This is a genomic window from Fusobacterium perfoetens, assembly GCF_021531595.1.
Classification (GTDB): Bacteria; Fusobacteriota; Fusobacteriia; order Fusobacteriales; family Fusobacteriaceae; genus Fusobacterium_B.
Window position 1 is genome coordinate 57,672 of the sequence record NZ_JADYUD010000001.1, and the last position, 115,343, is coordinate 173,014.

Annotated in this window: 97 protein-coding genes, 1 tRNA gene, 1 rRNA gene and 2 riboswitches (2 of these 101 cut by a window edge); of the genes, 63 read left to right on the top strand and 36 right to left on the bottom strand. The window is 28.4% G+C overall.

Annotated features, from left to right (window positions below; translation table 11 throughout):
- Positions 1-2,212, bottom strand: partial view of an adenosylcobalamin-dependent ribonucleoside-diphosphate reductase gene (locus tag I6E17_RS00260; RefSeq protein WP_235234871.1) — the 5' portion only. The gene continues 59 nt to the left of window position 1, outside the view; 2,212 of the gene's 2,271 nt are visible here — the first part of the coding sequence; the start codon lies at positions 2,210-2,212; its stop codon lies beyond the left edge, outside the window.
- Positions 2,213-2,433: 221 nt separating this feature from the next.
- Here I6E17_RS00260 and mnmH point away from each other — a divergent pair, with 221 nt between their 5' ends.
- Positions 2,434-3,474, top strand: a complete 1,041-nt coding sequence (gene mnmH / locus I6E17_RS00265; RefSeq protein WP_176829064.1) for a tRNA 2-selenouridine(34) synthase MnmH — start codon at positions 2,434-2,436, stop codon at positions 3,472-3,474.
- A 50-nt stretch (positions 3,475-3,524) separates the two neighbouring features.
- On the opposite strand, the gene I6E17_RS00270 is transcribed toward mnmH, so the two are convergent.
- The gene (locus I6E17_RS00270; protein WP_176829065.1) at positions 3,525-5,447 is read right to left on the bottom strand and encodes a tetratricopeptide repeat-containing diguanylate cyclase; all 1,923 of its coding nucleotides are present in this window, start codon (positions 5,445-5,447) and stop codon (positions 3,525-3,527) included.
- 141 nt (positions 5,448-5,588) lie between these two features.
- A riboswitch (cyclic di-GMP riboswitch) is annotated at positions 5,589-5,664 on the top strand.
- 74 nt (positions 5,665-5,738) lie between these two features.
- Between I6E17_RS00270 and I6E17_RS00275 the strand changes: the two genes are divergently transcribed.
- Both I6E17_RS00275 and I6E17_RS00280 read left to right on the top strand, forming a co-directional pair.
- On the top strand, positions 5,739-6,164 hold the full coding sequence (locus I6E17_RS00275; RefSeq protein WP_176829066.1) for a hypothetical protein: 426 nt from the start codon (positions 5,739-5,741) through the stop codon (positions 6,162-6,164).
- Positions 6,159-6,234, top strand: a riboswitch (cyclic di-GMP riboswitch). Its footprint overlaps the gene before it by 6 nt.
- Positions 6,235-6,311: 77 nt before the next feature.
- Positions 6,312-6,953: an outer membrane beta-barrel protein gene (locus I6E17_RS00280; protein WP_235234872.1), complete on the top strand. Its 642-nt coding sequence runs from the start codon at positions 6,312-6,314 to the stop codon at positions 6,951-6,953.
- 140 nt (positions 6,954-7,093) lie between these two features.
- Here I6E17_RS00280 and recQ read toward each other — a convergent pair whose 3' ends face one another.
- Both recQ and I6E17_RS00290 read right to left on the bottom strand, forming a co-directional pair.
- Positions 7,094-9,013 carry a DNA helicase RecQ gene (gene recQ / locus I6E17_RS00285; RefSeq protein WP_176829067.1) on the bottom strand — a complete coding sequence of 640 codons (1,920 nt, stop codon included), beginning with the start codon at positions 9,011-9,013 and terminating at the stop codon, positions 7,094-7,096.
- Between the two features lie 19 nt (positions 9,014-9,032).
- Positions 9,033-9,629, bottom strand: a complete 597-nt coding sequence (locus tag I6E17_RS00290) for a 3'-5' exonuclease (RefSeq protein ID WP_176829068.1) — start codon at positions 9,627-9,629, stop codon at positions 9,033-9,035.
- Between the two features lie 239 nt (positions 9,630-9,868).
- Between I6E17_RS00290 and I6E17_RS00295 the strand changes: the two genes are divergently transcribed.
- The 3 genes from I6E17_RS00295 (at position 9,869) to pgeF (ending at position 13,757) form a co-directional block, all read left to right on the top strand.
- Positions 9,869-10,039, top strand: coding sequence for a 4Fe-4S binding protein (locus tag I6E17_RS00295; RefSeq protein WP_176829069.1), 171 nt, complete (start codon positions 9,869-9,871; stop codon positions 10,037-10,039).
- 141 nt (positions 10,040-10,180) lie between these two features.
- Positions 10,181-13,006: an ATP-dependent DNA helicase gene (locus tag I6E17_RS00300; protein WP_235234874.1), complete on the top strand. Its 2,826-nt coding sequence runs from the start codon at positions 10,181-10,183 to the stop codon at positions 13,004-13,006.
- 10 nt (positions 13,007-13,016) lie between these two features.
- Positions 13,017-13,757, top strand: a complete 741-nt coding sequence (gene pgeF / locus I6E17_RS00305) for a peptidoglycan editing factor PgeF (protein ID WP_235234876.1) — start codon at positions 13,017-13,019, stop codon at positions 13,755-13,757.
- A gap of 53 nt (positions 13,758-13,810) precedes the next feature.
- Here pgeF and I6E17_RS00310 read toward each other — a convergent pair whose 3' ends face one another.
- Entirely contained in the window at positions 13,811-14,500 is a 690-nt protein-coding gene (locus tag I6E17_RS00310; RefSeq protein ID WP_176829072.1) for a helix-turn-helix domain-containing protein, read from the bottom strand.
- Between the two features lie 167 nt (positions 14,501-14,667).
- Here I6E17_RS00310 and I6E17_RS00315 point away from each other — a divergent pair, with 167 nt between their 5' ends.
- Positions 14,668-14,883, top strand: a complete 216-nt coding sequence (locus tag I6E17_RS00315; protein WP_176829073.1) for a hypothetical protein — start codon at positions 14,668-14,670, stop codon at positions 14,881-14,883.
- A gap of 98 nt (positions 14,884-14,981) precedes the next feature.
- Here the strand turns inward: I6E17_RS00315 and I6E17_RS00320 are convergent, their stop codons facing one another.
- The 6 genes from I6E17_RS00320 to I6E17_RS00345 all read right to left on the bottom strand — a co-directional run bounded on the left by I6E17_RS00320 (position 14,982) and on the right by I6E17_RS00345 (position 23,358).
- On the bottom strand, positions 14,982-16,481 hold the full coding sequence (locus tag I6E17_RS00320; RefSeq protein WP_235234878.1) for a cobyric acid synthase: 1,500 nt from the start codon (positions 16,479-16,481) through the stop codon (positions 14,982-14,984).
- A gap of 158 nt (positions 16,482-16,639) precedes the next feature.
- Entirely contained in the window at positions 16,640-18,370 is a 1,731-nt protein-coding gene (gene ptsP, locus I6E17_RS00325) for a phosphoenolpyruvate--protein phosphotransferase (RefSeq protein WP_235234879.1), read from the bottom strand.
- Positions 18,371-18,458: 88 nt separating this feature from the next.
- On the bottom strand, positions 18,459-18,725 hold the full coding sequence (locus I6E17_RS00330) for an HPr family phosphocarrier protein (protein ID WP_176829076.1): 267 nt from the start codon (positions 18,723-18,725) through the stop codon (positions 18,459-18,461).
- A gap of 177 nt (positions 18,726-18,902) precedes the next feature.
- A complete protein-coding gene (gene typA / locus I6E17_RS00335; protein WP_176829077.1) occupies positions 18,903-20,714 on the bottom strand; it encodes a translational GTPase TypA in 1,812 nt (603 codons plus the stop codon).
- Positions 20,715-20,739: 25 nt separating this feature from the next.
- Positions 20,740-21,597, bottom strand: a complete 858-nt coding sequence (gene truB / locus I6E17_RS00340; protein WP_235234880.1) for a tRNA pseudouridine(55) synthase TruB — start codon at positions 21,595-21,597, stop codon at positions 20,740-20,742.
- A 135-nt stretch (positions 21,598-21,732) separates the two neighbouring features.
- On the bottom strand, positions 21,733-23,358 hold the full coding sequence (locus tag I6E17_RS00345; protein WP_235234881.1) for a putative glycoside hydrolase: 1,626 nt from the start codon (positions 23,356-23,358) through the stop codon (positions 21,733-21,735).
- A gap of 214 nt (positions 23,359-23,572) precedes the next feature.
- Between I6E17_RS00345 and I6E17_RS00350 the strand changes: the two genes are divergently transcribed.
- The 30 genes from I6E17_RS00350 (at position 23,573) to I6E17_RS00495 (ending at position 61,214) form a co-directional block, all read left to right on the top strand.
- A complete protein-coding gene (locus I6E17_RS00350) occupies positions 23,573-26,347 on the top strand; it encodes a M16 family metallopeptidase (RefSeq protein WP_235234882.1) in 2,775 nt (924 codons plus the stop codon).
- A gap of 71 nt (positions 26,348-26,418) precedes the next feature.
- A complete protein-coding gene (locus I6E17_RS00355; protein ID WP_176829080.1) occupies positions 26,419-27,036 on the top strand; it encodes a beta-class carbonic anhydrase in 618 nt (205 codons plus the stop codon).
- A gap of 138 nt (positions 27,037-27,174) precedes the next feature.
- The gene (locus I6E17_RS00360) at positions 27,175-28,341 is read left to right on the top strand and encodes an ABC transporter permease (RefSeq protein ID WP_176829081.1); all 1,167 of its coding nucleotides are present in this window, start codon (positions 27,175-27,177) and stop codon (positions 28,339-28,341) included.
- Positions 28,334-29,032 carry an ABC transporter ATP-binding protein gene (locus I6E17_RS00365; protein ID WP_176829082.1) on the top strand — a complete coding sequence of 233 codons (699 nt, stop codon included), beginning with the start codon at positions 28,334-28,336 and terminating at the stop codon, positions 29,030-29,032. The genes I6E17_RS00360 and I6E17_RS00365 overlap by 8 nt, the downstream gene beginning before the upstream one ends.
- A gap of 182 nt (positions 29,033-29,214) precedes the next feature.
- A complete protein-coding gene (gene hpf, locus I6E17_RS00370; protein ID WP_235234883.1) occupies positions 29,215-29,763 on the top strand; it encodes a ribosome hibernation-promoting factor, HPF/YfiA family in 549 nt (182 codons plus the stop codon).
- Between the two features lie 153 nt (positions 29,764-29,916).
- A complete protein-coding gene (obgE, locus tag I6E17_RS00375) occupies positions 29,917-31,203 on the top strand; it encodes a GTPase ObgE (protein ID WP_176829084.1) in 1,287 nt (428 codons plus the stop codon).
- A gap of 14 nt (positions 31,204-31,217) precedes the next feature.
- Positions 31,218-32,126, top strand: a complete 909-nt coding sequence (gene miaA / locus I6E17_RS00380; protein WP_235234885.1) for a tRNA (adenosine(37)-N6)-dimethylallyltransferase MiaA — start codon at positions 31,218-31,220, stop codon at positions 32,124-32,126.
- A 65-nt stretch (positions 32,127-32,191) separates the two neighbouring features.
- A complete protein-coding gene (locus tag I6E17_RS00385) occupies positions 32,192-32,701 on the top strand; it encodes a hypothetical protein (protein WP_176829086.1) in 510 nt (169 codons plus the stop codon).
- A 4-nt stretch (positions 32,702-32,705) separates the two neighbouring features.
- On the top strand, positions 32,706-33,101 hold the full coding sequence (locus I6E17_RS00390; RefSeq protein WP_235234886.1) for an ATP-binding protein: 396 nt from the start codon (positions 32,706-32,708) through the stop codon (positions 33,099-33,101).
- Positions 33,102-33,107: 6 nt separating this feature from the next.
- Entirely contained in the window at positions 33,108-33,461 is a 354-nt protein-coding gene (locus I6E17_RS00395; protein WP_176829088.1) for an STAS domain-containing protein, read from the top strand.
- A gap of 17 nt (positions 33,462-33,478) precedes the next feature.
- Positions 33,479-35,044 (top strand): ribonuclease Y, encoded by a 1,566-nt coding sequence (rny, locus tag I6E17_RS00400; RefSeq protein WP_176829089.1) that lies wholly within the window; start codon positions 33,479-33,481, stop codon positions 35,042-35,044.
- A 193-nt stretch (positions 35,045-35,237) separates the two neighbouring features.
- The gene (locus tag I6E17_RS00405; RefSeq protein WP_176829090.1) at positions 35,238-36,032 is read left to right on the top strand and encodes a TIGR00282 family metallophosphoesterase; all 795 of its coding nucleotides are present in this window, start codon (positions 35,238-35,240) and stop codon (positions 36,030-36,032) included.
- Positions 36,033-36,044: 12 nt separating this feature from the next.
- The gene (prmA, locus tag I6E17_RS00410) at positions 36,045-36,974 is read left to right on the top strand and encodes a 50S ribosomal protein L11 methyltransferase (protein WP_235234887.1); all 930 of its coding nucleotides are present in this window, start codon (positions 36,045-36,047) and stop codon (positions 36,972-36,974) included.
- A 17-nt stretch (positions 36,975-36,991) separates the two neighbouring features.
- Positions 36,992-37,654 carry a (d)CMP kinase gene (gene cmk / locus I6E17_RS00415; RefSeq protein WP_176829092.1) on the top strand — a complete coding sequence of 221 codons (663 nt, stop codon included), beginning with the start codon at positions 36,992-36,994 and terminating at the stop codon, positions 37,652-37,654.
- Position 37,655: 1 nt separating this feature from the next.
- On the top strand, positions 37,656-38,888 hold the full coding sequence (locus I6E17_RS00420; protein ID WP_235234888.1) for a 3-deoxy-D-manno-octulosonic acid transferase: 1,233 nt from the start codon (positions 37,656-37,658) through the stop codon (positions 38,886-38,888).
- Between the two features lie 29 nt (positions 38,889-38,917).
- Positions 38,918-39,619 carry a tRNA (guanosine(46)-N7)-methyltransferase TrmB gene (gene trmB / locus I6E17_RS00425; protein ID WP_176829094.1) on the top strand — a complete coding sequence of 234 codons (702 nt, stop codon included), beginning with the start codon at positions 38,918-38,920 and terminating at the stop codon, positions 39,617-39,619.
- A 51-nt stretch (positions 39,620-39,670) separates the two neighbouring features.
- Entirely contained in the window at positions 39,671-40,948 is a 1,278-nt protein-coding gene (locus tag I6E17_RS00430; protein WP_235234889.1) for an adenylosuccinate synthase, read from the top strand.
- Positions 40,949-41,100: 152 nt separating this feature from the next.
- Positions 41,101-41,664, top strand: coding sequence for a hypothetical protein (locus I6E17_RS00435; RefSeq protein ID WP_235234890.1), 564 nt, complete (start codon positions 41,101-41,103; stop codon positions 41,662-41,664).
- Between the two features lie 365 nt (positions 41,665-42,029).
- Positions 42,030-45,149, top strand: coding sequence for an autotransporter outer membrane beta-barrel domain-containing protein (locus tag I6E17_RS00440; RefSeq protein ID WP_235234892.1), 3,120 nt, complete (start codon positions 42,030-42,032; stop codon positions 45,147-45,149).
- Positions 45,150-45,276: 127 nt separating this feature from the next.
- On the top strand, positions 45,277-45,954 hold the full coding sequence (locus I6E17_RS00445; RefSeq protein WP_176828546.1) for an NUDIX hydrolase: 678 nt from the start codon (positions 45,277-45,279) through the stop codon (positions 45,952-45,954).
- Between the two features lie 73 nt (positions 45,955-46,027).
- Positions 46,028-46,339: a YlxM family DNA-binding protein gene (gene ylxM, locus I6E17_RS00450; RefSeq protein ID WP_176828547.1), complete on the top strand. Its 312-nt coding sequence runs from the start codon at positions 46,028-46,030 to the stop codon at positions 46,337-46,339.
- 21 nt (positions 46,340-46,360) lie between these two features.
- Positions 46,361-47,737 carry a signal recognition particle protein gene (ffh, locus tag I6E17_RS00455; RefSeq protein WP_235234894.1) on the top strand — a complete coding sequence of 459 codons (1,377 nt, stop codon included), beginning with the start codon at positions 46,361-46,363 and terminating at the stop codon, positions 47,735-47,737.
- A gap of 68 nt (positions 47,738-47,805) precedes the next feature.
- The gene (gene rpsP / locus I6E17_RS00460; protein ID WP_176828549.1) at positions 47,806-48,069 is read left to right on the top strand and encodes a 30S ribosomal protein S16; all 264 of its coding nucleotides are present in this window, start codon (positions 47,806-47,808) and stop codon (positions 48,067-48,069) included.
- A gap of 308 nt (positions 48,070-48,377) precedes the next feature.
- Positions 48,378-51,491, top strand: a complete 3,114-nt coding sequence (ileS, locus tag I6E17_RS00465; protein ID WP_235234895.1) for an isoleucine--tRNA ligase — start codon at positions 48,378-48,380, stop codon at positions 51,489-51,491.
- A 169-nt stretch (positions 51,492-51,660) separates the two neighbouring features.
- On the top strand, positions 51,661-53,826 hold the full coding sequence (locus I6E17_RS00470) for a Tex family protein (protein ID WP_176828551.1): 2,166 nt from the start codon (positions 51,661-51,663) through the stop codon (positions 53,824-53,826).
- 1 nt (position 53,827) lies between these two features.
- Positions 53,828-56,227, top strand: a complete 2,400-nt coding sequence (locus I6E17_RS00475) for an ATP-binding protein (RefSeq protein ID WP_235234896.1) — start codon at positions 53,828-53,830, stop codon at positions 56,225-56,227.
- A gap of 90 nt (positions 56,228-56,317) precedes the next feature.
- Positions 56,318-56,770: a signal peptidase II gene (gene lspA / locus I6E17_RS00480; protein WP_268825884.1), complete on the top strand. Its 453-nt coding sequence runs from the start codon at positions 56,318-56,320 to the stop codon at positions 56,768-56,770.
- Between the two features lie 11 nt (positions 56,771-56,781).
- Entirely contained in the window at positions 56,782-57,651 is an 870-nt protein-coding gene (gene glyQ / locus I6E17_RS00485) for a glycine--tRNA ligase subunit alpha (RefSeq protein WP_176828554.1), read from the top strand.
- A 45-nt stretch (positions 57,652-57,696) separates the two neighbouring features.
- Positions 57,697-59,766: a glycine--tRNA ligase subunit beta gene (gene glyS, locus I6E17_RS00490; protein WP_235234897.1), complete on the top strand. Its 2,070-nt coding sequence runs from the start codon at positions 57,697-57,699 to the stop codon at positions 59,764-59,766.
- A gap of 254 nt (positions 59,767-60,020) precedes the next feature.
- Positions 60,021-61,214: a coenzyme F420-0:L-glutamate ligase gene (locus I6E17_RS00495; RefSeq protein ID WP_176828556.1), complete on the top strand. Its 1,194-nt coding sequence runs from the start codon at positions 60,021-60,023 to the stop codon at positions 61,212-61,214.
- A gap of 378 nt (positions 61,215-61,592) precedes the next feature.
- On the opposite strand, the gene I6E17_RS00500 is transcribed toward I6E17_RS00495, so the two are convergent.
- The 11 genes from I6E17_RS00500 to I6E17_RS00550 all read right to left on the bottom strand — a co-directional run bounded on the left by I6E17_RS00500 (position 61,593) and on the right by I6E17_RS00550 (position 72,904).
- The gene (locus I6E17_RS00500; RefSeq protein ID WP_235234898.1) at positions 61,593-63,203 is read right to left on the bottom strand and encodes a sensor histidine kinase; all 1,611 of its coding nucleotides are present in this window, start codon (positions 63,201-63,203) and stop codon (positions 61,593-61,595) included.
- Positions 63,200-63,856: a response regulator transcription factor gene (locus I6E17_RS00505; protein WP_176828558.1), complete on the bottom strand. Its 657-nt coding sequence runs from the start codon at positions 63,854-63,856 to the stop codon at positions 63,200-63,202. Before I6E17_RS00505 ends, I6E17_RS00500 begins: the two co-directional genes overlap by 4 nt.
- A 156-nt stretch (positions 63,857-64,012) precedes the next feature.
- Complete coding sequence (locus tag I6E17_RS00510) at positions 64,013-65,959, bottom strand: fructose-1,6-bisphosphatase (protein WP_235234899.1); 1,947 nt, start codon at positions 65,957-65,959, stop codon at positions 64,013-64,015.
- A gap of 207 nt (positions 65,960-66,166) precedes the next feature.
- A complete protein-coding gene (gene gatB / locus I6E17_RS00515; RefSeq protein ID WP_176828560.1) occupies positions 66,167-67,606 on the bottom strand; it encodes an Asp-tRNA(Asn)/Glu-tRNA(Gln) amidotransferase subunit GatB in 1,440 nt (479 codons plus the stop codon).
- Entirely contained in the window at positions 67,606-69,069 is a 1,464-nt protein-coding gene (gatA, locus tag I6E17_RS00520; protein WP_235234901.1) for an Asp-tRNA(Asn)/Glu-tRNA(Gln) amidotransferase subunit GatA, read from the bottom strand. The genes gatB and gatA overlap by 1 nt, the downstream gene beginning before the upstream one ends.
- Positions 69,070-69,090: 21 nt before the next feature.
- Entirely contained in the window at positions 69,091-69,384 is a 294-nt protein-coding gene (gene gatC / locus I6E17_RS00525) for an Asp-tRNA(Asn)/Glu-tRNA(Gln) amidotransferase subunit GatC (protein WP_235234903.1), read from the bottom strand.
- Positions 69,385-69,433: 49 nt separating this feature from the next.
- Complete coding sequence (locus tag I6E17_RS00530; protein WP_176828563.1) at positions 69,434-70,144, bottom strand: pseudouridine synthase; 711 nt, start codon at positions 70,142-70,144, stop codon at positions 69,434-69,436.
- A complete protein-coding gene (scpB, locus tag I6E17_RS00535) occupies positions 70,125-70,655 on the bottom strand; it encodes an SMC-Scp complex subunit ScpB (RefSeq protein ID WP_235234905.1) in 531 nt (176 codons plus the stop codon). Before scpB ends, I6E17_RS00530 begins: the two co-directional genes overlap by 20 nt.
- Before the next feature lie 31 nt (positions 70,656-70,686).
- A complete protein-coding gene (locus I6E17_RS00540) occupies positions 70,687-71,739 on the bottom strand; it encodes a rod shape-determining protein (RefSeq protein WP_235234907.1) in 1,053 nt (350 codons plus the stop codon).
- Positions 71,740-71,753: 14 nt separating this feature from the next.
- Positions 71,754-72,332 (bottom strand): Maf family protein, encoded by a 579-nt coding sequence (locus I6E17_RS00545; protein ID WP_176828565.1) that lies wholly within the window; start codon positions 72,330-72,332, stop codon positions 71,754-71,756.
- Positions 72,329-72,904, bottom strand: a complete 576-nt coding sequence (locus I6E17_RS00550; protein WP_235234908.1) for a hypothetical protein — start codon at positions 72,902-72,904, stop codon at positions 72,329-72,331. The genes I6E17_RS00545 and I6E17_RS00550 overlap by 4 nt, the downstream gene beginning before the upstream one ends.
- A 335-nt stretch (positions 72,905-73,239) precedes the next feature.
- Between I6E17_RS00550 and I6E17_RS00555 the strand changes: the two genes are divergently transcribed.
- The 4 genes from I6E17_RS00555 to rrf all read left to right on the top strand — a co-directional run bounded on the left by I6E17_RS00555 (position 73,240) and on the right by rrf (position 74,623).
- Positions 73,240-73,686, top strand: a complete 447-nt coding sequence (locus I6E17_RS00555; protein ID WP_176828567.1) for a SoxR reducing system RseC family protein — start codon at positions 73,240-73,242, stop codon at positions 73,684-73,686.
- A gap of 33 nt (positions 73,687-73,719) precedes the next feature.
- The gene (locus tag I6E17_RS00560; RefSeq protein ID WP_176828568.1) at positions 73,720-74,184 is read left to right on the top strand and encodes a toxin-antitoxin system YwqK family antitoxin; all 465 of its coding nucleotides are present in this window, start codon (positions 73,720-73,722) and stop codon (positions 74,182-74,184) included.
- Positions 74,185-74,199: 15 nt separating this feature from the next.
- Positions 74,200-74,463, top strand: coding sequence for a cysteine-rich small domain-containing protein (locus I6E17_RS00565; protein WP_176828569.1), 264 nt, complete (start codon positions 74,200-74,202; stop codon positions 74,461-74,463).
- Positions 74,464-74,506: 43 nt separating this feature from the next.
- Positions 74,507-74,623 (top strand): 5S ribosomal RNA (gene rrf / locus I6E17_RS00570).
- Positions 74,624-74,728: 105 nt separating this feature from the next.
- Here the strand turns inward: rrf and I6E17_RS00575 are convergent.
- Together I6E17_RS00575 and thyA are read right to left on the bottom strand one after the other, a co-directional pair.
- A complete protein-coding gene (locus tag I6E17_RS00575) occupies positions 74,729-75,208 on the bottom strand; it encodes a dihydrofolate reductase (protein WP_176828570.1) in 480 nt (159 codons plus the stop codon).
- Complete coding sequence (gene thyA / locus I6E17_RS00580) at positions 75,209-76,033, bottom strand: thymidylate synthase (protein WP_176828571.1); 825 nt, start codon at positions 76,031-76,033, stop codon at positions 75,209-75,211.
- 232 nt (positions 76,034-76,265) lie between these two features.
- Here thyA and I6E17_RS00585 point away from each other — a divergent pair, with 232 nt between their 5' ends.
- The 3 genes from I6E17_RS00585 to I6E17_RS00595 all read left to right on the top strand — a co-directional run bounded on the left by I6E17_RS00585 (position 76,266) and on the right by I6E17_RS00595 (position 79,610).
- On the top strand, positions 76,266-77,060 hold the full coding sequence (locus I6E17_RS00585) for a phosphatase (RefSeq protein ID WP_176828572.1): 795 nt from the start codon (positions 76,266-76,268) through the stop codon (positions 77,058-77,060).
- A gap of 81 nt (positions 77,061-77,141) precedes the next feature.
- Entirely contained in the window at positions 77,142-78,089 is a 948-nt protein-coding gene (gene fabK / locus I6E17_RS00590) for an enoyl-[acyl-carrier-protein] reductase FabK (RefSeq protein WP_176828573.1), read from the top strand.
- Between the two features lie 156 nt (positions 78,090-78,245).
- Positions 78,246-79,610: an alanine/glycine:cation symporter family protein gene (locus I6E17_RS00595; protein ID WP_176828574.1), complete on the top strand. Its 1,365-nt coding sequence runs from the start codon at positions 78,246-78,248 to the stop codon at positions 79,608-79,610.
- A gap of 53 nt (positions 79,611-79,663) precedes the next feature.
- Here I6E17_RS00595 and I6E17_RS00600 read toward each other — a convergent pair whose 3' ends face one another.
- On the bottom strand, positions 79,664-80,893 hold the full coding sequence (locus tag I6E17_RS00600) for an aminopeptidase (RefSeq protein WP_176828575.1): 1,230 nt from the start codon (positions 80,891-80,893) through the stop codon (positions 79,664-79,666).
- A gap of 138 nt (positions 80,894-81,031) precedes the next feature.
- Between I6E17_RS00600 and I6E17_RS00605 the strand changes: the two genes are divergently transcribed.
- The 4 genes from I6E17_RS00605 (at position 81,032) to I6E17_RS00620 (ending at position 84,663) form a co-directional block, all read left to right on the top strand.
- Positions 81,032-82,162, top strand: coding sequence for an ABC transporter ATP-binding protein (locus I6E17_RS00605; RefSeq protein ID WP_176828576.1), 1,131 nt, complete (start codon positions 81,032-81,034; stop codon positions 82,160-82,162).
- Positions 82,149-82,988, top strand: a complete 840-nt coding sequence (locus tag I6E17_RS00610) for an ABC transporter permease (protein ID WP_176828577.1) — start codon at positions 82,149-82,151, stop codon at positions 82,986-82,988. The genes I6E17_RS00605 and I6E17_RS00610 overlap by 14 nt, the downstream gene beginning before the upstream one ends.
- A complete protein-coding gene (locus I6E17_RS00615) occupies positions 82,981-83,754 on the top strand; it encodes an ABC transporter permease (protein ID WP_176828578.1) in 774 nt (257 codons plus the stop codon). The genes I6E17_RS00610 and I6E17_RS00615 overlap by 8 nt, the downstream gene beginning before the upstream one ends.
- Positions 83,755-83,817: 63 nt before the next feature.
- On the top strand, positions 83,818-84,663 hold the full coding sequence (locus I6E17_RS00620; RefSeq protein ID WP_176828579.1) for a peptidylprolyl isomerase: 846 nt from the start codon (positions 83,818-83,820) through the stop codon (positions 84,661-84,663).
- A gap of 48 nt (positions 84,664-84,711) precedes the next feature.
- Here I6E17_RS00620 and I6E17_RS00625 read toward each other — a convergent pair whose 3' ends face one another.
- Together I6E17_RS00625 and I6E17_RS00630 are read right to left on the bottom strand one after the other, a co-directional pair.
- Positions 84,712-85,254, bottom strand: a complete 543-nt coding sequence (locus I6E17_RS00625) for a DJ-1/PfpI family protein (protein ID WP_176828580.1) — start codon at positions 85,252-85,254, stop codon at positions 84,712-84,714.
- 116 nt (positions 85,255-85,370) lie between these two features.
- Complete coding sequence (locus tag I6E17_RS00630) at positions 85,371-86,540, bottom strand: ROK family protein (RefSeq protein ID WP_176828581.1); 1,170 nt, start codon at positions 86,538-86,540, stop codon at positions 85,371-85,373.
- Between the two features lie 485 nt (positions 86,541-87,025).
- On the opposite strand from I6E17_RS00630, the gene I6E17_RS00635 reads away from it, so the two are divergent.
- The gene (locus I6E17_RS00635) at positions 87,026-87,991 is read left to right on the top strand and encodes a hypothetical protein (protein ID WP_176828795.1); all 966 of its coding nucleotides are present in this window, start codon (positions 87,026-87,028) and stop codon (positions 87,989-87,991) included.
- Positions 87,992-88,230: 239 nt separating this feature from the next.
- Here I6E17_RS00635 and I6E17_RS00640 read toward each other — a convergent pair whose 3' ends face one another.
- Together I6E17_RS00640 and I6E17_RS00645 are read right to left on the bottom strand one after the other, a co-directional pair.
- Positions 88,231-88,911 (bottom strand): phosphoribosylaminoimidazolesuccinocarboxamide synthase, encoded by a 681-nt coding sequence (locus I6E17_RS00640; protein ID WP_176828796.1) that lies wholly within the window; start codon positions 88,909-88,911, stop codon positions 88,231-88,233.
- Positions 88,912-89,118: 207 nt separating this feature from the next.
- Positions 89,119-89,376 (bottom strand): hypothetical protein, encoded by a 258-nt coding sequence (locus tag I6E17_RS00645; RefSeq protein ID WP_176828797.1) that lies wholly within the window; start codon positions 89,374-89,376, stop codon positions 89,119-89,121.
- A gap of 293 nt (positions 89,377-89,669) precedes the next feature.
- Between I6E17_RS00645 and I6E17_RS00650 the strand changes: the two genes are divergently transcribed.
- Positions 89,670-90,503, top strand: coding sequence for a hypothetical protein (locus I6E17_RS00650; RefSeq protein ID WP_235234909.1), 834 nt, complete (start codon positions 89,670-89,672; stop codon positions 90,501-90,503).
- 8 nt (positions 90,504-90,511) lie between these two features.
- Positions 90,512-91,270 carry a hypothetical protein gene (locus tag I6E17_RS00655; RefSeq protein ID WP_235234910.1) on the top strand — a complete coding sequence of 253 codons (759 nt, stop codon included), beginning with the start codon at positions 90,512-90,514 and terminating at the stop codon, positions 91,268-91,270.
- A gap of 18 nt (positions 91,271-91,288) precedes the next feature.
- On the opposite strand, the gene I6E17_RS00660 is transcribed toward I6E17_RS00655, so the two are convergent.
- The 3 genes from I6E17_RS00660 to I6E17_RS00670 all read right to left on the bottom strand — a co-directional run bounded on the left by I6E17_RS00660 (position 91,289) and on the right by I6E17_RS00670 (position 94,515).
- Positions 91,289-92,377 (bottom strand): DNA cytosine methyltransferase, encoded by a 1,089-nt coding sequence (locus tag I6E17_RS00660; RefSeq protein ID WP_235234911.1) that lies wholly within the window; start codon positions 92,375-92,377, stop codon positions 91,289-91,291.
- Between the two features lie 103 nt (positions 92,378-92,480).
- On the bottom strand, positions 92,481-94,031 hold the full coding sequence (gene guaA, locus I6E17_RS00665) for a glutamine-hydrolyzing GMP synthase (protein ID WP_419180969.1): 1,551 nt from the start codon (positions 94,029-94,031) through the stop codon (positions 92,481-92,483).
- A 58-nt stretch (positions 94,032-94,089) separates the two neighbouring features.
- A complete protein-coding gene (locus tag I6E17_RS00670; RefSeq protein WP_176828801.1) occupies positions 94,090-94,515 on the bottom strand; it encodes a single-stranded DNA-binding protein in 426 nt (141 codons plus the stop codon).
- A 150-nt stretch (positions 94,516-94,665) separates the two neighbouring features.
- Between I6E17_RS00670 and polA the strand changes: the two genes are divergently transcribed.
- The 6 genes from polA to I6E17_RS00700 are packed head-to-tail and all read left to right on the top strand — an operon-like array spanning position 94,666 to position 103,013.
- Positions 94,666-97,398: a DNA polymerase I gene (gene polA / locus I6E17_RS00675; RefSeq protein WP_235234914.1), complete on the top strand. Its 2,733-nt coding sequence runs from the start codon at positions 94,666-94,668 to the stop codon at positions 97,396-97,398.
- 15 nt (positions 97,399-97,413) lie between these two features.
- The gene (gene whiA / locus I6E17_RS00680; RefSeq protein WP_176828803.1) at positions 97,414-98,325 is read left to right on the top strand and encodes a DNA-binding protein WhiA; all 912 of its coding nucleotides are present in this window, start codon (positions 97,414-97,416) and stop codon (positions 98,323-98,325) included.
- Positions 98,326-98,335: 10 nt separating this feature from the next.
- Positions 98,336-99,271: a bifunctional riboflavin kinase/FAD synthetase gene (locus tag I6E17_RS00685; RefSeq protein ID WP_235234916.1), complete on the top strand. Its 936-nt coding sequence runs from the start codon at positions 98,336-98,338 to the stop codon at positions 99,269-99,271.
- Positions 99,261-99,995 carry a segregation and condensation protein A gene (locus tag I6E17_RS00690; RefSeq protein ID WP_235234917.1) on the top strand — a complete coding sequence of 245 codons (735 nt, stop codon included), beginning with the start codon at positions 99,261-99,263 and terminating at the stop codon, positions 99,993-99,995. The genes I6E17_RS00685 and I6E17_RS00690 overlap by 11 nt, the downstream gene beginning before the upstream one ends.
- 16 nt (positions 99,996-100,011) lie before the next feature.
- Complete coding sequence (gene murJ / locus I6E17_RS00695; protein ID WP_176828806.1) at positions 100,012-101,472, top strand: murein biosynthesis integral membrane protein MurJ; 1,461 nt, start codon at positions 100,012-100,014, stop codon at positions 101,470-101,472.
- Positions 101,472-103,013, top strand: coding sequence for an Eco57I restriction-modification methylase domain-containing protein (locus I6E17_RS00700; RefSeq protein ID WP_176828807.1), 1,542 nt, complete (start codon positions 101,472-101,474; stop codon positions 103,011-103,013). Before murJ ends, I6E17_RS00700 begins: the two co-directional genes overlap by 1 nt.
- 28 nt (positions 103,014-103,041) lie before the next feature.
- Here I6E17_RS00700 and I6E17_RS00705 read toward each other — a convergent pair whose 3' ends face one another.
- The 3 genes from I6E17_RS00705 to I6E17_RS00715 are packed head-to-tail and all read right to left on the bottom strand — an operon-like array spanning position 103,042 to position 106,003.
- Positions 103,042-103,821 (bottom strand): GTP pyrophosphokinase, encoded by a 780-nt coding sequence (locus tag I6E17_RS00705; protein ID WP_176828808.1) that lies wholly within the window; start codon positions 103,819-103,821, stop codon positions 103,042-103,044.
- Between the two features lie 50 nt (positions 103,822-103,871).
- Positions 103,872-105,176: a hypothetical protein gene (locus I6E17_RS00710; RefSeq protein ID WP_235234918.1), complete on the bottom strand. Its 1,305-nt coding sequence runs from the start codon at positions 105,174-105,176 to the stop codon at positions 103,872-103,874.
- Entirely contained in the window at positions 105,170-106,003 is an 834-nt protein-coding gene (locus tag I6E17_RS00715; protein WP_176828810.1) for an SIR2 family NAD-dependent protein deacylase, read from the bottom strand. Before I6E17_RS00715 ends, I6E17_RS00710 begins: the two co-directional genes overlap by 7 nt.
- Positions 106,004-106,158: 155 nt before the next feature.
- Here I6E17_RS00715 and cls point away from each other — a divergent pair, with 155 nt between their 5' ends.
- The 6 genes from cls (at position 106,159) to mnmA (ending at position 112,421) form a co-directional block, all read left to right on the top strand.
- On the top strand, positions 106,159-107,613 hold the full coding sequence (cls, locus tag I6E17_RS00720) for a cardiolipin synthase (protein WP_235234919.1): 1,455 nt from the start codon (positions 106,159-106,161) through the stop codon (positions 107,611-107,613).
- Between the two features lie 12 nt (positions 107,614-107,625).
- The gene (locus tag I6E17_RS00725; RefSeq protein ID WP_235234920.1) at positions 107,626-108,375 is read left to right on the top strand and encodes a PHP domain-containing protein; all 750 of its coding nucleotides are present in this window, start codon (positions 107,626-107,628) and stop codon (positions 108,373-108,375) included.
- A 42-nt stretch (positions 108,376-108,417) separates the two neighbouring features.
- A tRNA-Arg gene (locus I6E17_RS00730) sits at positions 108,418-108,494 on the top strand.
- A 172-nt stretch (positions 108,495-108,666) separates the two neighbouring features.
- On the top strand, positions 108,667-110,472 hold the full coding sequence (gene lepA / locus I6E17_RS00735; RefSeq protein WP_235234922.1) for a translation elongation factor 4: 1,806 nt from the start codon (positions 108,667-108,669) through the stop codon (positions 110,470-110,472).
- Between the two features lie 323 nt (positions 110,473-110,795).
- Complete coding sequence (locus I6E17_RS00740) at positions 110,796-111,332, top strand: hypothetical protein (RefSeq protein WP_176828814.1); 537 nt, start codon at positions 110,796-110,798, stop codon at positions 111,330-111,332.
- A gap of 9 nt (positions 111,333-111,341) precedes the next feature.
- Positions 111,342-112,421, top strand: coding sequence for a tRNA 2-thiouridine(34) synthase MnmA (mnmA, locus tag I6E17_RS00745; RefSeq protein WP_176828815.1), 1,080 nt, complete (start codon positions 111,342-111,344; stop codon positions 112,419-112,421).
- A 91-nt stretch (positions 112,422-112,512) separates the two neighbouring features.
- On the opposite strand, the gene I6E17_RS00750 is transcribed toward mnmA, so the two are convergent.
- A protein-coding gene (locus I6E17_RS00750; RefSeq protein WP_235234924.1) for an SNF2-related protein crosses the window boundary here: on the bottom strand, positions 112,513-115,343 show its 3' portion. Its footprint extends 202 nt past the window's final position; the window shows 2,831 of its 3,033 coding nt (coding positions 203-3,033); its start codon lies off the right edge, out of view; the stop codon is at positions 112,513-112,515.

The following is a 115,343-nucleotide window of genomic DNA, read 5'->3' on the forward strand; positions in this document are numbered from 1 at the left end:
GCTCAGCTCCACATTCAGGGCAGATAGGATTTTTGAAGTCAGAATGTTTTGCAGTTAAATCTACTTTTTCTTCAGTGATTATTTTTTCAGCAGCTTCTTTATAATTTGTAAGTCCTCTTTCTTTTTCAAATTTTTTCAGGATATTAAGAATAGCTGTAGGACATGTTCCACCTTGGCTAAGTTCTTGTCCTTTACTTCTTGCAACAGCGAAAGATGTGCAGCCGCTTACACCAGCAATAGCTTTTTCAAGCATAAACAAGTTTCCTCCAAGTCTTAATATACCAGACATATATATTGCAACTGCCTGAATATTTTTTTCACATCCTCCAGTTCCACTTCTTATAACATAAATATCTTGAATACATTTTTCACTAGGAGAATATCCAATCATAACTTTTAATTTTCCACATCCTATAAGCATTCTTTCTGGATAGTAGATAGTATCTTCAGCTATAGGTTTCAATTCTCCTCTTTTTATTTGTGCTACTTTTTCAGCAATACTTTCAACAGTTTTTTCTTCTTTTTTAGGTTCAACAGTAAGAATTCCTTCTCTTGCACATCCAGCACGGTAGACAGTCATACCCTTAAGTCCTCTTTTCCATGCTTCAATATAAAGATCTCTTACTTCTTCAACAGAAACTTTATTAATAAGATTTATAGTTGAGGAAATACTTGCATCTATTCTATTTTGCCATATTCCTTGCATTTTGACTCTTGCCATAGGATCAAGATTTTGTGCAGAGATAAAGTATTCAGGAAGTTCATCTTGAGAAGAAAGTCCATGTTCTTCCATATATTTTTTAGCAATAGGTATAAATACTTCATAATATTTATCTTCTCCGTGAAGACTTTCAGTTTTTCTTGTATATGAGAAAGCAAAGTTAGGTTCAATACCAGTACTTATCTCAAGCATTGTTCCAATAGAACCTGTAGGAGCTATTGTAAGAAGCTGAGAGTTTCTAAGTCCGTATTCTTCAATCATTCTATAAGTATCTTCATCTGCATTTTCAAGAAGGAAAGGAGATTTTAAGATACATTCTTTTTTATATCCTGGATATGTTCCAAATTCTTTTGCAAGAAGAGCACTTTTTTTAAGAGCGTTATTTACAATTACTCTTGCAACTTTATCACAGAACTCAAGAGATTTTTCATCTCCATATTTCATTTCCATTTTTATTAAAAGATCTCCAAGACCTAAAATACCAAGTCCTATTTGACGCCATTTTCTTACAGATTCTCTTTGTTCTTCAAGAGGATGAAGTTCAAGTCCCTCATCAAGAACATCGTTAAGAGCTTTTACTGATTTTTGAACAACATCTCCTAGTCTTTCAAAATCAAAAGTTTTATCTTCTTTAACAAAAGCAGGAAGAATAAGAGAACCTAGAAGACAGCTTCCTCCTGCAGGAAGAGGTTCTTCAGCACAAGGATTTGTTCCAGCATATGAAAATTCTTTATCTTCACTTAAAAGATTCCAGTTTGAAATTCTATCCCAAAAAAGAATACCTGGTTCAGCATAATTCCAATTTTGTCTTGCAAGTTCAGTGAAAAGTTTTGCAGCATCTATTTCTTTTTTATATACCTCTCCAGTATCTTCAACAACAAATTCAGTTGTAAATTTTTTATTTTTAATAACAGCTTCCATAAAGTTTTTGTCAACCCTTACAGAAATATTAGCTTTTTGTATTTTATTTAAATCTGATTTGATTTTTATAAAATCTTCAACATCAGGGTGATTTATGTCAATGGAAATCATAAGAGCCCCTCTTCTTCCTTTCTGACCTATAATTTCAGTAGTAAGATTGTAAAGCTCCATAAAAGAAACAGCTCCTGTAGTATGTTTTGCAGCATTATTTACAGAAGTTCCCTTTGGTCTTAGCTTAGAAATATCAACTCCACATCCTCCTCCATATGAATATGTCCTTGCAAGTTTTTTTGCAGTTTCAAATATAGATTCAAGATTGTCCTCAGGAGGAGCAACTACATAACAATTTGAATAAGTAACTTTTCTTCCTAATTTACATAGTCCTCTGTTTGACAAAATTCTTCCAGCAAAAATAAATTCTTTATTTAAAATCATTTTCTCAACATCAGAATCTCCACCAGAAATTCTTGTAAGCCATTGATTAAAATTTTCACCATCATATTTGTATTTTTTGCTCCAAATATCATATCCGAGTTTATTTTCTTCTCCAAGCCATTTTATAATATCCATTCAAAATCCCTCCAGATAAAAATGTATTCAGTAAAAAAATTATACCACAATATATAGTGTAAAAAAATAGTAAATTTAGTTTTGTTTTACTAGATATTGTTTTAGTTAAAGTTTCATAAATATATAAAAAATATATTTGAACTTAAAAAATAATAATAATTAATTTTGTTTTTGCTTTAGATGATGATAAAATATTGATGAGAGAATAAATGGAGGGTATTATGAGAACTATAAAGTATGAAGATTTATATAAATTAAAAAGTTATATTTTAATAGATGCGAGAAGTCCAAAAGAATTTTTAGATTCTCCAATTCCAGGGGCAGTAAATATTCCTGCTCTTCTTGATGATGAAAGAGTGGAAGTTGGAACAGCATATGTGAGAGAGTCTACAGAAAGAGCAAAAGAAATAGGTATTGAAAGAATTTCAAAAAGACTTCCTGAAATATTTAGAGAGATAAATGATCTTTCAAAAAAATATGATAAACTTATATTTTATTGTGCAAGAGGAGGAATGAGAAGTTCTTCTCTAGAAGCAATTTTTTATGCTTTAAAATATAAAACTCTTAAACTTGATGGAGGATATAAGGCATATAGGAATTATATTATGGAACATCTTCCAGAAAAAAATAAAAATATAAAATATGTTGTTCTTCATGGAAGAACAGGTGTAGGAAAAACTAAAATACTTGAAAAACTTTCTGAAAGAGGTTATTCTGTTATGGATCTTGAAAAAATAGCAGATCATAAAGGTTCTTTTTTTGGAGGATTATGTGAAAAGAAAAAGCAGAGTCAGAAAAGGCTTGAATCTGAAATTTATGAACATCTTTCAAAAAATAATACAGGTTATGTATTAGTTGAAAGTGAAAGCAAAAGAATAGGAGATGTATATCTTCCTGAAGAAATTCATAATTCAATACTTACTGGATATCATCTTATAATAGATACTTCTATGGAAAACAGAGTAAAAATTATTATGGAAGATTATGCAGGAGCAGGAAAAGATGAATTAAAAAGCTGTCTTGATAAGGTTGGAAGATATATAAGCAAAGAAAGATATGAAAATTATAGTAAGCTTCTTGAAGAAGAAAAACTTTCTGAATTGAGTGAGATTCTTATGGAAAAATATTATGATCCTCTTTATGATCAAAGTATAAATAAATATACATATGAAGAGGAGATTAAATATAATACAGTTGATGAAGCTGCAGACAGGGTTGCAGATTTTCTGTTAAAAAATGGTTTTATAAATAAAAAATTATAAGGGGTATTAATAAAAATGAGCTGCTGTAATATATACAGCAGCTTAAATTTTTATATAATAGTGTATCTGTTTCTTCCATTTCTCTTAGAAAAATAAAGAGCTTCATCGGCAGATTTTATACTTTTTTCTAAATTTAAAGTTTTTTCAAAATGAGCAAAACATACTCCAACACTTAAAGTAACTTTATCAGAAACAGAAGATTTTTCATGAACAATATTTTCTTTTTCTAAGTTTCTTACAATTCTTTTATATACATCTATAAAAATTTCTTTATCTGCATTTTTTAAAACAAGTAAAAATTCTTCTCCCCCATATCTTATTAAGATATCATTTTTTCTTATACTTTTTCGTAAAATATCAGCAGTCTTTTTTATAACAATATCTCCTGCAGGATGTCCATAAAAATCATTATAATTTTTAAAATAATCAATATCTATCATAACAACAGCAGCGTTTATAGGTTCTTTAAGAGGTTTTTCAGCTAGATAATCCATATATTTTCTGTTGCAGATATGTGTAAGGGCATCTGTAAAGTTTTTTCTGTTAAGTTTTTTTATTTGAGCAGCTCCCATAAAAATAGAAATAACAGCAAGAAAAGCAAATGCTCCAAGACTTATAATTTTTATTTTTGAAATTTGTTCTTGCTTTTTCATTTGATCAAGAACATATGAATCCTTTATAAATTGTATGTAATCTTTTTTTAAATTATCATTAAATTTTTTTTCACTGTTATATAAATTTTTTCCTATTTCAAAATATTTTTCAATTTGATTTGTTTCTCTGTAAAGTTTAAGTAGCATAAGATAGAGAGAAGTATCAAATCCCCACTCTTCTTCTGAATCTTTTTTTAAAAGAAAATTTAATTTTTCAATAGCCTCATCATATTTTCCTTGAAGATAAAGCATTTCACAATGTGCTGTTTCTACATACATAGAACTGTTTAAAAAAGCACTTCCTTTATCATCTTTTAAATATTCAAGGCAGAGATTATAATATTCTTCAGCTTTTTCAAAATTATTTTTTCTACTTTCAAGGAGAAGAAGATTTTTATATCTAAAAACTTTAACTCCTACAGCTATATTTGTAGGAAGATATGGTATAATTTTTTCAGTTTCAAGAGAACATTCTTTTGCTTTTTCGTAATTTTTAAGCTGAATATAGCTTTCAGATCTGTTAATATATGAACCATATTTTGAAAGAGCATTATCTGTAAGATTTTTAAGAGGAATATATACAGCTTTATTATAATATTTTACAGCAGATTCATAATCTTCCATAATGAAATACATATTTCCTAGATATTCATAAGATTTAATTTGTATTCTTGCACGGATTTCAGGATCTTTTATTTTTTGAGTTCCTGAAAGAATATCATAATACATATAAATACTTTCGCCGTATTCCTCATTTGCCATTTTCAGCATAGCTATAAAACCTTTGACATTAAGCTTGCTTTCAAGAGTCATTCCTTTTGCTTCTTTAAGGTAAGAATCAAGAAGAGATATAATTTTATTTCTAGATTTTATATCTGTCATAACAGATGAAATAAGCTGCCATATTAAATGAGTTTCATTTGAAAGTACAGGGTAATCTTTCATAAGATTTAAAGAATTTTCAACAAGAATAAAATCTCCATGTCCTTTAAGTTCTTTGTAACATTGGTTTAAATAAAAATTGCTGTAAAATAAAGTGACAGAATCAATTTTATTTGAATTGAGAATTTTTTCAAATAATGATTTAGCATTTTCAAAATTATTTTCTTCATATAATTTAAGTCCTTTAATAAATAATTTTTCTTCTTCATTTGAAAGAGGATATTTATCAGAAATATATCCTGTCGTAAAATATTCTTCAATAGTTTGATAAACAGGGGAAAATTTAATTTTTTGTTCATTGGAAAAATTTGAAAATTTAAAAACTGCAATGAAAATAAAAGTAGATGCAGCAAGAAAAAATATTAATTTTTTTTTCATAAATTCTCCTTTATAAAATAAAAAAATTTATCTTTCATATAAATAAAATGGTATCTTATTTATATCTGAATGTCAATGAGTAGAAAAAAATAACAAAAAATTGTTGACTTATAAATCAGGATATAGTACTATACAGTATAAAATGAATATGGGTAAAATAATGGAAACATTATGACACAAAGCTAAAGGGTCTTTAAAATGACAGCCAGCTGCAGTTTAAAAAAGAGTAAAGTCTTTTTAAATTGCAGCTTTTTTTATTTTAAAATTATGATTTTTTATGAAGGAGATAAAATGAAAAAAAATTTAATGAAAATGATATTTGTCTTATGTGTTGGATTATTTATAATGGGCTGCACTAATACTCAATCAGGAGGAAATAATCTTGGAAGTCTTAATAGAGCTTATAATAATGCTAATGGAACAACAAACAGATCTATGATAGTTGATACAGTAATTGCAACAACTTTATATAATCACCCTGAACTTATTCCAGGAATTGGAGTAAGCAAAACAAAATCTCACACTAAAGGACACAGTAAAACAGTATCAAATACAACTGGAGGCACTCAATCTTTTATTGCAGACAGAGGATTTGGTACAAGCAGTATGACAAATACTCACAGTATAACTACAACTCAGACACATAGCAAATCAAGAACGAAATCAACATCAGCGGGAATAGGAATATCTCCCAACCTAGATTTCTTTTTAAAATAAAATAGGTAAAATAATGGAAACATTATGACACAAAGCTAAAGGGTCTTTAAAATGACAGCCAGCTGCAGTTTAAAAAAAAGTAGAATCTTTTTAAATTGCAGCTTTTTTATTAAAAAAATAAATATTATTAAGGAGTGATAAAAAATTATGAAAAAAATATTATTAGGAACACTATTAATTTCAAGTATGGCAATGGGAGCAGAGGGAACAAATCTTTATTTAAAAGCAGGAGCAGATTTATGGCAGAAATTTGATATAATAAAGCCTGAAGGATCAGTAGCTGCAAATAAAAAAGGAGCAGATGATTTTGGATATGAGATTACAGCTGAATTAACAAGAGAAGTTTATCCTAATTTAGAAATAGGAGCAGGAATTTCTTATCAGGATCACGGAAGTCCAGAAAGGGTAACACTAGATAATGATGCAAGATTAAATGTACCTGATTTAAAATCAATACCATTATATGTTACTGCAAAGTATAATATTCCTATAGAATCAGCATTTAAACCATATATAAAAGCTGATTTAGGATATTCATTTAATAAAATAGACAGTAAATTTAAAGTTGAAGATTTAAGAGAAGATGACAGCTGGGAATTTTCTACAAGAATAAAAGATGGCACATATTTTGGAATAGGAGCAGGAGTAGAATATAATAATTTTACAACAGATATAATGTATAAAATAAATAAATCTCAAATGAAAGTTAATACACCTAATGGAAGTTTTAAAGAAAATTTAGATTATTCAAGAGTGACTCTTTCAGTAGGATATAAATTTAATTTCTAATTTATTTGTAAAAAATAACCGACTGTATTATACAGTCGGTCATTTTTTGAAATTTTTTATTGCTTAATTTTTAGGGGAGAGAAATTTTATAAACAATTTACTTGTTTCATTAATTAAGACATGATTTTTATAAAAAAAGTTTAATCTGAAAATAAATTTTTTATAAGAATTTCTTTTAATCTGAAAATATCAATATCAATTTTTAAAGATTTTTTTAAATTTAAAAGTTTTCCTTCATTAAGGTAATTTTCATCTATAAAGTTTTCAACTTTTAATATTTCCATATCATCATCAGAGAAAGAGTTAATAATTTTTAAAAATCTTTCACCATAATTTTTAAATTTCTGGTTTCCTATTCCTCTTATTTTTAGCATTTCCCATCTATTTTTAGGTTTTTTTTCAGCAAGCTCTATAAGAGTAAGATCTGAAAAGATAATATAAGGAGCAACATTTTCTTCATTGCTTATCTCTTTTCTTAACTTGTTAAGATTTTCAAAAAGAGGATCTTCATAATAATCAAAAGATACAGTTTCATTTGAACGACGAAGTATAATTTTTTTATCTTTTAATATTGAAAAGGAATTTTTATTAAGCTGAACAATAGGAAAACTTCCAGCACTTAATTCAAGACATTCTTCTGATATTAAAAAATTTATAAATTCTTCCAGCCATTCTCTGCTTTTATCTTTCATAATTCCAAAAGTTGAAAGTTCCGTATATCCTTTTCTTTCAATTTTAGTATCTGGTTTTCCAAGAAGAATATTTACTAAAGTTGATATTCCAATATTTTCTTTTGCTCTTCCTATACATGAGATAACCATTTTAGATTCAGTAGTAAGGTTTTCAACATCTTTTGCTTTTTTACAATTTCCACAGTTTCCACAATAATTTTTTATTCTCTTATCTCCAAAGTACTGGAGAATAAATTCCCGATAACAACTTTCAAGGTAAGCATATTCAACCATTTTATCAAGTTTTTTTCTTTTTATCTGTCTTATTTTATCACTTGTTTCTTCATTATTAATGATAAAAAATTCTTGTGTGGCAACATCTTCTTCAAAAAAAAGAAGAATAGCTTCACTTTGAACTCCATCTCTTCCTGCCCGTCCTGCTTCTTGATAATAACTTTCTAAATCTTTAGGAACATTTCTATGTATTACAAAACGAACATTAGATTTATCTATTCCCATACCAAAAGCATTTGTAGCTATCATAATTTTAATATCATCATTTAAAAACTTTTCCTGAAAGCTGCTTCTTTCATTTTCAGGAAGTCCAGCATGATATTTTCCTACACTGAATCCTTTCATTTCAAGATAAGCATAGAGGTTATCAACTTCTTTTCTTGTTGCAGCATATATTATTCCAGATTTATTTTTATGTTCTTTAAGATATCTTACAATATATGCTTCGGGAACAACTCCTCTTTCAACTTTAAAGAAAATATTTTCTCTGTCAAATCCATCAACATAGTGATAACATCTATTCATATTAAGAAGTTTTTCTATATCTTCACGGACTCTTGGTGTAGCAGTTGCTGTAAGGGCGAGAATTTGTATATTTTTCCCCATAGCTTTTATGAACTTAGGAATTTCAAGATAACTTTTTCTGAAATCGTGTCCCCATTGAGAAATACAGTGAGCCTCATCAACTGCAATTAAAGATATGTTGATTTCTTTCATAAAATTTATAAATTTTTCATTTACAATTCTTTCAGGAGCAAGATAGATTATTTTTACTTTTCCACTTTTAATTTGTCTTAGAGCATAAATATACTCTTCTTTTGTAAGAGTTGAGTTTATGTAAAGAGATTTGACTCCAAGAATTTTAAGAGCATCAACTTGATCTTTCATAAGAGAAATAAGAGGAGAAATAACAAGAGTTACCCCTTCAAAAATAAGAGCAGGTATTTGATAACAAATAGATTTTCCTCCTCCAGTTGACATAACTCCTAAAGTATCTCTTCTGCTTAAAACACTGCTTATAATATGTCCCTGACCTTTTCTAAAAGAATCATATCCATATATTTGTTTTAAAAGTTTTAATGCCTCTTTTTTCATTTATATAAAATTTCCTTTTTTATTTTGCATTTAAAAAATTTATTGCGTTTTTATCAAAATTTTTACACATTTTTCTAAAAATTTTTGCAGTGACTTTTACATCGTCAAGACTACTGTGAAAAGAATAACAACTTACATCAATTCCATAAAATTCTGCTGTTTCAGAAAGTCTTGGATTTTTATATCCATAAGATGAGGGAAGTTTTATTATAAATTTATTTGTAGTCATGGTGTCAAAAGTATTAGGTGTTTCAATATAATTTTTTATATATTTTAAATCAAATTTAATATTGTGTCCAATAAAATGTCTAGTTTCATTACAAAAATTTTTGAAGCTTTCAATATCATCATAAAAAAATCTTGGGTAAGAATGTCCTTCTCTTCTCTTTGTAATTTCATTTTCAGTAAGTCCATTTACAGAAATAGCTTCAGGATTTTCTTTTTCTCCATTTTTTATATAATAATATCTATCATATGTTTTAAAGTCTTTTAAAAACATATTTTTATTTAAATCATAAAAAATTTTGACAGCTGAAATAGAAAGAACAGAACACTCAGCTGTAATTCCATTTGTTTCAGTGTCAAAAACTATAATAGGGATGATATTTGAATTCATTTTATTTCCTACTTTCTGATAAAAAAGTTTCTTCATATATTACTATACATGATTAAATGAAAAATTAAAAGGAAAAAGTTAAAAACAGCATATATTCTTTGATTTTCAAAATTTTAGCGTCCTAAAACGAAACACTATTATGAAATATTACTTGACATTTTTTTATTTATACTGTATATTAGAATTATCACCAAAGTAGTAAAATAAATTTAAAGTTTAGAACATTTAGGAGGTAGAAAATGCACGTAATAGACAAAGATACTTGTATCGGATGCGGAGCTTGTGAAGGAACTTGTCCAGTAGGAGCTATATCTGCAACTGACGACGGAAAATTCCAAATCGGAGACGCTTGTGTTGATTGTGGAGCTTGTGCTGGTGGATGTCCAGTATCAGCAATCGCAGCTGAGTAGTTTCTAAAAAGAAATTAATCTGAAAACCTAGGGATTTAATCTCTAGGTTTTTTTATATTCTTAATTTTTAGAAAATATATCTCGTATTATTGATAAAATAGTATATAATAGAAAGAGAAATTAATTGTAAGGAGGTAGGGAATGTCAGGATTTGAGCTTTTAAATGATAAACAAAAAGAAGCAGTACTTTATACAGAAGGTCCTCTCCTTATAATTGCAGGTCCAGGATCTGGAAAGACAAGGACACTTGTAGAAAGAGTTCTGTATCTTCTTAATGAAAAAGAAGCAGAACCAGAAAATATACTTCTTGCAACTTTTACAGAAAAAGCATCACGGGAACTTATAACTCGTGTTTCAGAAAATATAAAACATAATTTAAATTTAAGTGAAATGTATATAGGAACAATTCATTCAATATGTTTGAGAATAATAGATGAAAATATAGAAAAATCATTTTTAAGAAAAAATTATAAAGTTCTAGATGCTTTGGAGCAGAGATTTTTTCTTTATTCAAAATTAAAAAAATTTGAAAATATTGAAGGATATGAAAATTTTTTCCTAGGAATGAATGCTTCAAACAGCTGGAAAAAAGCTGGAATTCTTCAGAAATGGATAGACAGAGTAAATGAAGAAAAATTAGGAAACGAAAAAATAAAAAAATCTTCAAATAAAAAAATTGTATTTTTGAATAGTGTGCATGAAAAATATAAAGAACTTCTTTTTGAAGAAAATACAGTAGATTTTTCTAATATTCAGTTAGAGTGTTTTAGGTTACTTTCTGAAAATAATGATATTTTAGAAAATCTAAGAGAAAAAATAAGATATATAATGATAGATGAATATCAAGATACAAACACAATTCAAGAAAAATTATTTCTTCTTATTGCAGGAGAAAGAAAAAATATATGTGTTGTGGGAGATGATGATCAGGGAATATATAGATTTAGGGGAGCAACTGTAAAAAATATTCTTCATTTTCAAAAAAACTTTGAAGAGGGAGAATGTAAAAAAATAGAACTTGATATAAATTATCGTTCTAATGAGGATATTGTTAATTTTTGTAATCTTTGGAATAAACAACTTAACTGGGATGGCTGGAGATACTCTAAAAACATTGTATCAGGAAAAGAAAGAATAAATAAAACTCTTGGAGTTATAAAAATATCAGCAGACTTAGAATACAAATGGGAAGAAAAACTATATCGTTTTATAGATTATTTAAAAAAAACAGAAAGAATAACAGACTACAATCAAGTAGCTTTTCTTTTTAGGTCAGTGAGAAATTATAGGGTTTTAAGACTTATGGAAGCCTTGGAACACAGAGGAATTCCTGTGTATTCTCCTCGTTCTGAAATGTTTTTCCAAAGAGAAGAAATAAAGTTTTTAATCGGTCTTTTTATTATGATATTTCCTCAGACAAAAAATCTTATATTTACAAAAGGATATGGAATAGAAGATTATTATAAAGAGTGCTATGAAATTACTAGAAAAATTATAAAAACAGATAAAAATTTAATAGAATATATGAAATCTGTGAGAGAAAAATTTGAAGATGAAGAATGTGAAATAAAATCTCCAAGTTTTCTTGGAATTTTTTATGGACTTATATCAACCGGAACAGAGAGCATAAAAAGATATTTTAATCTTACAGAAGACCACATTATAAAAAATAGAAGCACATATAATTTTGGAATTTTTTCTAAAATATTAAGTAAATTTGATGATTTGTGCAATATAGAATATATAACAAAGAAAAATGCAGATAAAATAATAAACTATTTTTTCAATATTCATTTAAAATTTCTTATAGACAGTGGAATGGGAGAATATGAAAGTTTAAGAGAATATGCTCCTAAAGGTGCTGTATCTTTTCTTACAGTACATCAGGGAAAAGGTTTAGAATTTCCATGTGTAATAGTTGGATCACTGGAAGGGAATCCTACTGTAGAGGAAAATGAGGCACAGCTTAAACTTGAAATGGCTTTGACTGAAAGTTTTGAACCTGAATATAGAATAAAAGAATTTGATTTTTGGAGAATATACTATACTGCATTTTCAAGAGCACAAAATCTTCTTGCTCTTACATGTGTAGAAAATAGTTATAAACCAGTACCAAGCCTTCCTTTTAAGAGATTATATGAAGAATTAAAAGATGCTTCAGACAGTGACTTTGAATTTGCAAAGCTACATTTTGAAGATGTAAAAGAAATAAATATTAAAGATATTTTTGCATTTACATCCCATATAAGTCTTTACAATAAATGTCCAAGATTATATAAGCTTTATAAAAAATATGAATTTATTCCTGAGAAAAATAAAGGAATGATTTTTGGAACTCTTGTTCATGAAACTCTTGAAGATATTAACAGAAAAATATTTAAAAAAGAAAATATTTCTTTTGAAATTGTAGAAGAGATATTTTATGAAAATTATAAAAATATACAGAAAAAATATAAAATAAATATAGAAAAAGAGATTTTAAAAACAGGAGAAGAGAGCATAAAGGAATATTTAGAAAATTATTCTTTATTATATGATAATATAAAAGATATTGAAGTAAAACTTTCACTGGTAAAAGAGAAATATATTTTGGAAGGGATAGTAGATCTTGTTGTAGAAAAAGATAGTAAAATTGAGATAATAGATTTTAAAACTGGAAAGAGAAATGAAAACGAAAAGGCTTATATAAATCAGCTTGAAATATATGCTTATCTCATAGGTAAAAAATATAAAAGAGAGATAAAAAGAGGGAAACTTTATTATCTTGGAGAGAAAGAAAATAAAATAAAAGAGATAAATTTTACAGAAGAAAATTTAAGCAATGCAGTAAAAGATTTTGATAAAACAGCTGAAAAAATACTGGCAGAAAATTTTCAGTGCTTTTTTGAAGAAGGAAAAAGTCAATGCAGATTATGTTGGATGAAAGAGTTTTGTAAAAAAGAATCATTTAAAGAAGAAATTATATAAGGAGTAACTTATGTTTAAAGATAAAGATATTTATTTTGAGATTGAAGAATTTAATAATTTTAATATAAAAGCAATTTATACAACAAAAAGTATAGGAGATATAGATATCCTTTTTAAAGATGGAGAAAAAAGCAGTGAAAATATAGAAAAATATTTTGGTAAAAAAAATAGTATAGTTGTTTATGCAAAGCAAACTCATACAAATAATGTAATTCTTATAGATAAGGAAACAGATAAATATTTTTATGAAGAAGTTGATGGGTTTGTAACTAAAAGAAAAGATATAGTTCTTATGACTCAATATGCAGATTGTCTTCCTATATTCTTTTATGATAAAGAAAATGATGTAATAAGTGTTTGTCATTCTGGTTGGAAAGGTACTTTTCAAGAAATTTCTTTAAAAGCTCTTAAACTTATGGAAGAAAAATATAACTCAAAGAAAAAAAATATTATTGCAGCTTTAGGAATTGGAATTTCTTGTGAAAAATATGAAGTAGGAGAGGAATTTTATTTAAATTTTAAAAATAAATTTTCTGAAGAAATAGTTAATAAATCTTTTAAATTTTTTAAAGAAGATAATAAATGGCATTTTGACAATACAGAGTTTAATAGATTAAATCTTATAAAAAATGGAATCTTATCTGAAAATATAGTTGTTTCAGATGAATGTACATTTAAAAATGAAAGATTTCACTCTTTTAGAAGAGATAAAAACACTTACAGAAATGCAGGAATAATATTTTTTAAATAATATAGAATAAAAAAGGCTAGGAATACTTTAAAATATCCTAGCTTTTTTGTTTTCTAAATATCACTTAGAACTTTAATAACTTTTCCAACTGCATGGAAATTTTCTCCAGGCCCTATATAAATAGGCGCATAATTAGGGTTGTCACTTATAAGAGCAATATAATTTTTAGTAATTTTTAATCTTTTTACATAAGCTTGATCATCAATAAAAAATGCCCCTATTTCTCCATTTCTGATTTCAATATTTTTTTTACATATTATAATAGAGCCATCTTTTATTGTTGGTTCCATAGAATCTCCCACAACATTTACAGCAAAAAGACTGCTACTGTTTTTTAAACCTGGAAGGACAATATAATCTGTGATTTCATCATCACTGAAAGCTCCAGGCCCTGCAGAAATTCTTTCAAAAAGTGGTATTGCATTTTCAGAATTTCCAAGAAAATCTTGCATATTATTTTTTGTTTTAAGTTTTAGTTCTTCTTCAAGCTCATTTAGAGTATCAAGTATTACTTGAGGAGTTCTTTCAATAGCAGCAAGATAAAACATTTGTTTTTTCTCTTCTGAATTAAGCTCAAGTCCTTCAGCAATTCTTTCTAAAACTTCTCTGCTTGGTGGATTTTTTACCTCTCCTCTTTCTATAGAATTAAAATATGATTGAGTTATATTAACAAGTTTAGAAAATTTATTTTGACTGTATCCAAGTTGTTCTCTTCTTGATTTCAAAAAAGTAATAAAGTCCATACTATGCCTCCTTACATCTATTCATAGTTAATTGTACTATAAATTTTAATAGAATGCAACAAAATAAAAAATCTATTGACAAATATAGGTAAGAATATTATAATGGGTATATATAAAAAAAGATAACCTGTCAGTGATATTAATAGATATTTTATGGAGGTAATAATATGAAAATACTAATAAAAGATAAAAAATGGAATATGTTCATAGGAAATATGGTTTTAGTATGTGACATACATGAAAGTAATGGTATTTTCAGTATAGAATTTTTATATGGAGATAAAAAAGTATCTTTAAAAAGCAATAATATAGATAGAACTTTAAAATATTTAGAGAAATTATTTTTAGATACTGAAATACAAGTAAGCAAGAAAAGTGCATAAATTTTTAAATAAATTTCCAAAAAAATTCCGAGACAAAAATCTCGGAATTTTTTCTTTATAAATTATCTATAAATATAGATAGAAAAAATAAAAAACTTTTATTTTAAAATAGAATATATTTTATCCATGTCAAGATGTGTTCTCATAATTTTAGCAAGTCTTTTATATTCTTTTTCTTTATATGTTTCAAGGCTCATAAAATCAAAAAGAGGAGAAAGACCTTTATCTGTTCTTATTTTATTTAAAAGTTTTCTTGTAAATTTAGGTGAATCAAAAATACCATGTATATATGTTCCTATAATATTATCACGGCATACAAGACTAAAACCACCATCTTCTACAACAGAACAACTATTATCTCCTGTAGTAACTCCCTGATGAATTTCATAACCATTTATTTTCATTCCATTAAATCCTTTAAGTATTCCAGTACAGTTTTGAAGAACTTTATTTACTTGCTGTGTATATTTTTTACTTTCCATTTTTGTAGTAATATCAAGAAGACCAAGAGCTTCAATTTTAAGATATGAACTTTCAACTTGCTCTAAATCTTTAATGCTTTTTCCAAGCATTTGGAATCCACTATGTATACCTATAATTATTTTTCCCATATCAGCAAGTTCTTTTATTTTTTGTGCTATTTTTCTTTCTTTTATAAGGCTGAAATCATAAATAGCATTTTTACTTCCAGGCAGAATAATTATATCAAAAGTATCATTTAGCTGATCTGCTGTTTCAATATATTGTAAATTTACATCATCATACATAAGAAGTGATGTGAAATCAGTAGAATTTGAAAGTTTGTCAAATTTTATGACAGCTATATTAATATCTTTTTCATGAGAATGAGATGAAAGAGAATCGTATGTATAACTATCTTCTTTTTCAAGATTTATTTTAGTAAAAGGAATAATTCCTAAACAAGGAACATCAATTCCATGTTTCTTTAAAGCAGCATCCATTTGTGCTATACCTTTTTCAAGAAGAGATTCATCTCCTCTGAATTTATTTATGATATATCCTTTTATCCTATTTCTGTCAGGGGGATCAAGAAGCATTATTGTTCCATATATTGAAGCAAAAACTCCTCCTCTTTCAATATCTCCTATAAGAACTACAGGAGCATTTACAAGTTCGGCCATTCCCATGTTGACAAGGTCTACATCTCTTAAATTTATTTCTGCAGGGCTTCCAGCTCCCTCCATAACACATATATCAAATTCTTTTTTTAGTTTGTTATAATTTTTAAGAGCAATTTTTTTAAATTTTTCAGAATTGCTATAATATTCCTGTGCACTCATATTTTTGAAAGGAACTCCTTCAAGAATAACTTGAGAGCAATCTTCTCCTCCCGTAGGTTTTAGAAGAATAGGATTCATAAAAACACGGGGAACAACATTGCATGCTTCTGCTTGAACAACTTGAGCCCTGCTCATTTCTTTTCCGTCAATATCAACAAAAGAATTAAGAGCCATATTCTGAGATTTAAAAGGAGCAACTTTATATCCGTCCTGAGCGAAAATTCTGCACAGACCTGCAGTAAGTATAGATTTTCCTACAGATGAACCTGTACCTTGTAACATTATTTTTTTATGCATTTTGTCACCTCTGTTAAAAATGAAATTAACTCTTTTTCCTATAGTATAATATAAATTTTCATAAAAATGAATTTTTTTTTCTTATTTATAAAAAAATGCAAAATAAAAGAGGGGGGCTTTTCCCACACCTCTTTTATTTTGTACTTATGGACTATAGACTATTTTCCATAAACTGTTTTGTTGAACTCAGCTACTGTCTTTAACACTTCTTCAGCAGTTGTCTGCTCAAGAACCCTTTCTACTAATTTTTCACATTCTTTTTTATCAAGTGACATGATATTTTTTTTAATTCTAGGAACTGAAATAGCTGACATAGAGAAAGCATCAAGTCCCATTCCAAATAATATTGCAGTAGCATTTTCATCACCGGCAAACTCTCCACACATAGAGATAGTTATACCTCCAGCATGAGCTCCGTCGATGGCACATTTTATTGCCTGTAATACAGCAGGGTTATATGAGTTGTATAGGTGAGATATCTGTTCGTTTCCTCTGTCTACAGCTAATGTATATTGTGTTAAGTCGTTAGTACCTATTGAGAAGAAGTCACACTCTTTTGCAAATGATGCTGCTCTAAAACATACAGCAGGAGTTTCTACCATTATTCCAAGCTGAATATTTTCATCAAAAGCAATTCCTTCAGCTCTTAATTCTTCCATACATTCTTTTAAGATTGCTCTTGATTTTCTTACTTCATCAAGAGATATAATCATAGGAAGCATGATTTTTATATATCCAAATGCAGAAGCTCTAAGTAAAGCTCTGAATTGAGTTTTTAATATTTCAGGTCTGTCAAGACAAACTCTTAAAGCTCTCCATCCTAAAAATGGATTTTCTTCTTTTGGAAGTTCCATATATGGAAGAGATTTGTCTCCTCCAATATCCATTGTTCTTATAGTTACAGGTTTTCCTTCAAGAGATTCAGCAACAGTTTTATAAGCTTCAAACTGTTCTTCTTCACTTGGGAATCTGTCATTATTCATGAAAAGGAATTCAGTTCTGTAAAGTCCAATTCCTTGAGCACCGTTTCTTAAAAGTCCGGCTACATCTTTAGGAGATCCAATATTTGCCCATGCTCCTACTTTGATACCATCTTTTGAAACAGCATCTTTATCTTTAAGTTGTTTTAAAAGTTCTTTTTCAGCTAAATATTCTTCTCTTTTAGCTGTGTATATTTTCAATTCTTCTTCGTCAGGATTGATAATAGCAATACCTTCAATAGCATCAACTATAATATCCATTCCTGTAGAAGCCTCACTGCATATAGAACCAGTTCCTACAACAGCAGGAAGTTCAAGAGATCTTGCCATAATAGATGAATGTGCAGTTTTTCCTCCAATTTCAGTTACAAAGGCAATTACATTTTCAAGATCAAGCTGTGCAGTATCAGATGGAGTAAGATCTTTAGTAATTACAACAGAATTTTTAGGCAGATTTGATAAATCAATTATTTCAGTTCCTGTTACATTATAAAGCCATCTTTTTCCTATATCTTTTAAGTCAGCTGCTCTTTCTCTTAAATAAGGATCTTCAAGATTTGCAAGCATTTCACAGTATCCATTTATTCCTTGCTCAAGAGCATATTCAGCAGTGATGTTTTCATCTTCTATAAGTTCTATAACTTCATCAAAAAGATCTTCATCTTCTAAAAGAGTAATATGTCCATCAAATATGGCAGCTTTATCCTCTCCTAAATTTTTAGCTGTTTTTTCTCTAATCGCAAGAAGTTGTGCTTTAGTCATTTCTCTTCCACGAAGAAGTTTATCCTTTTCTATTTCTAGGTTTTTAGCTTCGTTTGTATCAATGAAAAGTTCATTTTCTTTATATAAATAAACTTTTCCAACAGAAATTCCAGGTGATGCAGGAATTCCTTTTATTACTTTACCCATGTTAAATACCTTCCTTTATAATAAAATAGAATATTCTTTGAAAAAAAAGAGAGGAATAGAGTATACAATATTCCTCTCTGGAGTTTAATTAGTCTTTTAAGTTAGCAAGAAGTTCTGCTAATTTTTCAACAGCTTCAGTTTCATCAGCACCATCAGCGTGAACAGTAACTTTTGCTCCTTTTTTAATACCTAAAGATAAAAGTTTTAAAAGAGAAGTTCCTTTAACTCTTTTTCCTTCTTCATTTTCAACTTCAATTGCTGAAGAGAAAGTTTTTGCTAAACTAACAAATTCATTTCCAGGTCTAGTGTGAAGACCAGTTTCATTTGTTATTTCTACAGTTTTGCTACATGCCATTTTTTTTCACCTTCCTAAAATATTAAAATTACTTTGAATTATACATTTATACAAATAAAAATTAATTTAAACAGCAAATATAGGATATATGATTTTTCTCCGTTTGTCAACCTTTTAAGCGGGCTTATTGCTGAAAAATTAAAATTTTTACCATAGATTGATTAATAATAGAGCAAATTAATTTTTATTAAAATGTCTTCTTCTTTCATTATCAGTTAGATATTTCTTTCTTAATCTGATGAAGTTAGGAGTAACTTCTACATATTCATCTTCAGATATATAATCAAGTGCTTGTTCAAGAGTAAGTTTTCTTGGAGGAGCAAGTTTTACAGCATCATCAGAACCAGCAGCTCTTGTATTTGTAAGTTTTTTTGTTTTACATACATTTACAACAAGGTCATTTTCTTTACTGTGTTCTCCAACAACCATTCCTTCATAAACATTTACTCCTGGATCTATAAACATTTCTCCTCTATCTTGAAGAGCATTTAAGGCATAAGCAACAGAAACACCTGTTTCAGTTGCGATAAGAACACCTTTCTTTCTTCCTGAAATTGGTCCTTTGAATGGTTCAAAATCATAGAAAGAATGGTTTAATATTCCAGATCCTTTAGTGTCAGTTAAGAATTCATTTCTGTATCCGATAATACCTCTTGAAGGAATTTTGAATTCAAGACGAGTATATCCATCTTGTCCAGGAGTCATAGAAATAAGTTCTCCTTTTCTTCCTCCAAGCTTTTCAATAACTACTCCTGCAAATGTTTCATCAACATCTACAACAGCTATTTCAACAGGTTCATAAGTTTTTCCATCAATTTCTTTAAAAATAACTCTTGGTTTTGAAACTTGAACTTCATATCCTTCTCTTCTCATGTTTTCAAGAAGTATAGATAATTGAAGTTCTCCTCTTCCTTTTACTGTAAAGGCATCAGGAGAGTCAGTAGCTTCTACTCTCATACTTACATTTTTTTGAAGTTCTTTTTGAAGTCTGTCCCAAATATTTCTTGATGTGATATATTTTCCATCTTTTCCTGCAAAAGGAGAGTTATTTACCATAAAAGTCATAGCAAGTGTAGGTTCATCAATACTTATTAATGGAAGTGCTTGCGGATCATTAACATCAGCAATAGTTTCTCCGATATCAAGTCCTGAAAGTCCTGCAATAGAAATGATTTCTCCAGTTGTAGCTTCAGGAATCTCAACTCTGTTAAGTCCTTCGTAACCATAAAGAAGAGAAACTTTTCCTTTTATCATTTTTCCATCTCTTTTTATTAACATAACTTCTTGATTTTTTCTTATTTTTCCGTTATGAATTTTACCTACAGCAAGTTGTCCAACATAGTTATCGTATTCTATATTAGTGATAAGGAATTGAAGAGGTTTATTTTCATCTCCTTCAGGATCATCAACTTCACTTAATATAGTTTCAAAAAGAGGAACCATATTTTCACTAGGATCATCTAGTTCTTTTTTAGCAAAACCTCCTTTTCCAGAAGCATATAAAACAGGGAACTCAAGCTGATGTTCATTAGCATTAAGTTCTAAGAATAGGTCGTATACCATGTATAAAACTTCTTCTGGTCTTGCATTTGGTCTGTCAACTTTATTGACAACAACGATTGGTCTGTGTCCTTGTTCAAGTGCTTTTTTAAGAACATATTTTGTTTGAGGCATAGGTCCTTCAAAAGCGTCAACAAGAAGAATAACAGAATCAACCATTTTCATTATTCTTTGTACTTCTCCACCAAAGTCAGCATGCCCTGGAGTGTCTACGATATTGATTTTATAATCTTTGTATTTAACAGAAGCATTTTTAGAGAAAATTGTAATTCCTCTTTCACGCTCAATATCATTTGAGTCCATTACTCTGTCACTAACTTTTTCCAATTCATGTGCCCCGAATACCCCAGCTTGTCTTAAAAGACAGTCAACAAGAGTTGTCTTACCGTGGTCAACATGGGCAATAATTGCGATGTTTTTAATTTTCATAAAATATTCCTTCCTTATTATATAATTAATAATATTTATATCCTTTTAAACGATTATTCTTTAAAGAGGCAAGCCCTAGAAAATGGTTATCATAATAAACTCTATACATACCATCATTTCCATTAAAGATAAGAGTATTGCCATTTAAAAAAAGTGTATGATTTTTTTCTCCTGAAATAGTGATTTTTGGATAAGTAAAATAATTTTCAATAGAAGTGATAAAATCTGTATTTCCTTCATGTTTCAAAGTTTCAATTTCATCAAGAGTAAAACTATCTTCAATAGTTTTTACTCCTACTTTTGTTCTTACAAGTGAAGTCATAACTGCAAAAGTTTTAAGTTCTTCCCCAATATCATATATAAGAGAACGAATATATGTTCCTTTTGAAACTTTACACTTCAGAAGCCCTTTTTTTCCATCAAACTCTAAGACTTCAATATTTTCAATGAAGACATCTCTTGCTTCCCGTTCAATGATTTCTCCTTTTCTTGCAAGATCATAAAGTTTTTGGCCATTAATTTTTATAGCAGAATACATAGGAGGAACTTGCTTTATATGTCCTGTAAACTTTTTTAAAACTTCTGTAAATTTTTCTGAACTTACAGAAAAAACTTCTGATTTATCTGTTACAGTACCTTCTGTATCATATGTATCAGTTTTATATCCAAGTTCAAAACCAGCAATATATTCTTTTGAAGAAGCTTCAATATCTTGAGCAAGTTTTGTTGCTTTTCCTACACAGACAAGAAGAACTCCTTCTGCCATAGGATCAAGAGTACCTGTGTGTCCTATTTTTCTCAGAGATAAAATTTTTCTGAGTTTTCTGATAACATCAAAGGATGTTATGCCTTTTGGTTTATTAACATTAATAATTCCTTCCAAAAAATCAACTCCGTTCTATAAGTCAGAGATAATTATATCATAAAAAACATAAGATTAAAATAAAAAAAGAGAGGTCTGCTCTCTTTTTTTTATTATGTTCTGTTTTAAAAATTAAAGTTCAGTATTTATATAATTTTATTTTTTTATTTTTTCCATATGATATCTGTTGCTAGGACTCCATAAAAGATATTGGTGAATTCCTAAATCTTCTAAGGCTTTTATTTGTGCATTTATTTCTTTTACATCATAAGTTATATGACCTTTAACCCATCTTGCTGTAAAATCTTGTATCCATGGTCTAATCTCAGCAGGATTATCTATGTTTTCATTTCTATTTACAGAATCAAGAGTACAGTAATAAATAGTTTTATAAGGTTCTGCATCAGGAACAGAAATTCCATATGCTCCATTTATATAATGGCTTGGATACATCATAGGAGAAATATAATGAACATATCCACTTATAGCTTCCCAATATTGTCCAAGTCCCATATCATCTCTGAAAGTTCCTATTTGACCATAAATATCTGCATTTATATAAACATGAAGAGGAGTAAGTTCTTCCCATGCATATTTTAGATATTTTTGAATTGTAACAGGCTTTGAATCATTTTCAGGATTTCTGTAATCAAGATATGCATCAAGTTTTCCGCCATTTGATGCAGGAAATCTTACATAGTCAAACTGAATTTCATTAAATCCTACTTTAGCAGCTTCTTTTGCAACAGCAATATTATATTCCCAAAGATTTTTATCATGAGGAGAAACCCAAATTATGCCATCTTTATTCATAAAAGGTTTTCCTGTTTTCTTTTCAATAATTGCTTTATCAGGATTTTGCTTTGCATATACAGGATCTTTAAAAGATACAATTCTTGCAATAGTATAAATATTATTTTCTTTTAATTTTTTTATAAAAGAATTTATATCTTTAATATAAACTTTTGAAAAGGCTTTAGGATTATATTTTAAAATAGAATCATCCATTTTCCAAAGAAGTTGTCCACCATCATCTTTTACATCAATTACAAAAGCATTTATATTTGTTTCTTTTGCAAGCTGAATAAGAGAATCAAGTTTTCTTTCTGAAGAAGCAGAATAAACAGTAAGATAAACTCCTTTTACATCAATTCTTGGATTATCTGGAAATTCAACTTTTTCTGGGAAATTATTAAGCTGCATTCCTTTCCATGATTTTGGAAGATTTTTTAATGCATCTGAATGAAGATTTTTTTCCAAAATCCATCCATCTTTTTCTTTTAAGTCTTTTCTGTATTTCACATGAACCCAATGTTCATATTCTTTAGGCTCTTGTAAATTATTTTCTGGAAGAGAAACTTCTTCTTTCTTAGAAATTTCAGTTTTTTCAGTAAAAATTATTTTTACCTTTTCATCATCATTGACAAAAGGCTTTTCAACTTTTTTAGGTTTCGCAGGAATAACTTTATTTGTATTTCCTTTTTGAACTTCATTTTTATTTTCTTTTATGATTTCTATATCTTTTCTTTCTGTAACAAGAACTCTTGTATTTTGTCCTAATGTATCAATAATTTTTTTAGTTTCAGGGGAGTCTAGTACAGTTGTTTTTAATTTTGTTGTGTATAAAAATTCTTTTGGTGGAATTTTTTCTGCAGGAACAGAAACTTCAACTTTTTCTGCAGGGATTGATTCTCCACTGCTGTTTCTGCAAGATGCAGCAGTTAAAGAGATAGCTATTATAGAAAGAATAGTGATAAAAGTTTTTTTATTAAAAAATTTCAAAGTAATCCTCCTGATATATATTTTAATCTAAATTATTAGGATTATAGTATATCATATTAACTGCTGTTTTAGGCAAAAAAATTCTGTTTTAAGAAAAAATTTAATATTTTTGACTTTTGTAAACAGTAAAGTTATAATTTTTATATAACAAGTGGTAAGAAATAAAAATTAAAAGTTTTTATAAAAATGCATGATTTATGAAACGGAGGAAAAAATGAACATAAGAAAAAAAATATCAGCTTTTTTATTCTTACTTATATTTATTGTAAGTTTTGGACAGCTAAAAGTAGAAAATCCTAAAGAACTTGTAATAGGAAAATTACAAAATGGAATGACATATTACATTTATAAAAATAAAATGCCTGAGAACAGAGTATCGGTAAATGTACTTGTAAAAGCAGGTTCTCTTCAGGAAGACGATGATCAACTTGGAATGGCGCATCTTATAGAACATCTTTGCTTTAATGGTACAGAGAAATATAGCAGAAATGAAGTGGTAAAGTATTATCAATCAATAGGACTTAACTTTGGAGGAGACCTTAATGCCCATACAGGCTTTGATGAAACTGTTTATAAAATTCAGATTCCTACAGATGATAAAGAAAAATTTGAAAAAGGAATAGAAGTTTTAAAAGAAATGACTTTAAAACCTACTTTTAAGCAGGAGGATATAGACAGTGAAAAAGATATTGTAAAAGAAGAATGGAGATTAGGACAAGGACTTTCAGAAAGAATACTTAAAGTTTTTCAGAAAGAGCTTTTTGATGATTCAAGATATGGAAAAAGGTTTCCTATTGGTGATATGAATATAATATCAGGAACAAAAAGAGATGTTTTAAAAAGATATTATGACAGATGGTATCATCCAGAAAATATGGCTGTTGTTATGGTGGGAGATATTGATGTTCCTTATGCTGAAAATATTATAAAAAAATATTTTGATTATAACGAAACAAGAAAATTTATTCCAAGAGAGGAATACAGACTTAAAGAGCTTGATAATAGATATGTAATATTTAAAGACAAAGAACTTACTTATGTTCTTCTTGAAATAACAGGAAGAGAAGATTATTCTTTTATTAATAATGAAGAAAAAGTAAAGGATTATTTTGAAAATATTCTTTTCAAACTTCTTGTTTCAAACAAGATAAATGATGAAATCAAAAAAGGGGAAAATTTTATTTATGAAGGTGGATATTATGATATGGAACTTTCAAAAGATAGACTTAATACCTTTTTTGCAGTTCTTAATAAAAATAAAATTCAAGAAGGAATAGAAACTTCAATAGGAATTATAAAAGATTTTGCAGTAAATGGTGTTTCTCAAGAAGAGCTTAATCTTGAAAAAGAAAATTTAAAAAGTATTTTTGAAGATGCTTTAAAAAATAGAGACAGCTTAGAAAATGAAGAACTAATTTCAAATATAAGAGAAGTTTTCTTAAAAGGAAATATTTTTGCAGATGCCTATCAAATTCTTGAATATTATAATGAATTTTCTAAAAACATAACAGCTGAAGATATAAAAAAGAGAGCCGAAAAGTTTTATAAAGATAAACATTCTATAATTCTTTTTGCTCCTGAAGATAAAAATATAAAAGTCCCAAATGAAATAGAACTTAAAAATATTATTCTTAAAGCAAAAGACAAACCTGTTTTAAAAAGAGAAGAGCAAAATTTTAATTTAATTCTTAAAAAGCCTCAAATAGAAAAAGGTAAAATAAATGAAATTCAGGAATTTGAAAATTATAAAAAAATAAAACTTTCAAATGGAATAGAATTTTTATATAAAAAAACAGATTTTGAAAAAGATAAAATTTATATAAAACTGTTTAAGAGAGAAGGAAGTCTAAAGGATAATGATACTATGTATCTTAATTCAAAATTTGCAACAGACCTTATAGATCAATCAGGAGCAGGAAATATTGAATATAAAGATATTGAAAGATTTATGAAAGGAAAAGAATTTTTTGTTCAAACCTATATAAATGATTTTGAACAGGGATTTGTAGTCGTATCAAATGAAAAAGATTTAGAAACAGCTCTTGATTATTTTTACTATACAGCAAGAGAGCCAAAACTATCTGAAGAAGCGTACAAATATATGACAGCTAGTGTAAAAGAAATGCTTGAAAATAGAAAAAATTCTCCTGCAGCTATGTATTCAGACAAAATAACAGAAATCTTTTTTAAAAATGATATAAGAAAGAGAATGATTACAACAGAAGACTTAAATAAAATATCTATTGAAAAAATGAAAGAGGAGTATAACAATAAATTCTCTAATTTTGATGGATTTAAAGGAATTATATTAGGCTCTATAAATGAAAAGGAAGCGAAAGAAATACTTGAAAAATATTTTGCTTCACTTCCTGTGAATAATATAGAAAAAGATAAAGAGGAAAAACAATTTCTTGATATAAAATATCCTGAAAAAGAAGTTAAAGAAACAGTTATTAAAGGTGTGGATAAGAAAGTAAAAGTTTCTCTTTATTATCCGATTAAAGCAGAATATTCTCAGGAAAATGCATATATGGCACAAACTTTTGAAGATGTCTTGAGAATAAATCTTATAGATGAAGTAAGAGAAAAGCTAGGGGGAGTATATGGAATTTCTCCAAGTGTTTTTATAAGCAGAAATGAAAACGGATATCTTCAAATAAGATTCTCAACTGATCCTAAAAGATTAGAAGAAATTATTGCAGCAGTGAAAAAAGAAGTTGAAAATCTAATAAATGGTGAAATAAAAAAATCTTCACTTGAAAGTGTGATAAAAAATTATAAAATTGTATATGAAGACAGTCAGAAACAAAATAGTTATTGGTTTAACTATTTGGATAAAAAATTAAAAAAAGGAGAAAATTACGAGCCTTACTCTCCTAAAGTTTTTGAAGAAAAAATGAAAGAAGATAATTTAAGACCTTTCTTTAAAAAAATGATTGACAAAACTGACTTCATTCAAGTAATATTAATACCAGAAAGAGAAGAATAATACTTTTAAAGAACAAAAAATAATTTTTTATAACAAAATCATAAAAATAAGTAAAAAGGCAGGTGTTTGATTTGGTTGAAAAAAATAAAAATTTAGAGGAGATACTGACATTTAACAAAAAGTTTGTAGAGAATAAAGAATATGAAGCTTTTGATACAACAAAGTATCCTGATAAAAAAATGGTAGTGGTTTCATGTATGGATACAAGACTTACAGAACTTCTTCCTAAAGCTATGAATGTAAGAAATGGAGATGCAAAATTTATAAAAAATGCTGGGGGAGTTATAGTTCATCCTTTTGGAAGTGCTATGAGAAGCATTATAGTTTGTGTTTATGAATTTGATGTAAAAGAAGTTTATATTGTTGGGCATTTTCATTGTGGAATGAGTGGAATAGATCCAAGTAAAACTATTCAAAAAATGCTGGACAGAGGAATTTCAAAAAATACGATTGATACTTTAAGCAATGCAGGAATAAAAGTAAATAAATGGCTTTATGGTTTTGATTCTGTTGAAATTTCTCTTATTGAAAGTGTAGAAAAAGTAAGAAATCACCCTTTAATGCCTAAAGATGTAGCAGTTCATGGACTTCTTATAGATCCAAAAACAGGAGCTCTTTTCTTAAGAATAAACGGTTGGGATGCTGTTGAAGCATATAAGGAAAGTCTTAAAGAACAAGAAAATCATTAAAATTAATATAAGCTGAAGATAGGTTCTTTTGGAATTTATTTTCAGCTTTTTTATATTATATAAAGAAAATCTACTTTTGTTTTTAAAGAACTATGATATACTATACGAAAGATAAAAAAATAAGAGAGAGGAGCAAAAATGCTTGAATTTTTTATAGCTAAAAAACATATACTTGAAAAGAAAAAACAAAGCCTTATAGGAATACTAGGGATAACAATTGGTATAACGGTTCTTATGGTGTCAATAGGGATAGCTAATGGGCTTGATAAAAATATGATAAATAGTATTCTTTCAATGGGAAGTCATGTTTCAGTTGCAAATATTGAAAGAGAAGATAATTATAAACAACTTGTAGAAAAAATTGAAAAACTTGATGGAGTAAAAGGTGTAATTCCTAAAGTGTCAACACAAGGAATAATAAAATATACAGGAATTTATGGAACTCATGTATCTGGAGTAAAAGTAGATGGAATTGATTTTAAAAAAGCAGAAAAAGGGCTTAATCTTAGTGAAAAAATTGTTTATGGAAAAATGGATTCTGAAAAGAAAAATATAATTCTTATTGGAAAAGAGTTATATAATCAGCTTGGAGCACAAATTGGCGATAAAATAACTCTTGTTTCTGCAGAAAATCAAGAACTCCCTTTAGTGATAGGTGGAGTTTTTGAAAGTGGATATTATGATTATGATGTAAATATGGTAATAATTCCTCTTGCAACAGCACAATATTTAATGTATCTTGATAAAAATGATGTTACAAGTCTTGAAGTTACATTGAATAATCCATACAGAGCAGAAGAAATAGCAGATAAAATATTTGAAAAATATGGTTTTTTAAGCAGAACATGGGGAGACCAGAACAGAAATCTTCTTTCAGCTCTTGCTCTTGAAAAAACTGTTATGATAGTAGTATTCTCTCTTATTGTTATAATAGCAGGATTTGTTGTTTGGGTAATAATGAATATGCTCGTAAGAGAAAAAATAAAAGATATAGGAATAATGAGGGCTATGGGATTTTCTAAAAAAACAATAATGAGAATATTTCTTCTAGAAGGAATGACTTTAGGAGGGATAGGAATATGTGTAGGAACTTTATTGTCTCTAGGAACTTTATGGTATGTAGAAAATTATTCTATATCAGGAATAACTAATATTTATTATCTTACTAAAATACCTGTGGAGTTATCTATGAAAGAGATAATAACAATTATATGTGTGAATATAGGTATTATATTTTTATCAAGTGTCTTTCCAGCATATAGAGCAGGAAAAATGGAGACAATGGAGGCGTTAAGACATGAGTAGAACAGCTTTGGAGCTGAAAAAAATAAATAAGATTTATAAAGGGAAAACAGAAAATATTCATATATTAAAAGATTTAGATTTAAAAGTGGAAGAGGGAGAGTTTATCTCTATTTTAGGAAAATCAGGATCAGGAAAATCAACACTTTTGAATGTAATAGGAATGCTTGATTCCATTGATAGTGGAGAAATATTTATAGAAGAAAAACAAATAGACAGAAAAAATTCTGAAAATGTAGATGAGATAAAAAATAAAAAAATAGGTTTTGTTTTTCAGTTTCATTATCTTCTTCCTGAATTTACAGCATTGGAAAATGTAATGCTACCAGCCCTTTTAAAAGGAGGAGATAAAAAAGAAACAGAGGAAAAAGCAAAAAGACTTTTAAAAGAAGTTGGACTTGAAAATAGATTTTATCATAAACCAAGTGAACTTTCAGGAGGAGAAAAACAAAGAGCGGCAATATCAAGGGCTCTTATAAATGATCCTGAAATTCTTCTGGCAGATGAACCTACAGGAAATTTAGATGAAGAAACAAGTAATAATATTCATAATCTTTTTAAAAAAATAAATGTTGAGAAGAAGCAAACAATAATAGTTGTTACACACTCAAGAGAACTTTCAAATATTACTGATAAAAAATACTATCTTAAGGGAGGAAAGCTTTTTTTAGAAGGAAAAACTCAGGAAATTTAATAAATAAAATTTTTTTGTTTATGGCTTTGTTTGTTCTGAAAATTTATTAGAATTTCTAGTTTTTTATATAAATAAAAAAATTTTTTTATAAAAAAAAGGAAATTTTAAATAAACAACGAATATAAAAGTAACACAAGAAATACTTTCAGGTTTAACTGACAGTGACCAAGGAGTGATGTTTTATGAAAATTACAGTATTAGGAAGACACTTAGTAATAACAGATCCGATTAATGATTATGCAATCAAAAAGATGGAGAAACTGGACAAATATTTTGATAATTTAGGAGATATTACAGTTACTTTATCTGCAGTTAAATTAAAGAAAGGACCATCTCATACAGCGGAAGTAATAGCAAACGCTAATGGAAATATACTAAAAGCAGTATCAACAGAAAGTGATTTATATGTTGCCATAGATAAAGCTGCAAATGTACTTGAAGGACAAATTAAAAAATATAAAGAAAAATTAAGAGATAATAAAGATGTTGTGTCTCATAGAAGTCTTAAATTTGATCCTGCTACTAACACAGTATCATCAGAAGCAACTAAAAAAGTTGTAAAAGTTGCTCTTGAAGCTAAACCTATGAATTTAGAAGAAGCAATTCTTCAGATGGAAGCATTAGGAAAAGACTTCTATGTATTCTTTAACTGCGATACAGAAGAAATGAATGTAGTTTACAAGAAAAGAAATGGAAACTACGGACATGTTGAACCTACTTTAGAAAAATAAAAAGTAATATAAATTTTTAAGGACAGTGTAAAAGCTGTCCTTTTTTAATTAAAAAAATATATCTATAAATATTAAAAAATGATATAATATTATGAGGCACTTCTGCCTATTTATATATAAAAAAATAAAAATTATAAAAATAAGGAGAGTATAATGTTTATAGATGAGGTAGTAATCACTGTAAAAGCAGGAAATGGAGGCGATGGAGCAGCCACTTTCAGAAGAGAAAAATATATTCAGTTCGGAGGTCCGGACGGTGGTGATGGAGGAAACGGAGGAGATGTTATATTTGTGGGAGATCCTAATATAAATACTCTTGTTGACTTTAAATTTAAAAAGAAATTTGCAGCACAAAATGGAGAAAATGGAGCAAAAAAGAGATGCTTTGGTAAAACAGGAGAAAATCTTGTAATAAAAGTTCCTGTAGGAACACAGGTAAGAGATGCTGAAAGTGGAAAACTTCTTCTTGATATAAATGTTCCTAATGTAGAAAGAGTATTTTTAAGAGGAGGAAAAGGAGGAGCTGGAAATGAGCGTTTCAAAAACTCTGTAAGAAAAGCTCCTAAAATGGCAGGAAAAGGAAGAGAGGGAGCAGAAGTAAGAGTAAAACTTGAACTTAAACTTCTTGCAGATGTAGCTCTTGTTGGATATCCATCAGTAGGAAAATCAAGCTTTATAAATATTGTTTCTGCAGCAAAATCAAAAGTAGGAGCATATCATTTTACAACTCTTGAACCAAAACTTGGTGTAATAAGAGTAGCAGAAGGAAAATCATTTGTCATAGCAGATATTCCTGGTTTAATTGAAGGAGCTAGTGAAGGTGTAGGGCTTGGAGATAAATTCTTAAGACATATAGAAAGATGTAAGATGATATATCATATTGTAGATGTGTCTGGAGTAGAAGGAAGAGATCCTATTGATGATTATAATAAAATTAATGAAGAGTTAAGAAAATTCAGTTCAAAACTTGCTGAGAAAAAACAAATAGTTCTTGCCAATAAAATGGACTTATTATGGGATATGGAAAAATATGAAGAATTTAAAGCATATGTAGAAGAAAAAGGTGCTAAAGTATATCCTATATCAGTAATTCTTCAGGATGGAATAAAAGAAGTTATAAATGACACATGGCAGATTCTTGAAAGTATTGAAAGACAGCCTCTTGAAGAGGAAGAAGATGTTCTTGATGTTATTAAATCTCAAAAGAGTGATAAACCAGATTTTGTTATTACTCAAGATGAAGATGGTGTATACAATGTTGAAGGTGCTATGATAGATGGAATACTTTCAAAATATGTAATAACTTATGATGAAGAATCAGTAATAACATTTGTTCATATGCTTAAAAATCTTGGAATGGAACAAGCTCTTAGAAATGCAGGAGTTGAAGACGGAGATACAATAAGAATAGTTGATGTTGAATTTGATTTCGTTGAATAGGATAGGAGTGTTTTATGAAAGGAATAGTTTTAGCAGGACCTACAGGAGTAGGAAAAACAGACCTGTCCCTTAAGCTTGCCAAACTTTTAAATGCAGATATAATTTCTTGTGATTCAGCTCAAGTCTATAGAGAAATGAACATTGGAACTGCAAAAATAAGAGAAGAAGAGATGAAGGGAATAAAACATTACATGCTTGATGTAGTCCCTCCTATTGAAAAATATAGTGTTGGAGAATACCAAAGAGCAGTTGATAAAATATTAGCTGAAAAGGAAAAAGAGGGAAAAGCAGTTATTCTTACAGGAGGGACAGGACTTTATATCAATTCTGTTGTAAATGGACTTTCTGCTCTTCCTGAAAGCAATCCTGAGCTTCGTGAAAAACTTATGAATCTTTCAGCAGAAGAACTTTATGAAAAACTTAAAGAATTAGATATTGAAGCAGCAGAAACAATTCATATGAATAATAAAAAAAGAGTTGAAAGGGCTGTGGAAGTATGCCTTATGACTGGAGAAAAATTTTCAGCTCTTTCAAAGCAGAATATAAAAAATAATAACTATGATTTTTTAAAAGTTTGTCTTACAAGAGATAGAGAAATTCTTTATCAAAGAATAGATAAAAGAGTTGATATAATGATGGAAGATGGACTTCTTTATGAAGTGGAAAATCTTTATAAAAAATATGGCTCTGAAACTCTAAGAAAAATTAATATCATAGGATATACCCAGCTGATAGATTATATAGAAGGAAAAATAACTCTTGAAAGGGCTGTGGAATTTATAAAAAGAGATTCTAGAAGATATGCCAAAAGACAAATGACATGGTTTAATAATGATGATGGATATTTGTGGTTTGATTTGGAAAATCAATCGGAAAATGATATATTAAAATCTATAATAGAGCATTATTCAATAGGTGTTTAACAAGAATTAACTTGATAAAATAGATTTCTTATGGTATCATAAATCAAAGGTTTGTAGGAGAATTTATGAAAAATAAAATAATAATTCTGCTGACTCTGATGTTATTTATTTCATGTTCCAATATAAAAAAATCTGAAATAAATACAGAAAAAAAATATGAAATACTTTTAAACAACTGGGAATTAGAGAAACTTAATCTTATGCTTAACAGCAATGTAAACTCTGATGAAAACAAAATTGCAGAAAAATATAAAATTTTATTGCAGGAGAGAATAAAAGAAAAATCAGATTTGGAAAATCTAATTAAAAATCTTAAATCTCAATTAAAAAGCAATAATTTTGAAAATATTGAAATGTATTTTAATGATAGTTTTGTAAATAGAAAAATTATCTCAGAACTTGTAAAAATAGATTTTTCAAAGATGAGAATAATGACTTCAAAACCAAAATTTCATAAAAACACAGCTGTTAATACAGTTGCTGTGATATTCAGAGATCAGGTTCAGTATTTTCAGTTTACTTATAAGTTGAGTAATAAAAAATGGAGTATAATAGAAATTAAAGATGGAAGGTGATATTTTGAATAAGAATGAGATAAAAATTCTCCTTTCTTCAGCTTTAGAAAATCTTTCTGTTATCAGAACATTAATCAGAACTTATTTAACTCTTCATAAAGTAGAAGAACGAAATATAATGGAGATTCTGACCATTACAGATGAACTGGCAACTAATGTTGTAGAGCATGGTTATCAGTACCAGCCAGGAGAGCTTATAATAACTATAGAAAAAGAGGGAAGTGTTATAAAACTTGTGGTTGAAGATAACGGTGTTGGATTTGATGAAAGTAAAATGAGTAAAGAAGAAGGAGGAATGGGACTTCGTATTGCACGAAGTATGTCAGATAGCTTCAAAATTGAGAAAAAAGTAAACGGAACAAAATTTAAGGTGGAGAAAAAAATAAAGGAGGTTTGTTAAAACATTATGGATACAAATTTTGATATAATAGAAACAAGAAATGGTGATGTTGTAATAATGAAAGTTGAAGGGGAACTAGATGCACTTGTTGCTCCAAGACTTAAAGATAAAATCACAAAAGAAATGGAAAATGGAACAAAATATTTTGTTATAGATTTTGAAAATCTTGTACATATTAACAGTTTAGCTATGGGAATTTTAAGAGGAAAACTAAAACTAGTTAAAGATATGGGTGGAGATATTAAACTTGTGAAATTAAATGACCACATTAAAGGAATATTTGAAATGATAGGTCTTGATGAAATATTTGAAATATATGAGAGTGAAGAAGAAGCAGTAGAAAGCTATAATAAAATTTAAATAAGGATGGATATGGTATGAATTATATGATAGGAATAGGATTTGCAGTAATCGGATTCTGTATAGTATTTGCAATGCTGTACAAGAAGTCTGTTATAGATAAAAAAATACAAGAACTTAGAGATACAGAAGATGAAAAATTAAAAGCTAAAATAAAAGCGAAAGAAATAATAAAAAATGCTGAATCAGAAGCAATAATTCTTAAAAAAGATATAGAACTTAAAGCTAAAGAAACAGTTTATCAAATGAAAGAAGAAGCAGAAAAAGAAATAAAAATAGCTAAAAATGAAGTTTTACAAAAAGAATTAAGACTTACTAGAAAAGAAGAAAGTGTTGATAATAAACTTGAAAAAATAGAAGCTAAAACAATAGAACTTGAAAAATCAAGAGAAGAACTTGAAAAGAAAACAGAAGAAGTTCAAGTTCTTATAGAAAAACAAGAAGTTGAACTTGAAAGAATATCAGAATTATCTAAGTCTGAAGCAAAAGAAATGCTGATTTCTAAATTAAGAGATAGTCTTACACATGAAACAGCAGTTGCAATAAGAGAGTTTGAGGCAAAACTAAAAGAAACAAAAGAAGATATTTCAAAAAGAATCCTTTCAACAGTAATAGGAAAAGCTGCTTCTGAATATGTTGTAGACTCAACAGTAACAGTTGTAAATCTTCCTAATGATGAGATGAAAGGAAGAATAATTGGTAGAGAAGGAAGAAATATAAGAACTATAGAATCTCTTACTGGTGTAGATATCATAATTGATGATACTCCTGAAGCAGTAGTTTTATCAAGTTATGACGGAGTAAAAAGAGAAGTGGCAAGAAGAGCCATTGAAAAACTTATTTCAGATGGAAGAATTCATCCTGGAAAAATTGAAGAACTTGTAAATAAATCAAGAAAAGAAATAGAAAAAGATATCCTTGAAGCAGGAGAACAAGCTTTAATAGAAGTTGGAATTCAAGGAATGCATCCAGAAATAGTAAAAACACTTGGAAGATTAAAATACAGAACAAGCTACGGTCAAAATGTACTTGTTCACTCAATAGAAGTTGCAAGGCTTGCAGCTAATCTTGCAGCAGAACTTGGAGCAGATGCTCAGCTTGCTAAAAGAGGAGGACTTTTACACGATATAGGTAAGGTCTTAGATCACGAAATAGAGTCTTCACATGCTCTTATAGGAGGAGAGTTCTTAAAGAAATTTGGAGAACATGAAGATGTAATAAATGCTGTAATGGCTCACCATAATGAAGTAGAATATTCTACTGTAGAATCAGTTCTTGTACAAGCAGCAGATGCTGTATCAGCATCAAGACCTGGAGCAAGAATGGAAACATTATCATCTTACTTAAAGAGACTTGCTTCTCTTGAAGAAATTGCTAAATCATTTAAAGGAGTTGAATCTTCTTATGCAATTCAAGCAGGAAGAGAAATAAGAATCATAATTAATCCTGATGTTGTAAGTGATGATGAAGCAGCTGTAATGGCAAGAGATGTAGCTAAAAAAATAGAGGAAACTATGCAGTATCCTGGACAAATAAAAGTTACAATCTTAAGAGAAACAAGAGCTACAGAATATGCAAAATAGAAAATAAACTGTCAAGGCAGATACAAACGGTGTGGATTTTCCATACCGTTTTCTTTTATAGAAAAATTATTTTGAGATTTAGTTATGTAACTTTTATTTTAATGGAAAAAATGATATAATTATTAAGGTTTTAAATAAAAGTATAAATTTTTAAATTAAGAATAATAAAAGTAAAACAGAAAGAGAGAATATTATGAAAGTATTAGTAGTTGGAGATGTGGTTGGAAATCCAGGAAGAAAAACTTTATATGCATATCTTGAGAAAATGAGAGATAAGTACGATTTTATAGTTGTAAATGGAGAAAATGCTGCGGGAGGATTTGGTATTACAACTAAAATAGCAGATGAGTTTTTTGATAAAAAAATAGATGTCATAACAAGTGGAAATCATATTTGGGACAAGAAAGAAATATACACATATCTAGAAGGTTCAGATAGAATCTTAAGACCTATTAATTATCCAAAAGGAACAACTCCAGGTAAAGGATATACAATAGTTGAAAGTAAAAGAGGAGTAAAAGTTGGGGTTATTTCAGCTCAAGGAAGAGTATTTATGCCTCCTATTGACTGTCCTTTTGAAAGAATATCTGAAGTTATTGATGAAATAAGAAAGCAATGTAAAATAATAATAGTTGATTTTCATGCAGAAGCTACATCAGAAAAAATTGCTCTTGGAAAATATCTTGATGGGAAAATTTCTCTGTTATATGGAACTCATACTCATGTGCAGACAGCAGATGAGAAAATTTTTCTTGAAGGAACAGGATATATTTCAGATGTGGGAATGACAGGATCAGACAGTGGTATTATAGGAATGTCTGCTGAAGTAGTTATTCCAAAATTTATTACAGCACTTCCTCAAAGATTTGAAGTGGCTGAGGGAAATGAAAGATTCAATGGACTTTCAGTTGTTATAGACGAAGAAACAGGTGAATGCGAAAGTATAGAAAGAATCAACCTGTCTCTTAAACAGATAGAAATATTATAAGAGGTGGCTTTTATGAAAGTAATGGAGATAAAAGTAATTTTTGAAAGTGATGATATAGAAAAAGCAAAAAAGGAAATAGGAGATATTTTTTATGATTTTGGAGCTACAGGTTTAAAAATAGAAGAGCCTATGACTCATAAAAATTCTCTTGATTATTATAAAAATGAAAAAGATTTTCTTATGGTAGATCATGCAGTTTCAGCATATTTTCCTATGAATATATATGCTGAAAGAAGAAAACAAGCGATATTAAAAAGATTTGAAGAAACTTTTTCAGAGAGAGAAGACCTTGTTTATACAATAGATTTTTATGATTATGAGGAAGAAGATTATCAAAACAGCTGGAAAAAATATTTCTATACTCAGAAAATAAGTGAAAGATTTGTAGTAAAACCTACATGGAGAGAATATGAACCTCTTGAAGATGAACTTGTAATAGAAATAGATCCAGGAAGAGCATTTGGAACAGGAACTCACCCAACAACATCTCTTTGTATAAAACTTATGGAAGAAAATATAAAAGAGGGAAATACAGTTATAGATGTTGGAACAGGTTCAGGAATTCTTATGGTTGCTGCAGAGAAACTTGGTGCAGGAAAAATTATAGGAACAGATATAGATCCAATGGCTGTTGAAGTTGCAGAAGAAAATCTTCTTTTAAATAAAGTTGATATGGAAAAAGCAAAGGCTTATGCAGGAGATCTTGTAACAGTAGTTAAAGATGAAAAATTTGATGTTGTAGTTGCAAATATTCTAGCAGATGTTCTTCTTATTCTGCTTAAAGATATTTCAAGAGTTGTAAAAAAAGATGGGCTTGTTATATTTTCAGGTATTATAGAAGATAAACTTGAAGAGATGAAAAAAGAAATAGAAAATGTTGGACTTGAAATTCTTGAAATAAAAGCAGATAAAGAGTGGAGAGCAATACTTATGAAAGCATAATAAAGGGGGAATAAATTATGAGAAACTTTATAATGGCAATAGATGGACCTGCAGGAAGTGGAAAAAGTACAATAGCAAAAATTCTTGCAGAAAGACATAATCTTACATATCTTGATACAGGAGCAATGTACAGAATGGTAGCTCTTTATTTCTTTGAAAATAATGTTGATCTTGATAATGATATGGAAGTAAAGCTTAATCTTGATAAAATAAAAATGGATATAGAAAAAGATAAGTTTATACTAAATGGAAAAGATGTTTCTAAAGATATAAGAACACCAAGAGTGAGCGGACTTGTTTCTTTTGTTGCAAGAATAAAAAGAGTGAGAGAAAAATTAGTAGAACTTCAAAGAGAAATAAGCAACGGAAAAAATGTTGTTCTTGATGGAAGAGATATAGGAACAGTTGTATTTCCTAATGCTGCTTTAAAAATATTTCTTGTAGCTTCTCCTGAAGAAAGAGCTAAAAGAAGAATGAAAGAATATGAAGAAAAAGGAATGAAAGAAGACTTTGAAGCTGTTCTTGCAAACATAAAAGAAAGAGATATGATTGATTCAACAAGAGAAGAAGGGCCTCTAAAAAAAGCTTATGATGCAGTAGAGATTGATACAAGTTTTATGACAATAGATGAAGTATCTGAAGAAATAAGCAGACTTGTAAAAGAAAAAATAGGTGAATAATATGATTTATAACTTACTTAGAGTTCTGATATGGATTCCATTGAAAATAGTGATGATTTTTAGTTCTAAAAAAAGAAAATTTATAGAAAAAAGGCTTAATCAAGATTTTGAATTTTTAAAATCAGACAAACCTTATATTTGGCTTCATTGCTCGTCAGTGGGAGAGATTAATCTTTCAGATGCTCTTATAAAAAAGCTTCTTGCTGAAAGAAATGAAAATATTTTAATCAGTACTTTTACAGATACAGGATATGAAACAGCACAGAATAAATATTCAAAGGAAGAGAGAATAAAAAGAATATATTTTCCTTTAGATTGTAACGCAGAAATTAGAAAAATCTTAAGAAGAATAGATTTAAAACTTCTTATTTTAATAGAAACAGAAATATGGCCTAATTTAATAAAACTTGCTCATAAAAAAGGAAAAGTAATTCTTGTAAATGGAAGAATTTCAGATAAAAGTTTTGGAAAATATATGAAATTCAGAAGAATTTTAAAGAAAACTCTTGAAAAGATTGATGGATTTTATATGCAGACAGAAATTGACTGTGGAAGAATAGCAGCCATAGGTGCTGATTCTGAAAAAATAACAGCAGCTGGAAATTTGAAATTTGATATAGAACTTCAAAATTATTCTGAGGAAGAAAAAAATGAACTTAAGGAAACTATTTTTTCTGATGGAAGAAAAATTTTTGTTGCAGGAAGTACAAGAACAGGTGAAGATGAAATTATAATAGATGCTTTTTCACATCTTAGAGATTATATGCTTGTTATAGTTCCAAGACATCTTGAAAGAATGGAAAAAATAGAAGAAATTATAAGAAAGAAAAATTTTTCTTATGTAAAATACAGTGAATATCTTGAAGGAAAAGGGAAAAAGGCAGATATAGTTTTAGTTGATAAAATGGGAGTTCTTAGAAAATTTTATTCAATAAGCAATGCAGCTTTTGTAGGAGGAACTCTTGTAAATATAGGAGGGCATAGTCTTTTAGAGCCTTTGTTTTATAGAAAAACTCCTATTTTTGGAAAATATCTTCAAAATGTAAAAGATATAGCTGAAGAAATCTTAAAAAGAGGAATAGGATTTAAAGCTGATAATAGTGAAGATATAGCTGTTTCTATTGGAGAAATAGATAACGGGCATATAAAAAATGAGGAAATAGAAAAATTTTTTACAGCAAATAAAAATGCTGTTCAAAGAATAGCAGATGAAATAGACAGATTAATTAAATAATTTTAATATAGACGGAGGAATTAAACTTAATGATAAAATTAGATGAAAATGATGATTTCTGGAAACACTTTTTTAAACATCCTAAAAAAGCATACAATCCTTATATGGAAAGACTTAAAGAATTTCCTGAATATATAATGTATGATAAAGAAATAATGGATTCTTATAAGGGAAGATGGAAAGAATATTTTAAAAATGATAATCCTATATATGTAGAAATAGGTTCAGGAAGTGGAAATTTTGCTCTTGGAATGTGTGAAAAATATAAGGATAGAAATCATATAGCTCTTGAACTTAGATTTAAAAGACTTCATTCATCAGCAAGAAAATCTAAGAAATTAAATCTTTCAAATGTTTTATTTATAAGAAGATTTGGAGAAGAACTTCCAGAATTTCTTGGAGAGTGTGAGATTTCAGGATTATATATCAATTTTCCAGACCCTTGGGAGGGAAATGAAAAAAACAGAATTATTCAAGAAAGTCTTTTCTCAAGTTTAGATAAGGTTTTAAGAGTAGGTGGTAAATTATTTTTTAAAACAGACCATGACAAGTACTATGAAGATGTGATACAATTAAGCGGAAATTTAGAAAATTACAAGCTGGTGTATCATACTCCTGATCTGCATAACAGTGAGAAAGCTGAAGATAATGTATTGACAGAGTTTGAGCAGTTGTTTCTTAATAAATTCCAAAAAAATATTAATTATATAGAAATTGAAAAAATAAAATAACTTTTTCTATATTATTCCATAGAAATTAAATTTTTTTAGGAGGATATAAATATGGCAGGATATGTAGTTGTAGGAACACAATGGGGAGACGAAGGGAAAGGTAAAATAATAGATGTGCTGGCTGACAGAGCAGATTATGTGGTAAGATTTCAGGGAGGAAATAATGCAGGGCACACAGTTGTAGTAAATGGAGAAAAGTTTATATTAAAACTTCTTCCATCTGGTGTTCTTCATGGGGGATGCTGTATAATAGGACCTGGTGTTGTTGTAGATCCAAAAGTATTATTGGATGAACTTGCTTCACTTGAAATAAGAGGAGCAAAAACAGACCATGTTATAATCAGTGACAGAGCTCATCTTATAATGCCTTATCATGTAAAGCTTGATGAATTAAAAGAAGCAAGTGCAGGAGATAAAAAAATAGGAACAACTAAAAGAGGAATAGGACCATGTTATTCAGATAAGATTTCAAGAGATGGAATAAGAATGGTAGATCTTCTTGATATGGAAAAATTTGCAGCAAAATTAAAACATAACTTAGAAGAAAAAAATGAAATAATAACTAAGATTTATGGTGCAGAGCCTTTAAGTTATGAAAAAATACTTGCAGATTATACAGAATATGCAAATAAAATAAGACATAGAATAGTTGATACAATTCCAATAGTAAATAAAGCTCTTGATGAAAATAAGCTTGTTCTTTTTGAAGGAGCTCAGGCAATGATGCTTGACATTAACTACGGAACATATCCATATGTTACTTCTTCTTCTCCAACAACAGGAGGAGTTACAACAGGAGCAGGAGTATCACCAAGAAAAATAGATAAAGGAATAGGTGTTATGAAAGCTTATACTACAAGAGTAGGAGAAGGACCTTTTGTTACAGAACTTCTTGGAGAATTTGGAGAAAAAGTAAGACAAATCGGAGGAGAGTTTGGTGCTGTAACAGGAAGACCTAGAAGATGTGGATGGCTTGATCTTGTAGTTGGAAGATATGCAACAATGATAAATGGATTAACTGATATAGTTATAACTAAAATAGATGTTTTAAGTGGACTTGGAACTTTAAAAATATGTACTGCTTATGACATTGATGGAACAATTTATGAATCAATGCCTGCTGATACTGAAATGCTTGCAAAAGCTAAACCTGTTTACGAAGAACTTCCTGGTTGGGACGAAGATATTACACAGGTTAAAAATTATGAAGACCTTCCAGAAAACTGTAAAAAATATCTAAAGAGAATAGAAGAAATTGTTGGTTGTCAAATTTCAGTTGTATCTGTTGGTCCAGACAGAAGTCAAAATATACATATAAAAGAAATTTAATAAAAAATTTAAAAGGGGCTTATGCATATGCAAAAGTCCCTTTACTTTTATATTAAAGAAAAAAGAATATAGACAAAAAGAAGATAAAAGATTAAAATATGTTAGAACTTTAAATGGTTATGGGATTAAAATTGATAGGAGGCATATTAATTATGAAAAAACAATTAATTATATTATCAACTTTTGCATTATTACTTGGAGGGTGTGGGAACGAAGAAAGCAAAGCCTCAAAAGTTGCTGCAATAAAACTTACAGAACAAGAAATAAAAGATGCAGGAAATAATTCAAATATAGGAGCTCAGATTCTTGTAAAAAAAGCTGTTTTAAAAGAAATGAATGGAGTAAAATATACTGAAGATGAGAAAAAAGAGCTTGAAGAATTAAAGAAAAATGTTGAAATAGAATATTTCTTAAATAAAAAAGCTATGGAAACAACTAATGTAGATGATATGGAAGTTCTTCAGGTATATCAAAATAATATAGATAAACTTAAAGAAGCTGATATAGTTACAATTTTACCACAGCTTAAAGAACAAATGCTTTTACAGAGAAGAGAGGAAGAGAAAGTAAAATATATGAATTCTCTTGTGGAAAAATATGATTTAAATTCTGAATTAAAAAAATATTTTCCTGAAATAGAAAAGCCTGTAGAGAAAGTAAAAGCTGTAGAAGATAAAAAAGAGATAAAAAAAGAAACATCTAAAAAAACAAAATAATAAAAAAAATGAAAAAGTATCTGTATGTATTTTTATATATACGGATATTTTTTTATTTTAAGGAAAAATAAAATTAAATAATATTTTTTGAATTATTAGTTTGATAATTATATATTTTGATTAAAAATAGTGTATAAAATTAATAAAAAATATTTTTTAGAAACTTGTAAAAAAACTGTAAAAAATTGAAGAAAATATTGATTTTTACATAAAAAAAGTTATACTTAAAAAGAGATTTTAGAGAATAATACTTAAAAGGTATATATATTAATTATAATAAAATAAAGTTAGAAAATTACAGTGTATAATGTGCAGAATGTTATAATTATTTATATACTCAAATATTTTGAGGAGGACTTTTATTTATGAAAAATTTAGTTAGCACAGAAAAAATGCTGAAACACTGGTTAAAAAAGAGAGTAACAATTACAACAGCAACTGTTGTAGGATTTTTATTAATGGGAACAGCTGCTTTTGGAGAAGAAATAACTAGCAAAGTAGAGATAAATGATAATTATACTGTAGAAAAAGAAAAGCATATAAATGTAGTAGTAAAAGAAGAAAAGACACAGGCTAAAGGAATTCAAATAAACAGAGGTAACCCAAAAGTTAAAGTTGAAAATAAAGGCAGCATTAATGTACAAGGGAAGAAATATTATGCTAAAGGAATTCATGCATATAATGATGTTGAAATTATAAATGATGGAAGTATTATGATAACAGGAAAAGCAGATGTTCAAGGTATTCAAGGAGAAAATAACATAAATGTAACTGTTAAAAATGGAGAAAATGCAAAAATAACAACAAGTGGAACAGGAAAAGTATTTGCTATTCAGACAAATGGAACAGGAAGAGGGGAAATAGAAAATAGTGGAACTATAAGTACTAATTCTATGGAAAAAGCTGGTGTTGCAATGACAATATCTTTTCAAAATGGTGGAACTGTTTTAAATAAAAAAAGTGCACTTATTGAAGCAAGTGCCCCGGAAGGTCCAGCTACAGGAATTTATGCTAATGCAAAAGGAGAGAAAGATACTAAAATCACAAATAATGGAACAATAAATGCTTCAGGAAAGACTTTGGCTACAGGAATACATTTAAATGTAAATGAAGATTATTCAGGTACAACAGAAAATATGATTGAAAATAATGGAGAAATTATAGCTTCAAGTGATAACTTTGCTTCAGCAATTACAGTTACAAATAAATCAAATAAAAAAATTTCTATTAAAAATGGAGAAAATGGAATATTAAATGTAGATGGAAAAGGAGATCATAAAACAGGAGCAGTAAGATTAGATAGCACAAATGGAGAAATTAGTTTTATTAATAATGGAACTATTAAAATAAAAGATGGAACAGCAATATCTATAAAAGGAGAAAGTGTAAAAGCTGAAATTGGAGGAAAAGTAGAAGTTTCTGGTAATAGTATAGTTGTAAAAAATACAGATGGAACAGCAGAAATTACTGGAACTATAACATTAACAGATAAAACACAGCAAGACATAACACAAGACGATATTAACAACCTTTTCAGAGGAGAAGTAAAAATAACAGGTATCATTGCAGATAAAAATAATGTACATTATAAAACAAATAATATAGTTTGTTTAGAAAAAGGAACGACTGATGATATTAATGCTCTTGGAAAAGATAGTCAGTCAGTAACTATGGGAAATAAAAATGTTGATATTAATAAGAATGATTCAGTTGTAGCTGGAATAACAGCAGGGAAAGAAGCAGCAAATATTAAATCTTTAAATATTATTGGAGATGTAAAAATTGGAGAATTTAAAAATGATTCTAAAATAGATAAACAAGAAACAATTAAACTTGCTGTAAAAGATTTAAATCTTGATGCTAATGGAAAACTTCATATTGCACAGGGAGACATTTTAGAAATAATAGGAAGTAATGTAAATAAACTTGAAAATTTAGAAGAAAAGAACAAAGAAGCAATCGTTCTTAGAGAAAATTCAAAGTTAATTTTAAATGGAGCAAATGTTAATGGAGCAGGTATAACAGGTGTAGATTCGTCTGCTACTATAAAAACTTTAGGAAATACATCATTTAATGGAATAATTAAAAATGTAGGAACAATAAATGTAGATAGTGGAAACTTATCATTATCAGCAGATTCTAAATATGAAAAAGACACTGATAAAGCAAATATGACAATAAATGGAAATGTAAATCTTGCAGTTGGAGCTGAAAAAAATAAAGATGGAGAATATACTCAAAATTTCTTTAATAATTCTAATGGATTTTTAAATGTAACTGGAAATGGAACTATAACAATAGGAACAGAAAATATTAATGGAAAAACAGCTGTTATCAACTTAGGAGAAAATAATGAATTTGCAAAAGATCTTACAGGTAAGATTACAGGAAATGGTATTTATGAAATAAAAGCAGGGGATGACTTAACAGATAAAAAAATAGAAATAGTTTATAAATCTAACATTTTTGGTAATAGCATATTAGACTCTATTAATGGACAAGCATATGAAGTAAATGATTTATTTGACAATAATAATTTAGAAAATAGAAAAGTTCAATTTGATAAAATCTATTCATCTAACATCTATTCAGAAACAGTAAAAGCAGCTTACGATACTGTTAAAATGAATGAAGAAGCAGTTCTTTCTCTTGCTAGAAAATCTGAAGTAGGAAAATGGACAGCTGAAGGTAAAGCACTTTACTCTAAAGATGAATATAACAGAAAAGGAACTGTAGGAGATTATTCTTCTGAAATAGAATCAACAGGACTAATGGCAGCATTTGGTTATGGATTAAATGAAACAACTACAGCAGGAGTAGCATTCTCTGGAGTAAAACAAGATGTTGATACAGATGGTGGAAGTGCAGATGCTGACTTATTCTACTTAGGATTATATGGAAATAAAGTTTATGGAAACTATGATTTCACAGCAGGATTAGGATATCAATTTGGAGAATATGAAGCAGATAACACAATAGCTAATGTTCATGGTTCAGATAAATATGATTCTAAAGCATTAAGTGGATATGTACAAGGAAGATATACAGCAGACTTAGGAGATGGATTATCACTACAACCTAGAGTAAGATTAGGATATACTTATGTAGAACAAGATGATACAAGAGATTCTTACTTTGGAGTAAGCGATGCAGAAATAACAACATTTGATGCAGAATTCGGTTTAGATACAGTAAAATCAATTCAATTAGAAAAATCTAAAGTAGATGTAAAATTCGGAGTATCTTATGTAAGAACAATGGGAGATACAGATGATGAATTTACAGGAAGATTCTATGGAACAACAGCAAGTGAAGGATTTAATGTATTAGGAGCAGAACTAGCAGAAAATGTAGTTAAATTTAACTTAGGAGCAGAAGTAACAAATGAAAATGGATTCTTCTACAATGGTGGATTTACTTATGAATTCGGAAGCAATGATACAGATGCTTATGGAGTTAATGTTGGTGTAGGATACAGATTCTAATAAAAAATAAATATAGTTTTAAAAACGGGAGAGTTTTCTTCCGTTTTTATTTTTTGATAAGATAGTAAAAAAAATCTATAAATGGTAAAATATTTAATATAATAATTATAAAAAAGATGGTGAAATTATGCTTACAAAAGATATGATGAAAGATTTTTTTGAGAATAAAGGACATAGCAAAATAATAGGAAGAGAAGCAATGATGAACTCCGCTGTAATGGTTTTATTTTGTGAAACGGAAGGGAAAATTAATGTTCTTTTTGAAAAAAGAGCAAAAGGGATAAGACAGGGAGGAGAAGTTTCATTTCCAGGAGGAAGAAGAGATAAAGAAGATCTTAATTTTTTAGAAACAGCTTTAAGAGAAACTTATGAAGAGATAGGACTTTCTAGAGAGAGAATAACAGATACAAGAAAGTACGGAACTCTTATTCTTCCTACAGGAGTTATTGTAGAAGCATATATAGGATATGTAAAAAATTTTTCTCTTGATGAACTTAATGTAAATGAAGATGAGGTAGAAAGAATAATTCTAGTTCCTTTAGACTATTTTTTTGAAACTAACCCTGAATTTGAATATGTTACAGTGGAAAATGAACCTTTTTATATAGATAAAAAAGGAGAAAAAATAGAATTTCCTGCTAAAAAATGGGGACTTCCAGAAAAATATACAAAACCATGGAGAGGAAGTCCAAGAAGACTATTATTTTATCTTTATGGAGGAGATGTTATTTGGGGAATTACAGGAGAGATTATTTATAGTGTAGCGAGAGAACTTAGAAGCAGAGTGAAATGTGAAAAATATTAATAAAAAATCAAAAATGTAAAGAAAAAATACTTGACAAAGTTTTATAAAATTATTATAATAATCTGGTGATATTATGGAATTAAATGAGATGATTGAAATTGGAATACTTTTAGATTATTATAAGCCTCTTCTTACAGAGAAACAAAAAAAATATCTTATAAACTATTTTGAAGAAGATTTATCTCTGACAGAAATCGCAGAAATGAATGAGGTAAGCAGACAGGCTGTTTATGATAATATAAAAAGAGGAAGTAAGATTTTAAGAAGTTACGAAGATAAACTTAATTTCTATAAAAAAGACAGAAAACTTTATAAAGAGCTTTTAGAACTTAGAAAAGATTTTAAAAAAGAAAATTTAGATAAAATTATTGAAAAAATGAGTTAGCAGGAAGCATGGGAGAAATAGATGTTAGAAAATTTAGGAAATAGATTTCAGGACATTTTCAAAAAAGTAAGAGGGCATGGAAAACTTAGTGAAAGTAATATAAAAGAAGCTTTAAGAGAAGTTAAAATGTCACTTTTAGAAGCTGATGTAAACTATAAAGTTGTAAAAGATTTTATAAATAAAATTCAGGAAAAAGCAATAGGAACTGAAGTAATAAGAGGAATAAATCCAGGACAACAATTTATTAAGATAGTAAATGATGAGCTTATAGAACTTCTTGGAGGAACAAACTCAAAACTTACAAAAGGAGTTAAAAATCCAACTGTTTTAATGCTTGCAGGGCTTCAAGGAGCAGGAAAAACTACTTTTGCTGCTAAACTTGCAAACAAATTAAAAAAAGATGGAGAAAGACCATATCTTGTTGCAGCAGATGTGTACAGACCAGCTGCTATAAAACAGCTTCAAGTTTTAGGAGAGCAAATAAAAGTTCCTGTTTATGCTGATGAGGAAAATAAAGATCCTGTTGATATTGCAAGAAAAGCATGGGGACAGGCAAAAGCAAACGATTATACATACATGATAATAGATACTGCAGGTAGACTTCATGTGGACGAAGCTCTTATGGAAGAACTTAGTCAGATAAAGAAAACAGTAAGACCTCAAGAAATACTTCTTGTTGTTGATGCAATGATAGGACAAGATGCAGTAAATTTAGCAAAGAATTTTAATGATAAATTAAATATAGATGGAGTTGTTCTTACAAAATTTGATGGAGATACAAGAGGGGGAGCTGCCCTTTCAATAAAATCTGTTGTAGGAAAACCAATTAAGTTTGTAGGGGTAGGAGAAAAGATAGAAGACTTAGAACTTTTTCATCCTGAAAGACTTGCTTCAAGAATTCTAGGAATGGGAGATGTAGTTTCTCTAGTAGAAAAAGCTCAGGAAAATATAAATGAAGATGATGCAAAATCATTGGAAGAAAAAATAAGAACTCAAAAATTTAATTTGGAAGATTTCTTAAAGATGCTTCATATGATTAAAAAGATGGGGCCTCTTGCAAGTATTTTAAAAATGCTTCCAGGAGTTGGAAATGATTTAGGAGATTTATCTCTTGCAGAAAAAGAAATGAAAAAGGTAAGAGCTATTATTCAATCAATGACAAAAGAAGAGAGAGCAAAACCTGAAATTCTTAAAGCGAGCAGAAAAATGAGAGTTGCTAAAGGAAGCGGAACAGATGTTTCTGATGTAAACAGACTTTTAAAACAATTTGAAATGATGAAAAGTATGATGAAAATGTTTAGTTCAGGAAAAATGCCAAACCTTGGAGCTATGAAAAATATGGGAGCTGGAATGCCAAACATGAGGAATGGAAGAGGAAAAGGAAAATTTCCTTTCTAAAATAAATAAAGTTTAAAAATAAATTTAAAATAAAAATTAAAAAAAGAATATAAAAGGAGTGATTTTTAATGTTAAAATTAAGATTAACAAGATTAGGAAGCAAAAAAAACCCAGTATACAGAATAGCAGCTATGGAATCTTCTGTTAAAAGAGAAGGAAATGCAGTAGCATACTTAGGAAACTACTATCCATTAGAAGATTCTAAAGTAACTTTAAAAGAAGAAGAAATCTTAACTTTCTTACAAAATGGAGCACAACCTACAAGAACTGTTAAATCTCTTCTAGTTAAAGCTGGAGTTTGGGCTAAATTTGAAGAATCTAAAAGAAAATAATTAAATTTTAGATGAATGAAAAATTAAAATAATTTAGATATTTACTTTTATATATAATATATGGTATAGTATATTTAATAAAAAGAACAAGGGGAGATAAAGATGAATTTCACGAACACTATAATAATAATATCATCAATAATAAAGTAAACAACAATATTATAGATGTTATTATGTGGCGTTGTAAATAATTACTCTTCTAAAAATATAAATTATTTTGTAAAGATTAAGGCAACCTGCATGGTTGCCTTTTTTATTTATCTGTTAATTAAGAAATATTATTATAAACTTTTATTCAGGAGGTTTTTATGTACAAAAAAGTATCTACCAGCTTAAATTTCGTAGAGAGAGAAAAAGAAATTGAAAAGTTCTGGGAAGAAAACAAGATTTTTGAAAAAAGTATCGAGTCAAGAAAAGGAGAAAAAACATATACTTTCTATGACGGACCACCTACAGCAAATGGTAAACCACATATAGGACATGTTTTAACTCGTGTAATAAAAGATATGGTTCCAAGATACAGAACAATGAAAGGTTATGATGTTCCAAGAAAAGCAGGTTGGGATACTCATGGACTTCCAGTTGAGCTTGAAGTTGAAAAGCTTTTAGGAATAAATGGAAAAGAACAAATTGAAACTTATGGATTACAACCATTTATTGAAGAATGTAAAAAAAGCGTATGGAAATACAAAGGAATGTGGGAAGACTTCTCTAAAACAGTAGGATTTTGGGCTGACATGGAAAATCCATATGTTACTTATGATAATAACTTTATAGAATCTGAATGGTGGGCTTTAAAGAAAATTTGGGAAAAAGGATTACTATATAAAGGATTTAAAATTGTTCCTTATTGCCCAAGATGTGGAACACCTTTATCAAGCCATGAAGTTGCTCAAGGGTATAAAGATATTAAAGAAAAATCTGCAATAGTAAGATTTAAAGTAAAAGATGAAGATGCATACATTTTAGCATGGACAACTACTCCATGGACTCTTCCATCAAATGTGGCTCTTTGTGTTAACCCTAACGAAACTTATGTAAAAGTTAAACATGAAGAATATACTTATTATATGGCAGAAGCTCTTGTAGAATCTGTATTAAAAGAAGATTTTGAAATTCTTGAAAGATTTACAGGAAAAGATTTAGAATATAAAGAATATGAACCATTATTCAGATTTGTAAATCCTGATAAAAAATGCTGGTATGTAACTTGTGACACTTATGTTACTCTTACTGATGGTACTGGAGTAGTTCATATTGCTCCTGCATTCGGGGAAGACGACGCAAATGTTGGAAGAATTTATGACTTACCTTTTGTACAATTAGTTGATGCTAAAGGAGAAATGACAAAAGAAACTGACTGGGCAGGAGTTTTCTGTAAAAAAGCAGATAAACAAATTCTTATTGATCTAGATAAAAAAGGATTATTATTTGATGCACCAAATTATGAACACAGTTATCCACATTGCTGGAGATGTGACACTCCTCTTATCTATTATGCAAGAGAATCTTGGTTTATCAAAATGACAGCAGTAAAAGAAGATTTAATTAAAAATAATAATAAAATTAACTGGATTCCAAAATCAATAGGAAAAGGTCGTTTCGGAGACTGGCTTGAAAATGTTCAAGACTGGGGAATCAGCCGTGACAGATATTGGGGAACTCCTCTTAATGTATGGGAATGTGAATGTGGACACAGACATGCAATAGGAAGCATTGCAGAACTTAAAGAAATGTCTCCTAATTGTCCTGAAAATATTGAACTTCACCGTCCATATATTGATGCTGTAACTATTACTTGTCCTCATTGTGGAAAACAAATGACAAGAGTTAAAGAAGTTATTGATTGTTGGTTTGACTCAGGTTCAATGCCTTTTGCTCAGCATCACTATCCATTTGAAAATGAAGATTTATTTAAGAAACAATTCCCAGCTGACTTTATTTCAGAAGCAGTTGACCAAACAAGAGGTTGGTTCTATTCACTTCTTGCTGTTTCTACATTAATTTTCAATGAAGCACCTTATAAAAATGTTATAGTTCTTGGACATGTTCAGGACGAAAATGGACAAAAAATGTCTAAATCTAAAGGAAATGCAGTTGATCCATTTGATGCACTTGCAACTTATGGAGCAGATGCAATTCGTTGGTATTTCTATATAAACTCAGCTCCTTGGCTTCCTAACAGATTCCATGGAAAAGCAGTTCTTGAAGGACAAAGAAAATTCATGTCAACTTTATGGAATACTTATGCGTTCTATGTTCTTTATGCTGAAATAGATCAGTTTGATCCTACAAAATATACACTAGATAAAGAAAAAATGACTGTTATGGATAAATGGCTTATGTCAAAACTAAATACAGTTGTTAAAGGTGTAGATGAAAACCTTTCTGATTACAAACTTCTTGAAGCAGCAAGACTATTACAAGATTTTGTTGACGAGTTAAGTAACTGGTATGTAAGAAGAAGCAGAGAGCGTTTCTGGGTAACTGATATGACAGAAGATAAAATCACTGCATATATGACATTATATACAGCTCTTGTTACAATAGCTAAAACAGCAGCTCCAATGATTCCATTTATGACAGAAGAAATTTATCAAAACTTAGTAAGAAGTGTTGATAAAAATGCTCCTGAAAGTATTCACTTATGTGACTTCCCTGTTGTTGATGAATCTGCAATAGATACAGCTTTAGAAGCTGATATGGATGAAGTTTTACAAGTTGTTACTCTTGGAAGAGCAGCAAGAAATGCAGCAAATATTAAAAATAGACAACCTATTGCAAATATTTATGTAAAAGCAGGACATGAAGTTGGAGAACTTTACCAAAATATAATCAAAGAAGAATTAAATATTAAAAATATTCACTTCGTACAAGACACATCACAATTTACTTCTTATACATTCAAACCTCAGTTAAAAACTTTAGGTCAAAGATATGGTAAGAAAGTAAATGAAATCAGAACTCTTCTAGCTGAAATAGATGGAAGCAAAGCTAAAAAACAACTTGATGAAACAGGAGTGTTATCACTTACTCTTTCTGATGGAGAAGTTGCAAATTTAGCTGTTGAAGATCTTCTAATTGAAAGTGGTCAGACTGAAGGATATATGCCTTTAGAAGATAGAGGAATTACAGTAGTTCTTGATACAAAACTTACTCCTGAGCTTATTGAAGAAGGATTTGTAAGAGAAATTATAAGTAAAATCCAATCAATGAGAAAAGAGGCAGACTTTAATGTTGTAGATCATATTGTTCTTTATGAAGAAGGAAACGATAAGATTAAAGATATTATTTCAAGAAATGCATATGCAATTAAAAATGATACTTTAACAGATGAAATTGTATTTGGTGCAGCTGAAGGATTTGTGCAAGAATTTAATGTAAACGGAGAAAAAGTTAAATTTGGTGTAAAAGTAAAATAAAATTATTTTAAAAGATAATTAAAGCAAAAGATAAAAATTTTCCAAAAGATTTGAGGAAGATTTTTATCTTTTTGTTTTAGAGGATATCTTTTTTATTTAGAAATTATACTTGATTTATGATATAATATAATGGTTTAATTCATGTGAAAACAAAAGACGGAGGCAGCTAATGAATAATCTTTTTGAAGCCGTAGCAAAAGAGTTAAAATTAAAATTAACTCAGGTAGAAAATACAGTAAAATTACTTGATGAAGGAGCAACAGTTCCTTTCATTTCAAGATATAGAAAAGAAGTAACAGGAAACCTTGATGAAAATCAGATTGGAGATATTCTAAAGACTGTAACATATTTAAGAAACCTTGAAAAGAGAAAAGAAGAAGTAACAGCTCTTATTGAAGAACAAGGAAAACTTACTGAGGAATTAAGAGCAGCTATTCTGAAAGCAGAAAAGCTTCAGGAAGTGGAAGATTTATATCTTCCTTATAAAAAGAGAAGAAAAACAAAGGCTGATATTGCTATTGAAAAAGGTCTTGAACCTTTATCACAATATATATATTTAATGAAATCTGAAGCAGATTTAATGAAAAAAGCAGAAGAATTTATAACAGAAGAAGTCACTTCAGCAGAAGAAGCTGTTGAGGGAGCAAAACTTATAGTAGCTCAAGGAATTTCTGAAAAAGCAGAATACAGAGAAAAATTAAGAGAAATGCTTCTTAAAAATGGAATTATAGTTTCCAAAAATAGTAAGAAAGCAGAAGAACTTGATGTTAAAAAAGTATATGCAGATTATTATGAATATTCAGAGCCTATAAAAGCAATTCCTTCTCATAGAGTTCTTGCTGTAAACAGAGGAGAAAAAGAAGATATTCTTTCAGTTTCTTTAAAAGTTGAAGATAATATAAGAGAAAAAATGGATAGTATTCTTCTTGGTGAATTTAAAAACAGAGAGGCTCTTGAATTTTTAAAAACAATAACAGCAGATGCTTTTGAAAGACTTATTTTTCCATCTATAGAAAGAGAAGTAAGAAATATTCTTACAGAAAAAAGTGAAACAGAGGCTATAGCTGTATTTAAAGAAAATCTTAAAAATCTTTTGTTACAGCCACCTTTAAAAGAAAAAAATGTTCTTGGACTTGATCCTGGATACAGAACAGGATGTAAAGTTGCTATAGTTGATAAGAATGGATTTTATGTGACAAATGATGTTTTCTTTCTTGTTGAAGAAATGAATACACCAAAACAACTTGAAACAGCAAAAAATAAAATTTTAAAATATATAAAAGATTATGATATAGATATTATTGCTATAGGAAATGGAACTGCTTCAAGAGAGACAGAAAGTTTTGTAGCAAAAACTCTTAAAGAATGTACAAAAGATGTAAAATATATAATAGTAAATGAAGCTGGGGCTTCTGTATATTCTGCTTCAAAGCTTGCTAACGAAGAATTTCCTGATCTTGATGTAACAGTAAGAGGAGCTATTTCAATAGGAAGAAGAATTCAAGATCCTTTAGGAGAACTTGTTAAAATAGATCCTAAATCAATAGGTGTAGGAATGTATCAGCATGATGTTGATCAGAAACAGCTTGATGCTTCTCTTGATGAAGTTATTGCTTCAGTTGTAAATAGTGTTGGTATAAATGTAAATACAGCTTCATGGGCACTTCTTGAACATGTTTCAGGAGTGAAGAAAAATACAGCTAAAAGTATTGTTGAATACAGAAGAGAAAATGGAAACTTTAAAAATAGAAAACAGCTTTTAAAAGTAAAAGGCGTAGGAGCAAAAGCTTATGAACAGATGGCAGGATTCTTAATTATAGAAAATGGGGAAAATATTTTTGATAATACAATAATCCACCCGGAATCTTATAACATAGGTGAAGAAATTCTTTCAACAGTAGGAATTTCAATGGAAGAATATAGAAATAATCTTTCAGAGAGCAGAGAGAAGTTAAAAAAATTTAATTACAATAAATTTGCTGAAGAAAAAGGTTATGGAAAAGAAACAGTTAAAGATGTTTATGAAGCTCTTGTAAGAGACAGAAGAGATCCTAGAGATGAACTTGAAAAACCTCTTTTAAAATCAGATATATTAAAAATTGAAAATCTTAAAGAGGGAATGGAACTTGAAGGAACAGTAAGAAATGTTGTAAAGTTCGGAGCATTTGTTGATATTGGACTTAAAAATGATGCTCTTCTTCATATTTCAGAAATTTCAGATAAATATATAGATGATCCTGGAAAGGTACTTTCAGTAGGTCAGATAATAAAAGTAAAAATAAAAGATGTTGATCTTAAGAGAGAAAGAGTTGGCTTAACAAAGAAAGGAATGTAATATGAGAATAAACCGTGATTCTCTTCTTGTGAAAATAATTTTTTATAATAACATAGCGATAGTGGTAACAGCTATCGCTGTTGCCTTTATGACAACTTTTATTACTTTTGAAGATATGGAATCAAGGCTTGTTGCAACAGCAAGAGAGAAAGTTTCTTTACTTGATAAAGCTAAAACAAACTATCTTTCAAAGGTAAGAGAAGATTTATATGAAGTATCAAGAAAGGATGCCCTTGACGGTTCAAGAACAGTTGGAAATTATGACATAGCAACACAGCTTTTAAAAAGTGAGCTTTTAAGGCGTGATTTTCAAACTTATTACAGAATAGGCCTTGCTGTAATAGATAATACAGGAAAAGTAATAGGAAAAGCAGGAGAAAAAGAAGTTTTAGATTCTGAAAAATGCTTTAAGTATTCAGGAATTTCAAAAGGAATAGAAGAAGGAAGTTACCTTGTTGAAATAGGAGGAAAAATATTTGCCAAGGTAATCATACCTTATGCAAATAATAAAGCTGATAAAGAATATTTAGTTGCAGCAGTTCCTTTAGACCTTAATTTTCTTCAGTATATGAAAAACTTTATAGAACTTGGAAATAATGACAAAATATTTGCTGTTATTGGAGACAGATATGTAAATGGAGATTTTCCTGCTGAAGATGGGAAAAAATTTATTTCATCAGATAGTTTTAATACTCTTAAAAGAGCAAAGTACAGATATTTTTATAAGAAATCAAAAATACAGAATGAGGCATATTATGTTGCAATTTTATCTTTAAGAGATTATAAAAATGATTATATAGGAAATTTTGGAATTGCAGTTTCAAGAAAAGAACTGTTCAGAACAAAGGTAATAGTAAGTATATTTATTGCTGTAATTGTTCTTATGCTTGTAGGAACTTGTACGACAGTATTTACAAGAGTTCTTAAAAAACTTTTATCTCCTTTAAGAGATATAACAGAAGCAGCAGAGAGAATAAGTTTAGGAGACTATGAAACTCCTATTAAATTTGAGGGAAGCGGAGAGATAAAAACGCTGGCTGTTTCTATTAAGAAAATGCTAGGAAAGCTTGAAGAAAATCAGAAAAAACTGAAAGTTCAAAATAAAAAACTAAAAGAAAACTTAAATAAAATTACAACTATTGAGCAGCTTCTTCTTGGAATACAGATAGAAGATGATGTAACAGTAACAGTAAGAAAAATAATGTCTGCATTTACTTCTGAAATGGGACTGGGATTCAGTAGATGTATGTTTTTTAGATACAGTCGTGAAAGAGATGTAATGATGGGTGAATGCACTCAAATAAATGCTCATATAGCTGAAATAAAGAATGATATTTTAAAAGAAAGAAAGAGTGGATTTGATTTCCAGATAAAAGAGCTTAAAGATGTTGTACCTCTTATAAAAATTCCTTTTTCAGAAGACAATATATCAAGCAGAGCATTAAGAACAAAAGATATTATATATTATAATGACAAAGGATATAAGTACGATTTAGGAAATGACCTTTTCAAAAGTTTAGGATTAAAAAATTTCCTTATTTTTCCAATATATAATGTAGATTATTATTCAGGAGTAATTATTTGTGATTATTTTACTAAAGATAAAGAGATCACAGAAGAAGATATAGAACTTTTAAGACTTCTTCTTATGAATATATCAGTTAAGCTAAAAAATAAAATAAATGAAGAAGACAGAATAGAAGTTGAAAGAAATGCTACTATAAGTAAGATTTCAGAGAGATTTCTTAATACAAGACAGGCTGCTCTTAATAAACTTTTAGATATACTTGAAAAAACAAAAAATCAAGAGAATGAAAATATTGGTGATACAATAAAAGAACTTGAAGAACAAATTAAAAAGATGAAAAAAAGTAATAAAACTCTTATTGAATATTCAAGCCAAAATAGAAATAAACCTGAAAGAGTTAATATAGAACATCTGATGGCTGAAGTTATAGAAGAGTTTAAATCTGCTCTTAAAGCAGAGGGAAAAGATAAAGATATAATGATTTCATCGTTTATAAGTTATACAGGGGATGTGTTCGGAGATAACAGCCGTCTTAAAAAAGCTTTTATAGAACTTCTTAAGAACTCTTACGATGCTGTAATGGCTAGTAAAAATCTTCCTAGAAAGATAAATGTTATTGTAATAAGAGATAAACATGCAAATAAAATTAAGATTGATATAAAAGATAACGGTGTTGGAATGAGTGAAGAAAGAATTAAAACAATCCAGGAACCTTTTGTAACTTATAAGAGTGATGCTCCTGGACTTGGAATTCCTCTTGCTATAAGAGTAATAAAAGACTGCCGTGGAGTAATAAAATTTAATTCTCAGGAAAATGTGGGAACTACTATAAAAATTACATTAAATATGTTTAAAGAAAATATAAAAAAATAAAAATTTTAATTATTTAAAAATATTTGCGAAAAAGGAAATATTATTATAAAATTAAGAAAGAAAATTTAAAAAGCAGTTCAGGAGAGAATGATGATTTTTTACTTGGTAATAACAATATTGCTTGTTTTAATAGATCAAATTGTAAAAATTTTGGTTGAAAGACATATGTTTTTCGGAGATACAATTTCTATTATAGATGGCTTTCTTCATTTGACATATGTACAAAATAGAGGAATAGCCTTTGGAATATTTCAAGGGAAAGTTGATATAATAAGTATAGCAACAGTAATAGCAATAATCGGTATTATTGTCTATTTTTTAAAAAATGTAAAAAAATCCAATCTATTTGAAAAAGCAGCTTATGTATTTATAATTTCTGGTGCTGTAGGGAATATGATAGACAGACTTACAAGAGGTTATGTAGTAGATATGATTGATTTCAGAGGAATTTGGAGTTTTGTATTTAATATAGCAGATGTATATATAAACTTAGGAGTAATACTTTTACTTCTTGATTTACTGCTAAAAAGAAGGAAAGATTAGGAGGAAAAGAAATGACATTTCAAGAGATGATATTTACTCTTCAACAGTACTGGGGATCTAAAGGATGTGTACTGGGAAATCCTTATGATGTGGAAACAGGAGCAGGAACATTTAACCCTAACACATTTTTAATGTCTTTAGGACCAGAACCATGGAAAACTGCCTATGTAGAACCATCAAGAAGACCAAAAGATGGAAGATACGGGGAAAATCCTAACAGAGTGTATCAGCATCATCAGTTTCAGGTAATAATGAAACCATCACCTGATAATATTCAGGAACTTTACTTAGAAAGTTTAAGATTATTAGGTATTATACCAGAGGAACATGACATTCGTTTTGTTGAGGACGACTGGGAATCACCAACACTAGGAGCATGGGGACTTGGATGGGAAGTGTGGCTGGATGGAATGGAAATCACTCAGTTTACTTATTTCCAACAAGTTGGAGGTTTGGAACTTGACATAGTTCCTGTTGAAATCACTTACGGACTTGAAAGAATAGCTCTATATATTCAAAATAAATCTAATGTTTATGATTTAGACTGGACAGAAAATGTAAAATATGGAGATATGAGATATCAATATGAATATGAAAACTCAAAATATTCATTTGAACTTGCTGATTTAGATTTATATTTCAAATGGTTTGATGAGTATGAAAGAGAAGCTAAAAATATTTTGGAACAAGGATTAGTTCTTCCTGCATATGATTTTGTATTGAAATGTTCTCATACATTTAATGTTTTAGATTCAAGAGGTGCTATTTCTACAACAGAAAGAATGGCATATATTCTTAGAGTAAGAGATTTAGCAAAGAGATGTGCTGAAATTTATGTAGAAAATAGAAAAAATTTAGGTTATCCTTTATTAAAAAAATAATGATAGAACCGTTTTATAAGAATAAAATAAAAGGAGATGAATAAATTGAGACTACTTTTTGAAATAGGAATGGAAGAAAATCCAGCCAGATTCCTAGTAAAAGCATTAGATGATTTAAAGAAAAATTTAGAAAATAAATTAAAAAATGAAAGAATTAAATATGATGATATAAAAACTTTCGGAACACCTAGAAGAATGGTTCTTTTAGTTGAAGGACTTGCTGAAAGACAAGAAGATTTAAATGAATTAAACATGGGGCCTGCAAGAAAAGTTGCTTATGATGCAAATGGAGAACTTTCAAGAGCAGGACTTGGATTTGCTAAATCTCAAGGTGTAGAGGGAAAAGATTTAGAAATAGTTGAAACTCCAAAAGGAGAATATATTGCTGTAAGAAAGTTTTCAGAGGGAGTGGCAACAAAAACTCTTCTTCCTGAAATCTTAAAATCTCTTGTACTTGAACTTGAATTCCCTAAGTCAATGAAATGGGCTGACAGAAAGTTTAAATTTGCAAGACCTATTCAATGGTTTTTAGCTATGGCTGACAATGAAGCTGTTGAATTTGAAATAGAAGGAATAAAAAGTGGATTATCTTCAAAAGGGCACAGATTCTTTGGAAAACCATTTACAGTATCAAGCATAGATGATTACTTTAATAAAATAAGAGAAAATAATGTAATTATTGATATTGCAGAAAGAAAACAAATGATAAGAGATCTTATTGATAAAAACTGTACAAAAGAAAATGAGCAAGTTTTAATTCATGAAAATCTTTTAGATGAAGTAACAAACTTAGTTGAATATCCTTATCCTATAGTTGGAACATTTAATTCTGACTTCCTTGAAGTTCCTCAGGAAGTTCTTATAATATCAATGGAAGTTCATCAAAGATATTTCCCTATTTTAGATAAAAATGGAAAACTTCTTCCAAAATTTGTTGTTGTAAGAAATGGTATTGAAGATTCTGATAAAGTAAGAGCAGGAAATGAAAAAGTTCTTTCAGCAAGACTTGCTGACGCTAGATTCTTCTATCAGGAAGACCTTAAAAATCCTCTTGAAGCAAATGTACCTAAATTAAGTACTGTTGTATTCCAAAAAGATCTTGGAACTATTGCAGATAAAATGGCAAGAGTTACTAAACTTGCAGATTTCTTAACAGATAAACTTGGATACGGTGCTGAAAAAGAAGATATATTTAGAACAATAAAACTTTGCAAAGCAGATCTTGTGTCAAATATGATTAATGAAAAAGAATTTACAGAACTACAAGGACTTATGGGAGCTGACTATGCTCTTAAATCAGGAGAAAAAGAAACTGTATCAAGAGGAATAGAAGAACATTACTTCCCAAGATTTAAAGGGGACAAACTTCCTGAAACTAAAGAAGGAATTGTTGCAGGAATTTGTGACAGAATGGATACTCTTGCAGGATGTCTTGGTGTAGGTGTAACAGTTACTGGATCTAAAGATCCATTTGCTTTAAGAAGAGCAGCACTTGGAATAGTAAATGTTATAATTAACTCTAAACTTAATATCTCTCTTAAAGAATTAACAGAAAAGAGTATAGAAATTCTTGATGAAGCAGGAGTTCTACAAAAAGATAAAGCTACTCTTGAAAAAGAAGTACTTGAATTCTTAAAACAAAGAGTAATTAATGTATTTACAGATATGAAATATAGAAGAGATGTAATTCTTGCAGTTGTTGCAAAAACTTGGGACAATGTCATTGAAACTAAATCTGAAATTGAAGTTCTTGAAAAGGCAGTTCAGGAAGATAGTTTCAAAAACCTTATTGGAATTATCAAAAGAGTTGGAAACATTGTTAAAGATCATGAAGGAAGAGAAGTTAATAAAGATTTATTTAAAGAAGAAGCTGAAGTTTCTCTTTATGATTATGTAGAAAATCTTGATAAAACTGTTACAGAACTTCTTGCAGCAAAAGATTATAAAGGATATCTTGATGCTGTATTAAATGGAGAAGAAATAGTAAATAACTATTTCAATACAGTTATGATTAATGATAAAGATGCAGCTGTAAAAAATAACAGACTTTCTCAAATGAAGAGATTAGATGATATTTATGAAAGAATGGCTGACCTTGATTTAATAGAAGGATAATAAAATTTTTTAAGATGCCCTGAAGAAGAAAATTCTCTTTAAAGATTATTTTCTTTTCAGGGTATTTTTTATTTTAATTTATATATAATATAGTATTAGACATTTATATATAAAAGTGTTATACTAAAAAAGGATATAAGTTAAAGGATAATAAAAAATATGGTTTTGGTATGATTAAAAGTTGACAAACCATTAAAAAAATATTATAATTACATGTTAAAAGATAAATTTTTATATCAAAGGAGAAATAAAGTATGGGAAGATTAGTCGGAACTATTTCAAGAGGACTTCGTGCACCAATCATTCATCAAGGTGATGATATAGCAAATTTCGTAGTAGATGCAGTGCTTGCTGCTGCTGAAAGCGACAATATTGTTTTAAGAGACAGAGATATCGTTGCAATGACTGAGTCTATTGTTGCCAGAGCTCAAGGAAACTATGCTTCTATAGATGATATAGCTGCAGATGTTAAAGCTAAATTTGGAGACAACACAATAGGTGTTATATTCCCAATATTAAGCCGTAATAGATTTTCTGTATGTTTAAAAGGAATAGCAAAAGGAGCAAAGAAAATTGTTTTAATGTTCAGCTATCCTTCAGATGAAGTTGGAAACCACTTTATTGATTATGATTTACTTGATGAAAAAGGAGTAAATCCATGGAGTGATGTTTTAACAGAAGCAGAATTTACAGAAAAATTCGGAAAACCTGTTCATGTATTTACAGGAGTAAATTATATTGAATATTATTCTGAATTAATAAAAGAGCAGGGAGCAGAAGTTGAAGTAATATTTGCTAATAATCCTACAGCTATTTTAAAATATACAGACTGTGTTTTAAACTGTGATATTCACACTCGTGTAAGAACTAAAAAATTATTAAAAAATGCTGGAGCTAAAATAGTTTACGGAATGGATGAAATAATGGCTTCTTCTATAAATGGAAGTGGATTCAATGAAAATTATGGACTTCTTGGATCTAATAAAGCTACTGAAGATACAGTAAAATTATTCCCTCGTAACTGTAAAGAACTTGTAGACAGAGTTCAAAAAATGCTTAAAGAAAAAACTGGAAAAAATATGGAAGTTATGGTTTACGGAGACGGAGCTTTCAAAGATCCAGTAGGAAAAATATGGGAACTTGCAGACCCAGTAGTATCTCCAGGATATACTGATGGATTAGAAGGGACTCCAAACGAAATTAAATTAAAATATCTTGCAGATAATGACCTTGCAGGATTAAAAGGTGAAGAATTAAATAAAGCAGTTGCTGAAGCTATAAGAGGAAAAGATTCAGATCTTAAAGGACAAATGATAACTCAAGGAACTACTCCAAGAAGATTAACTGACCTTATTGGTTCTTTATGTGACCTTACTTCAGGAAGTGGAGATAAAGGAACTCCTATCATTTTAATTCAAGGTTACTTTGATAACTATATTGATGATTAATAAAATTAAGAGAGTGGTTGTAAACTGCTCTCTTTTTTTATAGATAATAATAAAATAAAAAATCAGGAGCTTTTAAAACTCCTGATTTTTGTAAGCAGTATATTATAACCTTAGGATTAGTTATTATAAAATTGCCTTGCAGCAGTTATGAGAAAAATTAAATTCCTAATGGTATAAAAAACATTTGGAGAGATAAGATAGGAATAAAATTTTTCCCACAAACATCCTGCTGAATATTTTAATTAAAGTGAGAAACCTTAGGTGAATAAAAGAAATTTTATTTTTCTAAAATCCCTAACTTTAAGTTATAACAAAGTTCTTTTCTTATCTTGGCTTTATTATATACAGCTTATCTATTTTTTGTATATCCTCTTTAAATTATTTATCCATCTGAAGAGTAAAGTAAAATTTTACACAGTTATTAAGATTAATAACCCCATATTTACTTTTATGAGCTTTTAATATATTAGAAACAATATAAAGTCCCAGTCCTCTTTGGTAATTATTACTTGTTGTGTAAAACTTATTCCATATTTTATGTAAATCTGCTTCAGGAATAGATTCTCCATCATTTGAAACTGATATTGAAACTCTATTACCAGGAATTTCATCAATTCTTATAACAATTTTACTTTTAGCATAGTTATATCCATTTTTAATAAGATTGAAAATAACTTGCTCAATTTTTTCTCTGTCTCCTATAACAAAAATTTCTCTTTCATCATTAAAAATAATTTTTTTCTCTGAAAGTTCTTTTTGATAAATATAAAGTCCAAGTTTTATGACAGGAATAATATCAAATCTTTTTAAAATAAGATTTTCTTTTATACCAGTGTCATTTCCTATAAGAAGAGTTTCTTCAGAAAGTCTCAAAAGTCTTTTAGCCTCAGAAATAATAATATTAAAATCTTCATCATCTTTATATTTATCTTGCATAAGTTCAGTAAATCCCATAATAAGAGAAAGAGGAGTCTTAATTTCATGCATAAAACTCATTATTTTTTCTTCAAGTTCTTCTTTTTTTATAATATTTTTTTCTGCTTCATCTCTATAAAGCTTAATTACATCTTCAAGTCTATATGCCATTTCGTCAATTTTAAAATAAAGTTCACCAATTTCATCATTTTTATGGTAGACGATGTCATTTTTAAAATTAAGTTTTGAAATTCTTTCTGTAACTTTTGAAAGATATACAATAGGATTGACAAGGAAATAATCCAAAAAATGACCTATTACAAGAGTAAGCAATAAAAGAAATGCAGCTTTAAAATAAAAATACACTCTTAAAGTAGGGAAAACAGAACTTAAATTTTGATAAGAGTAGTATATATATACAGTGCAATTTCCTATATTTTTTTTTATAATTTCAACTTCTTGTCCATTATTATCTGTAAAAATATGTTTTTCTTTTTTTATATCAGATAATTTAGAAAAAGCTACAACAAGAGAACTTGCCTGAGGAGAAAAAAAGTCTGAATCTGATGTTGCAGAAACATTTCCTTTAATGGAATATGTTCTTAAATTTTTCATGGTTGCAAATTTATAGTCTTCATATACTCTGTCTATACATTGTATAGATATAGGAAGATAATATTTTTCTGCAAGAATATCTATACCAATAAGTTTTATAGGCTCTTTATCAATAAGATAAAATTTATCATCTGAATATAAATTATTTAAGAATGAATTAAGAAGGATTATTTTTTTTCCTTCATCAGTTTGTATTGAAAAATAATCAAAATCTTCTATATTGATAATTTTATTATTTTTTACTACAAGAACAATACTGTCTGTATTGTGCTGAAAATCTCTTAATTTTTGAAAATTGATTTCATTTTGTGAAGTTATGAAGTCAATATTCATAAGTTGCTTTTGTTTTTGCATTCTGAAAAATTTTTCAAAATAAAATTCCCCTGAAAAAAATTCAAGGGCAACTATTGAGAAAAACATAAGTGCTAGTATTAAAAGAATTTTAGGTTTTAGTTTCAAAATTCATTCACCTCAAATTTATACCCTACCAGCTTAACAGTTTTTATAAATTTAGAATAATTTTTAAGTCTTTGTCTAAGCTTTTTTATATGGTTATCTATAACTCTGTCGTTTCCTATGAAAGAATATCCCCAGATAGAAGTGATAATCTGTTCTCTTGTAACAACAGTATTTTCATTTTCAATAAGATACATAAGAATTTCTCTTTCTTTAGGAGGAAAATCACATTCTTCTCCATCTATAAGAATCTTTTTTCCCTTTTCTTCAATTTCCAGACCTTCATATTTTTTATTTATTTTTGTCTTTTTAAGATATCTGTTTACAATTGATATAAGAAGCTGTTTAGGAAATGGTTTTGTAATATATCCATCAGCTCCTGCATCATAAGCAAGTACCTGACTTTTTTCATCAGAAAGAGCTGTAATAAATATGATAGGAACTTGGGAAAATTTTCTGATTTCTCTTGTAAGTTCCAGTCCGTTAAGTTTAGGCATCATAATATCAACAAGAAGAAGAGAATATTTATTTCCATTTTCAAGTTTTTCAAGAGCCTCTTCCCCATTAGATGCTTCGTCCACTTCAATATCTTCTTGTTTTAGTATAGTAGTTATAAGTTTTCTCATATTTAAAGTATCCTCAACAAGTAATATCATATAATTCCTCCCAAATATGTTATATATATGTCATGAGCATATATTATAATTATATCTTAAAATTAAGTTTAAGTCTAACAAATAAAAAAATATTCATAAAAGAATTATAAAAAAATCCCTGCCAAAAAAATATATTATTTGAACAGGGATTAAATATTAATGTTTTTCTTTTATAAAACCTTGTTTATAGGCATTAAGCAAATCATATAAATCATTTATCTGCATTTCAATTTTTGTACCTATATCTGTATCTTTAACTCTTTTTCTTTGAAGAACTCTTTTAACAATTCTTGTAGATGAATGAATATCTATGCAGTTTTCAATGGCATTTTTTACATTTTGAAATGGTTCATGTGAAACAAGCTTCATTCCGTATGAATTATATATTAAAGTATATCCAGCAAGACCTGTTTCAGATTGGTAAGCTTTTGAAAAGCCTCCATCAATAACAATAAGCTTTCCTTGAGCTTTGATAGGACTTTCTCCTTTTTTTTCTTTAACAGGGACATGCCCATTTATAATGTGAGATATTTCAGGGTTAAGGTTAAATTCTTTAAAAATTTTATTTATAAAATTAATATCTTCACAGAATGAATAGTAAGGATTTTTATTTTCTTTATGCAGAATTTTATCAGAAGTAAAATATCTTTCAAAAGTTTTCATAGCATCTTTACCAAAAAGAGGGGAATTAGGTCCACACCATAGATACCACATAAAATCAATAGCTCTTTCTCTTCTTTCAGAATCTGTTTTATTAAAATATCCCTCTCTGCATACTCTATCAAGTTCTTCAAGATATTTTTTTCCAGAAAGAATTTTTCCACATATATTCACTTCTGTAAATTCTTGATTTTCTGTAACAGGAATACAACCATGAAATAAAAGATTTGAATTATATTTTAAGAACATGCTTCCTTTTGCAAAAAGAAATTTTATATGTTTTTGAAGTTTTTCACTATGCATAAAACTTTTCTTAAGTTTTTCTATAATCTCTTTTTCTTCAGTTGTAAGCTCAAGAGGATTTTCTCTATTTAATGTAGGGAAATTTTTATCAGTAAGAGGATAATCAATACCATCAATTTTAACAGTTCCTTTATCAAAGTCAATTTTATCAAGAAGAATTCTGTGTTCCATTTTAAATATAGGATTATTTTTAATTATCTCTGCTTCAACTTTAAATTGTATGATAGTAATAGCTTTATGAATTTTACTCATAAGAGAACTATCTTTTTCATTTCTGCTTTCTTTAGGAATAAATTGTATACAATCATCATCAGCATATGTATTCATTGCAAAAGCAGCAAGAGGAAGAAGATTTATTCCATAAACATCTTCTAATATATCTGTATTTGAATATCTGCTGCATATTCTTACAACATTTGCTATAGCTCCTTTATGTCCTGCTGCAGCATTCATCCATAAAATATCATGATTTCCCCATTGAATATCTACATTGTGATAGTTCATAAGTCTATCCATGATTTTATGAGGAGCAGGTCCTCTGTCATATATATCCCCTACAATATGAAGAACATCAATAGTAAGTCTTTGGATAAGTTCTGAAATAGCGATAATAAATTCTTTTGCTCTATCAAGTTCAATAATTGTATTTATTATATTTCTTACATATTCTTTTTTATTGTATGAAAATTCTTTTTCGTGAAGAAGTTCCTGAATAATATATGAGAAATCTTCAGGAAGAGCTTTTCTCACTTTTGAAGCAGTATATTTTGAACTTACAACTTTGCATACCTGAACAAGACGAAGAATAGTAACTCTATACCAACTTTCCATATCAGTTCCTAATTCTTGAATAAAATTTATTTTTTCTTCAGGATAGTATATAACAGTTGCAAGCTGCTTTTTAAATTTTTCTTCAAGAGTATCTCCAAAAATATCATCAATTTTATCTTTTATAACTCCTGATCCATTTCTTAATACATGATTAAAAGCTTGATATTCTCCATGAATATCTGTTAAAAAATGTTCTGTTCCTTTTGGAAGATTAAGAATTGCTTTTAAATTTATGATTTCTCTTGTTGTTGCTCCAATAGTTGGAAATGACTCTGATAAAAGTCTTAAGAACTTTAATTTGTCATCCATTTTTTCCTCCGTAAATATTTAATCCTTTTATTTAATATTATTAAATTATATCACAGAAATCATAAAAGATATAACTCTTTTTAAAATATAATAATAGAATTATAAATTCACGAAAAATAAAAAGATATTAATTTTTAATACAGAAAAATACAAAAAAAAGCTGTTGTAAAACTTAATAATTTACAACAGCTTTAATAATAATTTTTATTATCCTAATTTTTTTATCATAAGTTCTGTAACCATTTGAGGATTTGCTTTTCCTTTAGAAAGTTTCATTGCTTGACCGATAAGTCCTTTAAGAACTCTAGGTTTTCTTCCTTCATCAGAGTTTTTATAGTCTTCAATAAGTTTAGGGTTATTTGCAAGAACTTCATCAACAAGAGTTTCAATAGCACTGTCATCTGTAACTTGAGCCATTTTTTCTTCTTTAACAATAGTTTCAGGATCTCTTTCATCAGTAAGTTTCATTTCAAAAAGAGTTTTAGCTATTTTTGATGAAATAACATTTGTATCAATAAGTTTTATAATTTTTCCTAAATCTTCAGAAGAAATTACAAAATCTTTTATTTCAGTATTTTTTTGTTTTAATTCTTTTAAAACTTCTGTCATTATCCAGTTTGAACTTGATTTTGCATTTCCAGAAGCTTTTGCTGTATTTTCAAAATAATCAGCAAGTTCAATATCTTCACAAAGAATATGTGCATCATATTCAGGAATTTGATATTCATTTATAAATCTTGCAACTTTATCAGTTATTGATTCAGGCATAGTTTCTTTTATGGCTTCTATTTCTTCATCAGTTATAACAAGAGTAAGAAGATCTGGTTCATGGAAATATCTGTAATCCATAGCCTCTTCTTTGCTTCTCATAACTCTTGTAACTTGAGCATCATCATCCCAAAGTCTTGTTTCCTGATCTATTTTTCCACCCTTTTCAATAGTTTCAATTTGTCTATTTACTTCATAGTCTATTGCTCTTGCAACAGCTTTGAAAGAGTTAAGGTTTTTAACTTCAACTCTTGTTCCAAAAGGTTCTCCTTTATGATGTACAGATATATTAGCATCACATCTTAAAGAACCAAGTTCCATTGAAACATCACTGACACCAGTATATTTAATAGTATTTTTAAGAAGAGTAAGATATTCATAAGCTTCTTCTGAAGTTCTCATATCAGGTTCAGAAATAATTTCTACAAGAGGAATAGAAGCTCTGTTATAGTTTAAATAAGATTCATGAACTCCATGAACAGATTTACCTGTATCCTCTTCTATTTGTATTTTTGTAATTCCAACTTTTTTAGCTTTTCCATTTACATTTATTTCTAAGAATCCTTTTCCTGCATAAGAATTTTCAAACTGAGTTATTTGATAGTTCTTTGGAGCATCAGGATAGAAATAATTTTTTCTATCAAAATGACTTTCGTTATTTATGTTACAGTTTAAAGCAAGAGCAGCTTTGACAGCATACTCAACAACTTTTTTATTTAATTTTGGAAGAGCTCCTGGATGTCCAAGACATATAGGGCATGTATGAGTATTTGAATCATCGTTATCGTAATCAGCACTGCAACCACACCATACTTTTGTTCCTGTTTTTAATTGGAGATGGACTTCAAGTCCTATTACTGATTCCCATTCTTTTATCATTATTTATCATCTCCTTCAGGAAGTTTCCATTCTCCTCTAATTTTTTCAAAAGCACTTCCTACAGCAATTAAGTCTTCTTCTCCAAATTGTTTTCCTAAAAGTTGGATTCCTACAGGAAGACCATCTGTAAGCCCTGCTGGAACAGAAAGCCCTGGAATACCAGCAAGGTTTGCAGAAAGTGTAAATATATCTTCTAAATATAATTCTATTGGTGTTTTTTCTTTATTAAGTTCAAAAGATGGTGATGGAGCAACTGGAGTAAATATTACATCAACAGTTTTAAAAGCTTCATCAAAATCTTTTTTTATAAGAGTTCTTACTTTCTGAGCTTTTTTAAAGTATGCATCAAAGAAACCAGCACTTAAAACATATGTTCCTATCATAATTCTTCTTTTTACTTCAGCACCAAATCCTTCACTTCTTGATTTAATGTAAAGATCAAGGATATTTTTAGCTTCAGGGCTTCTGTATCCATATCTTACTCCATCAAATCTTGCAAGGTTTGAACTTGCTTCAGCAGGAGCAAGAACATAGTAAACAGGAACAGCATATTTTGTATGAGGAAGAGAGATATCAATGACTTCTGCTCCAAGTTCTCTTAATTTATCAAGAGATTCAAGCATAACTTTTCTTACACCTTCATCAATTCCTTCAATAAAATATTCTTTAGGAACTCCTATTTTCATTCCTTTTATATCTCTTCCAAGAGCTTTTGTATAATCTGGAACATCTTTTTTAGATACAGTTGCATCGTATTCATCATATCCAGAAATAACATTCATTGTAAGAGCAACATCTTCAACAGACTTTGCAATTGGTCCTATTTGGTCAAGAGATGAAGCAAAAGCAATAAGTCCATATCTTGAAACTCTTCCATAAGTAGGTTTAAGTCCTACAACACCACAAAAAGATGATGGCTGTCTTATACTTCCTCCTGTGTCAGAACCAAGAGAGATAAAACATTCTTGAGAAGCAATTGATGTTGCTGCTCCTCCAGAACTTCCACCAGGAACTTTTGTTGTATCCCAAGGATTTTTAGTAAGTCCATGAGAAGAAGTTCTTGTAGTTCCTCCCATTGCAAATTCGTCCATATTTGTCTTACCTATGATTATTGCATCTGCTTCTTTTAATTTTTTTACAACAGTTGCATCATAAATTCCCACATAATTTCCAAGAATTTTTGAACATGCAGTTGTAAGATCTCCTTCAGATACCATATTATCTTTTATAGATACTGGAACTCCTGCAAGTGATCCCACTTTTTCTCCTTTTGCTATTTTTTCATCAATAATTTTAGCTTCTTCAAGAGCTTTTTCTTTTCTAAGAGAAACAAAACTGTTTATAAGTTCGTCTTTTTTTTCTATTCTTTCAAATACAGCCTTTGTAACCTCAACAGCAGAAAGTTCTCTGTCTGCTATTTTTTTTCTGATTTCAGCAGCTGTAAATTTATGTATCTCAGTCATGAGAAATCCTCCTCTAAAATTTTATTCTCCTCCAACAACTTTTGGAACAATAACAGCACCATCTTCAGCTTCAGGTGCATTTAAAAGTGCTTCTTCAACAGTAAGAGATTTTCTTACAGTATCTTCTCTTAAGTTGTTTGTATCATCGTTTACTTGTGATAAAGGTTTTACTTCTGTTGTGTCAACTTCACCAAGCATATCAATGTAATTAAGAATATCATTAAGTTCCTGCTGATATTTTTCTATCTCTTCAGGGCTGAATTCCAATCTTGCAAGTTTAGCAACATGTAAAACTTCCTCTTTGCTTAAAGCCATTCTAACCTCCTAAAATTAATCTTTATATATTTAAAATATTTTCTGCATTTTAAAGTGAATACAGATAGTTTATTTCTTTTTTAGTAAGAGCTCTGTATTCTCCTGTTTCAAGACCATCAAGGTTTAATTCTCCCAGCATAATTCTTTTAAGATTTATGACAGGATGACCTACTGATTCAAACATTCTTCTTACTTGTCTATTTCTTCCTTCTTTTATAGCAAAATGAAGAACAGTATGTTTATCATCTGCCAAAAGAATTTTTGCTTTTGCAGGAAGAGTTATTTTATCGTCTAACATAATTCCTCTTTTTAATTTATTAAGAGTTGTCATGTTGATATTTCCTTTTGCTTCTACAAGATAAGTTTTATAAACTTCTGTTCTTGGATGAATTATTTTATTAAAAATTTCTCCATCATTTGTAAGAAGAAGAAGTCCTTCTGTGTCATAATCAAGTCTTCCAATAGGAAAAATTCTTTCTTTTGTATCTATTAAATCAACAACTGTTTTTCTTCCTCTTTCATCTTTTGCAGTACTTAAAACTCTTTTAGGTTTATTAAGAATAAAATAAACTTTTTGTTTTTTTTCAATGTTCAAAGGTTTTCCGTTAATAGTTATAGTATCATTTTTATCAACTTTTACTCCTGATTCTGCAAGAATGCCATTTACTTTTATTCTTTTTTCTTCAATCATTTTATCAACAGCTCTTCTTGAACCTACTCCAAGTTCTGCAAGATATTTATTAATCCTTGTTTTTTCCATTTAGTTTTTCCTTTATTTCATAATAGTTTGGAAGTTCATCTACTGAATCAATTCCAAGATAACCTAAAAATTTATCAGTTACTTCATAAAGATTAGGCTTTCCTATAGAATCTTTTTTTCCGCAGATTCTTATAAATTTTTTATTTTCCATAGTATATATTATACTGTCTACACTGACTCCTCTTATGGCTTCAACCTCACTTTTTGTTACTGGCTGGTTATAAGCTATTATTGAAAGAGTTTCAAGTGTTGAAGCAGAAAGCTTTCTTGGCTTTTTCTCCTGTTCAAAGAAATTTGTGATAACTTCTCCATATTTTGGATTTGATACTAAATAAACAGTATCATCAAATATTTCTATATTTATTCCAGTACTTTTTCTTTCTCCTTTAAGTTCATAAAGAATAGGTATAAGTTTATCAATGGAAAGAGAGAAGAATTTTGCTAAATCTTTTATTTTTATATCTTCTCCTCCTAAAAAAAGTATCGCTTCCAGCTGTGGTTTTATATCCATTTAAATTATCCTTTCATTTTATGAAAATTTATTAGTAGTTGTTTTCAGGAGACATTAAAATTGATTTGTATTCATTAAAGTTACCTAAGAATTTTGCAATTCCGTTGATAACAGCATTTAATGGATCTTCAACAACTGTAACATTAAGTTTTAAGGAGTTTGCAAGTTTTTTATCAAGACCTCTAAGCAGAGCCCCTCCTCCAGTTAGATAAATTCCTGTTCTCTTAATATCAGAAGAAAGTTCAGGAGGTGTTTTTTCTAATATAGATTTAATTTCTTCTATAATTTGATTTCCTGCTTCTTCAAGAGCATTTGCTATTTCAGTTGAAGTAACTGTAACATTTACAGGAAGCCCTGTGATAAGGTTTCTTCCACTTATTTCACAAGTAAGTTCTTCTTCAAGAGGAATAACTGCTCCAATTTCTATTTTAAGACGCTCAGCAGTTTTATAACCTATAAGAAGGTTATGTTCCTGTCTTATATATTCTGTAATAAGATTGTCAAATCTATCTCCAGCAACTTTAAGAGAAGATGTTTTTACAATACCTCCAAGAGAAATAACACCAATTTCAGTAGTTCCTCCTCCTATATCAACAATAAGATTTCCTTCTGGCTGAAATACATCTATTCCAGCTCCTATAGCAGCAGCCATAGGTTCTTCTATAAGAAATGCTTCTCTTGCTCCAGCATCAGTACTTATGTCAATAACGGCTCTTTTTTCAACTTGTGTAACTCCAGCAGGAACACATATAAGAACTCTTGGACCTGCAAGTTTTCCAGAACCTTTATTTATTTCTCTGTAAAATCCTCTAAGCATTTTTTCAGTTACTTCATAATCAGCAATAACTCCATTTTTTAATGGTCTTATAGCATCAATATGAGCAGGAGTTTTTCCTATCATAGCTTTTGCTTTTTCTCCTACAGCGTAAAGTTCTTTTGTTTTATTATTTATAGCAACAACAGAAGGAGAATTTAAAACTATTCCTTTTTTCTTTACACAAATAAGAGTATTTGAAGTTCCAAGGTCAATACCTAAGTCTTCAGAAAACATTCCCCAGAATTTATTAAAGTAATTTTTAAACATTTTTTCACCTCAAATTATATTTTTTCTAAATTGTTTAAATCAAAGCCTGCACTGCTTAAAAAACGGATAAATTTACCAAGGGGAAATCCCATTACACTGAAAAAATCTCCTTCAATTTTTTCTACAAAGAAAGCACCTTTTCCTTGTATGCCATAAGCTCCCGCCTTATCCATAGGTTCTTTTGTATCTATATACCAGTTTATTTCATCATCTGTAAGAGTTTTAAAATAAACTTTTGTAACTTCACAATCACTGTATAATATTTTTTCAGTGAGATTTACAAATGAAAAAGCTGTTATAACTTCATGACTTTTTCCTGAAAGAGATTTAAGCATATTAAATGCTTCCAGTCTGTTATGAGGTTTTCCAAGAATTTTACCATCAACAACAACAGCAGTATCAGCTCCTACTACATATTCATTTGGAAAATCTTCAGCTACAGCCTTTGCTTTTTTTTCTGCAATGTCTTTGATTTTTTCTACTGCAGTATTTTTATTGCTTATTTCATCAATATTTTTTACAATAGTTTTAAATGAAAAACCAAAGTTTTCTAAAATCTCCTTTCTTCTTGGAGATGCTGATGCTAATATCATTTAATAATATCCTCCTTAGGAAAATCTTCTTTCTTTTCTTCTTTGTTTTTTTCAAGAGGAAGAATATCCTTTTCAATAGCTTTTTCAACTTTTTCTTTTATTACAGTTTCAAGTATAATATTTTGTTTTTCGTATTCTACAGCTTTCTTTTCTTCAAGATTTTCTTTTATGGCAATTTGTGTCTGCATTTGAGCAAGAAGAGCTTTCTCAAGTTTTAATGCCTCTCTTCTTCTTTTGCATCTTATAAAATATTTTATAGTACGGCTTATTTCTTTTCCTATAAGAAAGAAAAGAGAAATAAAAATAAGAATGGAAGAAATTGCAAATATGTAATTAAGTCTAAAATTTTCAAAAATATATGTAATAAAGTATGTCATAAGAAATCCTAGATTACAATCCATTATACACATATTAATTATATTTGTTTCATTGAGCTTTTCTCCATATGCAAGAGTTCCAAGAATAAAAACAGAAGAAACAGAAATTATAAAAATAATAGAAAAGAAAAGTCTTGTTTTATAAAAAATTCTTTTTTTTCTGCTGTTTATAAAAGTAAAAAATATATCAAGCAAAATTATTGCAACAGAGGGAATAAAAAATATTCCAAAATAGTTTTTGCCAAACAGAATAAAAGAATCAGAATATTCATACCCTTTTTTAAAAAAGAAAAAAATCAGTGAAAAAATAAAACCAAAAAGTATAGTTTTTGTCACAATCTTTTTTTTCCTATTCATTAAAATTTGCTCCCAAAAATATTTAATAAAATCCAGTTGAAAATATATGTACAACAGTATTATTTTACCATAGAGGTAGTGAGTTTTCAAGAAATAAAGAACATACTTTTTTATAAAGAAAAATTGTGTTATAATTTAAAATAGGAAACAGATTTTCAAGGAGACTGATAAAGATGAAAAGTAATGGAAAAGTTATTGCAATAAATGGAAACAGGATAAAATTAAAAATGTTTAAAGAAAGTTCTTGTGCTCATTGTTCTGGTTGTGGAGATGCAAATAAACTTGCTAGAGAACTTGAAGTAACTTATGATGGAGATGTAGAAATAGGAGATATAGTAACTTTTGAACTTGAAGATTCAAAGATGCTGAAAATAGGATTTACAGTTTACATTCTTCCTATAATTATGATGATACTTGGATTTTTTATAAGTAATAAAATGGGAGGAAGTGAAAAAATAAGTGTGCTTGTTTCTTTTGCTTTTCTTGTTCTATCTTTTGCAGGACTTCATATATATGATAAATATTTTGTAAAAGAAAAAGTAGAAATGACAGTGACAGCTGTTGAAAAAGGTTCAGAAATATTTAGTGCAGATAGTTGTGCAGGACAAAATAAAGATTAATATGTTAAAAAATTTTTTATAAGTGGAGGGATAATGAAAAAATTTTTTATTCTTTTTATGTTTTTAATTTTATGTACATTATCTTCAGCAAAAACTCAAAAAGTATCAAGACAACAGATAAAAGATGTTGGAGACATTACGATTTCTCTTATAGGTAATGAACCTTTTACAGGTATGGTTACTGATGGAAAAGATAGGGAATATTATGTAAAGGGAAAACCCGATGGGAAATGGATAGCTTTTTATGACAATGGAAAAATGAAGTCCATAGAAAATTGGAAAGATGGAATGCTTAATGGGAAATATATTCTTTATAATGAAAAAGGAAAAAAAGTATTAGAAACTTATTATAAAAATGGAATAGATAATGGGAAATATGCAATTTATTATGCAAATGGAAAGCCTCGTATTCTAGGACAAATAAAAAATGGAATTCCAGTTGGAAAATGGAAAAGATACAGCATGGATGGGAAACTTGCTGGAATAAGTAAATATTAAATTTTAGGAGATAAAATGGAAAACTACAAATTTAATCAAAATAAAAAATGTGAATATTTTCCATGTCATAAAATAGAAAATCCAGAAGAAAAATTCAGTTGTATGTTTTGTTACTGTCCTTTATATATGCTTGGAAGAGAGTGTGGCGGAAATTTTAAATATACAGAAAATGGTATAAAAGATTGTTCAGACTGTATTCTTCCTCATATAAAAGAAACAGGGTATAACCATATTATGAGTAAGATAAAGCTCGTAATTGAAAAAACTAGAGAAAAATAAAAAATATTTGACAGAAAATAAAAAATATGATATCATTTTTTTGCTTAGAAACAATAGCTACAGGGGTACACCTAGTTACATTCCGAACCTAGAAGTTAAGCCTGTATACGCTGAAAGTACTTGGGGGGCAGCCCTCTGGGAGGATAGGGAGTTTCTAAGCATTTTTATTTTTTGAAAATGTTTTAAAAATTTTTATAAAAAAGATAAAAGGGACTATTACATTTTTATAAATTTGCAATAGTCCCTTTATTATATAATTAAATTTTTATTTTTTATAAATGCAAGCTGTAAAATCATTATATTCTGTTTCTGATATAAGTTTATATCCATATTTTTCAACATCAGGGAAATAAAGAGGATTTTTTGCCTTTGCAACTTCCACATGAGGTTTTAATTTTGAAATATAAATTTCATCAATATTATAATTATCAAGGAAATATTTATAAATTGTATATCCTCCACATATAAAGATATCTTTTCCGCTTTCTTCATATTTTTTCATAATATCTTCAATCTTTGTATCAAGAGTAAGAACTATAACTTCTCTGTTTTTTTTCATAAGATTTAAAGGTACATATTTTGCTGTATTTTCTCCAAAAAGAACAACATTTCCTATAGTTTTTGATTTGTAATAATTAAGTTCTTCCATTGAATGCCAAAGAAGTCCATTCCCTTCAGGAACTTTGTCTCCTATTAGATTATCTTTTCCTACACAGACAATCATATTTAATTTAGGTTTATTCATTTATATAGCCACCTCGTAATTTATTTTTTCACCATGTTGATAATTTTCAAGAACAACATCATCAGGTTTAAAATCATATATTGATTTAAAGTTTTCAATTTTTATTTTTGCTCCATCAAAAGCAGGTCTTTTGATTTGCTTTAAAAGTTCAGGCATATGTCTGTCATAGATATGGACATTGTGGATATTCCATATAATTTCAGCAGGTTCAAGCCCACATTCCATAGCAACAAGTTTATGAAGCACAGAATATTGGAATACATTTGCAACAAGTCCAAGAGCAACATCACAGCTTCTTTGTCTTACCTCAAGATAAAGTTTTCCATTTATTACAGACCATTGAGTAAGATGCACACATGGAGTAAGAGCCATTTCATGAAGTTCTTCAGGAACCCATATTTCTGTCATGATTCTACGGCTGTTTGGATTTTTTTTAAGTTCTTCTATAACATAATCAAGCTGACTTTTATATCCAAAAGTTTTTTTTGCAATTTGATATCCATATGCTTTCCCTATTGTTCCATCATTCATCTTCCATTCATCCCAGAACTTACACTTTAATTTATTAAGTTCATCAACATTATTTGATTGCATAATCCATATCCAGTAAAGTTCTCTTATAGGAGACTTGCTTGGAGCAAATCTTGTTGTAATAAGATGTGCTTCATCAGTTGAATTATCAATCCTAAACTGATATCCTATATAGCTTTTATAATGTGCAGGAGTGCCATCAGCATATTTTGTACGAACATTTCCTTCACTCCATATTCCTTGCTTGTCTATAGTTTCAACAATTTCTTTATATATTTTGTCAAATTTTGCCATTTCTCACTCCTTTAAAATTTTTTAATTTATTCAGGATATATTTTATCACAAAAAAGAAATTTTTAAAATCTACTTTGTAAAATAAGAAGCTATGTTATAAAAAAATTAAAATCAGTAAATGTTAAAACTATGTATAAGTTATTAGAATCATATATTAAATTATGATATAATATATTGTAAAGTATAATGTTGATTTAGGAAAATAAATTTTTAATATATAAAGGAGTATGAAATGGATTATAAAATTGATTTACATGTACACAGTAATACAAATGTTCATGCTTTCAGTACTATTAAAGAAAATGCAGATTATGCAGCTGAAACAGGAATGAAAGTTATAGCTATAACAAATCATGGACCAGCTTTAGAAGATACTCCACATTGGTGGCAGCTTATAAATATCAGAATAGTTCCTGATTATATTAATGGAGTAAGAATTTTAAAAGGTGTTGAAGCAAATATAGTAGGAGAAGAGGGAGAACTTGATATAAATCAAAAAATTTATGAACAGATGGAAATAATTCTAGCAGGTTTTCATGGAAACCATCTTTATCCTAAAAACAAAGATAAAGAAAAAAATACAAGAGCAGTTATAAATCTTATGAAAACACAGAAAGCAGATATAATTGTTCATTTAGGAAATCCTGAATTTCCTATTGATTACAAAGAAGTTGCAAGAACTGCTAAAGAATATAATATAGCTCTTGAATTAAATAACAGTTCGTTAGGAGGAACAAGAGTAGGATCTGAGAAAACATGTAGAGAACTTGCAAAATATGCAAAAGAATTTGGATGTTTTATATGTATAAATACAGATTCTCATTATTGTGCTCAGATAGGACATACACCTCTTGCTAGAGCTATAGCTGAAGAAATAAATTATCCTCAGGAGCTTATTCTTAATAGTTCTGAAGAGATCCTTTATAAATTTTTAGAGATGAGAAAAAGTTTAAGACCTGAAAAAATAAGAGATACCTATATAGAAACATATTATTCTCCAATGAAAAAAGGGAATAAAGTTGAATAATTATATAAAAAAATAGTATAATAACTGAAAGAAAGATGAAGAAGAATTTAATCTACTAATATAAATCAATCGGGAGGAATTATGAAAGACAACAGAGTTTGCAGCCTTTTAGGGATAAAATATCCAATAATACAAGGAGCTATGGCTTGGATAGCAGATGGAAATTTAGCAGGTCATGTTTCTAAAGAAGGGGGACTTGGAATAATTGCAGGTGGTGGAATGCCTGTTGATATTTTAAGAAATGAAATAAAAAAAGCAAAAGAAATAACATCAAATCCTTTTGGTGTAAATCTTATGCTTATGATGCCTAATATAGAAGAACAAATAGATATTTGTATAGAAGAAGGAGTAAAAGTTGTTACAACAGGAGCAGGAAATCCAGGAATATATATGGAAAAATTAAAAGCTGCTGGAATAAAAGTAATTCCAGTTGTTGCCTCTGTAGCTCTTGCTAAAAGAATGGAAAAAATAGGGGCAGATGCAGTTGTAGCAGAGGGAATGGAAGCAGGAGGTCATATAGGTGAAATTACAACTATGGCTCTTGTTCCACAAATAGCTGAAGCAGTTTCAATTCCTGTTATAGCAGCAGGAGGAATAGGAGGAGGAAAACAATTTCTTGCAGCCTTTGCTCTTGGAGCAGAAGGAGTTCAAGTAGGAACAAAATTCCTTGTAGCAGATGAATGTAATGTTCATGATAATTATAAAGAGGCAATAATAAAAGCTAAAGACAGATCAACTGTAGCAACAGGAAATTACACTGGACATCCAGTAAGAGTTATCAATAATAAGCTTGCTAAAGAAATGCTTGAAATGGAAAAACACGGAGCATCTGTAGAAGAACTTGAAAAACTTGGAACAGGAAAATTAAGACTTGCAGCTGTTGAAGGAGATGTAAAAGAGGGAAGTGTTATGTCAGGGCAAGTAGCAAGTATGGTTACAAAAAGAGAATCTGTAAAAGATATCATAGAAGGATTAATGAAAGATCTTGAAACAGAAAGAGAAAATCTTTTTAAATATTTTGCAAAATAAAATTAAAGAAATTTATAAAGTCTAAAAGGGTAAGAAATTTACCCTTTTATTTTTTCTTAAAAATCTTTGTTAATTTATAAAAAACACATCTTTCTTTTTTATTACTAATGTGCTAAAATAATAGACATGAATTAACAATTTTAGGGAGGAAATGAAGTGGAGATTATAACAAAAGTAGTAGATTCTGTAAATAATCTATTATGGGGGAAAAACATACTAGTGGTAATGCTTATAGGTACTGCAGTATACTTTACAATAAGAACAAGATTTATGCAGTTCAGACTATTTGGGGATATTGTAAAAATTCTTGGAAAATCTGAAAAAAATAAAAAAGGAATAAGTTCTCTTGAGACATTCTTTTTAGGAACAGCCTGCAGAGTAGGAGCAGGAAATATAGCTGGGGTTGTTGCAGCAGTATCAATTGGAGGACCAGGATCATTGTTCTGGATGTGGCTTGTGGCACTTCTTGGATCATCAACATCTTTTATTGAATCAACTCTTGCTGTTATTCATAGGGATAAAATAGGAGAAGGAAGGTATATTGGAGGAACTCCATGGGTTCTTAAAAAAAGATTAAATACTAAAATACCAGCTCTTGTATATGCTGTTTCATCTATTATATGCTATATAGGTGTTACACAGGTAATGTCAAACTCAGTTACAGAATCAGTTGCAAGTGCATATAATATTAATCCAAAATATGTAGCTGGAGTTTTAGCAGTTATAGTAGCTTCAATAATTTTTGGAAAAAGCAAGAGAGATAAAATAATAGATGCTTTAAATAAGATTGTTCCAGTGATGGCAGCTTTATATCTTGGAGTTGTAATATTTGTAATTGTTACTAATATCACAAGTTTTCCTGTTATGTTTAAAGATATTTTTTATCAGGCTTTTGGAGGAAAAGAATTTCTTGGAGGAAGTATTGGTGGAATAATAATGCAGGGAGTAAGAAGAGGATTATTCTCTAACGAAGCAGGAAGTGGAAATTCAAACTATGCAGCAGCAGTTGTTGATATAGATGAACCTGCAAAACAAGGAATGGTTCAAGCTCTTGGGGTATTTGTAGATACTCTTATAATTTGTAGTGCTACAGCATTTGTTATTCTTCTTGCAGGAGTTGAAAAAGCAGTAGGAACAGATGGAATGATTCTTGATGGTAGAGTTTTAAGTGGAATGACATTATTCCAAGAATCATTAAAAACTCATGTTGGTTGGATAGGAATTCCATTTACAGTTGTAACAATATTTTTCTTCTCACTTAGTACAATTCTTGCAGTTGCTTTCTATGGAAAAAGTGCTGTAAACTTTATAAATGAAAAAATAAATTTAAATTTCTTCTATCAAATTATTATTGTAATAATGGTTTATATAGGAGGAATACAGCAAAACTTCTTTGTATGGTCTCTTGCAGATTTTGGACTTGGAATAATGACTGTAATTAATATTATATGTATTCTTATTATTTCAAAAGATGCTCTTGTAGAACTAAAAAAATATGAAGCTAAATTAAGAAATAAATAAAAAAACAAACGGCAGACTTGAAAATTCAAGAATGCCGTTTTTTAATAAAAAAATTAAAAAGCCCAGTTTCCGTTTTTAAAGATTTTTTCTTCTCTGCCATAAGAATCTATTCCAGTAATATCAAGATCTTTTGTTCCAAACATAAAATCTACATGGACTAAAGAATCATTCATTCCAGCTTCTTCCATTTGTTGTTTATTAAATGTATCTCCTTCTTCAATGCAGCTAGGATATGCCTGTCCGATAGCAAGATGACATGAAGCATTTTCATCAAATAAAGTGTTATAGAATAAAATATTTGAATTTGAAATAGGAGAATCGTAAGGAACGAGTGCTATTTCACCAAGATATTTAGCTCCTTCATCAGTATTTATAAGATTTTTTAATGCTTCTTCTCCTGATTCTGCAGAAAAATCTATAATTTTTCCATCTTTAAAAGTAAGGGAGAAATTTTCAATAAGAGTTCCTCCATAGTTTAGAGGCTTTGAAGCTTTTACAATACCATCTACACCATATTTATAAGGCATTGAGAAAACTTCTTCTGTGGGAATGTTTGCTACAAATTCTATTCCTGATTTTGTAATATCTTTTCCAGAAGCCCAAAGATGTCTATTAGGAAGCTGCACTGTAAGATTTGTTCCAATAGAATTTTTTATAACAAATTTTTTAAATTGCTTTTTATTTAGGTAATCCATTTTTTCTTTTAAATTTGCTAAATGTTTATGCCATGTTTCCACAGGATTTTCTGTATCTGCTTTTACAGAAGATATAATAGCTTTCCAAAGATTTTCAACAGCTTCCTCTTCAGAAAGATTTGGAAATACTTTTTTTGCCCATGCAGAAGTTGGAACAGAAATAATATTCCATTGAATAGTATTTGTCATAACTTTTTCATAATAAGATTTAAGTCCTACATTTCTCGCTGTTTGTGCCTTTGCAATTTTTTTACTGTCAATTCCTTTTAAAAGTTCAGGATCATTTGCAGCAATACTTAAAAAAGCTGCATTTTTTTCTGCATAAAACATAAGAGAATCTATTTCCCATTGAGGCATATTTTCAAAAATTTCAATATCTCCATGTAAAAATCTCATTTTTTTACAGAAATCATCATTCCAATGAACTACAACTTCTTTTGCTCCCATTTTATATGCTGTTTCAACAAGCATTCTTGTAAAAGGAGCTGTCTCAACAGGAGACATTATAACAAGAGTTTGTTTCTGCTGAAGATTTATTCCAATTTTAAGTGCAAGGTCTGCATATTTTTGTAAAGTTTTATTATTCATTATTTCCTCCTTGAAAATTATATTTCTGCTTTATTATATCATAAAAAAGAGAGTAAAAAAAAAGTAAAATATTTATTTTCTTAGACAAATGTGATAAAATTGTAATGTTGTACAATATTTTATATCGGGGAGGTCGAGTTGGAAAAAAAAGATATAGTAATAAAAGGGTTAAGTAAATCTTTTGATGGTGTACAGGTTATTAAAAATATTGACTTGGAAATTAAAGCAGGAGAATTTTTCTCTATTTTAGGTCCGTCTGGATGCGGAAAGACAACACTGCTTAGAATTTTAGCAGGGTTTATTGAACCTGATACAGGAACAGTGTATTTGGGGGATAAAAATATAACAAATCTTCCGCCAAATTTAAGATCTACAAATACAATATTTCAGAAATATGCATTATTTCCTCATCTTACAGTTTATGAGAATATAGCATTTCCTCTGAGAATGAAGAAAATGGATTCTGATTATATAGATACAGAAGTAAAAAAAATGCTTAAAATGATAGATCTTGAGGAGCATGCTTCTAAAAAGCCAAACCAACTTTCAGGAGGGCAACAACAGAGAGTGTCAATAGCAAGAGCACTTGTAAATAAACCAGAAGTTCTTCTTCTTGATGAACCTCTTTCAGCTCTTGATGCAAAACTTAGACAAAATCTTTTGATTGAACTGGATAATATCCATGAAGAAGTTGGAATAACATTTATATTTATAACACATGATCAGCAGGAAGCACTTTCTATTTCAGATAGAATAGCGATAATGAATAAGGGAAAAGTTCTTCAGGTAGGAACACCTGCAGAAGTATATGAGTCACCTGCAGATATGTTTGTAGCAGATTTTATTGGAGAAAATAACTTTATTGAAGGAGAAGTTGTTTCAATAGATAGTGAAACATGTGCAACTCTTAAGCATGAAAAACTTGGTGAAATTCGTTTTGAAATGGATAGAGAAGTAAAAGTTTCTGATCGTGTAAAAGTGTCTATCAGACCTGAGAAAATAAGAGTAACAAGAAAACCTCCTAAAAACTTAGGAAAAATTCATAATGTGGTAAAAGTATATGTTGATGAAGTTATTTACACAGGATTTCAAAGTAAATATTTCGTATGGCTTAATGGGGAAAAGGATATGCTGTTTAAAGCATTTAAACAACATGCTATTTTCTTTGAAGATGATGAAAGCAGTGTAAAATGGGATGAAGAAGCATATATTTCTTGGAACTCTGAAGATAGTTATCTGGTTGAGGTAGAGGCAAATGAAAAGAGATAGAAGAGGAATTTATTATACTTTACCAATAACAATTTGGCTTACAATTTTCTTTTTGATTCCTATGGGAATTGTTCTTGTATATTCTTTCTTAAAAAAAGGGATATATGGAGGAGTTGAACTTGAATTTTCTTTAGAAACATTTAAGATTTTTGCAAATCCAATGTTTCTTAAAATAGTTTATAAAACTCTTGCAATGGGAATAATTGTAACACTTTTTACTCTTATAGTGGCAGTTCCTACTGCATATTTTATAGTTCGTTCAAAGCACAGAGAAAAATATATATATCTTATAATTATTCCTTTTTGGACAAATTTTCTTATAAGAATTTATGCTTGGATGGCAATTTTAGGAAATAATGGATTTATAAATTCATTTTTAATGAAAATAGGAATAATAAATGAACCTATACAATTTTTATATAATACAGGTGCAGTTATTTTGATTTCTGTTTATACAAGTTTACCTTTTGCTATACTTCCTCTTTATTCAACAATAGAGAAGTTTGATTTTTCTCTTATAGAGGCAGCAAGAGATTTAGGAGCAACAAACAGACAAGCATTTTTTAAAATATTTATTCCAAATATAAAAAGTGGAATAATGACAGCAGGATTATTTACATTTATTCCTATGCTTGGTTCTTATGTTGTACCAAAACTTGTAGGAGGAGCAAATTCAATTTTTCTTGGAAATGTTATCGCTCGTCATCTTACAGAGACAAGAAACTGGCCTATGGCATCAACAATATCATCAGTCCTTATAATTATAACTTCTGTTATACTTTTTGGATTTATGATTGCAAAGAAGAGAGGTGGAGCTGATGAATAAAAGAAGAACATCATTATTTTTCTTTCTTCTGTCTATGATTTTCTTTTATCTGCCCCTTGTTGTTCTTGTCATATATTCTTTTAATGAAGGGAAAGCAATGGTATGGCAAGGATTTTCATTGAAATGGTACAGAGAGCTTTTTATGTATTCAGATGAAATCTGGAGAGCGTTTAAATATAGTATATTTATTGCAATTTTTTCAGGGCTTCTTTCTACAACATTGGGAACATTAGGAGCAATAGGACTTCATTGGTATAAATTTAGATATAAAAAATATCTTGAAGTAATAGGTTATCTTCCTCTTATAGTTCCTGATATAATAATGGGAGTATCCCTTTTAATATTATTTGTTACAGTGAAACTTGAACTTGGTCTTGCAAGTATATTTATAGTTCACACAACATTTAATATTCCTTTTGTACTTTTTATTGTGCTTTCAAGGCTTTCAGAAATAGATTATTCTATTGTTGAAGCAGCTTATGATCTTGGAGCAACAGAGATGCAGACATTAAAAAAAGTAATTATACCAATGCTTATGCCTGCAATAATATCAGGATTTCTTATTGCTCTGACTTTATCATTTGATGATTTCGTTGCAACATTCTTTGTGGCAGGTCCAGGTTCATCAACTCTTCCTCTTAGAATTTATTCTATGATAAGATTGGGAGTGTCACCTGTTATAAATGCACTTTCTGTATTATTTATAGGATTTGCTACAGTACTTACTCTTTCAACTACAAAACTTCAAAAATATTTTTTAAAGTAGTAAACAATAAAGAGAAAAAAAGAGTCTAAAGGAAGTAATTATACATTATTTTGGAGGAAATTTATGAAGAGATATTTTAAACTACTGCTTGTTTCACTTGTTTTATTTTTACTTGGAGGATGTTCATTCTTTGGAAAAAAAGAAAGTACAGATTTTACAAAATATAATGATATTAGAGCAACATTTGTAACATCTCAGGGAGACATAGAATTTTATCTTTATCCTGAAGCAGCTCCAATAACTGTAGCAAGTTTTGTAAATCTTGCTTTAAGAGGTTATTATGATAATACAGTATTTCATAGAGCTATTGAAAACTTTATGATTCAAGGGGGAGATCCTACTGGAACAGGACAAGGAACACCAGGATATCTTACAAACGATGAATTTGTTGACTGGCTTGATTTCTATCAACCTGGAATGCTTGCAATGGCAAATATGGGGCCAAATACAAATGGATCACAATTTTTTATAACTATATATCCTGCTGATTCTTTAAATCAAAGATATACAATTTTTGGAGAATTTGTAACTCAGGGAGATTATGACAGAATTAAAAAGCTTGAAAAAGGTGATGTGATAAAAGAAATAAAAATCAGTGGACATGCAGATCTTTTACTTGCTTTAAATAAAGAAAGAGTAGATGAATGGAATAAAGAACTTGATTCTAAATATCCAAACTTAAAAAAATATCCTGTAAAAGATTTATCTGCATTTGGAAATGAAGTTGAACAATATAGAAATGAGCTTGAATCAATATATACTCCAAAGCAAAAAGAAATTAAAGAAGAAAAAGAATTTTTCATTCCTAGATTTATCAGAGCAACAGAAAAAAAATTAAAAGAAAGAAAAGCTGCTAAAATAGAAAAAGCTAAAGCAGAAAAAGAACTTGATGAATTCACATTAGATTAAAAAAAGGGGTTTATACCCCTTTTTCTTTTATGCTTTTTATAAATGTTTTTATTTTAATGTCATTCCGATTTTTACTTTTTCAATAGTTTCAGGTGCAAGATATTCAAGAATTGTAAATCCAAGTTCTTGAGAATACCCTGAACCACTGGCAGTGATAAGATTTTTATCTTTTACAATAGGTTCGTCTATAATATTGCAAAAATCTTTTACAAGTTCATGAGTAGAGAAATGAAGAGTTATATTTCTTCCATCTATCATTCTTCTTCTTCCCAATGAAGATGGAGCTCCACAAATTGCTGCAACCATTTTTCCATTGTCAAGATAGTATTTTGTAAGAGCCATAGCTTCATCTGATTTAAAAAGATTTTCATATCCTGAATATCCTCCTGGAAGGAATATACCATCAGCATCTTTATAGTCTCCAAACATATCATCAGCCTTGACTGTAACATTTTGTGCAGAATTAACTTCAAGAGTTTTGTTCAAAGAAAGAGTAACAACTTTTATTCCTGCTCTTCTCATCACATCAATAGGTGCAATAGCCTCTAAAATTTCAAATCCTTCTGCAAGTAAAACATAAACTTTTTTCATAGTTACCTCCTAAAATATAAACATATTAAATAAAATTTTCAGTAAAAGTTTCCCCTTTAAATACCTTTTAACCATATGTAATCACTATATTATCTATTTTACTGAATAAAATTATTTTAGAAATTATAATTATAAAAAATATAATTTACAGGAAGATATGCAGATGCAAGAAATTCCTTTTTTTCCTCTATATGACTTATGATAAAATTCTCTTTTATTTCAGTTAGTTGATAGCTTTGAAGAGAGATCATAAGGTAATTTTTAAATATTGGACTTTTGAAAAGCTTTCCTGAAACTACAAAGTTATCAAGAGAGAAAATAGCATCAATATTAAGTATTATAAGGGCTGTATAGTTTGCTATTTTTTTTAGGATAAGGCATTCTTCAACCTCTCCTTTTTCAGCTCTTTCAACGAGATAATCAAATCCATGTGTATCATAGTTTTTAATTATTTCAGGATACTCTCTGTATTTATCTTTAAGTTGTTTTATAATACTGGAACTTGATATCATTGTTTCAATACAACCTTTTCTTTTACATGTATCACAAAAGACATCTGAATCAGGTTCAATTATAACATGGTTAAGCCCTAATTTTTTATTAAAGTCCATAAATGGATTTACAAGTTGATTATTTACTATAATACTTCCATCTATGAGAGTATTATATTTCATAAAAAAGAAATTTTTAATTGACGGTTCACAGAAAGTCTGATAAAGAGCTAATGCTCTTATAAAAGTATCTATGATCACAGGAAAACTAAAATATTCTTTAGCAAATTCAGTTAATTTTTCATAATTAAGTTCCTCAAGAAAACTATAATCATAATATTTATTATGAAACTCTGAAAGGTTTATTGTAATTCCCATCCCAAGAATTTCATTTTCTTTGACATCGTTTTCTTTTATAAAAGTTTGAATTCTTGTAAAAATATCATGAAATAAATCTTTTGAATTTTTTATTTGATTGCTGTTTTCTCTTGAAAAAGCATGAAGAATTTCAAGATTTGTATTAGTGAAAACAATAGTTGTAGTATCAGGTCTTAAATCAATTCCTATAAACTTAAATTTATTATAATTTATAAGGAGATCTGTTCTTTTACGGTTATTTTTTATTCTTTCTTCTTCATATAAAATATTTTCAGATATAAGTTTTTTTGAAATTTTTGTCAATGAAGCAGGAGAAAGATTTAAATTTTCTGCTAGCTCAAGTTTAGTTCCACCTTGATGAATATTGATATACCTAAGAAGATTGGCTATGTTTCTATTGTTCGTTGCATTGTTCATAAAATGCCTCCTTAAATAAAAATAAAAATAAAAAAGCTTGACAAAAACTAAAAAAACAACTATAATTTTACTAGGTAAAATAAAAGTTTTAAAAAAATAAAATATTTTTAAATTAATTTAAAAATTACACAAAAATATTGAATGACTTTTTCTTTTTAATTTTTATCATATCTATATTATATAATAAAATTTTAATAAGTAACAGAGTTTATTGAAGAATATTTTAAAATTCATAATGAGACTATATCATATGCTCTGTTTAAAAGATTGTTTGATATTTTGTGAAAAACTTTTAAAAAAAGAATTTAAAAAATAATAAAAATAAATAAAAATAAATAAAAAACAGCGGGCTAATAAAAGTATTAACTTAATACAGCCTCATACATAAAAATTTTACATAATTAAATTTTTTAACTTTATTAAAAAATTTAACTGTATTAAGGTAATATTTTTTATTAATAAAAATATTTCAGAGGGGGAATAAAATGAAGAAAACAGCATTATTATTAGGAGCAGTATTAGCAGTAAGTTCATCAGCTTATGCAAAAGAAGTTCTTCCAGTAGTGGAGGAAGTACAGGAAACTGTTGTTATAGCTGAAGTAACTCCTGAACCATTAATCAAATCAGTAACAGTAGGACAAAGTTTAGAGGTAGATAATACTTCTGGTCAAAAGAATATAGGTGAATCAGTTATATTCATGAATACAGCAGAACTTAATACTGAAAACTGGGATTTCACAATAGGAGCAGGAAAAGTTTTCTCATCTGACACTCGTCATAGAGAAGGTGGACTATATGACAGAGGTACATCAAGAATGGAACTTCAAGCTATAAGAAACTTTGATAACTGGTTCTTAGGAGTAAAAGTTCAAAGCAATGATAACTATGACAGATGGTATTTAAGAACAGGATATGATTATGGAATGTTCTCAGGTTGGATGGATGCTCAATACTATTCTCAAAGTGGAAATTATGAAGATTATGGAAGAATAGAAATAATGCCTTTCAATGTAACATTTGGACCAATTAAAGTAGGATACTATTTAGATTATATAGATTATACAGGAAAAGGACAAGTTGAATTAAATGATAAGGGAGGAGTAGTAGAAAAAGGTAATATTCTTGAAAAATCAGCAGATCATCAATTAAGATTCTACGCACCTCTATATACAGGAGAAAAATTAGGTTTAACTTTAGAATATAGATTAGGATTACATAATTCAGCAGATTACAGCAATCTTGGAAAAGATAAAGGATATAGAGTTTATAAAGACTTTAACTATAATGCTCTTATAGTAAATGCTAATTATGCTTTAAATGATTCATTTGATATTTATGGATACTATAGATATGATATATCAAAATATGAAGCTAAAAAAGGAATTATAACTAACGAAGATAACGGAAAATACTATGGAGAATTCCAAATAGGATGGGCTTATACATTCTAGTTTTAAAATAGCTTATTTGAATATTTTTTATAATAAAAATTTCCTCGGGGCATAAAGCCCACTCAATAATTCAGCTGTTAAAGTGTGCTAACTTTGACATAGATAAAAGTAAAATCTCAAAGGAAAGTACTGAAGGCCTTCTCACCCTTCAGTATTTTTCTTTTTTTGAAAATATGATAACAAAAAAGGAGCTTATTTCAGCTCCTCTGTGTTTTTTATTAATTACTTTATCTAGAATATTAAGCAAAGAACATTTCAGTTAAGTCCATAGGATTAACTATAACACCATCTTTATATACTCTCATATTTCCAGATGCAATTTCATCTATTAAGATAACTTCTCCATTATTATCAATTCCAAATTCAAACTTAATATCATAAAGATCTAATCCTTTTTTAGCTAATTCATCTTTAACAATAGTAGAGATTCTTTGAGTTCTTTCTTTCATAGAGTCATATTGTTCAGCAGTCATAACACCTAAAACAACTAGTCCGTCTTTTGTAACTAATGGATCACCAAGTGCGTCATTCTTAAAAGTAGTTTCTACATATGCTGGAAGATCAGCAGCCTCATTTACATATTGAACATAACGACGGTAAAAACTTCCTACAGCTTTGAAACGGCATATAACTTCAAGACCTTTTCCAAAAGGTTTTGCAGGGACAACTTCCATTGTTCCTTTTTCTAAATCGGCAGAAATATAGTGAGTTTTTACTCCTTGGTTGTTAAGGATTTCAAAGAAGTATTCAGACATTTTTAAATTTGCTTTTCCTATACCTTCAATAGTTAATCCAACAGAGTTTTCACCTGGATCGAATACTCCATCTTTTCCAGTACAGTCATCTTTGAACTCTAATAAGAAGTTCCCATTTTCCAGTTTGTACACATTCTTTGTTTTTCCTTGATAAACTTTCTCCATTTTTTTCCTCCATTGTATAAAATAAAAAAATTATTGGCTGAAATATTAACAGTTTATATACAAAATCCGCACTAAAATTATAACTCTATATTATTTGATTGTTTTTGGTAACTCTATATGTGGTATTATACCATTTTTTAACAAATTTTCAAATTTTTTCTTATATCTTAATAAAAAAATTTATAAAGTACATTATTTATTAAAATTTTAAAGTATATTAAATTCTTTTTTGAACTCCTCAAGATTATCAAAACTGTCATAAGGATTATAGAAAAAAGTTTCATCATCATTTTCAAAATATGAATAACTGCTATAAAGATGACCAATAGCTTTTTTATATAATTTCATATTAGCATTGTGTTCTTCTATAAGAGAAGTAACCATATTGTTTTTATCACTTATTTCAATATATCCTTCTTCAAGCATAATTCTATCAAGTTCTTGTGTAAGTTCATCTATGTTCATAAGTATTTATCTCCTTGCATAAAGTATTTATTATAATATATCATATTTTTTTATTAAAAAGATATAAAAAAATATTTTGTTAAATTTTAAATAAAAATATTATTGATATTATGTAGATTTTTATATTTACTTGTAATATACTTATATTGTAAAGAAGGTTAAAAAAGCTATTATTAATATATCTATAAAATGAATTTATCAGATATAGAACTATATTAATATTAAAAATAATAAAAAAATTCAATATAGAATATTATAAATTTGTAATTATCTTTAAAGGAGGAATATTAGATATGACTACAAGAAATAGAGCTGAAGGCTGGAAATATGCTAAGTTATCTGGACATAAAAATGAACAACTTGTAGCAGAATTAACAGCTGAAAGCAAAGAAATTCAACAAAGAATATTAGAATGTGCACATTTAAAAGATGTTGTTATTAATCGTGTTGAATATGGTGGATTATGTGAAACAAATGTAGATTGTATTTTAGGTGGAAAAACAAAATCAAAGACAGATATGTGGCTTTATTTATCAAATGGAAAGAAACTTAATGTTTCTATAAAGAAAGATGATAGTGGTCAAGTTTTTTTAATAGGAATTGATAGATTTATCAGAGGATTTGAAATGCAATATGGGAAAAGAATACCAGAGCAAGTAAAAAGAGCTATTTCTCTTTATTTTGGTTCTGCAACCGATACTCTTGATATTATTAAATTACATAGTAGTGCTAATCAAAATCTTGAACTTAGAAAACATAGATTAGTAGCAAATACACTAAAGTCTTATAATGAAACTTTATATAATAGCTTAATTGAATGGATAAATGAAAATATTGTAGAGATATTTGATTTTTGTTTTGCAAAAGGATTAGCTAAGGATTCAGATAATTGGGCTCAAATTTTATGGTATAAAAATATGGTTGGTGAAAACCAATTTGATACTATAATTTATTTACCAGATATTCAAAATAAGATTTCTCCAACAGCAGTATACGGCATAAGAAATGGAGGTAGTACAATTCAGCTTCCTTTTGGATTTGTACAGTGGCATAGTCCGCGTAAAATTATACCTGGAGATATTCAATTTCATCATACATATAATAAGATATTAGAATTAATAAAATAGGAGAACATATGAGTTTTGATTATAGAGAATATAGAAAACAATTGGGATTTAAAAATCAAGAAAATTTAAAAAAATATTTTAAAGCTAAAGATATTGTTTATATAAATTGGGAGAAAATAGAAGAATATAATTTAAGGTTAAAAGAAATATTTCAAAAAATTAATTATGTTGTTCATCCAAAAATTAATTGGTCATCAATGAATAAAATAAACTTGGAAATTGATAAGGCTTACAATATTATGAAAGAAAATAATATTTTTACAAAATTAAATAATAATGGGCGTAATCCTGAAGATGTATACTATAATTGGATGAGAGGTTATATAGTATGTAAATATTTTGCACCAGCTCTTTCTATTATTTTTGGAGTATCAAAAGAATCTATAAAAACTGTAGGACATGATAGTCTTACAGATTTTAAAACTTTTTCTAAATCACCAATGGCAGATTTAGAAATTAAATTAAATGATACTATTATTAGGCTTGAGATACAATCAGGATTTACTGGGATAAATGATATAAAATATCATAAAGTTCAGGAAGCAAAGCGTGTTTTTGAAAATGAAAAAATTATATCATTTGTTGTTCATTTTGATTTATTTAATGGAACTATGGCTATAATAAATATAACTAACATTAATGAAAATAATACTAACTGGATTACAAGAAGTGAAATGGAAGGACAAAAAGTATTTTCAATTCCAGAAAAGGCATTTCAATGGTTTTTTCCTGATGAGCCACCTTATTATTTAGATATTATATATTGAAAAATAAAGCAACTCTTTTTAAGGAGTTGCTTTACTTCTTAATGCTTCTAATATTTGTTTTGCTATAGCAATAGAAAGAAGTGGTGGAACGGCATTGCCAATTTCTAGCCGTTTCATACCATCTGCTCCATAAAATTTATAATCATCTGGAAAGCTTTGTAAGCGAGCTCCCTCTCTTATAGACATAGCTCTTGAATCACGAGGATGAATACATCTAGATGAAGATGGACATGCAAAATTACGTGTTATTGTGGTAGCTGGTTTTTCCCACCATAATTTAGCATATGTATTACCGTATCCACTTTTAGGACGAATTTCTTCAGGTAAATCATTTTTAGATTGTCCATCTTTAAGAGTTTCCATAATTTTAATTAAATGTTCTCCATTTTTAGGAGCTTTATGTTCTTCAAGGAAATTATCAACATTTGCTCTGACAAATTTTAAAAACTCGTTGTCTCCAATATCTGTTTCATAATAATTTTTTTCTTGACCACTTTTGATACAAGGTAAATCTCCTATTGCATCTTTTAATGTAACATATGGTTTAAGTCCCTCTCCATGTGTAGGTATAGGATATATAAAATTATTTTTTTCTTTCATACCAACCAATATTACCCTTTCTCTTTGTTGAGGGACACCGAAATCAGCAGCATTTAAAGTTTTTTGTTTAAGGATATATCCTAATTCTTCAAATTCAGTTTGAATTTTTTTAAATAGATTTCCTTTATCCATAGTTAGAATTCCAACAACATTTTCAAAAACAAAAACTGTAGGTTTAAGAATTTGTAAAATTCTTTTATATTGCATAAATAAATTTGCTCTGTCATCCATTTGTCTTTTCCCTAATGTTGAATAAGATTGACAAGGTGGTCCTCCTACAATAATATCTATTTTTTTATTTTTTAAAACTTTATTAAGTTTTTCTTCTGTTAAATCGTTAATGTCACAATTTATCATTTTCACATCAGGGTGGTTTAAAGTATATGCTATAGAAATATCTTTTTCTATTTCATTTGCAGCAATTATATTAAAATCTGATATTTTAGAAAAACCGTAACTTAGACCTCCTACACCAGCAAATAAATCAATGACATTATATTTTGTCATTTTTCCTCCTGTGTTAATAAGATGGATATATTTTTATTAATTTTGTAATAAAAAATAAATGTGAAAGCTTTTACTAAGAAAAGCTTTCACACCAAAATACAAATTATTCCCACTCTATTGTAGCAGGTGGTTTAGAAGAAATATCGTAAGTTAATCTATTAATTCCTTTAACTTCGTTGATAATTCTGTTTGAAACTTTTTCTAGGAAATCGTAAGGAAGTCTAGACCAAGTTGCTGTCATAAAGTCTATTGTATTTGCAGATCTTAAAACAGCAGTATATTCATAAGTTCTTACATCTCCCATAACTCCTACAGATTTTACAGGAAGAAGAACAACGAAAGCTTGGCTTACTTTGTTATAAAGATCAGCATTTCTTAATTCTTCAATAAAGATATTGTCAGCTTCTCTTAAGATGTCAGCTTTTTCCTTAGTAACTTCTCCTAGGATTCTAATTCCAAGTCCAGGTCCTGGGAATGGATGTCTATCTATCATATGGTCAGGAATTCCTAATTCTCTTCCTACAGCTCTTACTTCATCTTTAAATAATTCTCTTAAAGGTTCAAGAAGAGTGAATTTCATATCTTCAGGAAGCCCTCCAACATTGTGATGAGATTTTATAGTCATAGAAGGCCCTTTTACAGATTGAGATTCAATAACATCTGGATATATAGTTCCTTGTGCTAAGAAATCAACATCAGTAAGTTTTCCTGCTTCTTCATTAAATACTTCAATAAATTCTTTTCCTATTATTTTTCTTTTAGCTTCAGGATCAGAAACACCTGCAAGTTTAAATAAGAATCTTGCTTCAGCGTTTACACATTTTATATTCATATGGAAGTTTTCTCCATATATTTTCATAACATTTAAAGCTTCGTCTTTTCTTAGAAGTCCTGTGTCAACAAAGATACAAGTTAACTGATCTCCGATTGCTTTATGGATAAGAGTTGCAGCAACAGATGAGTCAACTCCTCCTGAAAGTCCAAGAAGAACTTTTTTATCTCCAACAGTTTTTCTTATTTTTTCAATAGTATCTTCAATATAGTTTGTCATGCTCCAGTTTTTTTCACATTTTGCTATATTGAAAACGAAGTTTCTGTAAAGTTCTTTTCCATATTCAGTGTGAGTAACTTCAGGATGGAACTGAACACAGTAGATATTTTTTTCTGCATTGTAAGCAGTAGCTATACAAGAATCTGTATGAGCAATTTGAACGAATCCAGGAGCAAGTTTAGTAACATGATCCTGATGGCTCATCCATACTTGTGAATCATTAGGAATACCTTCAAAAAGAGGGTTAGATGCATCATCTAAAATAAGATGAGCTTTTCCAAATTCTTGTTTGTCAGCACATTCAACTTTTCCTCCAAGAAGATGAGTTGTAAGTTGCATTCCATAACATACTGCAAGAACATGAATACCTAAATCGTATAATTTTTTATCTATCATAAAGGCATCTTCTAAGTAAACAGAAGCAGGTCCTCCAGAAAGAATAATTCCTTTTGGCTCTCTAGCCACAATATTTTCAATTGGTTCAAAGTATGGAACTATTTCAGCAAATACTCCCATTTCTCTTATTCTTCTAGCTATAAGTTGGTTATATTGAGAACCAAAATCTAGTATAAGAATACTATTCTTTTTCATTAATACCTCCAAAAATTTTAATATTATAAAATGGTTAAAAACCTTTTTAATTATTTATTAATTGTTTTAATTAAAATGGAAATTCATCATCTTCAAAATCATTTCCTACAGGAGCAGATTTTGCAGGTTCAGCAGCTCTTTGGAAACCTTCGTTATAATTTCCGCTGCTGTAAGAAGAATCTTCTCCAGTGCCATTTTTACTTTCAAGGAATTCAACAGTATCTACTAAAACATCATAAGAAGTTCTTTTTTCTCCATTCACTTCATATCTGTTCATCTGAATTCTTCCTTGTACACCTACTTTTCTTCCTTTTCTAAGATATTCGCCAATAAGCTCAGCAGTTTTTCCAAATGCAACACAGTTTATAAAATCAGCCTCTCCTTTTTGAAAAGGTCTGTCAACAGCTAAAGAAAATCTTGAGTAAGCTTTACCACTTTGACCGAATTTTAGTTCAGGATCTCTGGTAAGTCTTCCTGTTAAAATAACTAAATTCATAAATTTTCCTCCTAGTAAATACATAATTGATTACTAATAATTATAACAGAAAAGCAAATTAAAAACAATGAAAATTGTTGTGCTTTTATTCAATATTAATGGTAATTATGATATAATTGATAGGGAAATAATAAAATGGAGGAAAAAGATATGAAAAGGATAGTATTGCTTGATGTCAGTGCAATTATGTACAGGGCATTTTATGGAAATATGAATTTTAGAACAAAAAACGAGCCGACAGGAGCAGTGTATGGATTTACTAATACCCTTTTAAGTATTATAAAGGAATTTTCTCCAGATTATATAGGAGCGGCTCAGGATATAAAAAGAGCAGAACTAAAAAGAAGTAAAATATACAGTGAATATAAAAGTAATAGAGATGCAATGCCTGAAGATCTTCTTGTTCAGGTTGACAGAATAGAAGAGGTACTTGATTGTTTTGGAATAGACAGATTTAAAATTTCAGGCTATGAAGCTGATGATGTTATGGGAACAATTGGAAAAAAATTTTCAAAAGAAAATTATGAAATTATTATCATAACAGGTGACAAAGATTTGACACAGCTTCTTGATAAAAATATAAATATTGCTCTTCTTGGAAAAGGAGATGGAGGTGGATTTAAAATTCTTTCAACTCCTGAAGATGTAAAAGAACATCTTGGTGTTTATCCTGAAATGATACCTGACTTATTTGGACTTATAGGTGACAGCAGTGATGGAATTCCTGGAGTAAGAAAAGTAGGTCCTAAAAAAGCAATACCTATGCTTGAAAAATATAAAAATCTTGAAGGAATTTATGAAAATATAGATTCTTTAAAAGAGATATCAGGAATAGGGCCTTCTCTTATAAATAATATAAAAGAAGATAAAGAAATAGCTTTTTTAAGCAGAAATCTTGCAACTATTGAAACAAATATTCCTCTTGAAATAAAAATAGAGGATTTAGAATATAATGTAGATAATAGAAAACTTTTATCACTGTTTAAAGAGTTAGGTTTTAAAGCTCTTATAAAAAGAATGGGGCTTTCTGAAGAAGAGGAAAAAGAGAAATATGAAGAAAAGGAAACTTCAGAGCAAGTGGGACAGCTTGGGCTTTTTAATGTAGAAAACGAATCTGTTCTAAAGCCTAAAAAAGAAAAAGACAGTATGGTAATGATTATTGATACAGAAGAAAAATTTGAAAAGATGTATAATGATTTAAAATCTGAAGAATTTATATATTTCTATGCTGAAAATATAGGAGTAGTTTTTGCAGGAGAAGAAAGGGATTATTATGTTCCTCTTTATCATAATCTTAAGATAGGAGAGAAATATGGAAATCTAGATAAAAAACTTATTGAAAAAATATTTTCTATGGATAAAAAATTTGTAACATATAATTTTAAAAATATTCTTAGAAATTATTATAAAATTCCAACTGAAAATATGGAATTTGATGAAATGCTAGCATATCATCTTATTACAGCTCAGACAAGAGAAAATATTGAAAGTATGATTGCTGCTGAAACTATGAAAGACATAAAAAAATATGCTGATATTTTTGGAAAAGAAAAACCTGAAGAAACAGATATAGAAAAATATGGAAATTATATTCGTGAAAGAGGAGAAGCAGTAAGAGAACTTCATTTTTCTCTTAAGGAGCAGCTTGAAGAAAAAAATCTTATTCCTGTTTTAAAAGAAATAGAAATTCCTCTTATTGAAGTTCTGAATTCTATGGAAGAGGAAGGAATAATGATTAATCCTGAGTATTTTTATGAATTCGGTGCAAAAGTAGGAGAAAAATTAAATATTCTTGAAGAAAAAATATATGAAATTGCAGGAGGAAAATTTAATCTTAATTCCCCTAAACAATTAGCAGAAGTTTTATTTATAAATCTTAATATAGCTCCTGTAAAGAAAACAAAAACAGGTCTTTCAACGAATGTGGAAGTTCTTGAAGAACTTGAAGCAAGAGGAGAAGAAATAGCAAAATATATTCTTGAATATAGAAAACTTTCTAAATTAAAATCAACATACATTGATGCTCTTCCAAAATCTGCAGATAAAAATAATAGAATTCATACTAATTTTAATCAGACAGGAACAGCTACAGGAAGGCTTTCGTCATCTGATCCAAATTTACAGAATATTCCTGTTAAAACTGATGATGGAATGAGAATAAGAGAAGGATTTATTGCTAAGAAAGGTTATAAACTTCTTGGAATAGATTATTCTCAAATTGAACTAAGAGTTCTTACAGAAATTTCAGAGGATGAAAATCTTATAAAAGCATATGCAGAAGGAAAAGATCTTCATGATCTTACTGCAAGAAAAATATTTGGGCTTTCTGAAAGTGAGGAAGTTACAAGAGAACAAAGAACAGCAGCTAAAATTGTAAACTTTAGTATTATTTATGGAAAAACTGCTTTTGGTTTGTCAAAAGAACTTAAAATAACAAGAAAAGATGCAGAAGACTATATTGCAAAGTATTTTGCAGAATATCCAAAAGTAAGAGAGCTTGAAACAGAAATAATACAAAAAGCAGAAGAAACAGGATATGCAGAAACATATTTTAACAGAAGAAGGGATATAGAAGGTATTCATTCAAGAAATAAAAATATAAAAAATCAAGGAGAAAGAATGGCAGTAAATACTGTTATTCAAGGGACAGCAGCAGAAGTTATAAAAAAAGTTATGATAGAACTTTATAAATTTTTAAGAGGAAAAGAAGATATAAAAATGCTGCTTCAGGTTCATGACGAACTTATATTTGAAATAAAAGATGAAAAGGTTGAAGAGTACAGAACAGTTATAGAAAATATTATGAGAAACAGTGTTAAGTTTAAAAATGTAAAACTTGAAGTAAATAGTTCTGTAGGAAATAACTGGGCAGAGGCAAAATAAGAAAGGAGATTTCAGATGTCCTATACTTATCAAGTAAAAAATGAGATAATAAAAAAGGGCGGATATACAGTAAAAGAAAAAACTGCAGAGTTAAGAGGAATATTAGATGCTAAAAATGCAGTTTTTAATGATCATATAGAATTAAAGTTGGAAAGTATTGAACTTGCTAACAGAGTATATAGAATTTTAAAAGAGATTACAAATCTTAAATTAAATGTAAAGTATTCTACAAGTAAAAATTTTGGAGAACATAATATATATATAATAGGAATTGTTAATCAAAAAGGATTCAGAGATTTTTTAAATCTTCTTGAAGAATATAGAGGAAAAGCTATTCGTGAAGATGAAGAAAAAACAGCAGGTTTTATAAGAGGACTTTTTCTTTCTACAGGATATATTAAAAGTCCTGAAAAAGAATATGCTTTGGATTTTTTTATAGATAATGAAGATATAGCAGAAGAACTTTATGAAATTCTTGGAGATTTAGGTAAAAAAGTATCAAAAACAAAAAAGAGAAATAAAAATCTTGTTTATCTTAGAAATTCTGAAGATATTATGGATATACTTGTAATAAATGGTTCTATAAAAGAATTTTATAAATATGAAGAAACTACAATGATGAAAGACTTAAAAAATAAGACAATAAGAGAAATGAATTGGGAAGTTGCCAATGAAACGAAAACTCTTAATACAGGGCTAAGACAGATAAAACAGATTAATTATATAGGAGCAAAAATAGGTATAAATAATCTGACTCCTGTTTTAGAAGAAGTGGCTTTTTTAAGACTTCAAAATCCTGAAAGCTCTCTTCAGGAACTGGCTGAAATGATAGGTATTTCAAAATCAGGAATAAGAAATAGATTCAGAAGAATAGAGGAAATATATAACCAGCTTCTTGAGGAAAATGGAGAACAACCAAAGGAGTAATACAATTAATATGAAAATAATAAAAGATATTTTAAAAGGAAATGAAAAACTAAAAAATAGTTATGTTGCTCTTGGAACTTTTGATGGAGTGCATAGAGGACATAGAGTATTAATATCTGAAGCAGTAAAAAAAGCAAAAGAAAATAATGGGATATCTGTTGTATTTACATTTTCAAATCATCCTATGGAAGTGATTTTTCCAGAAAGAGTTCCTAAAATGATAAATACTCTTGAAGAAAAATTATATCTTTTAGAAGAAATGGGTGTTGATTATGTTGTACTTCAAACTTTTGATAAAGAATTTGCAAACTGCACAAAAGAAGAATTTATTGATAATATTTTAATAAATGCCCTTGGAGCAAAAGAAATATTTGTAGGATTTAATTATACATTTGGAGAAAGAGGAGCAGGAAATACAGAATACCTTAAATCTATAAGCAAAGAAAAGAATATTATAGTAAATGAAGTTCCTCCTGTTGAATATAAAGGGTATGTATTAAGTTCAACACTTATAAGAAATCTTATTCTTAATGGAGAGCTAGAACTTGCAAACTGTTTTTTAGGAAGACCTTTTCTTATTTCAGAAATAGTGGAACATGGAAAGAAATACGGAAGACTTTTAGGTTTTCCAACAGCTAATTTAAAAGTTGTAAATAAAGTTTATCCTCCTTTTGGAATTTTTGGAGGAAGCACAGTTATTGAAGGAGAAAATAAAAAGCAATATTCTTCAGTAATAAATATAGGAAAGAATCCTACATTAAAACCAGGAGAACTAAGTGTAGAGGTGCATATTCTTGATTTTAATGACATGCTTTATGGAAAAAGAATTTATGTGAATATAGAACATTTTATGAGACCTGAGAAAAAATTTGATTCATTTGAAGATTTAAAAATAGGAATACAAAAAGATGTTGAGAACTGGAGAAATTATTCTGATGGAAAATAAAAATGAAAATTTTGAAAAAGCTGTTGAAAATAAAAATGATATTCTCCTTAAAATAGATAATTTTGAAGGGCCACTTGAGCTTCTTTTATATCTTATAGATAAGAAAAAATTAAAAATATCAGAGGTAAGAATTTCTCAGCTTATTGACGAATATATTGCTGTTTTTGAAAGATCCAAAAAAGATAATCTTGAAATAAAAACAGAATTTCTTATGACAGCTGCAGAGCTTCTTGAAATAAAAGCAGTGTCAGTCCTACATATAAATGAAGAGCTTGAAACAGAAAAAGTATTGAAACAAAGGCTTGAAGAATATAAGCTTTTTAAAGATGTGGCAGATAGAATTAACAGCATGGGAAGTGAATTTAATATTTCTTATTCCAGAGGAGAAGGAAGAAAGATAAGAAAATCTGAATCTAAAGAATATGATCTTAATTCTTTGAAAGCAGAAGATATTTATAATAGTTATAAGAAATATTTAAAAGTAATTGATGAAGAAGTTATTGAAATAAAATATGAAAAAGTATATTCAGTTGAAGAGGAAATAGAAAAAATTAAAGTTATTCTTTTTGAAAAACCTCTTACTCTTGATGAAATTTTTTCAAGAGCAGAAAACAGAATTCATCTAGTTTATATATTTCTTGCTCTTCTTGATATTTATAAAGAAGGAAAAGCAGATATAATAAACAATGATGAAAAGATTATTATAAAAAAAATAGAAAGCTGATTGGTGTGGAGGTTCAATGTTTAAAAGTGGAATACTTGTAATGCTGATAACATTAGTCAGCAGAGTGCTTGGACTTGCAAGAAGTGTTGTTGTTGCTTATTATTTTGGTGTATCTGCAGGAACAGATGCTTTTTTCAGTGCATTTAAAATAAGTAATTTTTTCAGACAACTTCTTGGAGAAGGAGCACTAGGAACATCGTTTATCCCCATGTATAATGAAAAAGTTGAAAAGCAGGGGGAAGAAGAGGGGAAAAAATTTATTTTTTCAATTCTTAATATAGTTTTTATTTTTTCTGTTATAGTTTCACTTGGAATGATAGTATTTTCAAAAGAAATAATAACAGTTATAGTGAGTGGATTTTCAGATGAAACAAAATTTATTGCATCTGATCTTTTAAAAATAATGTCAAGTTACTTCATTTTTATAAGCCTTTCAGGAATGATTTGTGCAGTGCTTAATAATTTTAAATGTTTTGCAGTGCCAGCATCAACTTCCATATTTTTCAATATTGCTATTCTTGGAGGAGCAATATTTTTTGGAAAAACTTATGGGATAAAAGCTATGGCTTATGGGGTTCTTGTAGGAGGTTTTTTACAACTTATAATAGTTCTTCCACAATTTTTTAAAAGAGTAGGAAGATATAGATTTAGGATTGATTTCAAAGATGAATATCTTAAAAGAATTTTTTATCTTATGGTTCCTATGCTTGTAGGAATTGTTGCAAGACAGTTTAATACAATAGTAGATCAATTTTTTGCTTCATATCTTGAAACAGGAGGAGTATCAGCACTTGAAAATGCAACAAGAGTATATAATCTTCCTATAGGGGTTTTTGGAATATCAATTTCTACAGTAATTTATCCAGCTCTTTCAAAAAAAATTGTTAATAAAGATTTTAAAGCTGTAGAAGAGGATATTAAAAAAGGACTTAATATTTTATTGTTCTTAGTTGTGCCATCAACTATAGTTCTTACTATTTATTCAGAAGATGTAATAAGACTTATTTTTGAATATGGAAAATTTGGAGGAAGAGCAGTAAAGATAACTGCTGAATCACTTTTTTATTATTCTTTAGGACTTTATTTTTATACTGCAATACATCTTATGACAAGAGCTTTTTATGGAATGAAAAACAGCAGAGATCCTGTTAAGTTTTCAATATCGGCAATTGTAATAAATATTCTTTTAAATGCTCTTTTAATAAATTCAATGGAATATAGAGGGCTTGCTCTTTCAACTTCTGTGGCAGCAATGGTAAACTTTTCATTACTTTTATATACATTTAGAAAAAAATATATTTCTCTGAGCTTAAAACCTGTTTGTATTTTTCTTATAAAAGTTCTTATAAGTTCAATGATAGCAGTTGCAGCAAGCTTTTGGTTAAAAAATATTATAGTTAAACTTGCAGTATTTGGTGCAGTTTATCTTGCTTTATGGGGATATACATTGTATAAGAAAAAATTAGAGGTATTTTAATGGGAATTTCAAATTATAAAGTATACACACCATTTATATATGCTGATTTTATAACTGAACTTGCAATAAAAAACTATTTCTGTGAAGAGTATACTGAAGAAAAATTAAGAAATTTGAAAATAGCAGATCTTTCCTGTGGAACGGGAAATCTTCTTACTGTAATGCTTATAAAACTTATAGAACTTTCAAAAAAAATAACAGGAAAATATTTTTTTAACTCAGATTGGATAAGAGGATATGATATTGATGAAAATGCTCTTGAAATCTATAAACAAGATGGGCAGGAGATTTTAAAAAGATATAATCTTAAAGGAGAAATTTTATTTTTTAAAGAAGATTCACTTTTAAGTGAAAAAAAAATAAAATATAATATAGTAATAGGAAATCCTCCATATTTAGGAGAAAAAAATCATCAAAAAATTTTTAGAAAGCTCAAGGAAACAGAGTTTGGAAGAAAATATTATGAAAGTAAAATGGATTATTTCTATTATTTTATAGAAAAAGGTATTGATATTTTAGATGAAGAAGGAATTCTTGTGTATGTTACAACAAATTACTGGCTTAAAGCTGACAGTGCGGTAATTTTAAGAAAAAAACTAAAAGAAGAGGGAAACTATACAGATATAATAGATTATAATATTTCCATATTTAAAGATGCTCCAGGTCAACATAATATGATTTTTTCATGGAAAAAAGAAAAGAAAAATGTAAATGATAAAATAAATATAGAAAAAGAAGGAAATAAATTTACTTTAAAAAATAGTAATCTTTATGATGAAAAAGGAAATATTATTCTTGTTGATGAAGAGAATAGAAAATTTAATAAAAAGATAAGTGAGAAAAGCACACATAAATTAGGAGAAATTTTTAATATCAATCAAGGAATAGTGACAGGGTGTGATAAGGCTTTTATTACAAAAGAATATAATGAAAAATTTAAAGAATATCTGAAACCATTCTATAAGAATAAAGATATTTTTAAGTATAGCTGTATAGATAAAAATTATTTCTGGATATACTATATTGAAAAAACAGATGATATTTCAGATGAATTGAAAAATTTTTTTATGCCTTATAAAGAAACTTTATTAAAAAGAAGAGAAGTAAGAAAAGGTGCTTTAAAATGGTGGCAGCTTTTATGGGCAAGAGATAAAAATATAATGAAGGATGAAAAAATTCTTGTAAGGCAAAGATGTAAAACTAATTTTTTTGCATATAGTAAAGGAGAATTTTATGGAAGTGCAGATATATATTATCTGACTTTAAAAGATAGATATTTTAATATTTTTTATATTCTAGGATATCTTAACTCTAAAATTTTTTATAGATGGTATAAAAATAACGGAAAACATAAAGGATATAATCTTGAATTTTATACTACCCCTTTAAAGCAAGTCCCTTTATTTTATCCGAGTAATGATAAAAATAATGAGATTTTATATGTTGAAAATTTAGTTAAAAAACAGATAGAAAATTATTCAGAAGAAGTTCAGAATGAAATAGATAAATATTTTGAAAAGGTATATTTAGATAAAAATTAAAAGAGAGCTTATACGCTCTCTTTTTGTTTTACTTAAATTTATTATCAAGTTCTCTGTCGTCAGAATACTCCATATTTTCAGTTACAGCAGGTTTTAAATTTTTAATAAATGTTCCCATTTCATCAGCACTTCCAACTATTCTGTTAAAAATGCTTAAATAATCATTTAAAATAGGATTATCTACATCATAAGGATATCTTATAATATGATCAATTTCGCTCCATGCTTCTTCAAAAACAGTTCTTACCTGCATTTCAACATAAAATTTTTCTCCTGTTTCAGATTCTGTCTGAATAAGATAATGTACAGAACGATAACCATGTTCTCTTACTATAATTTCACAGTTAAGATGTTTCATGGTTTCTTTAAGAAGATCCATGTTGTAATCACCAGGTCTTACATTTATTTGTGGAGTTTCTGCTACATCCCAAAACTTTAAAATTTCATTGTGAATATCAATCCAATCATCTTTAAAAAGATGAAGAACTCTTACTCCTATAAGGTCTGTTACAATTTCTTTATAGTTTTTAACAGATATATTTCTATCTACATACTTTTTCCCTTTTCTTATTATTTTTTCTATAAGATGGGCAGGTTTCTTTACTCTTCTTCTTACAGAGTGGACAGTTTTGGTGTCAATAAGTTTAAAAGTAAATTCATCTGCAAGTTTTTCAAGAGTTGGAACAAGAGTTATATAGTCATCATGGATTTTTACAAGTTCATCCCAGTTAAGACCTGTTGACTCAAAATATTCCTCCTCAATTGAAAATTTTTCAAAAAAGTTTTTTCTGTCCAGCAATTTTTTCACCTCTTTCAGTTTTTATTTCTATTACTTACCAAAACTTAAAAATTTAAAGTTTAATTTTCTAATTTTGACAATTCAATTAAGCAAGGTTTTCTGTAGCCTGCTGTTTTTTCTTTAAAAATATTATTTTTTTCAAGAGGATTTCTAAGAGTTATTTTTTCTTCTATAACTAAGTTTTTATCAACTTTATGCTTTCTTTTTATAATCAGGAAATCTCCTTCATGTAAATTGTAATTTTCATTTTTAAAATTAAAATTACACCATGTCTCTATCATTCTGTTTTCTCTTAAAGCTGCATTAAGCTCAAGAAGATAATAGATATTTTCACACTCAGGAAGTTTATCAGCTTGGAATTTGTATCCTGATTTATTAAGTGTTTCAAAGAAATGCTGAACGGTTTTTATTCTCATAAGTTCTATTCTGTCTTCAGCTGTAATATCTCCATAGAGATTATTTACTTTAAATGAAATAGGTGCTCCACTAAATATTTTTTCAAGCATCTCTAAGACTTTAAGCATTCTTGAATTTTTTATAAGAGAGCTTATTTCATATGAGCGAACACTTCCATAAGCTTTTATAGTGTCATTATTAAGTGAAACACTTAGTCCAAGTTTAAATTCTCTATGTTTTACTTCAAGCATTTTTATAGATTCATTAGAAACGATTCTTAAATGACAATTATTGATACTGTCATTTCCTATTTTTATTCCTGTATTTCCAATTACAACCTGATTAGGAAAAGTCATTCCTTCGGGAATATTAGAAATTTTAATAGGGAGCTGAGAAAGCTTTAAAGAACTATATTTAATCTCTAAAGCTGTTTCAAATTTTCCCATATCCTGAGAAAAATCAAAAGAAACAGTTTTAGGTTCATATATATTTTCAGTTTCTTTAATTTCATTTATAATTTCAGTATCTGAAAGAATTTTTTCAGGATCAGGAGATATAGCATCAGATAAAGTTATATTTTCACTTTCTGAGCTTTCAACTTTTGTTTCTTTTTTAATTTCTTTTTCTTGAGAGAAATTATTTTCAGTAGAAATGTTATTTCCAAAAAGTTGATATTGTTTTTCTGTTATAGCTTCAAAGCTTTCAGTATCTTCTAAATTTTTCTGCAGTTCTTCAGTTTTGCTTTCTGTCGGTAGTTCTTTTATGCAGTTTTCAGTAGTATCAATTTTTTCTTCAGTAATTTCTTTAAATGTAAGATTTTTTTCTAAAGATTGAGAAACTTCAGGCAGAACATTTTCAGCAGCATTATTTTCTATTTCAATTGTGCTTTCTTGAGAAAGATTACTAATACTTTCAATCTCATTATTTTCTATCCTGCTATTTTCTGCTTCATCTTCTGATACTACCATTGGAACTTTTTTTCGTTCATCAACTCACTGTATAACTGGGGGAATAGTTTATTTAAATCTATATTAGGATTTTTTGTATAATTTTTAAGTTCTCTGAAAAATTCATATTCAGTTGAAGCAAGAACTTTAATATTATACTTATTGAAAAATTCCATTACCTTTGGATTTAAAATAGAATTTGATGTTATTACATACATAGGTTTTATATCTTCGCAATTTCTGCTTAAAATGAAATCAAGAATTGTAAAGAAATCAGAATCATCAAAATCTACCCCTAAAAAAATTGTACTTCTATGCTTAAGTTCATATCTTATACTATCCCAAAAAACAGTATAGAAAGGAAGAACTCTAAGTCTTCTGAAATCTTGCTCTGTTACAGCACAATTTTCATAGTTACTTAAATCTCCAAGAACTTTATAAAGTCTTACCTTTCCATCAGTAAAAATTTCCTTATCATATGGTGTGATTTTTTTAACCCTTGTACTTTCTTCTATTGAAGAATCATAGTTTGTATTTATAACTGCTCCTACCAAATCAGCTTCTATAAGAGCATCAAGATAACAGTTACTGCTCTTTTTATACTCATATATTCCTTGTATTTTTTTATACAGCGACTGCTTCGTTCCTATTACAGAATCTACAAAACATTGACTGACTTCAAACAAAGAATGTCTGTCATTAAAGCTTTTTATATTTTTAAATTTTATTTGATTAGCTAAAATTTCAACGAGTCCATCTCTGCTTGGGAAGCCATTAGATTTTTCAAAAAAATTGCCAGTACATATATTAAGTTTTTTTTCTAAGTCAAGTTTTTCAAAAAAGCTCATATAATAACCTCGCTTATAAATTTAATGTATTCACTATAAGTATATACTATATTTATAAAATTCTCAATGAAATATTAAAAAAATAGTGTATAATGTATTAGGGTAAAGAATTAAATTTTTTTTAATAAAAAATAGCCATCAAAAAGGAGGAGTATATGTTACAGCAGGTATTTCATTTACTTGGAGATTACATCTTCGTTGCAAACATCTTTTTAGCATCTGTAGTTCTTTTCTTTGAGAGGAAAAGACCAGTATACACTTTGTTTTGGATAACTATTTTGCTTTTAACTTCATATTTTGGTTTTATTGCATATTTGTTTTTTGGTATGAAATTTTATAAAAAAAGAAATACAGAAAAATTTTATACAAGAAATTTTTTAAGACAGATATATAAAGAAAACCATTATAAAGTTCAGCTTGTGGAAAAGAGAACTAAACTTGTAAGCTACATTGTAAAATCTGTAGGAAATAAAGTTACATATCTTAATAATGTTTATTTCTTTAAAGAAGGAAATTCTTTTTTTCAGAGAATGATTGAAGATATAAGAAATGCAAAAGAAACAATAAATATGGAGTATTATATTTTCAGTGATGATGAGTTTGGAAGTGGAATATATGACGAACTTATTTTAAAAGCACAAGAAGGAGTTAAAATTAAAATAATTATTGACGGGATAGGAACAAAAATTCTTAAAAGAAAAAGAATAAAGCAGCTTGAAAAAGCTGGTATAAAAGTAAAAACTTTTTTTCCTTCTCATTTTCCATTTTTCAGATTTGGAAATTTAAGAGCAAATTATCGTGATCATAGAAAAATGTGTATAATTGACAGTCTAATATTATATACAGGAGGCTTCAATATAGGAAATGAATATATAGGCAAAGGAAAGCTTGGCAACTGGAGAGATACAGGTGCAAGGATAAATGGAGAAATAGCAGTTGATGCTGACAGAGAATTTTATATTTCATGGAACTTTGTTCATAAAGGAGTTAATCTGAGAGATATTGACAAACAACTTCGTAGTAAAGTGAATAATATTGAAGAGAGAAAAGAAAAATTTCATATAAATGCTATGCAGATTGTAAGCAGTGGCCCTAACTATCAGACAAGAACAATTCGTGATTGCTTTATGAATCTTATAATGAGTGCCAAAAGAAGTATATATATAGAAACACCATACTTTGTTCCTGATGACTTGCTCCTTGACTGCTTGAGAATAGCGATTATGTCAGGTGTGGAAGTAAAGATAATAGTTCCTTATATAGGAGATCATCCTTTTGTTTATTGGGCAAATCAAGGATTTATTGTAGAACTTTTAGAAATGGGAGCTGAAGTATACAGATATACTGATGGATTTTTCCACAGTAAACTTATAATAATAGATAATGAAGTAGCTTCTTTTGGAAGTGCTAATTTTGATTACAGAAGTCTTTATCAAAACTTTGAGATTAACTTTAATGTCTATGATTTAGAGCTTGTTGGTCACTTGAGACAAATATTCTTTGAAGATATTTCAAAATCTGTCTCTTTAGACTATAAGGTTATGAAAGAAAGAAATGTATCTGAAAAAATAAAAGAGTCTATATGCAGATTAATATCTCCAGTAATTTAAGGAGGAAATAAAATGGGTTTAGATGATTTGGATGATTTTTTTAAGAATTTTTATACAGACAGACATAAGGATAAAACCTTTGTAGATCTTCATCTTCATACAAATTATTCAGATGGCTTTATAAGTGGAAAAAGTCTTTTACATTATTTAGAGGATAAAAATTATCTGATAGCTGTAACAGATCATAATGCAGTTGGAGGAAATATCCTTTTAAGAAAATTGGGAATAAATGTTATTCCAGCAATAGAACTTGGTTGCTGTGATGGTTTTGAACTTCTTATCTATTTTGCTTCAGAAGATGATATGGTATATTTTTATAAGGGATATGTTGAACCTAATAAAAATAAAATAAGAATGGCAAAGACAACAAAAGATATAGAATATTATTTAAGGGCTCTTGAAAATTTCAAATGTTATAAATCAATTCCACATATAGCAGGAGTAGCTCAGAAAAATTTTATAAAGAATAAAGATTATATTTATAATATTATAGGTAGGGTTGATGCAATAGAAATTCATAACCATGCTCTTCCAAATTCAAGAAATCTTATAGCTCAAGAAATTCAAAAAAAATACAATCTAGGAATCACTTTTGGAAGTGACAGCCATTTTATGGACGAGATAAAAGCTTTTTATAAATATTTTAATGAAATAAAAGAAAAGAAGAGTCTGGCAAATGAATATTTTCAAAAGATGAAACTTCTTGGAGGACTTGGACAAAAACATCTTATGTATGGTTTGAAAGGAAGCTTGGAAAAATAAATTACTTCAAAAAAAAAGAAAAGTATTGTATAATGTTTGAGTGATTCTGTAGCTCAGTTGGATAGAGCAACGCCCTCCTAAGGCGTAGGTCATGCGTTCAATTCGCATCAGAATCGCCAGATATAAAATTAAAATTATTAAGATAAATTTTGAAAAAGACTGTTTCAGACAGTCTTTTTTTCCCTTAAAAAACAACTTAAAAGTAAAATAATAAAATTTTTAACTTGTGTTGCATTTTTTTTTCATTTCTTTTATAATAAAATAATGAATATAATTATTTGGGAGGTTTAAGTGTTACAAAAATTTAAAAGAAACTTTTCTATTATTGCACATATAGATCACGGGAAGTCAACTATTGCTGACAGACTTCTTGAAGCAACTCATACAGTTGCAGAAAGAGATATGAAAGCACAGCTTCTTGACTCGATGGAACTTGAAAGAGAAAAAGGGATAACAATCAAAGCTCAGGCAGTTACTCTTTATTATGATGCCAAAGATGGAAACCGTTACGAGCTTAACCTTATAGATACTCCAGGACATGTGGACTTTATATATGAAGTTTCAAGATCACTTTCAGCATGTGAAGGAGCTCTTCTTGTTGTAGATGCTGCTCAGGGTGTAGAGGCTCAAACTCTTGCTAATGTTTATTTAGCCCTTGAAAATGACCTTGATTTAATTCCTGTAATTAATAAAATAGATCTTCCTGCAGCTGAACCAGAAAGAGTAAAAGAAGAAATTGAAAATGTAATAGGACTTCCTGCTGACGATGCAGTTCTTACATCAGCTAAAATTAATCTTGGAATAGAAGATCTTTTGGAAGCTATAGTTCAAAGAATTCCTGCTCCTTCTTATGATGAAGAAGCACCTCTTAGAGCACTTATTTTTGACTCTAAATTTGATGATTACAGAGGAGTAATAACTTATGTAAAAGTTGAGGATGGAGCAATTCGTAAAGGGGATAAAATAAAAATATGGTCAACTGGAAGAGAAGCAGAAATTCTTGAATGTGGAATTTTCTCTCCAAATATGAAGGCAACAGGAGAACTTACTTCAGGATCAGTAGGGTATATTATAACAGGATTAAAAACAATTAAAGATTCAAGAGTAGGGGATACAATAACTCATGTAAACAGACCATGTAGTGATCCACTTCAGGGATTCAGACCTGCACAGTCAATGGTATTTGCAGGAATTTATCCTATATCAACAGACGATTATGGAGCTCTTAGAGAATCTCTAGAGAAACTTCAACTTAATGATGCCTCATTGAACTTTGTTCCAGAAACTTCATTAGCATTAGGATTTGGTTTCAGATGTGGATTCCTTGGACTTCTTCATATGGAAATTATTGTTGAAAGACTTAGAAGAGAATATAATATAGATCTTCTTTCAACAGCACCATCAGTTGAATATAGAATAACTATGGAGGGAAAACCTACTTATGTTATTGACAACCCATGTGATTTCCCTGAAGCTGGAAAGGCTAAATTTATAATAGAAGAGCCTTATATAAAAGGAAATATAATTGTTCCTAAAGATTATGTAGGTGGAGTAATGGAGCTTTGTCAAGAAAAGCGTGGAACATATATAGGTATGAATTATATAGATGACAATAGAACAATGCTTACTTATGAACTTCCACTTGCAGAAATTGTACTTGATTTCTATGACAAGTTAAAATCAAGAACAAGAGGCTATGCATCATTTGAATATGAGCTTATTGATTATAGACCAGGAGAACTTATAAAAGTTGATATTCTTGTTTCAGGAACTGTTGTTGATGCCTTTTCATTTATTTCACATAAAGATAATGCTGTTTCAAAGGGAAGAGCAATATGTGAAAAACTTAAAGAAGTAATCCCAAGACAGCAGTTTGAAATTCCTATTCAAGCAGCTCTTGGTGCAAAGATAATAGCAAGAGAAACAATAAAAGCATATAGAAAAAATGTTATAGCTAAATGCTATGGTGGAGATATAACAAGAAAGAAAAAGCTTCTTGAAAAACAAAAAGCAGGTAAGAAAAGAATGAAACAAATAGGAAATGTTGAAATTCCACAAGAAGCATTTGTATCAGTGTTAAAATTAAATGATAATTAATTACTGATTGTTTTCTTTGTTCATTAAAATAAGCTAGCTTATTAATAAGAAAAAAATTTTATAAAATGAAACTGTTCATATAAAATTACAACAGTTTCATTTTTTTTACAATAAATTAACATTTCAAATTTTTATTTTATATTTCTCTTTCTTTATGATAGAATAATAATCAGGGATAAAGGAAACAAGGGCAAGAGTATTGGCTTATGTTCTCCAAAAATAAATAAGTTTAAGGACGTGATCACTTGAATATTACTTTTTTTAAGGGAATCATAACGGGAATAATTTTGTCTCTTCCATTTGGTCCAGTAGGACTATATTGTATGGAGAAGACTTTAACAGAGGGAAAAAGAGATGGTTTTTCAACGGCACTTGGAATGGTTACTTCTGATGTGGTATATGGGCTTGTTGCTTTTTTCTTTATTAATCAGGCTGAAGGTTTTATTTTAAAATATGAATTCTTTTTTAAAGCTTTGGTAGGTGTTTGTCTTATAATTTTAGGTATAAAAAAATTAAAGACACCAGTTGTTATAAAAAAGCCGACAAAAGTAAATAAATATAATATTCAAAACTATTTGTCAGGTTTCTTCTTGTCTGTTATAAATGTGACAGGAATAGTAACAATAATTTTTATATACACTCTTTTGAGTGTTGTAGGGGATGCAGATAATTATCTACTTCTTGCAGGAGGAATAGGAACAGCAGGAGTTGTTTCATGGTTTATAAATGTACAAGTGCTTACATATTTTAAAAGATTTATAACAGATGATTTATTAATAAAATTATCTAAACTGGCAAGTTTTATAATTCTTACTTTTGGAATAGCAGCACTTGGATATATTATTGTAAATTTGATATAAGGAGTTGCAATGTTTGATATTAACAATTTTAAAGAACTGCTTGAATACAGAAAAGAAAATGAAAATATAACAATAGCTGTTGCAATGAGTGGGGGAGTAGACAGCTCTGTAACAGCATATATTTTAAAAAAACAAGGGTATAAAGTTTTTGGTGTCACAATGATAACATGTGAAGCAGGTGTTGATGCTGATGCCAGAAAAGTTTGTGAAGATTTAGGGATAGAACATTATGTTTTAGACTTAACAGAGTCTTTTAGTGATAAAGTTATAAATTATTTTATAAATGAGTATGAACATGGAAGAACTCCAAATCCATGTATGATATGTAACAGACATATAAAAATGGGAGCTTTAATAGATTTTGCCCTTGAAAAAGGAGCGAATTTTATTGCAACAGGTCATTACAGCAATATAGAAAATGGAGTTTTGAAAGTAGGGCATGATTTAAGTAAAGATCAGGCATATTTTCTTTCTCAGGTAAATAAAGATAAATTAAAATATGTAGTATTTCCTCTTGGCGAAATAGAAAAAACAGATGTGAGAGAAATAGGAAAATATCTTGGAGTGAGAGTCTATGCTAAAAAAGATTCTCAGGAAATTTGTTTTGTAGAAGATGGAAAGCTAAAAGAATTTCTTATAGAAAAAACAAATGGAAAAATTGCAAGAGAAGGAAATATTGTTGACACAGATGGAAAAATACTTGGAAAACATCAAGGACTTGCTTTTTATACAATTGGACAAAGAAAAGGTCTAGGAATATCATCAGATAAACCTCTTTATGTGTTAAAACTTGATGAAAAAACAAATTCTATAATTATGGGAAGCAACGAAGAGCTTTTTAAAGACTCTCTTACAGCAAATAAAATAAATCTTTTAAAAGTATCTTCAATAAGTGAGTTAGAAGGAATAGAATGTTTTGCAAAAACAAGATCAAGAGATAAGTTTCATAATTGTAAAATCTCAGTTCTTGGAGAAGACGAAATAAAAGTTTCTTTTAAGGGGGATAAAGTAAGAGCTGTTACTCCTGGACAAGGAGTAGTTCTTTATGACCAAAACTATGAAGTCATTGCCAGTGGATTTATAAAATAAAATTTAATAAAATTATAATAAAAAATCTGCCTTATTATACTATTTACGATAGAAAGTATAAAGGGCAGATATTTTTTTATTAATAATATTTTTATTTTAATATTTGAAGGATTTCTTCTTTTGAAAAATCAGTATCATTTATTTTAAAACCATTTTTTCTTAAATTATATATCTTTTCTTCAATTGTATTCTCTGCAAAAAAATTATAAATAATAATTTTATTTTCAGGAGAAAAGTCTATATAATTTGTAAGATTTGAATAATACCACTGGTCAAGGAAAATTATAACATCTGTTTTTGGAAATTCACAAGGAAGATGTTTAATTTTTGAAGATACAAATAAAGCACCTAAAGATTTTGAATTAAAAGCACTAAACTTGTCATTTATTTCTTCTTCATTCATTTCTTCACTAATAAAAATATGTGTATTTTTAAAACCTGGAGCTGAACCTTTATGTGCAGTAATTCCGTTAAAATTATAAACAACTATAACTTTATAGCTATTATTAAATAAAATTTTCAAAAGATTATAAAAAAGAGTGTTTTTTTCAAATGAAGAAATTTTTTTATCATTCAAAGTTTCTTGTAGTGTAAAGTAGCAGGCATTTTTAAGTTCTTGGAACATTTCTAGAATATCATCTTTTTCTAAATCTAGATTATTTTTTATTTCATATATATAGTTATTAAAAATAGCAGAATATATTCTTCTGTTTTTTGGAGTCAGAGAAAATTTTATTTCAGTATTTACTATATTTGATAGTTCTTCAATAACTTCAGATTTTGTACGGCGTAAAATAAATGGAGTTATAACAGGAACTGATTTCTTTTTATAGTTATAATATTTAGATAAAAATTTTTCAAGATTAATAAGATAATCTGGAAGAACAATAGAAAAAACAAGCCATATTTCTTTTAAATCTACTTCAATAGGAGAACTTATAGAAGCATATGCTGTTTTACGGTTAATCTTTTTGATAGCTTTATAAAAACTTTCTGAAGGAAGTTTTGCAGAATAGAAATTTCCAAAAATAACATTTTCAAAATAGATATCTTCAAAAATTGAATATTCTTTTTCAAAAAAAGAATAAGTAGTAATAATAATTTCTCCTGAAGAGATATCAGAAAGCTCTTTTTCATCAGATAAATTTTTATCAATAATTTTATATTTTAAATTTTTATAAAAACCTTCTATATTATTTTTCCAACTTTCTATATCTTCCTTGTGCACAATTATAAGGTTAGGAAGCTGATTTTCTCTGTTTTGAATTTCTAAAAAAGCAAGAAGCTGCATTTTTTTTCCTAATTTTGGTCCATCAGCAAGAATACCTCCTACACCTTTTCTTTTCATATTTAAAAGCCAGTTTGTTCCATAGTATTGATATTTTCTTAAAAAGTGATATTCAGGAGCATAATTTGCTATGTAGTCTTTCATATTTAAATTATTTATAGAATAATTATTTAAGAAGAAGTCATAAACTATATCTCTATAGAAAGTACCTGAGAGAATTTCTTGATCTGTAAATTTTAAGGTTGTAAATAATTCTTTAAGTATTCTAAGATCAGTTTCTTTAAAGTATAGAATACTTTTATTTCTTAAGGAAATATATTTTGAAAATCCACTAAGATAAAAAAGAGCATGAAAAGTTTCTAAAATTTCATTTGAAGTAAGAACATCAGAAGAAATATTTATTTTAAGCATATCTTTTTCTTTTGAAATGTTCAGAAAAATTTCAGCTTCTATATATTTAATTTCTTTAGAATCATCAGAATACAGAAGTTTACCATCATAAAAAAGTTTTTTAGACTGCTCTGTAAAAAAATTATAAGCTTTATTCTGAGTTGTAAAAATATAACACTCTTCTTTACTAAATTTATCTTTAGTTAAACATTTAAAAAATAATTTTTCGTTACAGCTAAGATTATACTCATATAGTCTGTCTGAAATGATTTCTTTTTGTATATTTTCAACTTTTAAACCATCATATAGAAATTTAGGTTTTATAAAATAATAATCATCAGAAAATTCAACAAAAGCTCCAGACTGAATTTTTTCAGGAAAATAGTAATTTTTTATTACTTCATCTGAGAATTTTACATTGAAATATTTTCTTAAATTAAAGATAATAGTTCCTACATCTTTACTATTTTTTGGAAATATTATTTTATTTTTAGTTTCTGAATAAACTTTAAAAATATTTACAATATTTTCATAGTCAGGTATTTTTATCAATTTTATATTTTCATTATCAGTTTTATAGCAGATATATTCTCTATTTATAGGATACCAATTTTGAATATTTTTTATTTCAAGTACAAAATAATCTTCTTTTTCAGAAATGAAAATTTCAGGAGATATTTCCCCATGAAGATAATTTGAACACATCTGAGGAAAGAAAGGCATAAAAATAGGTAACATAAAATCAGGTATTTCTAAATTATAGTCGCTGTCAATTTTAGAAAAATTTCCATATTCAAGATAATTTTTAAGGATATTAATAAAATCTTTTGAAAGAGATTCAATTTTATAATTATCTTTTTCAAGGATCATTATAAATGGCAGTTTTGTTTCAGAATAATTGAAAAAACGGTTTTGATTTTGCAAAATTTTATAACGAATAGAATTAAAATAATTTCTTAAAGTAATATCTGAAATATATATTTTGTCATTTTCTTTTACCTTTAACTTAAAAGAAATATATAAACTAAATTCATCTGAATAATCTTTAAGTGTATTTTTAAAAAAAGAAACAAGTTTTTCATTTTTAAAAATGCTTAATCTTATAGAATTATCTTCATGGGGAAAATACTTTTCAAGCATAATTAAAAAAGCACAGATAACATGTTCACATGGTCCTTTTTTATCGTAATTACATGTACAGTTAAAAACTTCAACAGAGTCTGATTTTAAACTATAATATAAAG

What these genes read in the sequence shown, in the direction of transcription:
- mnmH (WP_176829064.1), top strand. Translation starts at nt 2,434, where the DNA reads ATGAGAACTATAAAGTATGAAGATTTATATAAATTAAAAAGTTATATT.
- I6E17_RS00270 (WP_176829065.1), bottom strand. Translation starts at nt 5,447, where the DNA reads ATGAAAAAAAAATTAATATTTTTTCTTGCTGCATCTACTTTTATTTTC.
- I6E17_RS00275 (WP_176829066.1), top strand. Translation starts at nt 5,739, where the DNA reads ATGAAAAAAAATTTAATGAAAATGATATTTGTCTTATGTGTTGGATTA.
- I6E17_RS00280 (WP_235234872.1), top strand. Translation starts at nt 6,312, where the DNA reads ATGAAAAAAATATTATTAGGAACACTATTAATTTCAAGTATGGCAATG.
- recQ (WP_176829067.1), bottom strand. Translation starts at nt 9,013, where the DNA reads ATGAAAAAAGAGGCATTAAAACTTTTAAAACAAATATATGGATATGAT.
- I6E17_RS00290 (WP_176829068.1), bottom strand. Translation starts at nt 9,629, where the DNA reads ATGAATTCAAATATCATCCCTATTATAGTTTTTGACACTGAAACAAAT.
- I6E17_RS00295 (WP_176829069.1), top strand. Translation starts at nt 9,869, where the DNA reads ATGCACGTAATAGACAAAGATACTTGTATCGGATGCGGAGCTTGTGAA.
- I6E17_RS00300 (WP_235234874.1), top strand. Translation starts at nt 10,181, where the DNA reads ATGTCAGGATTTGAGCTTTTAAATGATAAACAAAAAGAAGCAGTACTT.
- pgeF (WP_235234876.1), top strand. Translation starts at nt 13,017, where the DNA reads ATGTTTAAAGATAAAGATATTTATTTTGAGATTGAAGAATTTAATAAT.
- I6E17_RS00310 (WP_176829072.1), bottom strand. Translation starts at nt 14,500, where the DNA reads ATGGACTTTATTACTTTTTTGAAATCAAGAAGAGAACAACTTGGATAC.
- I6E17_RS00315 (WP_176829073.1), top strand. Translation starts at nt 14,668, where the DNA reads ATGAAAATACTAATAAAAGATAAAAAATGGAATATGTTCATAGGAAAT.
- I6E17_RS00320 (WP_235234878.1), bottom strand. Translation starts at nt 16,481, where the DNA reads ATGCATAAAAAAATAATGTTACAAGGTACAGGTTCATCTGTAGGAAAA.
- ptsP (WP_235234879.1), bottom strand. Translation starts at nt 18,370, where the DNA reads ATGGGTAAAGTAATAAAAGGAATTCCTGCATCACCTGGAATTTCTGTT.
- I6E17_RS00330 (WP_176829076.1), bottom strand. Translation starts at nt 18,725, where the DNA reads ATGGCATGTAGCAAAACTGTAGAAATAACAAATGAAACTGGTCTTCAC.
- typA (WP_176829077.1), bottom strand. Translation starts at nt 20,714, where the DNA reads ATGAAAATTAAAAACATCGCAATTATTGCCCATGTTGACCACGGTAAG.
- I6E17_RS00350 (WP_235234882.1), top strand. Translation starts at nt 23,573, where the DNA reads ATGAACATAAGAAAAAAAATATCAGCTTTTTTATTCTTACTTATATTT.
- I6E17_RS00360 (WP_176829081.1), top strand. Translation starts at nt 27,175, where the DNA reads ATGCTTGAATTTTTTATAGCTAAAAAACATATACTTGAAAAGAAAAAA.
- I6E17_RS00365 (WP_176829082.1), top strand. Translation starts at nt 28,334, where the DNA reads ATGAGTAGAACAGCTTTGGAGCTGAAAAAAATAAATAAGATTTATAAA.
- hpf (WP_235234883.1), top strand. Translation starts at nt 29,215, where the DNA reads ATGAAAATTACAGTATTAGGAAGACACTTAGTAATAACAGATCCGATT.
- obgE (WP_176829084.1), top strand. Translation starts at nt 29,917, where the DNA reads ATGTTTATAGATGAGGTAGTAATCACTGTAAAAGCAGGAAATGGAGGC.
- miaA (WP_235234885.1), top strand. Translation starts at nt 31,218, where the DNA reads ATGAAAGGAATAGTTTTAGCAGGACCTACAGGAGTAGGAAAAACAGAC.
- I6E17_RS00385 (WP_176829086.1), top strand. Translation starts at nt 32,192, where the DNA reads ATGAAAAATAAAATAATAATTCTGCTGACTCTGATGTTATTTATTTCA.
- I6E17_RS00395 (WP_176829088.1), top strand. Translation starts at nt 33,108, where the DNA reads ATGGATACAAATTTTGATATAATAGAAACAAGAAATGGTGATGTTGTA.
- rny (WP_176829089.1), top strand. Translation starts at nt 33,479, where the DNA reads ATGAATTATATGATAGGAATAGGATTTGCAGTAATCGGATTCTGTATA.
- I6E17_RS00405 (WP_176829090.1), top strand. Translation starts at nt 35,238, where the DNA reads ATGAAAGTATTAGTAGTTGGAGATGTGGTTGGAAATCCAGGAAGAAAA.
- prmA (WP_235234887.1), top strand. Translation starts at nt 36,045, where the DNA reads ATGAAAGTAATGGAGATAAAAGTAATTTTTGAAAGTGATGATATAGAA.
- cmk (WP_176829092.1), top strand. Translation starts at nt 36,992, where the DNA reads ATGAGAAACTTTATAATGGCAATAGATGGACCTGCAGGAAGTGGAAAA.
- I6E17_RS00420 (WP_235234888.1), top strand. Translation starts at nt 37,656, where the DNA reads ATGATTTATAACTTACTTAGAGTTCTGATATGGATTCCATTGAAAATA.
- trmB (WP_176829094.1), top strand. Translation starts at nt 38,918, where the DNA reads ATGATAAAATTAGATGAAAATGATGATTTCTGGAAACACTTTTTTAAA.
- I6E17_RS00430 (WP_235234889.1), top strand. Translation starts at nt 39,671, where the DNA reads ATGGCAGGATATGTAGTTGTAGGAACACAATGGGGAGACGAAGGGAAA.
- I6E17_RS00435 (WP_235234890.1), top strand. Translation starts at nt 41,101, where the DNA reads ATGAAAAAACAATTAATTATATTATCAACTTTTGCATTATTACTTGGA.
- I6E17_RS00440 (WP_235234892.1), top strand. Translation starts at nt 42,030, where the DNA reads ATGAAAAATTTAGTTAGCACAGAAAAAATGCTGAAACACTGGTTAAAA.
- I6E17_RS00445 (WP_176828546.1), top strand. Translation starts at nt 45,277, where the DNA reads ATGCTTACAAAAGATATGATGAAAGATTTTTTTGAGAATAAAGGACAT.
- ylxM (WP_176828547.1), top strand. Translation starts at nt 46,028, where the DNA reads ATGGAATTAAATGAGATGATTGAAATTGGAATACTTTTAGATTATTAT.
- ffh (WP_235234894.1), top strand. Translation starts at nt 46,361, where the DNA reads ATGTTAGAAAATTTAGGAAATAGATTTCAGGACATTTTCAAAAAAGTA.
- rpsP (WP_176828549.1), top strand. Translation starts at nt 47,806, where the DNA reads ATGTTAAAATTAAGATTAACAAGATTAGGAAGCAAAAAAAACCCAGTA.
- ileS (WP_235234895.1), top strand. Translation starts at nt 48,378, where the DNA reads ATGTACAAAAAAGTATCTACCAGCTTAAATTTCGTAGAGAGAGAAAAA.
- I6E17_RS00470 (WP_176828551.1), top strand. Translation starts at nt 51,661, where the DNA reads ATGAATAATCTTTTTGAAGCCGTAGCAAAAGAGTTAAAATTAAAATTA.
- I6E17_RS00475 (WP_235234896.1), top strand. Translation starts at nt 53,828, where the DNA reads ATGAGAATAAACCGTGATTCTCTTCTTGTGAAAATAATTTTTTATAAT.
- lspA (WP_268825884.1), top strand. Translation starts at nt 56,318, where the DNA reads ATGATTTTTTACTTGGTAATAACAATATTGCTTGTTTTAATAGATCAA.
- glyQ (WP_176828554.1), top strand. Translation starts at nt 56,782, where the DNA reads ATGACATTTCAAGAGATGATATTTACTCTTCAACAGTACTGGGGATCT.
- I6E17_RS00495 (WP_176828556.1), top strand. Translation starts at nt 60,021, where the DNA reads ATGGGAAGATTAGTCGGAACTATTTCAAGAGGACTTCGTGCACCAATC.
- I6E17_RS00505 (WP_176828558.1), bottom strand. Translation starts at nt 63,856, where the DNA reads ATGATATTACTTGTTGAGGATACTTTAAATATGAGAAAACTTATAACT.
- I6E17_RS00510 (WP_235234899.1), bottom strand. Translation starts at nt 65,959, where the DNA reads ATGGATGACAAATTAAAGTTCTTAAGACTTTTATCAGAGTCATTTCCA.
- gatB (WP_176828560.1), bottom strand. Translation starts at nt 67,606, where the DNA reads ATGATAAAAGAATGGGAATCAGTAATAGGACTTGAAGTCCATCTCCAA.
- gatA (WP_235234901.1), bottom strand. Translation starts at nt 69,069, where the DNA reads ATGACTGAGATACATAAATTTACAGCTGCTGAAATCAGAAAAAAAATA.
- gatC (WP_235234903.1), bottom strand. Translation starts at nt 69,384, where the DNA reads ATGGCTTTAAGCAAAGAGGAAGTTTTACATGTTGCTAAACTTGCAAGA.
- I6E17_RS00530 (WP_176828563.1), bottom strand. Translation starts at nt 70,144, where the DNA reads ATGGAAAAAACAAGGATTAATAAATATCTTGCAGAACTTGGAGTAGGT.
- scpB (WP_235234905.1), bottom strand. Translation starts at nt 70,655, where the DNA reads ATGGATATAAAACCACAGCTGGAAGCGATACTTTTTTTAGGAGGAGAA.
- I6E17_RS00540 (WP_235234907.1), bottom strand. Translation starts at nt 71,739, where the DNA reads ATGTTTAAAAATTACTTTAATAAATTCTGGGGAATGTTTTCTGAAGAC.
- I6E17_RS00545 (WP_176828565.1), bottom strand. Translation starts at nt 72,332, where the DNA reads ATGATATTAGCATCAGCATCTCCAAGAAGAAAGGAGATTTTAGAAAAC.
- I6E17_RS00555 (WP_176828567.1), top strand. Translation starts at nt 73,240, where the DNA reads ATGAAAAGTAATGGAAAAGTTATTGCAATAAATGGAAACAGGATAAAA.
- I6E17_RS00560 (WP_176828568.1), top strand. Translation starts at nt 73,720, where the DNA reads ATGAAAAAATTTTTTATTCTTTTTATGTTTTTAATTTTATGTACATTA.
- I6E17_RS00565 (WP_176828569.1), top strand. Translation starts at nt 74,200, where the DNA reads ATGGAAAACTACAAATTTAATCAAAATAAAAAATGTGAATATTTTCCA.
- I6E17_RS00575 (WP_176828570.1), bottom strand. Translation starts at nt 75,208, where the DNA reads ATGAATAAACCTAAATTAAATATGATTGTCTGTGTAGGAAAAGATAAT.
- thyA (WP_176828571.1), bottom strand. Translation starts at nt 76,033, where the DNA reads ATGGCAAAATTTGACAAAATATATAAAGAAATTGTTGAAACTATAGAC.
- I6E17_RS00585 (WP_176828572.1), top strand. Translation starts at nt 76,266, where the DNA reads ATGGATTATAAAATTGATTTACATGTACACAGTAATACAAATGTTCAT.
- fabK (WP_176828573.1), top strand. Translation starts at nt 77,142, where the DNA reads ATGAAAGACAACAGAGTTTGCAGCCTTTTAGGGATAAAATATCCAATA.
- I6E17_RS00600 (WP_176828575.1), bottom strand. Translation starts at nt 80,893, where the DNA reads ATGAATAATAAAACTTTACAAAAATATGCAGACCTTGCACTTAAAATT.
- I6E17_RS00610 (WP_176828577.1), top strand. Translation starts at nt 82,149, where the DNA reads ATGAAAAGAGATAGAAGAGGAATTTATTATACTTTACCAATAACAATT.
- I6E17_RS00615 (WP_176828578.1), top strand. Translation starts at nt 82,981, where the DNA reads ATGAATAAAAGAAGAACATCATTATTTTTCTTTCTTCTGTCTATGATT.
- I6E17_RS00620 (WP_176828579.1), top strand. Translation starts at nt 83,818, where the DNA reads ATGAAGAGATATTTTAAACTACTGCTTGTTTCACTTGTTTTATTTTTA.
- I6E17_RS00625 (WP_176828580.1), bottom strand. Translation starts at nt 85,254, where the DNA reads ATGAAAAAAGTTTATGTTTTACTTGCAGAAGGATTTGAAATTTTAGAG.
- I6E17_RS00630 (WP_176828581.1), bottom strand. Translation starts at nt 86,540, where the DNA reads ATGAACAATGCAACGAACAATAGAAACATAGCCAATCTTCTTAGGTAT.
- I6E17_RS00635 (WP_176828795.1), top strand. Translation starts at nt 87,026, where the DNA reads ATGAAGAAAACAGCATTATTATTAGGAGCAGTATTAGCAGTAAGTTCA.
- I6E17_RS00640 (WP_176828796.1), bottom strand. Translation starts at nt 88,911, where the DNA reads ATGGAGAAAGTTTATCAAGGAAAAACAAAGAATGTGTACAAACTGGAA.
- I6E17_RS00645 (WP_176828797.1), bottom strand. Translation starts at nt 89,376, where the DNA reads ATGAACATAGATGAACTTACACAAGAACTTGATAGAATTATGCTTGAA.
- I6E17_RS00650 (WP_235234909.1), top strand. Translation starts at nt 89,670, where the DNA reads ATGACTACAAGAAATAGAGCTGAAGGCTGGAAATATGCTAAGTTATCT.
- I6E17_RS00655 (WP_235234910.1), top strand. Translation starts at nt 90,512, where the DNA reads ATGAGTTTTGATTATAGAGAATATAGAAAACAATTGGGATTTAAAAAT.
- I6E17_RS00660 (WP_235234911.1), bottom strand. Translation starts at nt 92,377, where the DNA reads ATGACAAAATATAATGTCATTGATTTATTTGCTGGTGTAGGAGGTCTA.
- I6E17_RS00670 (WP_176828801.1), bottom strand. Translation starts at nt 94,515, where the DNA reads ATGAATTTAGTTATTTTAACAGGAAGACTTACCAGAGATCCTGAACTA.
- polA (WP_235234914.1), top strand. Translation starts at nt 94,666, where the DNA reads ATGAAAAGGATAGTATTGCTTGATGTCAGTGCAATTATGTACAGGGCA.
- whiA (WP_176828803.1), top strand. Translation starts at nt 97,414, where the DNA reads ATGTCCTATACTTATCAAGTAAAAAATGAGATAATAAAAAAGGGCGGA.
- I6E17_RS00685 (WP_235234916.1), top strand. Translation starts at nt 98,336, where the DNA reads ATGAAAATAATAAAAGATATTTTAAAAGGAAATGAAAAACTAAAAAAT.
- I6E17_RS00690 (WP_235234917.1), top strand. Translation starts at nt 99,261, where the DNA reads ATGGAAAATAAAAATGAAAATTTTGAAAAAGCTGTTGAAAATAAAAAT.
- murJ (WP_176828806.1), top strand. Translation starts at nt 100,012, where the DNA reads ATGTTTAAAAGTGGAATACTTGTAATGCTGATAACATTAGTCAGCAGA.
- I6E17_RS00700 (WP_176828807.1), top strand. Translation starts at nt 101,472, where the DNA reads ATGGGAATTTCAAATTATAAAGTATACACACCATTTATATATGCTGAT.
- I6E17_RS00710 (WP_235234918.1), bottom strand. Translation starts at nt 105,176, where the DNA reads ATGGTAGTATCAGAAGATGAAGCAGAAAATAGCAGGATAGAAAATAAT.
- I6E17_RS00715 (WP_176828810.1), bottom strand. Translation starts at nt 106,003, where the DNA reads ATGAGCTTTTTTGAAAAACTTGACTTAGAAAAAAAACTTAATATATGT.
- cls (WP_235234919.1), top strand. Translation starts at nt 106,159, where the DNA reads ATGTTACAGCAGGTATTTCATTTACTTGGAGATTACATCTTCGTTGCA.
- I6E17_RS00725 (WP_235234920.1), top strand. Translation starts at nt 107,626, where the DNA reads ATGGGTTTAGATGATTTGGATGATTTTTTTAAGAATTTTTATACAGAC.
- I6E17_RS00740 (WP_176828814.1), top strand. Translation starts at nt 110,796, where the DNA reads ATGGAGAAGACTTTAACAGAGGGAAAAAGAGATGGTTTTTCAACGGCA.
- mnmA (WP_176828815.1), top strand. Translation starts at nt 111,342, where the DNA reads ATGTTTGATATTAACAATTTTAAAGAACTGCTTGAATACAGAAAAGAA.